At 62.9% G+C, this 110775-nt stretch carries 109 protein-coding genes, 2 tRNA genes and 1 pseudogene (1 of these 112 cut by a window edge); 61 read left to right on the plus strand and 51 right to left on the minus strand.

All coding sequences use genetic code 11. The features are described 5' to 3' along the window. The 6 genes from hisI to tatC all read left to right on the plus strand — a co-directional run. Positions 1–451 (plus strand): phosphoribosyl-AMP cyclohydrolase (hisI, locus tag ACIPHN_RS14745; protein WP_400437328.1); only part of this gene is annotated, 451 nt, incomplete at its 5' end. Then, positions 448–786: a phosphoribosyl-ATP diphosphatase gene (locus tag ACIPHN_RS14750; RefSeq protein ID WP_400437329.1), complete on the plus strand. Its 339-nt coding sequence runs from the start codon at positions 448–450 to the stop codon at positions 784–786. The genes hisI and ACIPHN_RS14750, both read left to right, overlap by 4 nt. 37 nt (positions 787–823) lie before the next feature. Continuing rightward, complete coding sequence (locus ACIPHN_RS14755) at positions 824–1204, plus strand: histidine triad nucleotide-binding protein (RefSeq protein WP_400437330.1); 381 nt, start codon at positions 824–826, stop codon at positions 1202–1204. A 70-nt stretch (positions 1205–1274) separates the two neighbouring features. Continuing rightward, on the plus strand, positions 1275–1481 hold the full coding sequence (gene tatA / locus ACIPHN_RS14760) for a Sec-independent protein translocase subunit TatA (protein ID WP_198984723.1): 207 nt from the start codon (positions 1275–1277) through the stop codon (positions 1479–1481). Positions 1482–1629: 148 nt separating this feature from the next. Continuing rightward, the gene (gene tatB, locus ACIPHN_RS14765) at positions 1630–2157 is read left to right on the plus strand and encodes a Sec-independent protein translocase protein TatB (protein ID WP_400437332.1); all 528 of its coding nucleotides are present in this window, start codon (positions 1630–1632) and stop codon (positions 2155–2157) included. A gap of 42 nt (positions 2158–2199) precedes the next feature. Further along, entirely contained in the window at positions 2200–2973 is a 774-nt protein-coding gene (gene tatC, locus ACIPHN_RS14770) for a twin-arginine translocase subunit TatC (protein WP_400437334.1), read from the plus strand. Positions 2974–3051: 78 nt separating this feature from the next. On the opposite strand, the gene ACIPHN_RS14775 is transcribed toward tatC, so the two are convergent. After that, entirely contained in the window at positions 3052–3741 is a 690-nt protein-coding gene (locus tag ACIPHN_RS14775) for a DUF2461 domain-containing protein (RefSeq protein ID WP_400437335.1), read from the minus strand. A 28-nt stretch (positions 3742–3769) separates the two neighbouring features. After that, positions 3770–4951, minus strand: coding sequence for a Do family serine endopeptidase (locus ACIPHN_RS14780; protein WP_400437337.1), 1182 nt, complete (start codon positions 4949–4951; stop codon positions 3770–3772). A 48-nt stretch (positions 4952–4999) separates the two neighbouring features. Between ACIPHN_RS14780 and ACIPHN_RS14785 the strand changes: the two genes are divergently transcribed. After that, positions 5000–5752, plus strand: coding sequence for a Nif3-like dinuclear metal center hexameric protein (locus ACIPHN_RS14785; protein WP_400437562.1), 753 nt, complete (start codon positions 5000–5002; stop codon positions 5750–5752). Between the two features lie 21 nt (positions 5753–5773). Here ACIPHN_RS14785 and mscL read toward each other — a convergent pair whose 3' ends face one another. Beyond that, positions 5774–6211, minus strand: coding sequence for a large conductance mechanosensitive channel protein MscL (gene mscL, locus ACIPHN_RS14790; protein WP_400437339.1), 438 nt, complete (start codon positions 6209–6211; stop codon positions 5774–5776). A 292-nt stretch (positions 6212–6503) separates the two neighbouring features. Between mscL and petA the strand changes: the two genes are divergently transcribed. The 6 genes from petA (at position 6504) to ACIPHN_RS14820 (ending at position 10757) form a co-directional block, all read left to right on the plus strand. Further along, positions 6504–7112, plus strand: coding sequence for a ubiquinol-cytochrome c reductase iron-sulfur subunit (gene petA, locus ACIPHN_RS14795; protein ID WP_400437341.1), 609 nt, complete (start codon positions 6504–6506; stop codon positions 7110–7112). 2 nt (positions 7113–7114) lie between these two features. After that, positions 7115–8521: a cytochrome b N-terminal domain-containing protein gene (locus ACIPHN_RS14800; protein ID WP_400437342.1), complete on the plus strand. Its 1407-nt coding sequence runs from the start codon at positions 7115–7117 to the stop codon at positions 8519–8521. 23 nt (positions 8522–8544) lie between these two features. After that, positions 8545–9309: a cytochrome c1 gene (locus ACIPHN_RS14805; protein ID WP_400437343.1), complete on the plus strand. Its 765-nt coding sequence runs from the start codon at positions 8545–8547 to the stop codon at positions 9307–9309. Between the two features lie 98 nt (positions 9310–9407). Then, on the plus strand, positions 9408–10019 hold the full coding sequence (locus tag ACIPHN_RS14810; protein WP_198984714.1) for a glutathione S-transferase N-terminal domain-containing protein: 612 nt from the start codon (positions 9408–9410) through the stop codon (positions 10017–10019). A gap of 148 nt (positions 10020–10167) precedes the next feature. Beyond that, positions 10168–10656 carry a ClpXP protease specificity-enhancing factor gene (locus ACIPHN_RS14815; RefSeq protein ID WP_400437345.1) on the plus strand — a complete coding sequence of 163 codons (489 nt, stop codon included), beginning with the start codon at positions 10168–10170 and terminating at the stop codon, positions 10654–10656. A gap of 25 nt (positions 10657–10681) precedes the next feature. Further along, positions 10682–10757: transfer RNA gene (locus ACIPHN_RS14820), tRNA-Thr, on the plus strand. A gap of 181 nt (positions 10758–10938) precedes the next feature. On the opposite strand, the gene ACIPHN_RS14825 is transcribed toward ACIPHN_RS14820, so the two are convergent. After that, positions 10939–11769 (minus strand): hypothetical protein, encoded by an 831-nt coding sequence (locus ACIPHN_RS14825; protein WP_400437347.1) that lies wholly within the window; start codon positions 11767–11769, stop codon positions 10939–10941. Further along, a complete protein-coding gene (locus ACIPHN_RS14830; protein ID WP_400437349.1) occupies positions 11766–12284 on the minus strand; it encodes a tyrosine-type recombinase/integrase in 519 nt (172 codons plus the stop codon). The genes ACIPHN_RS14825 and ACIPHN_RS14830 overlap by 4 nt, the downstream gene beginning before the upstream one ends. 79 nt (positions 12285–12363) lie before the next feature. Here ACIPHN_RS14830 and ACIPHN_RS14835 point away from each other — a divergent pair. After that, positions 12364–12440: transfer RNA gene (locus tag ACIPHN_RS14835), tRNA-Met, on the plus strand. A 60-nt stretch (positions 12441–12500) separates the two neighbouring features. On the opposite strand, the gene ACIPHN_RS14840 is transcribed toward ACIPHN_RS14835, so the two are convergent. The 4 genes from ACIPHN_RS14840 to ACIPHN_RS14855 form a co-directional block, all read right to left on the minus strand. Continuing rightward, positions 12501–12857 (minus strand): hypothetical protein, encoded by a 357-nt coding sequence (locus tag ACIPHN_RS14840; RefSeq protein ID WP_400437350.1) that lies wholly within the window; start codon positions 12855–12857, stop codon positions 12501–12503. 131 nt (positions 12858–12988) lie between these two features. After that, positions 12989–13240, minus strand: coding sequence for a hypothetical protein (locus tag ACIPHN_RS14845; RefSeq protein WP_400437352.1), 252 nt, complete (start codon positions 13238–13240; stop codon positions 12989–12991). Between the two features lie 153 nt (positions 13241–13393). After that, positions 13394–13834, minus strand: a complete 441-nt coding sequence (locus ACIPHN_RS14850) for an Imm50 family immunity protein (protein WP_400437354.1) — start codon at positions 13832–13834, stop codon at positions 13394–13396. Positions 13835–13860: 26 nt separating this feature from the next. Continuing rightward, positions 13861–14745 carry a helix-turn-helix domain-containing protein gene (locus ACIPHN_RS14855; protein WP_400437355.1) on the minus strand — a complete coding sequence of 295 codons (885 nt, stop codon included), beginning with the start codon at positions 14743–14745 and terminating at the stop codon, positions 13861–13863. A 179-nt stretch (positions 14746–14924) separates the two neighbouring features. Here ACIPHN_RS14855 and ACIPHN_RS14860 point away from each other — a divergent pair, with 179 nt between their 5' ends. The 3 genes from ACIPHN_RS14860 (at position 14925) to ACIPHN_RS14870 (ending at position 17030) form a co-directional block, all read left to right on the plus strand. Beyond that, a complete protein-coding gene (locus tag ACIPHN_RS14860) occupies positions 14925–15797 on the plus strand; it encodes an NAD(P)H-binding protein (RefSeq protein ID WP_400437357.1) in 873 nt (290 codons plus the stop codon). Between the two features lie 24 nt (positions 15798–15821). Further along, positions 15822–16013, plus strand: coding sequence for a hypothetical protein (locus tag ACIPHN_RS14865; protein ID WP_400437359.1), 192 nt, complete (start codon positions 15822–15824; stop codon positions 16011–16013). A gap of 225 nt (positions 16014–16238) precedes the next feature. Then, entirely contained in the window at positions 16239–17030 is a 792-nt protein-coding gene (locus tag ACIPHN_RS14870; protein WP_400437361.1) for an SDR family NAD(P)-dependent oxidoreductase, read from the plus strand. 87 nt (positions 17031–17117) lie between these two features. Here ACIPHN_RS14870 and ACIPHN_RS14875 read toward each other — a convergent pair whose 3' ends face one another. After that, positions 17118–17879, minus strand: coding sequence for an alpha/beta fold hydrolase (locus ACIPHN_RS14875; RefSeq protein WP_400437564.1), 762 nt, complete (start codon positions 17877–17879; stop codon positions 17118–17120). A 164-nt stretch (positions 17880–18043) separates the two neighbouring features. Here ACIPHN_RS14875 and ACIPHN_RS14880 point away from each other — a divergent pair, with 164 nt between their 5' ends. Further along, positions 18044–19486, plus strand: coding sequence for an HD domain-containing phosphohydrolase (locus ACIPHN_RS14880; RefSeq protein ID WP_400437363.1), 1443 nt, complete (start codon positions 18044–18046; stop codon positions 19484–19486). Positions 19487–19702: 216 nt separating this feature from the next. Here the strand turns inward: ACIPHN_RS14880 and ACIPHN_RS14885 are convergent, their stop codons facing one another. The 4 genes from ACIPHN_RS14885 to ACIPHN_RS14900 form a co-directional block, all read right to left on the minus strand. After that, positions 19703–21991: a hypothetical protein gene (locus ACIPHN_RS14885; RefSeq protein WP_400437365.1), complete on the minus strand. Its 2289-nt coding sequence runs from the start codon at positions 21989–21991 to the stop codon at positions 19703–19705. Further along, complete coding sequence (locus ACIPHN_RS14890; protein WP_400437367.1) at positions 21988–22728, minus strand: hypothetical protein; 741 nt, start codon at positions 22726–22728, stop codon at positions 21988–21990. Before ACIPHN_RS14890 ends, ACIPHN_RS14885 begins: the two co-directional genes overlap by 4 nt. 151 nt (positions 22729–22879) lie before the next feature. Further along, entirely contained in the window at positions 22880–23299 is a 420-nt protein-coding gene (locus ACIPHN_RS14895) for a hypothetical protein (protein WP_400437368.1), read from the minus strand. Positions 23300–23666: 367 nt separating this feature from the next. Beyond that, entirely contained in the window at positions 23667–24122 is a 456-nt protein-coding gene (locus ACIPHN_RS14900) for a hypothetical protein (protein ID WP_400437369.1), read from the minus strand. 326 nt (positions 24123–24448) lie between these two features. Between ACIPHN_RS14900 and ACIPHN_RS14905 the strand changes: the two genes are divergently transcribed. Together ACIPHN_RS14905 and ACIPHN_RS14910 are read left to right on the plus strand one after the other, a co-directional pair. Beyond that, positions 24449–26659 carry an OsmC domain/YcaO domain-containing protein gene (locus tag ACIPHN_RS14905; RefSeq protein WP_400437371.1) on the plus strand — a complete coding sequence of 737 codons (2211 nt, stop codon included), beginning with the start codon at positions 24449–24451 and terminating at the stop codon, positions 26657–26659. 16 nt (positions 26660–26675) lie between these two features. Further along, on the plus strand, positions 26676–27233 hold the full coding sequence (locus ACIPHN_RS14910) for an NADPH-dependent FMN reductase (RefSeq protein WP_400437373.1): 558 nt from the start codon (positions 26676–26678) through the stop codon (positions 27231–27233). Between the two features lie 103 nt (positions 27234–27336). On the opposite strand, the gene ACIPHN_RS14915 is transcribed toward ACIPHN_RS14910, so the two are convergent. Next, a complete protein-coding gene (locus ACIPHN_RS14915) occupies positions 27337–27786 on the minus strand; it encodes an acetyltransferase (protein WP_400437566.1) in 450 nt (149 codons plus the stop codon). A 245-nt stretch (positions 27787–28031) separates the two neighbouring features. Here ACIPHN_RS14915 and ACIPHN_RS14920 point away from each other — a divergent pair, with 245 nt between their 5' ends. Continuing rightward, positions 28032–29228 carry an ABC transporter substrate-binding protein gene (locus ACIPHN_RS14920; protein ID WP_400437375.1) on the plus strand — a complete coding sequence of 399 codons (1197 nt, stop codon included), beginning with the start codon at positions 28032–28034 and terminating at the stop codon, positions 29226–29228. 100 nt (positions 29229–29328) lie between these two features. On the opposite strand, the gene hpaR (ACIPHN_RS14925) is transcribed toward ACIPHN_RS14920, so the two are convergent. Continuing rightward, complete coding sequence (gene hpaR / locus ACIPHN_RS14925; RefSeq protein WP_400437377.1) at positions 29329–29868, minus strand: homoprotocatechuate degradation operon regulator HpaR; 540 nt, start codon at positions 29866–29868, stop codon at positions 29329–29331. Between the two features lie 362 nt (positions 29869–30230). On the opposite strand from hpaR (ACIPHN_RS14925), the gene ACIPHN_RS14930 reads away from it, so the two are divergent. From ACIPHN_RS14930 to ACIPHN_RS15010, 17 genes and pseudogenes are all read left to right on the plus strand, one after another. Next, a complete protein-coding gene (locus tag ACIPHN_RS14930) occupies positions 30231–31268 on the plus strand; it encodes a branched-chain amino acid ABC transporter permease (RefSeq protein ID WP_400437379.1) in 1038 nt (345 codons plus the stop codon). After that, on the plus strand, positions 31265–33085 hold the full coding sequence (locus tag ACIPHN_RS14935) for an ATP-binding cassette domain-containing protein (RefSeq protein ID WP_400437381.1): 1821 nt from the start codon (positions 31265–31267) through the stop codon (positions 33083–33085). The genes ACIPHN_RS14930 and ACIPHN_RS14935 overlap by 4 nt, the downstream gene beginning before the upstream one ends. Beyond that, on the plus strand, positions 33082–33843 hold the full coding sequence (locus ACIPHN_RS14940) for an ABC transporter ATP-binding protein (RefSeq protein ID WP_400437383.1): 762 nt from the start codon (positions 33082–33084) through the stop codon (positions 33841–33843). Before ACIPHN_RS14935 ends, ACIPHN_RS14940 begins: the two co-directional genes overlap by 4 nt. 411 nt (positions 33844–34254) lie before the next feature. Beyond that, complete coding sequence (locus tag ACIPHN_RS14945) at positions 34255–35358, plus strand: porin (RefSeq protein ID WP_400437385.1); 1104 nt, start codon at positions 34255–34257, stop codon at positions 35356–35358. Positions 35359–35432: 74 nt separating this feature from the next. Beyond that, complete coding sequence (locus tag ACIPHN_RS14950) at positions 35433–36413, plus strand: PDR/VanB family oxidoreductase (RefSeq protein ID WP_400437387.1); 981 nt, start codon at positions 35433–35435, stop codon at positions 36411–36413. A gap of 158 nt (positions 36414–36571) precedes the next feature. After that, the gene (locus ACIPHN_RS14955) at positions 36572–37648 is read left to right on the plus strand and encodes a Rieske 2Fe-2S domain-containing protein (RefSeq protein ID WP_400437389.1); all 1077 of its coding nucleotides are present in this window, start codon (positions 36572–36574) and stop codon (positions 37646–37648) included. A 91-nt stretch (positions 37649–37739) separates the two neighbouring features. Continuing rightward, positions 37740–38852 (plus strand): Rieske 2Fe-2S domain-containing protein, encoded by a 1113-nt coding sequence (locus ACIPHN_RS14960; protein ID WP_400437391.1) that lies wholly within the window; start codon positions 37740–37742, stop codon positions 38850–38852. 59 nt (positions 38853–38911) lie between these two features. Then, complete coding sequence (locus ACIPHN_RS14965) at positions 38912–39832, plus strand: LuxR C-terminal-related transcriptional regulator (protein ID WP_400437393.1); 921 nt, start codon at positions 38912–38914, stop codon at positions 39830–39832. A gap of 113 nt (positions 39833–39945) precedes the next feature. Then, the gene (hpaR, locus tag ACIPHN_RS14970; RefSeq protein ID WP_400437395.1) at positions 39946–40476 is read left to right on the plus strand and encodes a homoprotocatechuate degradation operon regulator HpaR; all 531 of its coding nucleotides are present in this window, start codon (positions 39946–39948) and stop codon (positions 40474–40476) included. 420 nt (positions 40477–40896) lie between these two features. Continuing rightward, positions 40897–41526: pseudogene (locus ACIPHN_RS14975) on the plus strand (fumarylacetoacetate hydrolase family protein); the annotation flags it as partial. 57 nt (positions 41527–41583) lie between these two features. Continuing rightward, positions 41584–42390: a fumarylacetoacetate hydrolase family protein gene (locus ACIPHN_RS14980; protein WP_400437567.1), complete on the plus strand. Its 807-nt coding sequence runs from the start codon at positions 41584–41586 to the stop codon at positions 42388–42390. Between the two features lie 53 nt (positions 42391–42443). Continuing rightward, a complete protein-coding gene (gene hpaE / locus ACIPHN_RS14985) occupies positions 42444–43904 on the plus strand; it encodes a 5-carboxymethyl-2-hydroxymuconate semialdehyde dehydrogenase (protein ID WP_400437397.1) in 1461 nt (486 codons plus the stop codon). 54 nt (positions 43905–43958) lie between these two features. Continuing rightward, positions 43959–44834 (plus strand): 3,4-dihydroxyphenylacetate 2,3-dioxygenase, encoded by an 876-nt coding sequence (gene hpaD / locus ACIPHN_RS14990; RefSeq protein WP_400437399.1) that lies wholly within the window; start codon positions 43959–43961, stop codon positions 44832–44834. 10 nt (positions 44835–44844) lie between these two features. Beyond that, positions 44845–45258, plus strand: coding sequence for a 5-carboxymethyl-2-hydroxymuconate Delta-isomerase (locus ACIPHN_RS14995; protein ID WP_400437400.1), 414 nt, complete (start codon positions 44845–44847; stop codon positions 45256–45258). 32 nt (positions 45259–45290) lie between these two features. Then, complete coding sequence (gene hpaH, locus ACIPHN_RS15000; protein ID WP_400437402.1) at positions 45291–46094, plus strand: 2-oxo-hept-4-ene-1,7-dioate hydratase; 804 nt, start codon at positions 45291–45293, stop codon at positions 46092–46094. Between the two features lie 35 nt (positions 46095–46129). Next, positions 46130–46924, plus strand: a complete 795-nt coding sequence (locus ACIPHN_RS15005; RefSeq protein ID WP_400437404.1) for an HpcH/HpaI aldolase/citrate lyase family protein — start codon at positions 46130–46132, stop codon at positions 46922–46924. 127 nt (positions 46925–47051) lie between these two features. Continuing rightward, positions 47052–48368, plus strand: coding sequence for an MFS transporter (locus ACIPHN_RS15010; protein WP_400437406.1), 1317 nt, complete (start codon positions 47052–47054; stop codon positions 48366–48368). A gap of 134 nt (positions 48369–48502) precedes the next feature. Here ACIPHN_RS15010 and ACIPHN_RS15015 read toward each other — a convergent pair whose 3' ends face one another. The 4 genes from ACIPHN_RS15015 to ACIPHN_RS15030 form a co-directional block, all read right to left on the minus strand. Beyond that, positions 48503–49420, minus strand: a complete 918-nt coding sequence (locus ACIPHN_RS15015; RefSeq protein WP_400437407.1) for an alpha/beta fold hydrolase — start codon at positions 49418–49420, stop codon at positions 48503–48505. 181 nt (positions 49421–49601) lie between these two features. Next, complete coding sequence (locus tag ACIPHN_RS15020) at positions 49602–50006, minus strand: extradiol dioxygenase (RefSeq protein ID WP_400437409.1); 405 nt, start codon at positions 50004–50006, stop codon at positions 49602–49604. 7 nt (positions 50007–50013) lie between these two features. Next, entirely contained in the window at positions 50014–50718 is a 705-nt protein-coding gene (locus ACIPHN_RS15025) for an SDR family oxidoreductase (RefSeq protein ID WP_400437411.1), read from the minus strand. A 41-nt stretch (positions 50719–50759) separates the two neighbouring features. Further along, positions 50760–51875: an alkene reductase gene (locus ACIPHN_RS15030; protein WP_400437413.1), complete on the minus strand. Its 1116-nt coding sequence runs from the start codon at positions 51873–51875 to the stop codon at positions 50760–50762. Between the two features lie 104 nt (positions 51876–51979). Between ACIPHN_RS15030 and ACIPHN_RS15035 the strand changes: the two genes are divergently transcribed. Further along, on the plus strand, positions 51980–52921 hold the full coding sequence (locus ACIPHN_RS15035) for a LysR family transcriptional regulator (protein WP_400437415.1): 942 nt from the start codon (positions 51980–51982) through the stop codon (positions 52919–52921). A gap of 132 nt (positions 52922–53053) precedes the next feature. Here ACIPHN_RS15035 and ACIPHN_RS15040 read toward each other — a convergent pair whose 3' ends face one another. The 5 genes from ACIPHN_RS15040 to ACIPHN_RS15060 form a co-directional block, all read right to left on the minus strand. Then, complete coding sequence (locus ACIPHN_RS15040) at positions 53054–54181, minus strand: branched-chain amino acid ABC transporter substrate-binding protein (RefSeq protein ID WP_400437417.1); 1128 nt, start codon at positions 54179–54181, stop codon at positions 53054–53056. A 181-nt stretch (positions 54182–54362) separates the two neighbouring features. Beyond that, on the minus strand, positions 54363–54665 hold the full coding sequence (locus tag ACIPHN_RS15045) for an AzlD family protein (RefSeq protein ID WP_400437419.1): 303 nt from the start codon (positions 54663–54665) through the stop codon (positions 54363–54365). Then, on the minus strand, positions 54662–55423 hold the full coding sequence (locus ACIPHN_RS15050) for an AzlC family ABC transporter permease (protein WP_400437421.1): 762 nt from the start codon (positions 55421–55423) through the stop codon (positions 54662–54664). Before ACIPHN_RS15050 ends, ACIPHN_RS15045 begins: the two co-directional genes overlap by 4 nt. A 147-nt stretch (positions 55424–55570) precedes the next feature. After that, entirely contained in the window at positions 55571–56746 is a 1176-nt protein-coding gene (locus tag ACIPHN_RS15055; RefSeq protein WP_400437423.1) for a porin, read from the minus strand. Positions 56747–57367: 621 nt separating this feature from the next. After that, on the minus strand, positions 57368–58270 hold the full coding sequence (locus ACIPHN_RS15060; RefSeq protein ID WP_400437425.1) for a LysR family transcriptional regulator: 903 nt from the start codon (positions 58268–58270) through the stop codon (positions 57368–57370). A gap of 256 nt (positions 58271–58526) precedes the next feature. Here ACIPHN_RS15060 and ACIPHN_RS15065 point away from each other — a divergent pair, with 256 nt between their 5' ends. From ACIPHN_RS15065 to ACIPHN_RS15075, 3 genes are all read left to right on the plus strand, one after another. Further along, the gene (locus ACIPHN_RS15065) at positions 58527–60296 is read left to right on the plus strand and encodes an adenine deaminase C-terminal domain-containing protein (protein WP_400437427.1); all 1770 of its coding nucleotides are present in this window, start codon (positions 58527–58529) and stop codon (positions 60294–60296) included. A 113-nt stretch (positions 60297–60409) separates the two neighbouring features. After that, a complete protein-coding gene (locus ACIPHN_RS15070) occupies positions 60410–61141 on the plus strand; it encodes a YitT family protein (RefSeq protein ID WP_400437428.1) in 732 nt (243 codons plus the stop codon). Positions 61142–61312: 171 nt separating this feature from the next. Then, positions 61313–62389: a porin gene (locus tag ACIPHN_RS15075; protein ID WP_400437430.1), complete on the plus strand. Its 1077-nt coding sequence runs from the start codon at positions 61313–61315 to the stop codon at positions 62387–62389. On the opposite strand, the gene ACIPHN_RS15080 is transcribed toward ACIPHN_RS15075, so the two are convergent. Together ACIPHN_RS15080 and ACIPHN_RS15085 are read right to left on the minus strand one after the other, a co-directional pair. Then, positions 62386–63186, minus strand: a complete 801-nt coding sequence (locus ACIPHN_RS15080) for an alpha/beta hydrolase family protein (RefSeq protein ID WP_400437432.1) — start codon at positions 63184–63186, stop codon at positions 62386–62388. The genes ACIPHN_RS15075 and ACIPHN_RS15080 overlap by 4 nt on opposite strands. Positions 63187–63209: 23 nt before the next feature. Further along, positions 63210–64733, minus strand: coding sequence for a methyl-accepting chemotaxis protein (locus ACIPHN_RS15085; RefSeq protein ID WP_400437433.1), 1524 nt, complete (start codon positions 64731–64733; stop codon positions 63210–63212). Positions 64734–65020: 287 nt separating this feature from the next. Here ACIPHN_RS15085 and ACIPHN_RS15090 point away from each other — a divergent pair, with 287 nt between their 5' ends. Then, positions 65021–65263, plus strand: a complete 243-nt coding sequence (locus tag ACIPHN_RS15090) for a hypothetical protein (protein ID WP_400437435.1) — start codon at positions 65021–65023, stop codon at positions 65261–65263. Positions 65264–65293: 30 nt separating this feature from the next. On the opposite strand, the gene ACIPHN_RS15095 is transcribed toward ACIPHN_RS15090, so the two are convergent. The 13 genes from ACIPHN_RS15095 to ACIPHN_RS15155 all read right to left on the minus strand — a co-directional run bounded on the left by ACIPHN_RS15095 (position 65294) and on the right by ACIPHN_RS15155 (position 79941). After that, on the minus strand, positions 65294–65779 hold the full coding sequence (locus ACIPHN_RS15095) for a MarR family winged helix-turn-helix transcriptional regulator (RefSeq protein ID WP_400437436.1): 486 nt from the start codon (positions 65777–65779) through the stop codon (positions 65294–65296). Continuing rightward, a complete protein-coding gene (locus ACIPHN_RS15100; RefSeq protein ID WP_400437437.1) occupies positions 65757–67538 on the minus strand; it encodes an acyl-CoA dehydrogenase in 1782 nt (593 codons plus the stop codon). The genes ACIPHN_RS15095 and ACIPHN_RS15100 overlap by 23 nt, the downstream gene beginning before the upstream one ends. Before the next feature lie 17 nt (positions 67539–67555). After that, positions 67556–68107, minus strand: a complete 552-nt coding sequence (locus ACIPHN_RS15105) for a DUF3237 domain-containing protein (protein ID WP_400437439.1) — start codon at positions 68105–68107, stop codon at positions 67556–67558. A gap of 68 nt (positions 68108–68175) precedes the next feature. Then, entirely contained in the window at positions 68176–68931 is a 756-nt protein-coding gene (locus ACIPHN_RS15110; protein ID WP_400437441.1) for an ABC transporter ATP-binding protein, read from the minus strand. Continuing rightward, positions 68928–70718, minus strand: coding sequence for an ATP-binding cassette domain-containing protein (locus ACIPHN_RS15115; protein ID WP_400437443.1), 1791 nt, complete (start codon positions 70716–70718; stop codon positions 68928–68930). Before ACIPHN_RS15115 ends, ACIPHN_RS15110 begins: the two co-directional genes overlap by 4 nt. A 2-nt stretch (positions 70719–70720) precedes the next feature. Then, on the minus strand, positions 70721–71761 hold the full coding sequence (locus ACIPHN_RS15120) for a branched-chain amino acid ABC transporter permease (RefSeq protein ID WP_400437444.1): 1041 nt from the start codon (positions 71759–71761) through the stop codon (positions 70721–70723). Positions 71762–71869: 108 nt separating this feature from the next. After that, complete coding sequence (locus ACIPHN_RS15125; RefSeq protein ID WP_400437445.1) at positions 71870–73015, minus strand: ABC transporter substrate-binding protein; 1146 nt, start codon at positions 73013–73015, stop codon at positions 71870–71872. A gap of 199 nt (positions 73016–73214) precedes the next feature. Further along, positions 73215–73634 carry a thioesterase family protein gene (locus ACIPHN_RS15130; protein WP_198983731.1) on the minus strand — a complete coding sequence of 140 codons (420 nt, stop codon included), beginning with the start codon at positions 73632–73634 and terminating at the stop codon, positions 73215–73217. Between the two features lie 10 nt (positions 73635–73644). Then, entirely contained in the window at positions 73645–74409 is a 765-nt protein-coding gene (locus ACIPHN_RS15135) for an SDR family NAD(P)-dependent oxidoreductase (RefSeq protein WP_400437447.1), read from the minus strand. Positions 74410–74428: 19 nt separating this feature from the next. After that, a complete protein-coding gene (locus ACIPHN_RS15140) occupies positions 74429–75682 on the minus strand; it encodes a thiolase family protein (protein ID WP_400437449.1) in 1254 nt (417 codons plus the stop codon). A 22-nt stretch (positions 75683–75704) separates the two neighbouring features. Continuing rightward, complete coding sequence (locus ACIPHN_RS15145; RefSeq protein WP_400437451.1) at positions 75705–77567, minus strand: feruloyl-CoA synthase; 1863 nt, start codon at positions 77565–77567, stop codon at positions 75705–75707. A 100-nt stretch (positions 77568–77667) separates the two neighbouring features. Continuing rightward, a complete protein-coding gene (locus ACIPHN_RS15150) occupies positions 77668–78447 on the minus strand; it encodes a crotonase/enoyl-CoA hydratase family protein (protein WP_400437452.1) in 780 nt (259 codons plus the stop codon). Positions 78448–78765: 318 nt separating this feature from the next. After that, positions 78766–79941 carry an ABC transporter substrate-binding protein gene (locus ACIPHN_RS15155; protein WP_400437453.1) on the minus strand — a complete coding sequence of 392 codons (1176 nt, stop codon included), beginning with the start codon at positions 79939–79941 and terminating at the stop codon, positions 78766–78768. 589 nt (positions 79942–80530) lie between these two features. Here ACIPHN_RS15155 and ACIPHN_RS15160 point away from each other — a divergent pair. Then, complete coding sequence (locus ACIPHN_RS15160; protein WP_400437455.1) at positions 80531–81628, plus strand: porin; 1098 nt, start codon at positions 80531–80533, stop codon at positions 81626–81628. A gap of 120 nt (positions 81629–81748) precedes the next feature. On the opposite strand, the gene ACIPHN_RS15165 is transcribed toward ACIPHN_RS15160, so the two are convergent. Then, positions 81749–82675, minus strand: a complete 927-nt coding sequence (locus tag ACIPHN_RS15165; protein ID WP_400437457.1) for an IclR family transcriptional regulator C-terminal domain-containing protein — start codon at positions 82673–82675, stop codon at positions 81749–81751. A 285-nt stretch (positions 82676–82960) separates the two neighbouring features. Between ACIPHN_RS15165 and ACIPHN_RS15170 the strand changes: the two genes are divergently transcribed. The 7 genes from ACIPHN_RS15170 (at position 82961) to ACIPHN_RS15200 (ending at position 89136) form a co-directional block, all read left to right on the plus strand. Continuing rightward, positions 82961–83635 carry a 3-oxoacid CoA-transferase subunit A gene (locus ACIPHN_RS15170; RefSeq protein WP_400437459.1) on the plus strand — a complete coding sequence of 225 codons (675 nt, stop codon included), beginning with the start codon at positions 82961–82963 and terminating at the stop codon, positions 83633–83635. Next, complete coding sequence (locus tag ACIPHN_RS15175) at positions 83632–84273, plus strand: CoA transferase subunit B (protein WP_400437461.1); 642 nt, start codon at positions 83632–83634, stop codon at positions 84271–84273. Before ACIPHN_RS15170 ends, ACIPHN_RS15175 begins: the two co-directional genes overlap by 4 nt. A 67-nt stretch (positions 84274–84340) precedes the next feature. Then, a complete protein-coding gene (pcaF, locus tag ACIPHN_RS15180) occupies positions 84341–85543 on the plus strand; it encodes a 3-oxoadipyl-CoA thiolase (RefSeq protein WP_400437462.1) in 1203 nt (400 codons plus the stop codon). Between the two features lie 219 nt (positions 85544–85762). Further along, on the plus strand, positions 85763–86629 hold the full coding sequence (locus ACIPHN_RS15185) for a branched-chain amino acid ABC transporter permease (RefSeq protein WP_400437463.1): 867 nt from the start codon (positions 85763–85765) through the stop codon (positions 86627–86629). Beyond that, complete coding sequence (locus ACIPHN_RS15190; RefSeq protein WP_400437465.1) at positions 86626–87672, plus strand: branched-chain amino acid ABC transporter permease; 1047 nt, start codon at positions 86626–86628, stop codon at positions 87670–87672. The genes ACIPHN_RS15185 and ACIPHN_RS15190 overlap by 4 nt, the downstream gene beginning before the upstream one ends. After that, positions 87669–88442, plus strand: coding sequence for an ABC transporter ATP-binding protein (locus tag ACIPHN_RS15195; RefSeq protein WP_400437466.1), 774 nt, complete (start codon positions 87669–87671; stop codon positions 88440–88442). The genes ACIPHN_RS15190 and ACIPHN_RS15195 overlap by 4 nt, the downstream gene beginning before the upstream one ends. Next, complete coding sequence (locus ACIPHN_RS15200; RefSeq protein ID WP_400437468.1) at positions 88435–89136, plus strand: ABC transporter ATP-binding protein; 702 nt, start codon at positions 88435–88437, stop codon at positions 89134–89136. Before ACIPHN_RS15195 ends, ACIPHN_RS15200 begins: the two co-directional genes overlap by 8 nt. Before the next feature lie 44 nt (positions 89137–89180). Here ACIPHN_RS15200 and ACIPHN_RS15205 read toward each other — a convergent pair whose 3' ends face one another. Continuing rightward, positions 89181–90383: an HD-GYP domain-containing protein gene (locus tag ACIPHN_RS15205; protein WP_400437469.1), complete on the minus strand. Its 1203-nt coding sequence runs from the start codon at positions 90381–90383 to the stop codon at positions 89181–89183. Between the two features lie 329 nt (positions 90384–90712). Here ACIPHN_RS15205 and ACIPHN_RS15210 point away from each other — a divergent pair, with 329 nt between their 5' ends. Continuing rightward, a complete protein-coding gene (locus tag ACIPHN_RS15210; RefSeq protein ID WP_400437471.1) occupies positions 90713–91618 on the plus strand; it encodes a LysR family transcriptional regulator in 906 nt (301 codons plus the stop codon). A gap of 12 nt (positions 91619–91630) precedes the next feature. Here the strand turns inward: ACIPHN_RS15210 and ACIPHN_RS15215 are convergent, their stop codons facing one another. After that, a complete protein-coding gene (locus tag ACIPHN_RS15215) occupies positions 91631–92155 on the minus strand; it encodes a MarR family winged helix-turn-helix transcriptional regulator (RefSeq protein ID WP_400437472.1) in 525 nt (174 codons plus the stop codon). 307 nt (positions 92156–92462) lie between these two features. Here ACIPHN_RS15215 and ACIPHN_RS15220 point away from each other — a divergent pair, with 307 nt between their 5' ends. The 3 genes from ACIPHN_RS15220 to ACIPHN_RS15230 are packed head-to-tail and all read left to right on the plus strand — an operon-like array spanning position 92463 to position 95691. Further along, entirely contained in the window at positions 92463–93512 is a 1050-nt protein-coding gene (locus ACIPHN_RS15220) for a Rieske 2Fe-2S domain-containing protein (RefSeq protein ID WP_400437473.1), read from the plus strand. Between the two features lie 10 nt (positions 93513–93522). Beyond that, positions 93523–94479 carry a PDR/VanB family oxidoreductase gene (locus tag ACIPHN_RS15225; protein ID WP_400437475.1) on the plus strand — a complete coding sequence of 319 codons (957 nt, stop codon included), beginning with the start codon at positions 93523–93525 and terminating at the stop codon, positions 94477–94479. A 27-nt stretch (positions 94480–94506) separates the two neighbouring features. Beyond that, positions 94507–95691, plus strand: coding sequence for an ABC transporter substrate-binding protein (locus tag ACIPHN_RS15230; protein ID WP_400437476.1), 1185 nt, complete (start codon positions 94507–94509; stop codon positions 95689–95691). Positions 95692–96521: 830 nt separating this feature from the next. Here the strand turns inward: ACIPHN_RS15230 and pcaD are convergent. From pcaD to pcaH, 4 genes are all read right to left on the minus strand, one after another. Then, positions 96522–97784 (minus strand): 3-oxoadipate enol-lactonase, encoded by a 1263-nt coding sequence (gene pcaD, locus ACIPHN_RS15235; protein WP_400437477.1) that lies wholly within the window; start codon positions 97782–97784, stop codon positions 96522–96524. Positions 97785–97854: 70 nt separating this feature from the next. After that, entirely contained in the window at positions 97855–99222 is a 1368-nt protein-coding gene (gene pcaB / locus ACIPHN_RS15240) for a 3-carboxy-cis,cis-muconate cycloisomerase (protein ID WP_400437479.1), read from the minus strand. Positions 99223–99331: 109 nt separating this feature from the next. Beyond that, positions 99332–99844, minus strand: coding sequence for a protocatechuate 3,4-dioxygenase (locus ACIPHN_RS15245; protein ID WP_400437481.1), 513 nt, complete (start codon positions 99842–99844; stop codon positions 99332–99334). A gap of 24 nt (positions 99845–99868) precedes the next feature. Beyond that, entirely contained in the window at positions 99869–100561 is a 693-nt protein-coding gene (gene pcaH, locus ACIPHN_RS15250; protein ID WP_400437483.1) for a protocatechuate 3,4-dioxygenase subunit beta, read from the minus strand. A 260-nt stretch (positions 100562–100821) separates the two neighbouring features. Here pcaH and ACIPHN_RS15255 point away from each other — a divergent pair, with 260 nt between their 5' ends. Beyond that, a complete protein-coding gene (locus tag ACIPHN_RS15255; RefSeq protein WP_400437485.1) occupies positions 100822–101628 on the plus strand; it encodes an IclR family transcriptional regulator C-terminal domain-containing protein in 807 nt (268 codons plus the stop codon). 4 nt (positions 101629–101632) lie between these two features. On the opposite strand, the gene ACIPHN_RS15260 is transcribed toward ACIPHN_RS15255, so the two are convergent. Then, the gene (locus ACIPHN_RS15260) at positions 101633–102538 is read right to left on the minus strand and encodes a helix-turn-helix domain-containing protein (RefSeq protein WP_400437486.1); all 906 of its coding nucleotides are present in this window, start codon (positions 102536–102538) and stop codon (positions 101633–101635) included. A 215-nt stretch (positions 102539–102753) separates the two neighbouring features. On the opposite strand from ACIPHN_RS15260, the gene ACIPHN_RS15265 reads away from it, so the two are divergent. Both ACIPHN_RS15265 and ACIPHN_RS15270 read left to right on the plus strand, forming a co-directional pair. After that, positions 102754–103920, plus strand: a complete 1167-nt coding sequence (locus ACIPHN_RS15265) for a 4-hydroxybenzoate 3-monooxygenase (RefSeq protein WP_400437488.1) — start codon at positions 102754–102756, stop codon at positions 103918–103920. 136 nt (positions 103921–104056) lie between these two features. Further along, positions 104057–104623, plus strand: a complete 567-nt coding sequence (locus ACIPHN_RS15270; protein ID WP_400437490.1) for a pyridoxamine 5'-phosphate oxidase family protein — start codon at positions 104057–104059, stop codon at positions 104621–104623. Positions 104624–104635: 12 nt separating this feature from the next. Here ACIPHN_RS15270 and ACIPHN_RS15275 read toward each other — a convergent pair whose 3' ends face one another. Further along, positions 104636–105493 (minus strand): lysostaphin resistance A-like protein, encoded by an 858-nt coding sequence (locus ACIPHN_RS15275; protein ID WP_400437492.1) that lies wholly within the window; start codon positions 105491–105493, stop codon positions 104636–104638. A 152-nt stretch (positions 105494–105645) separates the two neighbouring features. Between ACIPHN_RS15275 and ACIPHN_RS15280 the strand changes: the two genes are divergently transcribed. Continuing rightward, a complete protein-coding gene (locus tag ACIPHN_RS15280; RefSeq protein WP_400437493.1) occupies positions 105646–106512 on the plus strand; it encodes a GyrI-like domain-containing protein in 867 nt (288 codons plus the stop codon). Positions 106513–106519: 7 nt separating this feature from the next. Here the strand turns inward: ACIPHN_RS15280 and ACIPHN_RS15285 are convergent, their stop codons facing one another. Further along, positions 106520–106951, minus strand: a complete 432-nt coding sequence (locus tag ACIPHN_RS15285) for a hypothetical protein (RefSeq protein ID WP_400437495.1) — start codon at positions 106949–106951, stop codon at positions 106520–106522. Between the two features lie 228 nt (positions 106952–107179). Between ACIPHN_RS15285 and ACIPHN_RS15290 the strand changes: the two genes are divergently transcribed. Next, on the plus strand, positions 107180–107674 hold the full coding sequence (locus ACIPHN_RS15290) for a response regulator (RefSeq protein WP_400437497.1): 495 nt from the start codon (positions 107180–107182) through the stop codon (positions 107672–107674). Positions 107675–107729: 55 nt separating this feature from the next. Here the strand turns inward: ACIPHN_RS15290 and ACIPHN_RS15295 are convergent, their stop codons facing one another. After that, positions 107730–108209, minus strand: a complete 480-nt coding sequence (locus ACIPHN_RS15295; RefSeq protein ID WP_013235910.1) for an Lrp/AsnC family transcriptional regulator — start codon at positions 108207–108209, stop codon at positions 107730–107732. A 285-nt stretch (positions 108210–108494) separates the two neighbouring features. Here ACIPHN_RS15295 and mdeB point away from each other — a divergent pair, with 285 nt between their 5' ends. Continuing rightward, positions 108495–110775: the 5' portion of an alpha-ketoglutarate dehydrogenase gene (mdeB, locus tag ACIPHN_RS15300; RefSeq protein WP_400437499.1), read on the plus strand. It continues 395 nt past the right edge of the window; the window shows 2281 of its 2676 coding nt (coding positions 1–2281); it begins with the start codon at positions 108495–108497; its stop codon lies off the right edge, out of view.

The raw sequence follows: 110775 nt of genomic DNA on the forward strand, positions 1-110775 counted from the left end.
GCCGGTGATCGCCCAGGAAGTCGGCAGCAATGACGTGCTGATGTTCGCCTGGATGAATCGCGAGGCGCTGGCACGTACCGTCGAGATCGGCCAGGCCGTCTACTGGAGCCGCTCGCGCAAGAAGCTGTGGCACAAGGGCGAGGAGTCCGGCCACTTCCAGAAGGTGCACGAGATCCGCCTGGACTGCGACGAGGATGTGGTGCTGCTCAAGGTCGAGCAGGTGGCCGGCATTGCCTGCCACACCGGCCGTCATTCCTGCTTCTTCCAGAAGTTCGAGGGCAATGCCGACAGCGGCGAATGGGCCACCGTCGAGCCGGTCCTGAAGGATCTGCCTCCGGGGGCCGGTGGCGGTCCCGCCGTGGCGCCCACCGAACCCGTAGAAGACAAGCCCAAGCGCGTGCGCAAGCCGGCCGCTTCCAAGCCGGCCGATAACGACAAGACCCCATCATGAGTGAAACCCTGAAGCGACTGGCCGAAGTCATCGAGTCGCGCAAGCTGGCCAACGGCGGCAATCCCGAGAAGTCCTACGTGGCCAAGCTGTTCGCCAAGGGCGACGATGCCATCCTCAAGAAGATCGGCGAGGAAGCCACCGAAACCGTGATGGCCGCCAAGGATGCCCGCGTCTCGGGCGACAAGTCCAAGGTGCTCTACGAGTGCGCCGACCTGTGGTTCCATTCCATGGTCCTGCTGGCCCAGTTCGAGCTGACGCCACAGGATGTCCTGAACGAGCTGGCACGCCGCGAAGGCTTGTCCGGCCTCGACGAAAAAGCCGCCCGCAAGGATTGAACGCGGCGACCCACCCCCCTCATGCTGGAGAATGGCGTTGGATAATTGCATTTTCTGTAAGATCGCAGCAGGCCAGATCCCGTCCAAGAAGATCTACGAGGATGAGGACCTGATCGCGTTTCACGACATCAACCCGGCCGCGCCGGTGCATTTCCTGATCGTGCCGCGCCAGCACGTGGCCACCCTGGCCGATTGCGGCGAGCAACAGGCCGCGCTGCTGGGCAAGATGCTGACCCTGGCGCCGCGCCTGGCAGCCGAGCTGGGCTGCGGCTACGGCGTGGATGCCGAGGGCAAGCCCACCGGCGGTTTCAAGACCCTGATCAACACGGGGCCGGATGGTGGCCAGGAGGTGTACCATCTGCACATGCACGTGATCGGCGGTCCGCACCCGTGGCGGGTACGCTTCGTGCAACAATAAGGTTTCGCCGGCCCGGGGGCTGGCAGGTTTGTTCGTACACAGGGCAGGGATGTCCGCTTAGGAGAAGAGAATGGGTTCGTTCAGTATTTGGCATTGGCTGATTGTTCTGGTGATCGTGATGCTGGTCTTCGGTACCAAGAAGCTCGGCAACATGGGTTCCGACCTGGGCAAGGCAGTCAAGGGCTTCAAGGATGGCGTCAAGGGCGCCGAGGAAGAAAAGAAGGACGCAGCGGCCATCGACGTGCAGGCCAAGGAAAAGGACAAGTCCGGCAGCTGATCGCACAGTGCCCGTCGCCCTGGTGCGGCGGGCCTGACCCTTGCGTTGCATGGTTTGCCCCTGCCGCCTGCGCCCGGTGCCAGCTCTCTGGCTTCCAGGCGTCCTCCTGCACACAGTGTGCTGTTGTTCCTAATGTCCACACAGACTCATGATTGATATCGGCCTTTCCAAGCTGGCCTTGATCGGCGTGGTCGCGCTGGTCGTGATCGGCCCCGAGCGCCTGCCCAAGGTGGCGCGCATGGCCGGCACCCTGTTCGGCCGGGCCCAGCGTTACATCAACGACGTCAAGTCCGAAGTCAGCCGCGAGATCGAACTCGACGAGCTGCGCAAGATGCAGAAGGACGTGGAGCAGGCCGCCAGCGACGTGAGCGGCAGCATCCACAAGAGCATGTCCGATACCGAGGCCTCGATCAACGATGCCTGGAACGGTGGCGATGATTCCTCCGGTTCCGACAGCGCCGCCGCCGGTGGCGCCAGCTGGAACCGTACGCCCGACGCCTCGTTGCTGGCGATCAAGGCCAAGGCCTTCCGCCGCAAGAAGCTCTCGCGTACCACCGGCGTGCCGGCCTGGTACAAGAACCAGAGCGGACAACGTACCCGCGTGATCTCGGCATCGGCCCGCGTGGCCAAGTACCGCCGTCCGGTGGGCAGCGGCAAGTCGGCTGGATTCTTCTAATGGGGCCTCTCGCCTCCGACCTCAACACATTGCTCCGAATCCATGGCTGAAGAAAACACCCAGGCCGAAGACACCTTCATCTCGCACCTCATCGAATTGCGTAGCCGCATCGTCAAGGCGGCTGCGGTGGTGCTGGTGGTCTTCCTGTGCCTGATGCCCTTTGCGGCTCACATCTTCGACGTGCTGGCCGCGCCGATGATCCATGCGCTGCCGGCTGGCAGCAAGATGATCGCCACCGGCGTGATCACCCCCTTCCTCATCCCCATCAAGGTCACCATGCTGGTGGCCGTGTTGATCTCGCTGCCCTGGGTGCTGTACCAGCTGTGGGCCTTCGTCGCCCCCGGCCTGTACGCGCACGAGAAGCGCCTGATCGCGCCGCTGGTGGTGTCGTCCTCGCTGCTCTTCGTCACCGGCGTGGCCTTCTGCTATTTCTTCGTGTTCGGGGTAGTGTTCCCCTTCATCAACAACTTCGCGCCCAAGTCGGTGTCGGTGGCGCCGGATATCGATAGCTACGTCGACTTCGTGCTGACCATGTTCGTGGCCTTCGGCGTCACCTTCGAGGTGCCGGTGATCGTGATCGTGCTGGTGCGCATGGGCCTGGTGCCACTGGCCAAGCTGAAGCAGATCCGCCCCTACGTGATCGTGGGCGCCTTCGTCATCGCCGCCGTGGTGACCCCGCCGGACATCATGAGCCAGCTGATGCTGGCCGTGCCGCTGGTGCTGCTCTATGAAGTCGGCCTGCTGGTGGCGCCCATCTTCGAGCGCGCCACCCGCGCTCCGGAGACCGAGCCCAGCAGTTCCGGTTCATCCGACTAGCCAGTCCCGCGCACAATGACAAAGCCCGCTTCGTGAAGCGGGCTTTGTTTTTGGGGATGAGGCCGACGGGCAGGGCGCTTATTCTTCCGCCGTCACCAGGGGAATCTCGCGCAGCCACTTCACCAGCGGATGGGCATCCTTGAAGCCGCCCAGCACCTCGGCGCCGAGATCGGCCGGGATCTTCTTCTTGATGGACGTCTCGGTCCAGACGATGAAGCTCTTCAGTTTCACGTACTCGATATTGGGGCTGTCCGGATCGAAGCCCTTGGGCGGGCGCTGCAGCTTGCCTTCTTCCTGCAGGTCGCCATAGGTCTCGACCAGCTTCTTGTTCTTGCGCATCTTGCCAAAGCCCGCCGCATCCTCCACCACCCGATTGCGGATGGCGCGCAGGCGCTCGGCCGGCGGCATGTATTCGCCCCCCGCGATGAGCAGCTTGCCCTGCTCGTCGATATGGAAGTAGTAGGCCGGACCGCCGCCCTGGCTGGGCTTCTTCAGGCCGCTGGCCGTGATGGCGGCGGAGAAGTGGGTCTTGTAGGGCCGCTTGTCGTGGGAAAAGCGCATGTCGCGATTGATGCGGAACAGTGCCTTCTTCGGATTGCAACCAGCGATGGCCGGATCGAACTTGCTGATCTCGGCGATCAGCTGGATGGTCAGCGCCAGGAACTCCTCGCGCAGGATGTCATAACGCGGCTTGTTCATCACGAACCAGGCGCGGTTGTTGTTCTCGGACAGTTCGCCCAGGAACTGGATCAGGTCACGCACATGCATGGAATTACGCTCCTCGGATCGGGTCGGTTTACTCTTCGTCGCTGTCATCGCTCTTGGGCGGTGGCGGACGCTTGCCCACGGTGATGTTGAGCTTGGTCTCCTGCGACTTGCGCAGCACCGTCATGGCGATGTCCTGGCCGGGCGTGAGTTGCGCGATGACGTTCAACATCTCGGTGGTATCGGCCACCGGCTTGCCGTCGATGCTCACCAGGATGTCGCCCGGGCGCATGCCGGCACGATCGGCCGGGCCGCCCTTGAGCACGCCGGCGATGATGGCGCCGTTCTTCTTGCCCAGGCCGAAGCTCTCGGCCAGCTCAGGCGTGATGTCCTGTGGCTCCACGCCGATCCAGCCGCGCACCACCTGGCCATGGCTGATGATGGCTTCCATCACCGTCTTGGCGGTCGACATGGGGATGGCGAAACCGATGCCCAGGTTGCCCCCGGTGCGTGAATAGATCGCGGTGTTGATGCCCAGCAGATTGCCGTTGGTGTCCACCAGCGCGCCGCCGGAGTTGCCCGGGTTGATGGCCGCGTCGGTCTGGATGAAGTTCTCGAAGGTGTTGATGCCCAGGTGATTGCGGCCCAGCGCCGAGACGATGCCCATGGTCACCGTCTGGCCCACGCCGAAGGGATTGCCGATGGCCAGCACGACGTCACCCACCGAGCTGTTCTCCGGATGACCCAGGGTGATGGCCGGCAGGTTGGGCAGGTCGATCTTGATGACCGCCAGGTCGGTCTCGGGATCGATACCCACCACCTTGGCGCTGGCCTTGCGACCATCGGCCAGGGCCACTTCGATCTTGTCGGCCGCTTCCACCACGTGGTTGTTGGTCAGGATGTAACCCTGCGGGCTGACGATCACGCCCGAGCCCAGGCTGGACTGCTTGTCATCCTGCTGCTGCTCGTCGAACTGGTCGCCGAAGAACTTGCGGAAGAAGGGATCGTTCTGGAACGGGCTCTTCTGAGGACGCGCTTCGGTGGTAGTGAAGATGTTGACCACCGAAGGCATGGCCTGGCGCGCCGCATGGCGATAGGAATCCAGTGCGGGCGCGTTGGGGGCGGCTTCCTGCATGGGCACCATCGATTGTGCCGGTCGCGCCCGTGAATTGAAGGCGCCGGCGATCCAGTCCGGCTTCAAGGTCGCTACAATGAACCACAAGGCCAGACCCACCGTCACGGTCTGGGCAAACAACAGCCATAAACGTCGCATAAAGAATTCTTGGTTTTGAAATCGGATGAGGAAGAAATGACCCGTCACATCAACAGGAGCGAGTTCTCAGCTTTCTTGGGACAGACGCTCAACGCTGCACAATATCGCGATTATTGCCCAAACGGCTTGCAGGTGGAAGGCCGCGCCACGATAGGGCGCGTGGTCACTGGTGTCACGGCCAGCCTGGCGCTGATCGAAGCGGCCCTGGAATGGGGCGCCGACACCATCCTGGTCCATCACGGCTACTTCTGGCGCGGCGAGGACATGCGCGTGATCGGCCAGAAGCAGCGTCGCCTGAAGCTCTTGCTGACCCATGATGTCAATCTGTTCGGCTACCACCTGCCGCTGGATTCCCATCCGGAACTGGGCAATAACGCCCAGCTGGCGCGTCGCCTCGACCTGGAAGCCAGTGGCCGCTTCGGCGACAACGACATCGGCTGGGTCGGCCGTTGCCACTCGCCATCGGTGAAGACCGCCGCCGACCTGGCCATGCTGATCGAAAAACGCCTGGGCCGCATGCCGCTGCTGATCGGCGATCCGCAGCAGCCCGTGGGGCCGGTCGCCTGGTGTACCGGTGGGGCGCAGGGCATGCTGGGCGAGGCCATCGAGGCCGGTGCCTCGGTCTACATCAGTGGCGAGATTTCCGAGCCCACCGTCCATCTGGCGCGCGAGACCGGCACCGTCTATCTGGCAGCCGGCCATCATGCCACCGAACGCTATGGCGTGCAGGCGCTGGGCGAGTTCGTGGCCCGCCATTTCGGCATCGAACACCGGTTCATCGATATCGATAATCCGGTGTGATGTCGGGCAAGGGGAGCGGGCTCAGGCCTGCTTCTTGAGCGAATCGCGGATTTCGCGCAGCAGCAGCACGTCTTCCGGTGTCACCGCGGGCGCGGCCGGTGCGGCTTCTTCCTGCTTGCTGGCGAAGTCGCGCGCCTTGTTGATGGCACGGACCATCTGGAAAATGATGAAGGCCAGGATCAGGAAGTTGATCATGATGGTCAGGAAATTGCCGTAGGCGAATACGGCACCGGCCTTCTTGGCCTCGGCCAGCGGCAGGCCATAGGCCTGGCCATTGAGGGGCAGGTAGTAGTTGGCGAAATCGAGCCCGCCGAAGATCTTGCCCACGATGGGCATGATGATGTCTTCGACCAGCGAGCTGACGATCTTGCCGAAAGCGCCACCGATGATCACACCGACGGCCAGGTCGACCACGTTACCCTTGATGGCGAAGGCGCGGAAATCTTTGAGCATGCTCATCTTTGGTTTCTCCTTTGAAAGTTGCTGTTTAAACATGAGGCGGACTTACAACGGGTTATAGCCTGCCTGGCGGCAAAAGTAAATTGCACATCTTCTGACGCCGCACCGCAAAAAAACAGATAAAAAGAGCAGTTTGACAATGGGTTGCGCTGCGTCAAATCTTATTTTCCCGCAGTCGCTACCATATCGGCCGTTAGCTACAAAACCCTATTCAGCTTATATATAATCAAAAAGTTGCATGAGGGTCACTTAGAAGGTCCACGCTAACTTACATTTGGAGAATGGGGTCTTTATGACTGACGAGAATCAGGTCGACACAAGTCGACGAGGTTTGCTTGTTGCGACTTGTGCGGCCGGAGGTGTAGCGGGCTTGGCCACCGCCGGAGCGTTTGTCTCCACGCTACAACCTTCAGAGCGCGCCAAGGCAGCCGGCGCACCGGTAGAAGTGGATATTTCATCGTTGACACCGGGCGAGATGCGCACCGTCGAATGGCGCGGCAAGCCGGTCTGGATCCTCAAGCGTACGCCTGAAATGCTCGAGTCGCTGAAGAAGACCGATGCCGACGTCGCCGACCCCAACTCCAAGCGTACCGATTTCTCCGAGACGCCCGACTACGCCTTGAACGAATGGCGTTCCATCCGCAAGGACATCCTGGTGGTGGTGGGCATCTGCCCGCACCTGGGTTGCTCCCCCAGCTCGCGCTTCCAGACCGGTGCCCAGCCCTCGCTGCCCGACAGCTGGCAGGGTGGTTTCCTGTGCCCCTGCCACGGCTCGACCTTCGACCTGGCCGGACGTGTGTACAAGAACAAGCCGGCGCCGGACAACCTGCAAGTCCCGCGCTACATGTTTGAAGGCGAAAACAAGCTCGTCATCGGCAAGGACGAGAAAGGGGAGGCTTGATCATGGGAGCATTCCACGAAAAGAAGTTGCCTGACGACGCGCCAGTCTCGGCCAAGGCCCTGAACTGGGTGGATGCACGCTTTCCGCTGACTGCCACCTGGAAAGCCCACCTTTCCGAATACTACGCTCCCAAGAACTTCAACTTCTGGTACATCTTCGGTTCGCTGGCCCTGCTGGTGCTGGTGATCCAGATCGTCACCGGCATCTTCCTGGTGATGCACTACAAGCCTGATGCGACCCTGGCCTTTGCCTCGGTCGAGTACATCATGCGCGACGTGCCCTGGGGCTGGCTGGTGCGCTACATGCACTCCACCGGCGCTTCGGCCTTCTTCATCGTGGTCTACCTGCACATGCTGCGGGGCCTGCTGTATGGCTCCTACCGCAAGCCGCGCGAGCTCGTGTGGCTGTTCGGCGTGGGCATCTTCCTGTGCCTGATGGGCGAAGCCTTCTTCGGCTACCTGCTGCCCTGGGGCCAGATGTCCTACTGGGGCGCACAGGTGATCGTGAACCTGTTCGGTGCGATCCCCTTCATCGGCCCGGACCTGTCGCTGTGGATCCGTGGTGACTACGTCGTCTCCGACGCCACCCTGAACCGTTTCTTCTCCTTCCACGTCATCGCCATTCCGCTGGTGCTGATCGGCCTGGTGGTCGCACACATCATCGCGCTGCACGAAGTGGGCTCGAACAACCCCGACGGCGTCGAGATCAAGGAAAAGACCGATGCCAATGGCGTGCCCCTGGATGGCGTTCCCTTCCATCCGTACTACACGGTGCATGACATCTTCGGCGTATCGATCTTCCTGCTGGTGTTCTCGGCAGTGGTGTTCTTCGCACCCGAGATGGGCGGCTACTTCCTGGAGTACAACAACTTCATCCCGGCCGATTCGCTCAAGACCCCGCCGCACATCGCCCCGGTCTGGTATTTCACGCCGTTCTACTCGATCCTGCGTGCCACCACGGCTGATTTCATGGGCTGGCTCATTGCCGGTGTGGCGGCCTATGTGGCGCTGCTGGTATTCAAGTCGCGCCTGACGGCCAAGCTCAAGATCGCCGCCATCGTCATCGGCCTGGTGGTGATTGCCGGCATGCTCAAGTTCGACGCCAAGTTCTGGGGCGTGGTGCTGATGGGCCTGTCGGTGGTGATCCTGGGTGGCCTGCCGTGGCTGGACCAGTCGCCGGTCAAGTCCATCCGCTATCGCCCGGGCTGGCACAAGTACGTGTACGTAGTCTTTGGCATCGCCTTCGTCATCCTTGGCTACCTCGGCGTGCAGCCGCCGACCGCCATCGGTACCACCGTTGCACAGGTCTGCAGCTTCATCTACCTCGGCTTCTTCATGCTGATGCCTTGGTGGAGTGCCTGCGGTACCTTCAAGCCGGTACCCGATCGCGTCGTCTACCATCCGCACTAAGCCAGCCGCCAAAGGACAAGAACATGACATTGCTGAAGAAAGTGATTGCCGCGCTGGCGTTGCTGCCGGCGCTGGCCTGCGCCAATGAAGGGGGCTTCCCGCTGGATCACGCCCCCGATCGCACCAAGGATGTTGCCTCACTGCAAAACGGCGCCAAGTTGTTCGTCAACTATTGCCTCAACTGCCACTCGGCCTCGGCAATGCGCTACAACCGCCTGCGCGACATCGGCCTGACCGAAGACGAGATCAAGAACAACCTGATGTTTACGGGGGATAAGGTCGGCGACCTGATGAAAACCTCCTTGTCGCCGCAAGACGCCAAGGCCTGGTTTGGCGCCGCGCCGCCGGACCTGTCGGTGATCGCCCGCGCCAAGGCATCGGAGGCTGGATCGGGGCCGGACTGGATTTATACCTACCTGCGCAGTTATTATACGGACGACAGCCGTCCCACCGGCTGGAACAACATGTTGTTCCCCAATGTCGGCATGCCGCATGTGTTGTGGGAATTGCAAGGTACCCGCAAGGCCAAGTTCGTCGAGGAGAAGGACCCTCACGAAGAAGGCCGGACCATCCACAAGTTTGCAGGCTTCGAGCAGGTCAAGCCGGGCAAGATGAACACGGCCGAGTATGACAATGCCGTGGCCGATCTTGTTGCATATCTGCAATGGATGGGCGAGCCGGTGCAGAACACGCGCAAGCGGCTTGGTGTCTGGGTCCTGTTGTTCCTGGGCTTCTTCTCGGTATTGACGTGGCGTTTGAACGCGTCCTATTGGAAGAACATCAAGTAAAAAAGTACAATCACATATCCGCGCCGTTTTTGCGGAATTGCGTACCGGGGTGAGCGTTATGCGTCTCGCCCCCCTTTTGTTTTTAGGGCTCTGAAAAAATGATGGTTCTCTACTCGGGCACGACTTGCCCATTTTCGCAACGTTGCCGTCTCGTCCTGTTCGAAAAGGGCATGGATTTCGAGATCCGCGACGTTGACCTGTTCAACAAGCCGGAAGACATTTCCGTCATGAACCCCTACGGCCAAGTGCCTATCCTGGTCGAACGCGATCTGGTGTTGTACGAATCGAACATCATCAATGAATACATTGATGAGCGTTTCCCGCACCCGCAGCTGATGCCGGCCGATCCGCTCATGCGTGCCCGTGCGCGCCTGATGCTGTTCAACTTCGAGAAGGAACTGTTCGTCCACGTGCACACGCTGGAAAACGAAAAGTCCAAGACCGCAGAGAAGAGCCAGGAGAAGGCCCGCAACGAGATCCGCGACCGCCTGACCCAACTGGCACCGCTGTTCCTGAAGAACAAGTACATGCTGGGTGACGAGTTCTCCATGCTGGACGTGGCACTGGCACCGCTGCTGTGGCGCCTGGACCACTACGGCATCGAGCTGTCCAAGACGGCTGCTCCGCTGATGAAGTACGCCGAGCGTATCTTCTCGCGTCCTGCCTACATCGAGGCGCTGACCCCCTCGGAAAAGGTGATGCGCCGCTAAGCCGCATCGGTCGCGCTGCCAGCGGTTGCCGGCAGCGCGGCAGGGTTTGTTTGTCGTTGGGTTCACCCGCAGTCATCTTCATTTGCAGTTCCACCCCGGCCCAGCCGGCAGATGCGTGCTCCACCGCGTATCGCACACCACACCAGTCATGCAAGAAGTTTCCACCAAGCCCTACCTGCTGCGCGCCATCTATGAGTGGTGCACCGACAATGGCTACACGCCGCATATTGCCGTTGTCGTCGACAGCCGCACGCGCGTGCCGATGCAATTCGTCAAGAATGGCGAGATCGTGCTCAACATCAGTTTCGAGGCCACCAGCGGCCTGAAGATGGAGAACGAGGAAATTCGCTTCAGCGCCCGTTTTGGTGGTGTCTCGCGTGACCTCCTGATCCCCGTCGAGAACGTCATCGCCATCTACGCCCGTGAAAACGGCCAGGGCATGGCCTTCGAAGCCCCGACTCCGGCCACCGCCGAGAGCGTGCAAGAGGCCCCGGAAGCGGAAGCCAGCGCACCGGTACTGTCCTCGGTGCCAGTCTCCGAACCCGAGCAAAAGCCCGCCCAGAGCGCCGACCAGGGCGACGACGACCCAGAACCACCCAAAAAAGGTGGCCGGCCTGTACTGACACGCATCAAGTAGGCTATAATCGCCGGCTGAAGTTTTTGCTGGCTTAGCTCATCTGGTAGAGCACCTGACTTGTAATCAGGGGGTGGCGGGTTCAAGTCCTGCAGCCAGCACCAGTATTTAAAAGGCTCTCCGACCGGAGAGCCTTTTTCTTTTGCTTCGCAATTCTGGTTTTGCTTCGCAATTTTTGCACTTAGCTGATGTTGCTTTAAATCACTCGCATTCTCGGTGAATTTCCTCAAGCACTATGGACCTTGCGCAGACCTGGGCTTTTTGTTGGAAATAAGTTGTCCTAATTCAAGTTTTCTGGGTGTTCACCGGGAGTTTTTGGGGGCCATCCGGAAAAATCTCCTCTAGCCTGGCTACAAGAGCCTCTTGATACTCGGTGATTTGCTGATATTTTGACTTGCCGTTGTGCGCAAGCTCCCAAAGCATTCCAGCGGCCGAGAGAACAATCAACTCAGCATTTTTGGCGCTGAAATAGACAAAGCGCCATTCCATTCCTAAGTTAAGTTCTGGGTGGAGCATAGGAGCGTCGATTTTTCCGGATGGATGAACTGCCAAGTCTCTGCAACGATATATCTCTTTGATGTTCGCTCTAAACCCTGACGCCACCTTTGGCTTTAGCGAGAATGCCTGCCTAACGGTCTCAGCAATCTGTATGTGGCGTGCCGTTCTGTTCTTTCGCCATTGCCTGATAACCGATGGAGTGACAATTCCTTGTTCTTGTAGAACAGCATATGCAGCATCCCAGGAAATCGCGGCAGCCATAATTGCTTGCATGGACGCTTCGAACTCTGCTTCCAAGGTTTGCACTTTTAGCGATTCGTCAGTGCCTTGCCAAGCGATCTCGCGGTTGGCCTTTGCAATCAAGGCATTTTCGAGATGGCGTTTTGCAATCTGGATCCAAGTAGGGCAGACATCAAACCGAACATGTAGCGTAATCGGGTCTGCTTCGATTCCACCATCATCTCGAACTCGAATGGCGAGGTTTGGAATTGATACAGTCATTCCGCGGGTGATGTAGACGCCAGGCATATTCATTATTCGGAAAAGTAAAAATCTAACTTGGGCTCGACTATAAAAATGAAAATAGCTAGTTTGGGATTTTCCATCAAATGGGGTCATTCCGTTGGCGTCACTTTTCGGCCGCGTCGTTTTCGGACGTAGTTTTCCGTCATCACGACACTCGCGTGTCCGAGCTGCTGCTGAGCTTCGCGAATATCCTCGGTTTTGTCCGTTTTGTCGGTTGCCGCCTTCGCACGCAAGTCACGGAACTGAAAGTCATCGCCCTCGATGCCAGCGGCAGTTCTGGCGGCCTCGAATCTGAATCGCAGCGCCGATTTTCCCAGCGGTTGCCCATCTTCATTGACGATCAGACGTGTCGAGACCACGACACCGGAAATTCCGCGCTTTCTTGCCTTGATGCGCTCGATCAGCACCGCGAGCTTTCCTTCGATAGCGATGCGCAGCTTGTGTCCAGACTTGTTCTGTCGCACCTCGATGCTTCCTTCGCGCAGGTGCGTTTCGTCGATCTTCAGCAGATCCGCAGGCCGGCCGCCGGTGAGGTACGCAAGGTCCATCGCCTCGTGAGTCGGCACGTCGGCCTTGTCCCATACTGCCTTAAACGCGTCGATGCGCATGATGCAGCGTTTAGCAAAGCGCAATCCATGACTGGTACAAATTTTGCCTGGTTTCTGTGCTATAATCTTTTTCTTCAGACGCGGGGTGGAGCAGTCTGGCAGCTCGTCGGGCTCATAACCCGAAGGTCGTAGGTTCAAATCCTGCCCCCGCAACCAAATACAAAGAAACCGCTTAGGCTCTGGCCTACAGCGGTTTTTTCGTTTTGCGGGTAGTGTTCAGTGACCCACATAGCTGTCATCCACGGCAAGAGCTGGTTCGTCCGCAGAGTATCTTGAGGTTGAACCGAACATTTGCGAATGCCATGGGGCATTGCTGGCAGCAAACCAAGAGGAATTGGTTTGATTGACGAACTGAGCGAGTTCGCTCAGGTTGCCCTGATAACGATGATAAAGAGCAAGCAGCTCCCGAAGACTCTGAGCGGATAGCCTTTTGGAACGAAGGCGGATGTGTAGTTCCCTGCCGCAGCCTTTTACGGAGACTACTCCGGAGATAGAGTGCAACCATGAGAAAAATGCTGCTTCATCCCCAGCAGAGAAATAGCGCATGGGCGCCTGCCAGATAAGGGTAGCCATATCAGCCCTATAAGCAACGGACCATTACTGGATGGTGTTGCCAGCCAAATGACATGTTACGTCAGTGTTTGTAAATTGACCGAGGATGGGCGGGAAACCAAGTGTCTGAAATTGGCCGATAACTAACATCTTCAGCGATTCACAAGGAGAACGATTGCCGAAAAGATCATGCCCCAGAACACCAACACGCCCGCCAACCCCATCAACATGAGAATTTGGCTCAGATAGCGAAGATCTGACCGGGATTGGTGGAATTGATCATTCATCCTTGCGAGCAACAGGATGGCGAGCCCCGAACAAATCGTGAAGAAGATGGTGCCGCCGATACCGGCGGTGACAACCCGGTCACCCGCCTTCAACCACCAGGAATAGGAGTGATCCATGAAGCTCACTACCGTTAGCCATTGAAGCGATATAAAGACGATCGCAAGAACCAGTCCAAGTTTTATTTTCATCGGAAATGAGATGGTTTGATTTCAGGTCTTTTGGCATAGGACCAAGCCCAGGTCCGCTCCTGGCCGACAACGGATGTTCACCTAGTGATCGTCCGCGTTAGGAAGCATCTCCATCGAATCCACCTGGATCGATTTGCATCGAAAACTTCCTTCCAGGCCCCAAGAGGATTCGATTCTTACGCTCGCTTCCAACGTATCCGACATCGAGTCTACGGCGATCTCTATTGAATGTATGACGTTCTGGCCGTTGAAGTCCGAGATTGCGAGATCCTGAATGCCTAAAAAGACGAGATGAACAAGCATGTTCTTGTTCATCCTCAAATGATACTGTGCCGTTCCAAGCCCGATCGGCTCATATCGCCGGACGTGGATACTGAGGCGCATGGACGGTTTTTCCTCAGCATTCAGGCCCGCTTCGCGCTTGAGAAGTAACGCAACGACTTCGTCATCGTGAAATGACGGCCACTCCCCGAGTTCGGCCACTAATCGTTCTGAACCGCCGATGAAATCAGCAATATCCATTGGTGCACTCTAAGTTTGAGATCCATTCAACCCGGCAGTATCCTGCCCAGAACGATATCGCGCGGTGTCACACCATGTAGCCGCCTCATCCAGGAAGCCATGTGGCTCTGGTGTGCGAAGCCCGCTTCCAGCGCCACCTGGCTCATGCTCAGACGTCCCTGCACCAGCAGTGACCTGGCCCGTTCCAGTCGGCGCTGTACCACATGCCGGTGTACCGGCAAGCCCATGGTCTCGCGAAACAGTACCTTGAAATGCGGCACGCTCAGTTCCGCTACGGTGGCCAGTTCGGTCAGCGACAGGTTCTGGTCGAGGTTGGCTTCGATGTAGTCGATCACGCGCGCCGCGGTGCGCGCGGACAGCGTGCGCCGTTTGCGGTCCGTGGCGACTTCGGCGCCGGCCAGTCGCACGACCATCGCAGTGGCGAGACTCTCCGCGTACAGCGCATCGGAGGCGTCTTCCGCCTCAAGCTCCGCCAGCAGTGCCCAAGCCGCATGCTGGAAGCGCGCATCGCGCCATTGCAGCTGTGGCCTGATCGTCGCGGCGTCCGACGACAATCCCATTTCCTCGCAGGTCTTGCGCACAAACTGCTCGGCGAACCACACGCTGAAGATGGTGCAGTCGGCGTCGTCCGACCATTCGCCGTCCATGCCGGCCGGCACGATATCGGCGTCGCCATGGGCCTGCACGCGCACCGCGCGCGCCGTGTCACAGCGGCAGATCGCCTTGACGGGACGGCCCACGTGCACGCCCACGCGATGATGCGCGAACGCCGGGATGCGGTGCAGGCCGGCGGCGACCCGATACATCTCGGCGCCGAAGCCGGACCAGCCGAGCGGCTTGCTGGAAAGTAATCTGGTGCGCTGGCCAGAGTGCGGCATCAATGGAATGGGTTGCGGATGCTTGGTCGTCATCAAGGCTCCTTCGCATGGTGCGGATGTCGCATTCTGCGTCATTCCCGGGGCGGCGTGTGTATCACGTCCGATGTGTAGCGCAGATCGTCATCCGAATCTGCTTCCAGCCCTCCTTTCTTGCGCGTTTTTATTCGCAGCGCTCAGTAAGATCCGGATTCCTCAAATGAAGGAGGCTCATCATGTACGTGATTTTTGGGGCATCAGGCAAGGTCGGTTTCAGCAGTGCGGCGGCGCTGCGCAAGGCCGGCAAGGCGGTGCGCGCCGTGGTGCGCAAGCCGGGCCAAGGCGAGGCGCTGGCGCGCATCGGCTGCGAAGTGGCGATCGCTGATCTGAATGACGTGCAGTCGCTGCAGCGGGCACTCGACGGTGCGCAGGCGGCGCAACTGATCTGCCCGGTAGCGACGCATGCCGCCGACTCCGCGACTGCGATGCGCGTCATGATGCGCAACGCGGTGCAGGTATTGGGCGCGCATTCCGGCATCCGCGTGCTGGCTGTGTCGGACTACGGCGCCGAGCTTGAGGCCGGTACCGGCATCACCATGCTCTACCACGAGCTGGAGCAGCTGTTCGCGCAGGCCCTCCCTCGTCTCACGCTGTTGCGCTCGGCCGAGCACATGCAGAACTGGGCGCGCGTACTGCCAGTGGCGCTGGCCACCGGGTATCTGCCGACGCTGCACGCCCCCTCATCCACGCCGTTTCCCACCGTTTCGGCGCATGACGTCGGTGCCATCGCGGCGCAGCTATTGCTGGAGGAGAGGGACGATACGGACACGCGCCTGGTGAGCGTGGAAGGGCCGCACCGCTATAGCGCGGAGGATGCCGCGCGATTGCTGGGCGAGGTATGTGGTCGGGAAATCCGCATCCATGCGTTGCCGCGCGGGGAGTGGGCGGCCACGCTCGCGCGCGCGGGAATCAACGACGCGCTGGCAACGCTCATCATGGAAACCAACGACGCCCAGAACGGCGGTCGCATCGACGCCGAGGCCGGCATCGAGTTGCGGCGCGGCGCGACAGGTTTGCGAGAGGTGCTGGCTTCGCTGGTGGCGGCGTAGGTGGCATGCAAGCGAGGAGACGACATGCAATACCTGTTGAGAATGTGGGCTGACATGCCGTGTTCAGTCCTGCGGCGGCAAGATAGCGCCCGTCAGCGCCTGGAACGCGCGCTGTACCAATGCCTGCTCGTCCTGGCCCACCGGTTGCATTGCGACGAACTGGTGCAATTGCTGGAGGCGATACCCGACAACAACGATGACTTTCGCTGCCCCTGACCCTTGCCGATGATGAACCGCATCATCCTTTATCTTCATGGAGCGACATGCGCCTGGGGATAAGAATGAAAACACCCGTGCATTGTTACATTGTCAATGGCGTGCGGCCGATACCGGTCCGAGGTTTGGCACTTGCTGTTAGAGTGGCGTGGCGGCCGAGATGGCAAGCACCAGAAGACGCCCAATCCTGGCAGCATTTTCCGTAGTCAACCAAGGAGAAGTGACATGGATTTGCAACTGGAGGGCAAGTTCGCCCTCGTGAGCGGCAGCACGGCAGGTATCGGTTACGCGATCGCGCATACGCTGGCACGCGAGGGCGCACAGGTGATCGTCAATGGCAGGACGCAGGCGGGTGTGGACGAGGCTGTCGAGCGCATCCGTGCCGACAGCCGCGGCAAGGTCGAGGGCTTTGCCGGCGATCTCAGCCGGGCCGATGCGGCCAATGAGGTGGTCAGGCGCCATCCGGAGATCAGCATCCTGGTCAACAATCTCGGCATCTTTGAGCCCAAGGCGTTTGAAGATATTCCTGACGAGGACTGGTTGCGTTTCTTCGACGTCAACGTCCTCAGCGGCGTGCGTCTTGCGCGCCTGGTGCTGCCGGCGATGAAGCGGGCCAACTGGGGTCGCATCATCTTCATTTCCAGCGAAAGCGCCGTGCAGATTCCCACCGAGATGGTTCACTACGGCATGACCAAGACCGCCCAGCTGGCCGTATCGCGCGGCTTGGCGGAGACGGTGGCCGGCAGCGGCATCACGGTCAACAGCATTCTTCCCGGCCCGACCAAGTCGCGCGGCGTCGGCGACTTTGTCGACGACATGGCGAAAAACGCGGGCAAGAGTTTCGAGCAGGTCGAAGCCGAGTTCTTCCAGCATGTCCGGCCGACCTCGCTGATCCAGCGCTTCGGCACGCCGCAGGAAGTCGCCTCGCTGGTCGCCTACGTGGCAAGCCCGCTGGCCTCGGCGACTACTGGTGCAGCGCTTCGCGTTGACGGCGGTGTCGTCAAGAGCGCCTTTTGAGTCCGGCCACCTTCCCGGGCTAGCGACGTCCAGCGCGAAAACCCCGGCCCGCGAAAGCAGGACGGGGATGTGGTGGGCGCGCGTGGCTTACTTGCTGGCGGCAACGGCGTCCAGGATCACCTTGGCCACGTCCTCCGGGCGCGACTGTTGTGGCACGTGGCTGGTCGGCAGCTCGGTGGTCTTGGCGTTGATCTGTTTGGCAAAGGCGCGTTCCAGGTCCGGCTGGATCATGCGGTCGTTCTTGCTGACGATGTACCAGCTCGGACGGGTCTTCCAGGCGGCGGTGCTGACCTTCTCACCAAAGGCCTTGACGGCGATCGGGCCCTGGGTCGCGGCCATCACTGCGGCTTGCCCGGCCGGTACGTCCTGGGCGAAATCAGCGGCGACGGCAGCGGCAGGCAGGCTGGCGAAGCCGGCCTTGTCCACCGCCAGCTTGGCGATGCCCGGCGGCACCGGCAGATCCTTGCCCAGGTCGCCGGTGGCCTGGCCGGCGTCCGGTGCGAAGGCCGCCACGTAGACCAGGCTGGCGACCTTGTCATCGTTGCCGGCCTCGGTGATCACGGTGCCACCCCAGGAGTGGCCCACCAGCACCACCTTGCCGGGCTGGTTATCGATAGTGCGCTTGGTGGCGGCGACGTCGTCGGCCAGCGAGGTCAGCGGGTTCTGCACAGCGGTGACCTTGATGCCCTTGGCCTGTAACAGCGGAATTACCTTGGCCCAGTCGGAGCCGTCGGCGAAGGCACCGTGCACGATCACGACCGAAGCTTGCTCGGTGGGGCCGGCAGCCATGGCGCTGGCACCGGAGAAGGCGGCTGCGAGGAAGACGAGGCTGGTTTTCAGATTCAACATTGCTTTCATGACATGCTCCTTGATAGGGGGTGAGGTTCGGGTGGTCGTACTGAATCGGTGAAGCAAGTCTAGAAAAGTCCGGCCCGCGCCGGTATCGGTCAATTGACCGACCCGGCTGTCTTGGTCGCCTTGCCCACTTCCGCCATTGCCGCTAGAGTGCCGGCATGCCATCCGACAACATCCTTTCCACCACCGTCTCCGCCCGCGCTGCCGTGCAGTTGCTGGCAATGGCCGGTGACCTCAGCATGGGCCAGCCAACCGATCAATCGGCACGCTCGGCGCGCCTGGCGGGCCGACTGGCTCTGCTGGACGGCGCCGGCGCTGATGTCGCCATGCATGCGTGCCTGGTGGCGCTGCTGCGCTGGTCGGGCTGCACGGCCAATGCGGCCGGCTTCGCCGTCCTGCTGGGCGACGATGTTGCCGGGCGCGACGCCATGCTGCGCAACGCCTTGCCGGCCGGGCATCCGCTCACCTTCGCCAACGTCGAGCCGCTGGCGCGCATCCACTGCGAGGTGGCTGGCGACCTCGCCGGCATGCTGGGATTACCCGCCGAAGTCGAGGCTGGCCTGCGCCACGTGTGGGAACACTACGACGGCGGCGGCGCGCCGCAGCAGTTGCGCGCACCGGCGATTCCGGCGGTGGTTTATTACACCAGCCTGGCCGGCGATCTGGAGATCCTGGCGCGCACGGTCGACGCGCAGGCCGCGGTGCAGATGATCCAGACCTGGGGCGGCACCAAGTATCCGGCTGCGCTGGCCGCGCTGGCGGCAGAACATGCAGACGCCTTGCTGGCGGTCTTGGACGGTCCCGATGAAGACGGCGCCTTTCCGGCGCATCAGGTGGCGCTGTCTATCGTCGCTGACCTGGTTGAGCTGAAGTTACCCTGGCTGGCGGGCTATTCGCGGCGCGTGGCCGAACTGGCCGGGTGCGCTGCGGCGCTGGCCGGGCTATTGCCGGAGCAGCAGACAAGACTGGCGCGCGCCGCACTGATACACGGCGTGGGCCGCGCCTCGGTCTCCAACACGATATGGGAACGCGCGGGCAAGCCCAGCAGCGCCGACTGGGAAAAGATCCGCCTGGCCCCGTACTGGACCGCCCGCGCCGGCGCACTTGTGCCGGAGCTGCGCGATGAAGCCGCGCTGGCTTCGCACATGTACGAACGCTTGGACGGCAGTGGTTATTTCCGCAGCCATGAAGGCGATGCGCTGGGCATGCCACAGCGCCTGCTGGCCGCCGCCGGCACCTATGCGGCACTGTGCGCGCCGCGCCCATGGCGCAGAGCGTTGCAGCCGCAGGAGGGGGCACAACTGCTGGAAGAAGAAGCGCAAGCCGGCCGCATCGACGCGGCCGCAGCCGCTTTCGTGATTGCCGCCGCCGGCGGTGAAGGAGCGGGCGGCCAGGCACCTGCACGCAAGGGCTTGCTGTCGGAGCGCGAGGTCGAAGTCCTGCGCCGCATCAGCCTGGGGGAGAGCAACAAGGAAGCGGCGCGCGTGATGCAGATCAGCCCGTCCACCGTGCGCACGCATATGGAGAGCATCTTTCGCAAGCTGGGATGCTCCACGCGCGCGGCTGCCACCCTGAAGGGCTTGACGCTTGGGCTGATCTAGTCAGATGCGGCTATGCCAGGCGTGAGCGGGTTGCAGGGGCGGGGCGCTGTAGGGATCAGGGGATCAAGTCTCCTATTACCGGAAGCGGACACTTGACAGCATCTAGTCGTGATCAATGTCAGTCATTCTCGACTATCGAAAAAATCTTTATTGCCGGTCGGTATTGGTCTATTTTTCTCTGGTCTTTGACTTGCCAGAAGTCCTTTTCCGAGCGTATCAATAGTAGTATTTTGTTCGACGTGCCCATTCACTGTTTGGATACCATTTGTGCAACGCTACGAATAGGTCACGTGATAGCGTGGCATCCTCGACGCCACCGCGTGTGGAGTCTATTAATGTCGACATGACATAGGGAAGGCGCGAATCGGCACGATGTGATTTGCTCTTGCAATAGTCAAGCACAAAATGACCAAGGTAGACGGTAGGATCGCCCAATTTTTTCAGTGGAGCTGCCTCGGCGCCAATTGCAATGCCGTCACTGAAACCGGCGACACTATGCAACATCACTTGATCTGCCAGCGGGCTAAGACGAGGCGAGTCGCTGCTACTTCGAACTCCGTATTTTCCACGTGAAAGACCATCGGTCCACCACCATTTAGAACCGTACTGCCCTGTATGATTGCTGACACTACGCTCCCAAGTGCGAACATCGGCATCTATGGCAAATACCATTTGCGGTTGCGAAGCCAGTAACATCAACGACTCATCGCGCAAAGTATCTGCTGTCTGTGCTTTCATATAGGGAGAGAACCACGTCTCCAGTGCCGGATAACGCGTGAGCACGGCTTGCATCATTTTCTTAGATTCGATATGTCGTCCTAACGCTAGCGATCTAGTGAGCGCAGCATTTTCAAGGGCGCTCCGCATCGCTTCGTCCTGATCAACGAACAATTGTGCAAGTTGCCATAGTCCAGTGATGGAAATACCTGCGTCAAGCGCAGACCAGGCGGGAAATGCAACCTCTCGGCGGTCGTATCCTGCCAGCGCAGTTCTGGAATAAAACAATTGTTTTTTGAAGTCTTCTAAGTTCTTCGCAACCGTCACGCGCATATTTTGTAATAAAAACATGCTATCGAATGGAAACGTATTCGTACCCAGGGAGATGAGTCGATCAAGTTCTTTGCGTATTTGTTCGACCATCTTCGCCCGCGCGGGGTCGGTGGCGTCCATTTTTGCCATACCGACGTAGGCATCGAACATCAGGTGAAACTGCACGTATGCATAAGCAGGATGAGAGGGCTTAAGCGCACGCACAAGAGATTCGATGTCTGCTGGGATTGGTTTAGGAGCGATACGGTCAGCGTGCAGTAGCTCTATCGCTGCAACCGCCCATGGTAAGCCATGTTGAGTACGCCACTGTTGCAAGGCGTAGTCTAGGCATATCGGAATGCTCCCCCGCGGGCTGATGCGGTTGGGATTGGCACATTGAAAGATGCCGATCCAATCTAACATTGGTGCCGACTTGGTGTCGAATTCCTTGGGCGCGGCAGAATTCTCCATCGCTTGGTCCATCAACATTTCCATTTCGCGCAAATCTTCCGCGATGTCAGGGGCAGTTTCGATGTTGTCGTGTGTATTCAGCTTTTTTGCTAAGAGCTGCAAACGTTGATTGCGCTGATGGTTATCGTATTCGCGCACCATCATCAATCTGACCAAGCCATAGGCTGATTCATGCCACTGCGCCAACCTGGGATCGTTTCTTACTTCGCCCAGATACTTTCTTGCCCGAGTTTTTGCTTGTGCGATCTGTTCCGGGTCGCTACCGAGGTCCGCAGCACGCAGAGCTGCTCGCCCAGCAAGATATAGCCCGATGTTGGACCATGGTGACTTGGTGTCGGCTGCAATTGCGAGGAATGCTCGTTCGGCTTGATCAAAGCGTCGCGCATAAAAATGAGCGCTAGCTATCTGATAGGCGCGATCCTGGCGTGCATATTCAGGCTGATCCATTGGAAGCGCAACTGGCGTCTTGCCCGGGTTGCCGCAGTTGCTGAATACTTCGTCTTGAGCCTCTGTCCACGCAATTGTCAGTACGGTCGACGCGGTATCTCGATAGCGTTGCAAAGTCTTCCGCGCCATCTGGAATGCGTGTGGCAGGCAATTGTTGTAATAGATCGTGTAGCGCTGTTGTGTTGTACCAACCTGTCGCGTGCCTTCATACGAAGCGGTGCGTTGCAGATAGTCGTTTTTTGTCTTGAGCACAGCCGCGCGTGCAATTTGCCATTCGTCGATAGCGGCCTGAGCGACTTCCCAATCCGCTTTTTCCGGTGGCGTAAACGCCAGAATCTCGTTTTCACTAAGCGGCTTCTCGTCCATTTGTCGATAGGCAGCTATCAAATATCGTCTGAAATAGTCCGGGGCAAATACCCCGAGCGTACCTTTGAAGTACTGCGAATAGGGGTGGCGTGGAGCATACTGAGGCACGAACAAAGTTGTGTCGTCGTTACCGCTGGCACATGCGCCAAGTGTTGTAGTAAATAAGATCAATGAAAGCACAAGCCTTTTCATGATGCCTCGTCGATGTGGGTATTGAATTTAGCTTTGATTTGGAAGTAATCAGAACTCTGCCATGAGCGTGGACTAAACACATATATTCGCGAATAAAGCAGGCTTGATGGTATTGGCTCATCCAGCGAGATACCGACGCTGTTGCAGGCAGGCTCTGGAAGGCGTCCGGTAGCGGCAAGACGTTGGCGAATGCTCGTGCCGTCGCGCCCCATACGAAACAGCATTGGGATGGCCTCGTCCACGTTTAACGCTTGCATCCATCTGTCGTGCGCACACCAGGACGCCAGCGCGGTGACGGAAAAATGCAGATGGCCGGAGCCGATCCGTATTTCTTCGATCATGCGGCGATAGAAGTTCCGTGCTGATGTGCGTATCTCAAAATCGAGCTGGACACGACCACCTTCCTCCTCACCGATGTCTCGGCTGGCAGCTAGAACGGCATCTACGATTGCCTTACGTTGCGCGTCATTAAATACAGGATGATCTGGCGACATCGCGTCGATATGCACTACTGGGATGACACGGATCCCGGTTGGCACCATCAGGCGTTGGCGGCGTCCGTACACATAGGCTCGGTCACCCACTAAACGAACAGTGGTCATAATCGCCGCAACTTCAACATGACGCTCACCAGCAAGAAAACGAAGATCTTCATTGCGCTCCCACGCCCATAACACTAGTGTCACAGGGGGAGATGCAAGAGGTACTTGCGGCGTTGCGGCGCGCAGCTGCAACACGAAACACAAGACGACGCATAGATAGGGAATTGGTGATCGCATCGCTGCCAGGTCGCCTGTGGTCACCCTGAGAGGGGCAGCGCGACTTAGGATTTCCTTTGTTATTTTTAATTACCTGATGAACGTCTGCATCTGGCGCCGATTGCGGACGTCACAAATTGGCGTCCGAAGTAATCTCATTGAACGTAGGGGAGGCGGAAATGATGTTGAGACACTCATAGTGGCTGGTAACTACGTACTCTGCGACCTTTCCATTGCCGAAGTAGCCATGTTGTATTCCATTGTCGAGATGCGAATCTTGCCCCCGCCAACCACCGGCTTCTACCTGAAAGATGACTGAGCCCTGAGTGAAACTGGCGTACTCAATGTTGCAGGACCAAAACTCTCCCATTTCTCTCTCGTCCATAACGCGGAATGCCACCGTATCAGGAAAAACAATCAAATAGTTACGTTCTCCGTGACAAAGTGCCAAATGACATTCTCGTTTTGAGCTGCTGTAGGTAATGTCCGTGATTTCGAGATAGCCCTCCGGAACAATCAAAGTTGGATGACTTATGAGAATGGTTTTCATGGTGCCCATCGTGTTATAGATCGCAAACGTACAATTTGACATCCACTCCATTTCGGGAAATCGAATGTCTCTTCGACCAATTTAGATACGTGTGAAAATTCTAACGGCGATTTTGGCAAGAGCCTCTGACGTTCCAGTTAGTAGATTTTTTTACAGAATAATTTTTGGTACGCGCGCAGCTGAAAAGATGATCTTTCATGTGACATATTTGACGCTGAAGCAAGAAAGTTCTAGCGGAAAAATAGCTTCCGCTTCTAGCCTCAAGCGAGGCTATTCGCACAGATAACCTACGCTGTTGGACGTTGCGAGAGAACGAAAAACAACTCCTCTTCACTCTCGTCAAATGCCGCATCATGTCGGAATCCGACTAATCGCTCTGCCAGCATAATCGGGACATCGAAGACATAGTCGACATCCGTACGGCCATCCTGTCGCTGCAGCATCTCTGCACGGATCGCGTAAAAAAAACAGGCGGATTGCCCATCACATCAAGGTTCGTCATCCCGTCTTCGGCATCATGGGCAATAAACCATTGCTCTTTTCCGTTTTCCCAGCAAGCTGCCGTGCTGACCATGGCATGCTCTTCTACCTGGCATGCGACGATCGTTGTACCTGCAGAGAGCATACGCAGGAATTCCGGTTTCAATGCCGAAGGACTGGGGTGATCAAACCATACCGCGTACCATCCAGTGGGCAGTGCAATGCCCGCACGAGCGGATTCCGGCAATGACTGGCGTTGATTGGTCTCAGTTAGTCCCAATGCACTAAGTACCATCTCTTTCTTGTCGGACGGAGCAGCTAACCAGGATATCGAAAAACCCATTGATGGCCTCCATGCAATGTAAGTAGTTGCCTGTCCAGGATGCTAATGGACACCCGAACCGGAAACAACCGTGCGGAACGAAGCATCAGAAGCCAGTGCCCGGCCGGTTGTGGACCTTGAAAGATCATTTTGCTAAGTCGGTCAACGGTTCAAGTGCCACCTCTCGCATCTCATCATCGGGTCATTCATCGATGATCTCCAGCATGAATCCGCGTAGCAACTTCGTAGCCGGGCCAAGCCGGTCCACCGGCCTGGTGCCGGATGGGCGATAATATCGCCCTCTTTCGTTTCAGCCTCATTTTCGGCTCCTTTTTCGGAATTCCGCCATGGAAATCAAAGTCAACTTCCTAGACAAACTGCGTCTTGAAGCCAAGTTCGACGACTTTACCGTCATCGCCGATCAGCCCATCCGTTACAAGGGAGACGGCTCTGCGCCCGGTCCCTTCGATTACTTCCTGGCGTCATCGGCCCTGTGCGCGGCGTATTTCGTGAAGCTGTACTGCAATACACGCAATATTTCCACCGAGAACATCCGCCTGTCCCAGAACAATATCGTCGACCCGGAAAACCGCTACCAGCAGACCTTCAAGATCCAGGTGGAACTGCCGGCCGATATCAGTGAGGCCGACCGTCGCGGCATCCTGCGCTCGATCGAGCGCTGTACCGTCAAGAAGGTGGTGCAGGAAGGGCCGGAATTCATCATCGAGGAAGTGGAGAACCTGGACGCCGATGCGCACTCCCTGCTGACCCTCAAGCCCGAGGCCGGCGCCAGCACCCACATCCTGGGCAAGGACCTGCCGCTGGAACAGACCATCGCCAACATGTCGGGCTTGCTGGCCGAACTGGGTATCAAGATCGAGATTGCGTCATGGCGCAACATCATTCCCAATGTGTGGTCGCTGCATATCCGCGATGCGCATTCGCCGATGTGCTTCACCAACGGCAAGGGCGCCACCAAGGAAAGCGCGCTGGCCTCGGCGCTGGGCGAGTACATCGAACGCATCAGCAACAACCACTTCTACGCCGGTTCCTACTGGGGCGAGGAGATCGCCAATGCCGAGTTCGTGCACTACCCCAACGAGCGCTGGTTCAAGCCCGGGCGCGGCGACAAGCTGCCCAAGGAAATCCTGGATGCGTATAGCCTGGAGATCTACAACCCCGACGGCGAGCTGCGCGCTTCGCATCTGGTCGATACCAATTCCGGCAACGCTGAGCGTGGCATCTGCTCGCTGCCTTATGTTCGTCAGTCGGACGGCGAAGTGGTGTATTTCCCCTCCAACCTGATCGAGAACCTCTTCGTTAGCAATGGCATGAGTGCCGGCAATACCTTGCCCGAAGCCCAGGTGCAGTGCCTCTCGGAGATCTTCGAGCGTGCCGTCAAGCGTGAAATCCTGGAAGGCGAGATCTGCCTGCCCGACGTCCCCCACGACGTCCTGGCCAAATACCCCGGCATCGTGGCCGGTATCCAGGGGCTGGAAGAGCAGGGCTTCCCGGTGCTGGTCAAGGATGCCTCGCTGGGCGGCGTCTATCCGGTGATGTGCGTGACCCTGATGAACCCGCGCACCGGTGGGGTCTTTGCGTCGTTCGGCGCACACCCGAGCTTCGAGGTGGCGCTGGAGCGCAGCCTGACTGAACTGCTGCAAGGGCGCAGCTTCGAAGGCCTCAACGATTTGCCTCAGCCGACCTTCGAGAGCAATGCCGTGACCGAACCCAACAACTTCGTCGAGCACTTCATCGATTCGTCCGGCATCGTGTCGTGGCGCTTCTTCAGTGCCAAGTCGAACTACGAATTTGTGGAGTGGGATTTCTCCGGCGAGGGCGAAGACTCCAACGCCGACGAGGCAGCGACCCTGTTCGGCATTCTGGAGGAGATGGGCAAGCAGGCCTACGTCGCCGTGTACGACCAGCTGGGTGCCACCGCCTGCCGCATCCTGGTGCCGGGCTATTCCGAGGTGTATCCGGTGGAAGACCTGATCTGGGACAACACCAACAAGGCGCTGCTGTTCCGTGCCGACATCCTGAACCTGCATCGCCTGGATGATGACGCCCTGGCCGCCTTGCTCGATCGCCTTGAGAACAACGAACTGGATGACTACTCGGACATCGCCACCCTGATCGGTATCGACTTCGACGAAAACACCGAGTGGGGCCAGTTGACCGTGCTCGAACTGAAGCTGCTGATCAATCTGGCCCTGCAGCAGTTCGAGGAGGCGCATGAGCTGGTCGGCGCCTTCCTGCAGTACAACGACAACTCGGTCGAACGCGGTCTGTTCTACCAGGCCCTGAACGTCGTGCTGGAAGTGGAACTGGACGATGATCTGGAACTGGCTGACTACGAAACCAACTTCCGCCGCATGTTCGGCAACGAGCGCATGGATGCGGCCATCGGTTCGGTAGAGGGAAGCGTGCGCTTCTTTGGCCTGACGCCGACCAGCATGAAGCTCGAAGGCCTGGACCGCCATCAGCGCTTGCTCGACAGCTATCGCAAGCTGCACAAGGCGCGCGCGAGGTTTGCCCAGGCTGCTGCGGCAGCGTGAGGTCATTGCAGGCGTCATGAAGATCCTTGCGATTTCAGGGAGCGCGCGGGGTGTTTCCACCAATACGGCTTTGCTGAGGGCAATGCAAGAGCTCGCACCCGAAGGCATGACCTTGACGGTGTTCGACCAGCTTGGCTCCCTGCCGATTTTCTCGCCCGACCATGAGGCCGAGAAAACACCGGCAGCCGTCCTGGCATTGATGGCGCAAGTGGCACAGGCGGATGGTGTGATCATCTCAAGCCCGGAGTATGTTCGCGCCATTCCCGGTGGCATGAAGAATCTCATCGACTGGATGGTCTCGCGTGCCGAGATCATTCACAAGCCCATCGCGCTGGTACACGCCTCGCACCGCGGTGCCGACATGCTGGTCTCCATGAGGCTGGTCTTGTCGACCGTCAGCAGCCGCTTCCTGGCGCAGCATTTCCTGAGCTTGCCACTGGTGGGAAAGTCGCCGGAAGAGGTGAGGGTGGCGCTCGGGCAGGCTGGCGTCAGAAAGCAGGTCATTCACTTCCTGCAAGGGCTTGCGCAAGAAATTGCACGATGTGCATCGGTCCCTGCAGGGGACCTGCCGTGATCGTCACGCCATGTGGGGACGCATGATCAGGGAGACCCCGTCATCGCATGGAGCCGCTCACTAGCAAGCCATGCGCAATCCACATCGGCCCGATGACGGGGCGCTAGCGCTGGCCCTGAGGATGGAATGTCAAATGCAGCAGCGGGTAGGCGCGTCCTTGGCCGTCTGTTTCTGACCTCCCCGTCTGGATGAAACCCAGGTGGCAGTAGAAAGCGGCAGCCTGTGCGTTCTGCTCATTGACATCCGTAGTCAGCGATGGGGACAAGGTGAGGGCGTGATGCACCAGGGCACGCCCTATCCCTTTGCCGTGATGGGCGGGGTCGATGAACAAGGCCTCCATGTGGGAGCCATCCAGCAACATGAAACCCAGTGGCTTGTCACTGTCGTCGACGGCCAGCAGCAATGGTGCATGGGGAAGAAAACCCTGCACTTCCTTTTCAATCTCCACGCGATCGTCGTCACGCAGGAAATCATGCGTGGCCAGCACGGCATCGCGCCAGATTTCCAATACACGATCGCCGTCGCCGCTGTGTGAGTGTCTGATATGGATCATGGCCGGAAGTATATTTCCGGCCGGATGCATTATCAATGCATGCGCGGTGATTCCGCCGCGTACCAGGTCGGTGGCCGGCATGCACTGGCGATATTCCTGTCCTCGTGAGCAGCGCCGACGGTTCTCCCCAGAACTTCGAGACGGCGACCCTGCTTGCCACATCGCCGGTACCAAGGTCTTCTTGACAGTGTGAATTAAGATGTTATTTAATTAGATAACATATTAATTAAATGGCGGAGGATGACATGGACAGCGGATCGAGGTTGCCGGGTATTTCCTGGGCGCGGCTTGGCGTGGCGGGCGGTTTGGCGGGGGCATTGCTGGTTGCTCTGCCGGTGCAGGTACTGGCGCAGGTCGTGCAGGTCGGGGTGACGGTCCCCACGACGGGGCCGGCGGCCATCCTGGGCATTGGCGCCCGCAATGCCATCAGTCTGTTTCCCCGGAAGATCGGCGGCATGGAGGTGGAGTTCAAGATAGTCGATGATGCCAGCGATACCACCAACACCGTCAAGAACGTCAAGATGTTCATCGACCAGAAGGTGGACCTGGTCGTCGGTTCGTCGACCTCGCCGCAATCGCTGGCGGCCGTGGAGGCTGTCAGCGGCACCGAGACACCGCTGATTGCGCTGGGCGCGTCCGCCCGCATCGTCAAGCCCATGGATGACAAGAAGAAATGGGTCTTCAAGACCTCCGCCAACGACTCGTTGATGGCCAGCGCCATCGTCAGCCATATGGTGGCGCATGGCGTGAAGACGATAGGCTTCATCGGCTTCAATGATGCCTACGGCGAAAGCTGGCTGACGGAGATGAAGGACTTTGCCGAGCGAAACAAGCTCAACATCGTCAGCGTCGAGCGCTTCAACCCCAAGGACACCAGCGTGACGGCGCAGGTCTTGCGTGTGACCACGGCCAAGCCGGACGCCATCATCGTGGCCGGCTCGGGAACGCCGGCGGCGATGCCCCAGGTGGCGCTCAAGGAGCGCGGCTACAAGGGACGGATCTACCAGACACACGGCGCGGCCACCGAGGATTTCCTGCGCGTCGGTGGCAAGGCGCTCAATGGAGGCTATCTGCCTGTCGGACCCAACCTGGTGTGGGAGCAACTGCCGGAGAACTATCCGACCAAGGCGATCAGCGCCAGGTTCGTGCCGCAATACGAAAGCAAGTTCGGCAAGAACTCGCGCTCGAACTTCGCGGCGCAGGCCTATGACGTCCTGTTCCTGCTGGAGCGCGCATTACCCGAGGCAGCCCGCAAGGCAAAGCCCGGCACCCGTGAGTTCCGCGTGGCGCTGCGCGATGCCCTGGAAAACGTGAAAGGCCTGGCAGGGAATGCGGGGGTGTTCAACATGACGCCCGAGGATCACTCCGGCCTGGACGAGCGGGCGCGTGTGATCGTGCGGATCGAAGACGGCAAGTGGGTGCTGGACTCGACGCCCCAATAGGCGCAAAGAGCTTGAACCGGTACGCGGCGGCCCCGCCTGGCAGCGTACTGGATGATTGCGAAGGAACGACAAGCCCAGGCGGAAGCGGGCGTTGACCGGATCAGGTCGACGTCCGCTTTTTTCTTGCCGGCTTGACGGCGGCTTGAGCGGGAGCCGCTTTTCGTGCCGTCTGCTGGGTGGTGATGCGGGTGCGCACTACCTGCTCCTGGGCCGGTTCGGGCAAGCCGATCAGCTCGTCAAGCAGGGCATAGGCAGCCAGCAGTTTGGCCTGCCCCAGATTCTTCTCCAGCAGCGCGTATTGCACTTCGATCGACTGGCTGATGTTGTTGACCAGTTCCCGGCTCTTGCCGGTCATGTCGACGAATACCTTGCGCTGGTCCGTGGAGAGCCGGTAGCGCACGATCAAGCCATCGCGCTCCATGCGATCGATCACGCCACTCAGGCTGGGTGGGAGGATGCAGGCCTGCTCGGCGATCTTGCCTGACTCGAGTTCGCCGCACTCGTTGAGCACGCGGATGACGCGCCATTGCTGCTCGGTCAGGCCATGGCTCTTGACGCTCTCGCGGAAATACCGCATCACCGATTCGCGTGCCTGGAGAAGCAGCATCGGCAGGTTTCTGTGCTGGAATTTATTGCTCATTGACGTTGTTCCGATTCGGACTTGTTGGAGATGTCTGGTACGCCTTGTGCCGGGCGGAATATCGCTAGCGGATCCCCTGATTATACTTGACAGGCTTTATGAGCATGTTACATTAATCGTTAATATGTTAATTAAAAAGCGAGCGCGTCCCAGCCGGGAAAGCCGTTCGCACCAACAAACAGGAGCCGGTCATTCTGCAGCCCGATGTGCCGCAGCCATGCCCTCTCCACGCGAGGAGACTTATGCCTGATCCAGAATTCGCGGGGCCGCGCATGCGCACCCGCCTGCCCGATGCCGCTTCCCGTCCTCCTGTGCCGATGTTGCCCAGGCCGTGCCAGTCAATGGCGCGATGGAGCTGAACGATGGACCTGTCTATCATTGCCATCCTGGCCCAGGACGGCCTGACCAATGGTGCCGTCTACGTACTGGTCGCACTGGCACTGGTGCTGGTATTTGCCGTCACCCGCATCATCTTTCTGCCGCAGGGTGAGTTCGTCGCATTCGGTGCGCTCACGCTGGTGGCCTTCCAGAACGGCGTGCTGCCCGGGACGGCCTGGCTGCTGGCGGTGCTGGCGCTGTTGACGACGGCGCTGGACGTGCGCGCAGCCTTGCTTGCCGGACGCCGTCGCGTGCTCACGCGAATGGTATTGGTCAAGCTGGTGTTGCCACTGGCTGTCGTGGCCCTGGCCTGGTGGGCCGCGCCGCGCCAGTTGCCGGTGTTCCTGCAGGTGGTGTTGTCGCTGGCCATCGTCGCGCCGCTGGGGCCGATGATCTACCGCCTGGCCTATCAGCGGCTGGCCAATGCGAAAGTGCTAATCCTGCTCATTGTGTCGGTGGGCGTGCATTTCATGATGGTGGGCCTGGGCCTGGTCTTCTTCGGCCCGGAGGGATCGCGCGTGACGCCCTACGTCGATGCCAGCCTGTCCCTGGGTGAGTTGCAGTTCAGTGGCCAGAGCCTGATGGTGATCGCCGTGTCGTTGCTGCTGATCCTGGCGCTGGCTTTCTTCTTCAGCCGCACGTTCTATGGCAAGGCCCTGATCGCCACCGCGATGAACCGCAGCGGCGCACGCCTGATGGGGATCTCCACCACCATGGCAGGTAAACTCTCCCTGTTCATGGCGTCCTTTATCGGCGCGTTGTCGGGGATCCTGATCGTGCCCTCCACGGCCATCTACTACGACTCGGGATTCCTGATCGGGCTCAAGGGCTTCGTCGGCGCCATCCTCGGCGGCCTGATCAGCTATCCGCTGGCGGCGCTGGGCGCGGTCATGGTCGGCCTGCTGGAATCCTTCTCTTCCTTCTGGGCCAGCGAATACAAGGAAGTGATCGTCTTCACGGCGATCATCCCTATCCTGCTCTGGCGTTCGATGACAACTTCCCATGGCGGAGGTGATGAATGATGCGCGCTCATCGCGGCTATCTCCTGCTGGCGCTTGCCGTGGCTCTGCTGCCACTGCTGCCGGTTCCCGACTTCTGGATCACCCAGGCCAACTACGTCGGCCTGTATGGCATCGTCTGCGTCGGACTGGTCCTGCTGACCGGCGTGGGCGGGCTGACCTCGTTCGGCCAGGCTGCCTTTGTCGGCCTGGGCGCCTATACGACCGCCTACCTGACCACCCGTTTCGGCGCGTCGCCTTGGCTGTGCCTGCTGGCCGGCCTGCTGCTCACCGGCGCCAGTGCCTGGGTCATCGGGCAGATCACCTTGCGCATGTCCGGCCACTACCTGCCGCTGGCGACGATCGCCTGGGGACTGTCGCTCTACTTCCTGTTCGGGAACATGGAGTGGCTGGGCAAATACGATGGTCTCTCCGGCATCGCACCCATCACGCTGGCGGGATTCTCGCTGGAGAGTGGCCGCGCCATGTACTGGCTGATCTGGTTCTGCGTCATGGCGACCGTGCTGGTCTCGCTCAATCTGCTGGACTCCCGGCCCGGACGTGCGATGCGCGCGCTCAAGGGCGGCGTATCGATGGCCGAGGCCATGGGCGTGGATACCGCGCGCTACAAGATCACCCTGTTCGTGCTGGCGGCGTTGTTCGCGGCCTTGTCCGGCTGGCTGTACGCGCATTTCCAGCGGGCCGTGAATCCCACGCCGTTTGGTGTGAACATGGGCATCCAGTACCTGATGATGGCCGTCATCGGAGGCGCCAGCCATGTCTGGGGCGGCCTGCTGGGCGCATTGTTGATGACGCTGCTGCATGACAAGCTGCAGGTATGGTTGCCGGCGCTGTTGGGCGGGGATGGCAATATCGAGATCGTCGTGTATGGCCTCATCCTCATCCTGATCCTGCAGTTTGCCCAGGAAGGCTTGTGGCCGTTCGTCCGCAGCCTGTTCTCCGCGACATCCCCGGGGCGGGGACGTGTCGGGGCTGGCACCGTCGCGGCGCATACCACCGTCAGTGCCGGCCCCGTGGCCCGGCTGGCGACCCGTGACAAGCCGAAAGGTGGCCAGCCCATCCTGGAAGTGCAGCAGGTGCGCAAGCAGTTCGGTGGGCTCGTAGCCGTCAATGACGTCAGCTTCCGCCTGAAGGCCGGCGATATCATCGGCCTGATCGGTCCCAACGGGGCAGGCAAGTCGACCATGTTCAACCTGATCAGCGGCGTGCTGGGTGTGACTCGCGGCAAGATCGTCTTCAACGGGGCCGAGGTCAACCGGCTCAGCGCGCGGCAGATCGTCCGCCGTGGCATGGGCCGCACCTTCCAGCACGTGCAGATGCTGCCCACCATGTCGGTCCTGGAGAATGTGGCCCTCGGCGCTCATTTGCGCACTGGCCGCAGCCATCTGCTGAACGTGCTGGCGGCCATGTTCAAGCTGGAGCGCAGCCAGGAGCGGGCACTGCTGGCGGAGGCGCGACGCCAGCTGGAGCGCGTCGGCCTGGGGGATTATCTGCATGTGCCGGCGGGTTCGCTGGCGCTGGGCCAGCAGCGCATCCTCGAAATCGCCCGCGCCCTGTGCAGCGATCCGCTACTGCTCTTGCTTGATGAGCCGGCGGCCGGACTCAGGCTCAAGGAAAAGGAAGCACTCGCCAGTCTCTTGCGACAGTTGCGTGACGAGGGGATGAGCATCCTCCTGGTCGAGCACGACATGGATTTCGTCATGGAACTGACCGATCACCTGGTGGTCATGGAGTTCGGTACCAAGATCTCCGAGGGCACGCCGGTACAGGTGCAAAACGATCCGGTGGTCCTTGAGGCCTACCTGGGAGGAGTCCAATGATGCAGACACCCATCCTGACGGTGGAAGCGATGCGCGTGTGCTACGGCAAGGTCGAAGCCGTCAGTGGCGTATCGATCAAGGTCGCGCCTGGCAGTATCGTGAGCGTGATCGGCCCCAATGGCGCCGGCAAGTCGACCCTTCTCAATGCCATCGCCGGCATGCTGCCCAGCCAGGGCCGAGTCAGCTACGACGGCCTGGCCATCGACGACATGGAAGTGGAGGAACGGGTCCAGGCCGGCATGGCCTTGGTGCCGGAGACCCGGGAGCTGTTCGCCGACATGTCGGTCCAGGACAATCTCCTGCTGGGTAGCTTCCGTCGCTATCGCCAGCGTCGCCGGGCCGAAGACCGGGACTATCTCAGCCAGCTGGAGTGGGTCTACCAGCTCTTCCCGCGCTTGCACGAGCGCCGCCTGCAGGCGGCGGGCACCATGTCTGGCGGCGAGCGCCAGATGCTGGCCATCGGACGCGCGCTGATGGGCAAGCCCCGCTTGCTCATGCTCGACGAGCCCAGCCTCGGTCTGGCGCCGCTCATCGTCAAGGAAATCTTCAATATCATTTCCGGCCTGCGCGCCACCGGCGTGGCCACGCTGCTGATCGAACAGAATGCGCGTGCGGCCCTGCAGGTGTCCGACTACGGCTACGTCATCGAAACCGGCAACCTGGTGCTGGAGGGGGCCGCTCCGGCGCTGGCCTGCGACCCCCGCGTGATCGAGACCTACCTTGGCATGGGGAAGGGCAGGCATGTCCAGGCTGCCTAGAGGTGTCATTTAAAAGCGAGCAAAATACTGTTTTTTAGGGCCTTGCTGGCGCGTTTCCGGACTTCATGGGAATGCGCCGGCTTTTTTTATTGTCTCCAGACTACCCCGGAAAGCAAAATCGGATTGGTCAGGATGATCCGCTACAATCCAGTAATTAACGGGTTGTTTCAGCTATGGTTGCGAGCGTGAAAGCAATATTCATGTTCGTGTATTGCATACCTCATCAGCGGTACTGCGTCAATTTTCAGACTCCCTATAATTCCTCTTCAGCGTGACATAAAACGCGAGTAACGAGTTTTTTATTGTCATCGCAGGCCATGGCGCGCCTTGCGTCCATGGACAAGCCTGCCGCCTGCGGCTGCCCGCCGCAAAGGGGGCGGGAACGATAAAAACGACAGAAGAGGAGACATCATGAAGGCAAGGAAGTCATTGTTGACGGCCATATCGGTGGCCTCGGCGCTGGGCATGGTCGCGGGCCCAGGCGTGGCGCAGACCTCGCAGGTCACGATCTACGGGATCCTGGATATCGGCCCCACCTATGTCAGCAACCAGGGTGGGAAATCCAACTGGCGCATGGATGCCGGCACGTTGCAGCAGTCACGTATCGGTTTCCGTGGTACGGAAGACCTGGGCGGCGGCTATGCCGCATTCTTTGCGCTGGAAAACGGTTTCAATCTGGACGATGGATCGATGGCCACCGCCAACGTGTTGTTCAGCCGCGATTCACGCGTGGGTCTGAAGGGGGGATTCGGTTCGGTGTCGCTGGGGCGGCAGTCCAATGCCACCGTCGATGCCATCGCTCCCTACGCAGCTTCCATGCTGGCCTACGGGCCCAGCTACCTGAGCACCCATCCGGGGGATCATGACCGGGTGCTCAACATCCCCACCGACAATTCCGTGAAATACACGACGGCCAGCCTCGGCGGATTCACCGGCATCGTGACCTACGGTTTCGGCGAGCAGGCGGGAGACAACAAGCAGAACAGCACGCGCAACGCCGGCCTCTCCTACGTGAATGGCCCGCTCAGCCTCGGTGCCGCCTATCTGTGGGCCAGCGGCAGCAACGTGACGAACGCGGCGCTGTTGTCGACCTCCTCGAATCCGTTCGGCGCCACCGGAAGCGGTGACGTGCTGCGTTCCGTTGCACTGGGTGGCTCCTACCAGTTCGAGCGCGTATTCGTGCATGGCAATGCCACGCAATCGAACTTCGGCCTGAGCAACCGGACGGCGCGCACCTATGAGATCGGCTCGCGCTGGAACCTGTCGGACGCGCTCGTGCTGGGCGCCGATTATTCCCATACCGATGTGCGCGCGCAGGCCGGGCTCAATATCGTGAGCCTGTCGGCAGCCTACTATCTGTCCCGGCGGACCAACCTGTACGTGGTCGCGGCCAACGAAAACGTCTCCGGCACCAATGCCGCCGGCACGCCGCTGACCGCCCAGCTCTTCACCATGTCTGCCTCTTCGGGGTCGACGCAGCGCGTGCTCCACCTGGGCGTGCGACATACTTTCTGAGGTCCCCCGGGCGCCGGCATGGCCGCTGCGGGCATGCCATTCCACCTTCACTGAACCATCACTGGATGCATCACATGACGAGTCTTCTGGTCAGAGTCACGAAAAAATCCATCGCAGCCCAGGATATCGCCAGCTTCGAGCTGGCAGCGCTGGATGGCCAGGTATTGCCCGGCTTCGATGCTGGCGCCCATATCGATGTCCATGTGCCCGGCGCCGACGGCGCTACCCTCCTGCGCCAGTATTCGCTGTGCAATGCGCCGGGAGAGCGTGGCCACTATCGCATTGCCGTCCTGAGGGAGGCCGCATCGCGCGGCGGCTCCGCAGGTATGCACGAGCTCGTGGGCGAGGGCGACCAGATCCGCATCAGTACGCCCAGAAACCATTTTTCCTTGCAGCCGGCGGTGGCCTCCCGCGCCATCCTGCTGTTTGCGGGCGGTATCGGCATCACGCCCATCCTGTGCATGGCGCAGGCCTTGTCCGGCGCCGGTCGGGAGTTCGCACTCCACTACTGTGCGCGCAGCATGCGGCATCTGGCGTTTCACGATGAAATCCTGGCCTCCCCCTACGCCGGCTCGGTGCATTTCCACCTCGATGACGGTGTGCCGGAGCAGCGCCTGGACATCGTCGCGATACTGGCGGCCTCTTCCGTCGACACCCCGATCTATGTGTGCGGCCCCAAGGGCTACATCGATTTCGTGATCGCCAGCGCCCGTGCCGCGGGCTGGGACGATGGCAATATCGTCCGCGAATATTTCGGCCTGCCCGCAGCGGTGGCCCGCGACGCCGAGGCCAGCTTCGAGGTGGAGGTGGCCAGCAGCGGTGCGCGCTATACGGTCCCGCCCGGACGCAGCATCATCGCGGTGCTGGCCGATGGCGGGGTGGAGATCCCGGTTTCCTGCGAGCAGGGCGTCTGCGGCACCTGCATCACCCGGGTGCTGGCCGGGGAGCCCGATCATCGCGACCTGTATTTCAACGACGCCGAGCACGCGCTCAATGACCAGATGACGCCCTGCTGCTCGCGCTCAAGGGGGCCGTTGCTGGTGCTGGACCTGTAGCTGAAGGCGCTTGCCACAGGACGTGCGGGCGGCATCTTGTACCCTTTCTGGGGTACGGAATTATTTGCCCGATTCTCTATAATTTTTTCTGAAGACGAAGTACAGCAGCCACGCAGAGGGCGCCATCGTCTTCCCTGTCAAGAACGCTGGAGACAACGATGTTCCTGAAAGACACATGGTATGTGGCCGCCTGGTCGCATGAGATCAGTGCCACGCATCCCTTCTCGCGCACGATCATTGGCCAGCCCGTGGTGTTCTGGCGCGGCGAGAACGGCGAGGTCGTCGCGCTGCCCGACCGCTGCCCACATCGCGCTGCGCCCTTGTCCAAGGGTCGGATCGAAGAGGGCCAGATCCGCTGCATGTACCACGGCCTCAAATTTTCCAGCTCCGGTGCCTGCGTCCAGGTGCCCGGCATGCAGCACATTCCGCCGGCGGCCTGCCTGCCCGCCTTGCGGGTGGTCGAACGCAGCAACTGGGTATGGATCTGGATGGGGGATCCGGCCCTGGCCGATCCCGGGCTGATCCCCGACACCTACTGGCTCGATAGCCCGGCCTGGCGCTACCAGCCGGACTACATCCACTACGACGTCAATTACCTGCTCATCGCCGACAATCTGCTGGATTTCTCGCACCTGCCCTTCCTGCACGAGACCACCCTGGGCGGCAGCGCAGGCTATGCCGAAAGCCGTGCCCTCGTCGAGCGCTCGGACAGCGGTGTGCGCATCAATCGCTGGTTCACCGATGGCCCGCCGGCGCCATTCGTGAAGAACCTGACCGGGTGGAGCGCCAACGTGGATCGCTGGAACATCTACGACTTCCTGGTGCCGGGCGTGCTGCTCATGGATTCCGGCAGCGCGCCGGCGGGGCAGGGAGCGCAGGCTGGCAATCGCGAGAATGCGGTGCAGTTCCGCAGCGCCCAGGCGATCACGCCGGAGAGCGAGCACAGCAGCCATTACTTCTTTTCCCAGGCGCATGACTTCGCCATCGATGATCCGCGCGTGACCGCGCAATTGCATGGCGACGTGGTGGCGGCCTTCAAGGAGGATTGGGACATGATCCACGCGCAACAACGGTCGCTGGCGCTGGATCCGGATTTCAAGATGATGCCGCTGCCGGTGGACAACGCACTGGGCCACTTCCGCTGGCTGATGAACAAGCGCATCAAGGCGCAGCAGCAAAGGGTGGTCCAGGCCGGCGCCGGGCTGCAGTCGGTAAGTGCCACCGTGACGGCCTGAGCGCCGGCAAGCCCTCATACACTGACCAGGAGAAACAATGTCACTTCCATCGCCGGCCGTCTTGCAGGCCCTCAAGAGAAGTTCGACCAGCATGGCAAATCGCGCTACGCCGTTCGTGTTCAATGAATGGTACGTGGCCGCCTTCGCCGCTGAACTCAAGCAGGCGCTGCTGCCGCGCACCCTGCTGGGCAAGCGCATCGTGATGTTCCGCACCAGCGCGGGCAAGCCCGTTGCATTGGCCGACCGCTGTGCGCACCGTGCCTTCCCCTTGTCGCGCAGCCGGCTCGAAGGCGATACCGTCGTCTGCGGCTACCACGGCTTTCGTTATGACGAGCAAGGCAATTGCATCGAGGTTCCTTCGGCGGCCAACTGTCCCAAGGGAGTGGGCGTGGCCCAGTACCCGCTGGTCGAGCGTGGTCCGCTGGTCTGGATCTGGATGGGCGACCCGGCCGCTGCCGATCCGCAGCGCCTGCCCGAGCAAGCCTGGCTGGGTCAGCCGGAATGGGAGACGTCGAGCGGCTATTTCGACCTGCAATCCAATTACGTCAGCATGCACGAGAACCTGCTCGACCTGACGCATCTGAGCTTCCTGCACGCCGATACCATCGGTACGCCGGACTACGCCAAGGCCCCGTTCAGGAGCGAAATCCGGGATGGCTACTTTGCCCTGCACCGCGACGTGGTCCCCACCGAACTACCGCCGGTCTGGGCCCGTCCCACCGGCCTGGAGGGATGCAAGAGCGCGGCCCGCATCGTCAAGTCGGAATTCAAGTCGCCGGCCTTCCACCAGGTCAATGTCAGTTTCTACGACAGTCAGCTCCCCGAGGCGCAGCGGCGTGTCTCCAGGATCAAGACCGCGCACCTGCTGACCCCGCAGACGCATTCCTCCAGCCACTACTTCATCGTGCATGGCCGGGACTTCGCACAGGAAGACGCGGGGATCACGCACTTCATGCACGAGAACCTGTTTGCGGCCTTCAACGAAGATGTTGAGGGACTGGCGGCGCTGGAGCAAGTCTGGCTGGAGACGGATCCGGATGAAATGTTCGAGATGTCGGTGGCCGCCGACGGGCCATCGGTGGCCATGCGGCGTTACCTGAAAGCCCGCGCCGAGGCCGAACAGGCCGCCAGGTCGGTCGCGACCGGAGCGGCCGGGACCGTTACAATGATCCAGGTTCCGCACCGGCAGGAGCAACCCGCCTGACGGACGCGGCCTTGCGGCGGCCCGTCAGGGCCGCCCGTCTTCCACTGCGATTGCCAGCCATGAACCTGACGCCAGCCAATGACCTGACCAGCCGTCATCCGTGCCCCGCCGCGCCCTGCTCCGACGCGCAGCAGATGCTCTTGCGCAGTTACGATGACATCGGCCAGATGATGGCGGCGGTGGGTCGGCCCGATTTCGGCGTGGCCGTGTTCCGTTTCTTGAAATCGGCATTGCGGGCCGACCACGTCGTGGCCAACCGGGTCGGCCGCTACGCCATCGACGGTCTCTTCACCGAGGGCATGGTGCCGGCACGCATCGCCCATACCCTCAACCAGCGCTACCTCGACCGCTACTACCTGCTGGACCGCAGCCTGCCATCGTCCTGGGATATCGGCAAGAACGACGCCGTGGCCCTGCCTTTCGACAGCCAGTTGAATGGCTCGCCCGCCTATAGTGCCTTCTTCTTCGAGCGGGTGGGCCTGTGCGACAAGATTTCCCTCATCAGCAGCCGTGACGATGCCATGGTCTGTTGCAACCTCTATCGGCTGTCGGCATCGGGGCCGTTCTCCGCCGCCGATCTGAAGCAGGCGCAGTCACTGGCGAAGCTGGTGACGGCACTGGTATGGCTGCATGCGGAAAAGGTAGTCTTGGCCGCAGGCAAGGCACCGGCACTGCCCACCCTGGCGCCGGTGCCGGCCACGCAAGCCGAGGTGCAGGTGCGGGAGGACCTGCTCAAGTCACTGTCGGGCAGGGAGATGGAGGTGTGCCGTCGGCTGCTGGCGGGTGCCAGCAACGAGGGCGTGGCGCTGGACCTGGATATCAGCACGCATACAGTGCGCACCCTGCGCAAGCGCATATACAAGAAATTGCAGGTCAGCTCCCTGACCGACCTGTTCAGCCGATACCTGCAGGTGGTCTCCGAGAACGGTCGCCAGCGTGGCAAGCCGCAGCTGCAGCGCAGCCGGAACATCCCTCATTGATGCAGGAGGGCTTGGTGCAAGTGCTAGAATTCACTAATATATTCCTTTGTCGACGGCAAGGCATGGCCCCGGGGCTGTCCTGCCGGATTGGAAACCAGTGGAAAAGCGCATCAATGGATAAATCCTTCAAACACCGGAACCTGGCCCTGTTGCTGTTGCAGGCGCGCGAACGGGTCATGGTCAATTTTCGCCGCATCCTCAATCACTACGGCCTGACAGAGCAGCAGTGGCGGGTGATCCGCGCCATCAGCGACTTCAACGGACCGATGGAGCAATGGCAGATCTGCGAGACCTGCCAGATCCTCAGTCCCAGCCTCGCCGGGGTGCTGGTGCGAATGGAAGACATGGAGCTGGTCGAGCGTAACAGGGTGGATACCGACCAGCGTCGCATGCTGGTGTCGCTGACCCGCAAGAGCAGGGCGCTGATCAAGGAGATTGCGCCGCGCGTGGAACAGCAATATGCCAGGCTGGAGGACAGCATCGGCGTGGAGGTGGTCGGCAACCTCTATCGGGCGCTGGATGATTTCCTGGCCGACGAAGAGCCCGTCGAGCTGATCGCGCTGCCCGACGTGGCGCCGCGCAAGAAGGCGACGGCAACGTCCGCCGGGCGCAGGAAGGCCGTCGCCAGGCAGAGCGCCGACTAGGCCGCCGCCTTCCCCTGATGCGTGGCAGATCCCTCCTTGCCGCGCATCACGGCAGTGGTCCGGCCCCGATACTGCCGCCGCTCCCCCTCCCGCACACCTTCCCGCTTCTCTTCCTGATACCGCCGTTCGCCAGGGCAACGGCGAGGGAGGGCGCTCGCGCAACCACCCTCGTAACCATTCCCGCATCACACTGAGAAACTGTTTGACAAGCTAATATGTTAGTAATTATATTGTGGAACATATTAGCTAATTCGTGACATGCCGGATTGGCTGGAAAGCTGAACAACAATAAACGCATTCCGGAGACACGCCCTCGCTGCCTGGCCATCCTGCCACGCCGCGTACCGGTGCCTGCCGGATTGGCCATCCATCGATTCCGGGGCCGGCGATTAGCCTGCTCCACAACGCTGAGCTGCAACCATGAACAATGCGCGCAAGACCTCCTTCGGCCGCGGTACCGTCTACGGTGTCATTCTCAATGACAGGGATTCCCTGGCGCGCATCGGATCCGCCTTGTCCGATGCGCCCTACAAGGCTGCCCCCCAGGCACCGGTGCTGTACGTCAAGCCGGCCAACACCCATCGGGATTCCGGCACGCGGGTCGCGCTGCCTGCGGGTGTCGGCCAGGTGGAAATCGGCGCCACCCTGGGCATCGTGATCGGCAGGGAGGCCGCCCGCGTCGATCTGGCCAATGCTGCCGATGTCATCGGCGGCTATGCGCTGGTGGCCGACCTGAGCATGGCGCATGCCAGCTACTACCGTCCGGCCATCCGCGAGAAGTGCTTCGATGGGGCGTGCGTCCTGGGTGCGGTGCAGCAGGTGGCGCTGGAGGATGTCTCCGGCATCGAGATCATCACACAGGTCAATGGCCACGAGATCGCCCGCAGACGCCTGGCGGACCTGGTACGCGACGTGCCTGCACTCTTGCACGATGTGACCGCCTTCATGACACTGCATCGCGGTGACATGCTGCTGGTGGGGGTACAGTGGCAAGCGCCCCAGGCGGCCATCGGAGACCAGGTGAGCGTCCATGCCCAGGGCCTGCCGGGGCTGGTCTTCACGCTCGCAGAGGCCTCCGCGCAGGATGATACGGACAGGGCGGACGACATGCAGTCGCCCCTGGCCGGCAACGCGCCGGTGCGGGGTCGCATCGTCGTCAACGGCGCCATCCACGAAGTCGAGCCGGCCAGCCCAGGTGCCGATGGCACCGCGCGCGTGCGCCTGGCGGATGGACGGATCTTCCCGGAGAGCGAGGTGCAATGGCTGCCACCGGTGGAGGTCGGCACTGTCTTTGCGCTCGGGCTGAACTACGCGGACCATGCCGCCGAGCTGGCCTTCAAGGCGCCCGAGCAGCCGCTGGTGTTCCTGAAGGGGCCCAATGCCCTGACCGGACACCATGGTCACAGCCGCAGGCCCGCCGATGCCAGCTACATGCACTACGAGTGCGAACTGGCCGTCGTCATCGGCAAGACGGCACGTCATGTGTCGCGCGCCGATGCCTATGACTACGTGGCCGGTTATACCGTGGCCAACGACTACGCCATCCGCGACTACCTGGAGAACTACTACCGCCCGAACCTGCGCGTGAAGAACCGCGATGCCTGCACGCCACTGGGACCGTGGCTGGTGGATGCGGCGCACGTGCCGGACCCGATGAAGCTCGCGCTCAGGACCAGCGTGAACGGCAAGCTGACGCAACAGGGCAATACCAGCGACATGGTGTTCGACATTCCGCATCTCATCGCCTACCTGTCCTCGTTGATGACGCTTTCGCCGGGTGACGTAATCCTGACCGGCACCCCGGAGGGCCTGGCCAATGTCGTGGCGGGTGACACGGTGGTGACGGAGATCGAGGGCGTGGGACGGCTGGTCAATACCATCGTCGATGACCAGACGTATTACTGCTCGCACTGAACACAAGACCGGGTACAAGAGCCACCCGCAAGAACGACAACCTTCACGCACACATGACCATGATCAAGCATCTCATCAACGGCAAGCAAGTCGACAGCAAGCATACTTTCGAGACCCGTAATCCGGCCAACAATGAAGTGCTGGCAGAGGTGGCCGCCGGCGGCGAGGCCGAGGTCGCCGCCGCCGTCCAGGCTGCCAAGGACGCCTTCCCCGCATGGGCAGGGAAACCGGCGGCCGAGCGCGCCAAGCTCATCCGCAGGCTGGGTGAGCTCATCACGCAAAACGTGCCCGAGCTGGCCGAGCTGGAAACCCGCGACACCGGCCAGGTCATCGGCCAGACCAAGAAGGCGCTGGTGCCGCGCGCGGCCGACAATTTTCACTTCTTTGCCGAGATAGCCGCGCACATGGATGGGGAGGCATTCCAGTCCGACACCGGTCACCTGAACTACACGCTGTGGCAGCCGGTGGGGGTCTGCGCCCTGATTTCTCCCTGGAACGTGCCGTTCATGACGGCCACCTGGAAGACCGCTCCCTGCCTGGCCCTGGGCAATACCGCCGTCATGAAGATGTCGGAGCTGTCGCCGCTGACGGCCGACCGGCTGGGCCAGCTGGTGCTGGAGGCGGGCATTCCTGCGGGCGTATTCAATGTCGTGCATGGCTATGGCAAGGAGGCCGGCGAGCCGCTCATCGCCCATCGCGACGTGCGGGCCATTTCCTTCACCGGCAGCACCGCGACGGGCAACCGCATCGTGCAGCAGGCCGGCCTGAAGAAATTCTCGATGGAGCTGGGCGGGAAGTCACCCTTCATCGTCTTCAACGATGCAGACTACGAGCGCGCCCTCGATGCGGCCGTGTTCATGATCTTCTCCAACAACGGCGAGCGTTGCACGGCCGGTTCGCGCATCCTCATCCAGAGTGGCATCTATGACCGCTTCGTGACGGACTTCGCCGCCCGCGCGGCGCGCCTGGTGGTGGGGGATCCGCTGGATCCGAACACCATCATCGGACCGATGATCAGTCCCGAGCACCAGGCCAAGGTGGCGCGCTATATCGCGCTTGGCAAAGAGGAGGGGGCGCGTGTGGTATTCGGCGGTGGCACCCTCGAGCTGCCGGCGCATCTGAAGAACGGCAACTGGATCCAGCCCACCGTGTTTGCCGATGTCGACAACCGCATGAAGATTGCCCAGGACGAGATCTTCGGCCCGGTTCCTTGCCTGATCCCGTTCGAGACGGAAGCCGACGCCGTGCGCATCGCCAACGACACCATCTATGGCCTGTCCTCCTATGTCTGGACCGAGAGCACCGGCCGGGCCATCCGCATGGCGCGCAGCGTGGAGGCGGGCATGGTCTTCGTCAACAGCCAGAACGTGCGGGACCTGCGTCAGCCGTTTGGTGGTGTCAAGGCATCGGGGACGGGGCGCGAAGGCAACCACTACAGTTTCGAGGTATTTGCCGAGGCCAAGAACGTCTGCCTGTCGTATGGCGACCATCCGATCCCACGCTGGGGAGTGTGAACGTAAAGCGCACACCGACACTATCAGCACATTAAAAAACAGGAGACACAGCACATGGGAAAACTCGCACTCGCCGCCAAGATCACGCATGTCCCGTCCATGTATCTGTCGGAGCTGGACGGCCCCCACAAGGGGTGCCGCCAGTCCGCCATCGACGGGCACCTGGAGATTGCGCGTCGCTGCCGGGCGCTGGAGGTCGATACCATCGTGGTCTTCGATGTGCACTGGCTGGTCAATTCGGAATACCACATCAACTGCGCGCCCAGCTTCAAGGGTAACTACACCAGCAACGAGCTGCCCCATTTCATCAAGAACCTGGCCTATGAGTATCCAGGCAATGCCGCCCTGGGCCATCTCATCGCCGACGTCGCCAACGAGATGGGTATCAAGAGCCGCGCCCATAGCGATACCTCGCTGGACCTGGAATACGGCACCCTGGTGCCGATGCGTTACATGAACACCGACCGCCACTTCAAGGTGGTCAGTGTCGCCGGCTGGTGCAACTGGCACAAGCTGGAAGAGAGCGAACGCTTCGGACTGGCGGTGCGGCGTGCCATCGAAGAGCGCTACGACGGCACGGTCGCGGTATTGGCCAGCGGTTCGCTGTCGCACCACTTTGCCGAGAACGGTACCGCCCCCGAATTCATGAACAAGGTCTTCGATCCCTTCCTGGAGGAGATCGACCGTCGCGTCGTGAAGATGTGGGAGGAGGGCCAATGGCGGACCTTCATGGAGATGCTGCCCATGTACAACGAGAAATGCTGGGGCGAAGGGGGCATGCATGACACCGCCATGTTGCTGGGTTTGCTGGGCGGCGCGCACTACGATCAGGGCGTGGAGGTGGTGACACCCTACTTCGGTAGCTCCGGCACCGGCCAGATCAATGCCATCTTCCCCGTGACACCCTTGAAGAACGCCGCCGCGGCGTAAAGGAAAGCGCATGCCTCATCTCACCCTGGAGTACTCCGCCAACCTGGTCGACGACCCGGCCTTTTCCGCCTGTGTCGATGTCAAGGCCCTTTGTCGCGAACTGGCAGCGTGCCTGACCGGCATCCAGGACGCTGGCCGGCCCGTCTACCCCATCGGCGGCATACGTGTGCGGGCCTTTGCGGCGCAGGCTTACTGCATTGCCGATGGTGCCGCTGATGCCGCCTTCCTCCACGGCACGCTGCGCATCGGTGCCGGGCGCTCCGATGCGATCAGGAAAGCCACCGGTGACGCCCTCTTCAACCTGATCAAGGCGCAACTCGCGCCGCTCTACGAGAAGACCGGTCTGGCGCTGTCGCTGGAGATCATCGAATCCAGCGAAGCTGCCAGCTGGAAACACAACAACCTGCATGCCCGCTTCCGCTGAGGCAGCTCACACGCACTACCGAAAGAACAACAATGCTGCCACAAAGCACCATCGACGAACTCGCGCACAAGCTCAACGAAGCCCAGAAGAGCCGTCAGCAACTGCGACACTTCTCGCAGGCCTATCCGGAGATGAGCATCGAGGACGGCTATGCGATCCAGCGCGCCTGGGTCAAGCTGAAGCTGGCCGAAGGCCGGGTCATCAAGGGACGCAAGATCGGCCTGACCTCGCGCGCCATGCAGCAGTCCTCGCAGATCAACGAACCCGACTATGCACCGCTGCTGGACGACATGTTCTTCGAGCAGGGCGGCGACATCCCCTTCCACCGCTTCATCGCCCCGCGCATCGAGGTCGAGCTGGCGTTCATCCTCGGCAAGCCGCTGCAGGGACCGGGTGTGACCATGTTCGATGTGCTGGCCGCGACCGACTATGTGACACCGGCCATCGAGATCATCGATGCCCGCATCGAGCAGTTCGACCGCGATACCAAGGCGCCGCGCAAGGTCTTCGATACCATTTCCGACTTCGCCGCCAATGCCGGTATCGTGCTGGGCGGCTTGCCGGTCAAGCCCGATGATGTCGACCTGCGCTGGATGGGCGCCATGTTGTACCGCAATGGCGTGATCGAGGAAACCGGGCTGGCCGCCGGTGTGTTGAACCATCCCGCCAATGGGGTGGCCTGGCTGGCCAACAAGATCGCACCCTATGACGAACGTCTCAATCCCGGCGATGTGGTGCTGGCCGGCTCCTTCACGCGACCGGTGCTGGCCTCGCCCGGAGACACTTTCCAGGCCGACTATGGTGCCTTGGGACAGATCGCCTTCCGCATGGTCTGAGCGAGCGCGATAGCGCCAATACAGGAGACACAGAGATGGACATGCCACGCAACACCTTCAAGCAAGCCCTGCAATCGGGCCGGCTGCAGCTGGGCCTTTTCCTGGGCATGGGTAGCCCGCTGGGCGCCGAGCTGCTGGCCACCTGCGGTTACGACTACCTGCTCATCGATGGCGAGCATGCCGCCAACGACCTGCGCTCCATACAGGCCCAGCTGCAGGCGATGGCGGCCTACCCGGTGCAGTGCCTGGTGCGCCCCCCCAACCATGATGCGTCGCTGATCAAGCAATTGCTAGGTACCGGGGCGCAGACGCTGCTGGTGCCGATGGTGGATACCGCAGAACAGGCGCAGTCGCTGGTGCGCGCCATGCGTTATCCGCCCGACGGAATCCGTGGAGTAGGTACGGCCCTGGAGCGCAGCGCGCGCTGGAATGCCGTCAGCGACTACTTCGCCAGGGTGGAAGAGAACAGCTGCCTGATCGTCCAGATCGAATCCCGGCTTGGCCTGCAAAACCTGGATGCCATCGCGGCCGTGGAGGGCGTGGACGCGGTCTTCATCGGCCCGGCCGACCTGGCGGCCTCCATGGGTTATCTCGGCCAGCCCGGCCATGCGGAGGTGAAGGCCGCGATCTCGCAAGCCATCTTGGGCATCCGTGCAGCGGGCAAGGCGGCGGGCGTATTCTCCAGCGATCCGGCGGCGGCCCAGCAATATCTGGCCGCCGGCGCCAGCTTCCTGGCGCTGGGGGCCGACACCAGCGTACTGCGCGGTGCGGCAGTGAAATTGTTGAATAGCGTGCGCCCGGCCTCTGCCGGCGAGGGCGCCGCCTACTAGGAATTGCCACTCCCGGCGCATCCTGCGCCGGCAGAGTGTGCTCCACCCCTACGTCCTGCGACAGTGCATCGCAGGACCACAGAACATCCGCGCCAATTCGTTTATCCGTTTTGCCAGGAGGACTTGCATGCCCGACTCCGTCGTCGTCGCCAACCCCGCCACCTTGTCCGCAAAGACCGCAGAAGATGCGGTCTTTCGCAAGGTGGTCCAGAGGATCGTGCCTTTCCTGTTCCTGTGCTACATCGTCAATTTCTTCGATCGCACCAACATCGGTTACGCCCAACTGTCGATGCGGGAACAGCTGGGGTTTTCCAATGCGATCTACGGCCTGGGCGCCAGCCTCTTCTACGTGGGCTACATCGCTTTCGAAGTTCCCAGCAATCTGCTGTTGCAGCGTATCGGCGCGCCTCGCACGATCATGCGCATCATGGTGCTGTGGGGCATGATGTCCACGCTCATGGCATTCATCGCCACGCCGTTGCAGTTCTACTTGCTGCGCTTCCTGCTAGGCGTGGGGGAAGCGGGCTTCATGCCCGGCATCCTGTTCTACCTGAGCTGCTGGGTACCTGCGGCGCGACGGGCGCGCGTGACCGCGCTGTTCATGCTGGCTATTCCGCTGTCGGGCGTCATCGGCGGCCCCATCTCGGGGGCGATCATGAAAGGACTGGATGGCGCACTGGGTGTCAGTGGATGGCAGTGGCTGTTCCTGCTGGAGGGCAGCCCGGCGATCCTTCTGGGTGTGATCGCTTATTTCCGCCTGAGTCGCGGGCCCGAATCCGCCCCCTGGCTCAGCAGCGACGAGAAGCAGTTGATCGGCCAGGCCCTGGCGCGCGATGTCCCGCGCACCGGCAAGCCGGGTGGCGGGGTTGCAGGGGTGCTGCGCGATCCCATGCTCTATCTGCTGGCCTTCTACTGCATCGGCATGAACGGCAGCATTGGCGGTTTCTCATTCTGGCTGCCGACCATCGTCAAGGAGCTGGGCGTGGCCGATCCGTTGCATATCGGGCTGCTGGTGAGCCTGCCTTACCTGGCCGGCGCTGTTACCCTGTTCCTGGTGGGGCGCCACTCCGATCGCACGCAGGAACGACGCCTGCACGCCGCCCTGTGCATGCTGGTCGCCTCCAGCGGCTGGCTCCTGCTGCCGATCGTACAGGGGCAGGCGCTCATGTCGATGCTATGTATCAGCGTGGCCACGGCGGCGACGCTGGGTTGCCTGGCCTGTTTCTGGTCGATGATTCCCCTGCATTTTCCGCACGCCGTCGCCGTGGCGTTTGCTGCGGTGTCCAGCCTGGGTAGCCTGGGCAGTCTGGCCAGCCCGGTGATGGTGGGCTGGATTTCCTCGATGACGGGATCGGTGGCCAGTGGCACCCTGTATCTCGGGGGCGTCATGATCCTGGCCGCCAGCACCTTGTTGTGGGGCACACGAGGCAAGATTCAGGCGTGACCAGGTGCGCCATCTGCGACGTGGCCGGATCGATCCCTGCCAGCACCTTGTCCTGCCTGTGGGCTTTGCAATGAAAACACCCTACAGCGTCACTGCCTGTAGGGTGGGGGAGTGCATGCGGCGAGCCGCTGTTGCTACTGAAGGAACTTGACGATCACCGCAATGGTCGCCTGCGGCTGTTCTTCCATCAGCCAGTGACCGGCGTCCGGCACGACCGCACCCTGCACGTTGCTGGCGGCGGCACGGGCCACGGTTTCCATCATCGTGCCGAAGGACTTCTCGCCACCCACGGCCAGGACCGGCATCGGCAGCGGACCCTTGGCCAGGTAGGCCTTGTTGTCGATGGCATCCTGATCGAAGGCGTGGAACTGCTCGAATCCCGAATGCATGGCACCTGGCAAGGCGTAGAAGCGGGTGTAGTGACGGCGCGATGCCTCGTCGAAACGCTTGGGGTCGGCCGAGAATTCGTTCCAGAAGCGATCGAGATAGATGCGTTCACGTCCCTTGACCAGGCGCTCCATGTCCGGGCCACCGAAGCGGAAGTGCCACAGCAGGGGGCTCTTCAAGATCTCGTCCCACGGCCCCACGCCAGGTACCGGGGCGTCCATGAGCACCAGCTTGGTGACGCGCTCGGGCTGTTGTGCGGCGAGGGCATAGGCCACCATGTTGCCGATGTCGTGCGCGACGACGTCGACCTTGTCGATCTTGAGTGCATCCAGCACGCCGATGATGTCCTGCGCCTCGTTCTTCTTGTCGAAGCCGCCAGAGGGATGGTCCGACAGGCCCATGCCGCGCAGGTCCGGCACGATCACCGTGTGCGTGGCGGCCAGTCTGGCCACCAGGGGCGCCCACATGTCGCCGGTTTCGCCGAAGCCATGCAAGAGGACCACGGCCGGTCCCTGGCCGCCGACGCGGACATACAGGCGGGTACCGTTGGTGGTGATTTTCTGGCTGTGGAAGCCGGCGGGGAAACTGAAATCCTTGCTGGCCGCGCCGGAGGGCAGGGGCAGCAGGGAGGCAAGCAATAACAACATTACATAAAGATTTCGCATTTGAACCTCCGTAAGTTGGTCGCGCCGGGTGGCGCGACTCGCGGATACTGACACAAACTAAATCCCCTGTCCCGCGCGGCCCCGGATCTGCCCGGTCGCCGCACGTGGGGACGCCAAAAAACGATTGATTTCCTGCCTTGTCCGTATCGTCCTTGGTCAAGGCGGGATGACACCCCCATTCTCAGACCAGGTACCGCGCCTCGATGACGAACTCGACGGTGACGTCCGGCACCGGGGTGACGAACAACTGTTGCTCCTGTTGCGCCCGGTGGCCGGAAAGCAGGTAGGGCATCCGGTGTTCGCGCAGGCGCGCCAGCAAGGCCTGCCATTGGCCGGCGTGCTCCACACGCAGCGCCAGGTGGTCGATGCGGGCGCATGGGCGGGGCACGTCATGGTCGTTCACGGGTTCTGACAGCGGGCGCTGGATCAGGTGCAGCACGGCCCGGCCATCCAGGTACAACCAGTGCCCGACACTGCCGAAGGGCGGCCGCTGCCCTTCGGTCAGGCCAGCGATATCGACGAAGAAGCTGAGCAGGCGGGCGCAGTCCGGTGCCGACGCGACGATGGCGATGTGGTCGAGATGCATGATCGGCCTACAGCAGGCCACCGCCGTCCACGTCCACCACGCTGCCGGTCATGAAGCCGTTCTGCATCAGCATCAGGTAGGCCTGTGCCAGGTCGTCGCCCTGGCCGACGCGACCGACCGGAAGATGGGCGCCGGCACGGGCGGCCATGGCTTTGCGGTCGGCCTCGCTCATTTCGCCCCACATGCCGGTCTCGACCATGCCGGGGCTGACGACGTTCACGCGCAGCGGCGCCAGTTCCTTGGCCAGGGTCTTGGCCATGATGTCGGTGGCGGCATTCATGCTCGCCTTCACCAGCGCGCCGGGAGCGGCCTTGCGTGCCAGCAGGCCCGAGGTCAGCGTGATCGAACCTGTGTGGCGGATACTACGCAGCGCGTGTTGCGCCACACGCATCTGGCCGAAGAACTTGACGTTGAAGGCGGCGATGGCGTCGTCGATGTTCAGGTCGGCCAGCCGGGCCGAGCCGATCACCGGGCCGGCCGTGACGACCAGGTGGTCGAAGGGGCCGATGCCGTCGAACAGGCGCGCCACGGAGGCATCGTCGCTGATGTCGACGTGCGCAGCGGTGATCGATGCCGGGAGGTCGGCCGGAGGTGTGCGGCGTCCTGCTGCGATGACGCGGGCGCCGGCGGCTGCCGCCTGTTCAGCGGTGGCGCGGCCGATGCCGGAGAGGCCACCGATGACGACGATGGTCGTGTCTTTCATGTCTTTCATGATCTTGCTCCTGGGGAGGATGGGTTGAGCGAGGATGTCAATCAGGCTGCGCGCGCCAGCGGCAGGGCCGGATAGTCGGTGTAGCCCGTGGCCGTGCCGCCGAACAGCGTGGCACCGTCGAACGGCGCCAGGGGCAGGTCGTCGACCAGTCGGCGCGGGAAATCGGGGTTGGCGACGAAGGGCCGGCCGAAGGCCACCAGGTCGGCATAGCCGTGGTCCAGCACCCACTGTGCGCGCGGCTTGTCATAGTTGCCGGCCACGATGATGGGGTGGCTGAAGCGCTCGCGCAGTTGCTGGCGGAATGCTTCGGTGATGTCGGGGGCATCGTCCCAGTCCGCTTCCACCAGGTGCAGGTAGGCGATGCCGCGCTCTTGCAGGAAGGTGGCGGCATCGAGGATGGTCGGCAGGATGTCCGGGCAGTCCATGCCGCGTGCGGTCAGGAAGGGCGCCAGGCGGATCGCCGTGCGCTGCGCGCCGACTTCGCCGGCGACGGCATCGACGACTTCCTTGAGAAAGCGCAGGCGGTTCTCGCGGCTGCCACCGTATTCGTCCTGGCGGTGGTTGGAGGTGGTGCGCAGGAACTGGTCGATCAGGTAGCCGTTGGCGCCGTGGATTTCAACGCCGTCGAAGCCGGCCCTGATGGCATTGCGCGCGGCCCGGCGGAAATCCTCGACGATGGCGGCGATCTCGGCGCGTTCCAGCGCGCGTGGCGTGGGCGAGTCGACCATGGCACCGATGCCGGTGGCGTCATCGACCTTCCAGATCTGGCCGGCGAAGGGCAGGGCCGACGGTGCCACCGGCAGTGCGCCTTGGTGGAAATCGGGATGGGACATGCGGCCCACGTGCCACAGTTGCAGGAAGATGCGGCCACCGGCCTGATGCACCGCGTTGGTTACCAGTTGCCAGCCACGTACCTGTTCCTCGCTGTAGATGCCGGGCGTGAAGGAATAGCCCTTGCCCTGGGGCGAGATCTGCGCGGCTTCGCTGACGATCAGCGCGGCCGAGGCGCGTTGGGCGTAATAGGTGGCGTTGAGCGCGTTGGGCAGGTCACCCGGCTGGGTGCTGCGTGCGCGTGTCATGGGGGCCATCACGATACGGTGCGGCAAGGTCAGTGCGCCGACGGTCAGGGGCGCAAGAAGAGAGGCAGAGGTTGACATGGAAGACTCCGGTAAGGGTTGGAATGGAGCCCATTATGCGAATGTGTCAGTCAATTGATAATTGGGCTAGTATTTGAACAATTATCAAAAAAAGCAGAATAATCATGACGCAAAACCTGGGAGATATCCGTCTCTTCGTCGAAGCGGCCAGTCTGGGCAGCTTGTCGGCGGCGGGCCGCAAGATGGGGCTGTCCCCGGCGGCGTCCAGCGCGCGTCTGGTGAAGCTGGAGGCCACGCTGAACACGCGTCTGTTCGAGCGTACTACGCGGCGCCTGCGGCTCACCGCCGAGGGGGCCATGTACCTGGCGCATTGCCAGCAGGCCCTGGATGCACTGGATGATGCCCAGGCCGCGCTGCAGGCCGGGCGCAGCGCCGTCAGCGGCAAGCTGCGCATCGCGGCCACCTCGGACTTCGGGCGCAACGTGCTGCAGGGGTGGCTGGAAGAATTCAACCGCCAGCATCCGCAGATCACGCTGGCGCTGATCCTGGGCGACGCCGTGGCCAACCTGGTGCAGGATGACCTGGACCTGGCCATCCGCTTCGGCGTGCCGCAGAACAGTTCCATGGTGGCGCGGCCACTGGCGTTCAACCGGCGGCTGTTGTGCGCCTCTCCGGCTTATGTCGCCGCACACGGCCTGCCGCAGGAACCCGCCGACCTGCAGCGCTTCGATTGCATCGTGCTGTCCTCGGCCTCCGGCATGGCCAATGAATGGCGTTTCGAGCGCGCCGGGCGGCAGGAGACCTTCATCGTGCCGCCGGCCCGCGCCCGCGAAACCAACGATGGCGCCGTGGCCCGCGAATGGGCCATCAACGGCCATGGCATTGTCATGAAATCGATCTGGGATATCGGTGCCGACCTGCAGGCCGGGCGGCTGCAGGTGCTGCTGCCGCAGTGGCGCACGCCGGAGGCGCCGGTGCATGTCTTCTACCAGCGTACCCGCTACATGGCGCCACGGGTGCGCGCCTTGCTGGACTTCCTGGTCGAGCGTTTCGAGCAGGCCAGCCTTACGCTGGAGGCGCTCCTGCAGGCGCATGTGCAGGCGTGACAGGCAGCCGCTTGCAAGGTGACATCGCTGGCGGGATAAAACAAAAAGCGCCGGCAAGCCAAGCCTGCCGGCGCAACTCTCCAGGATGGGAGAAGCTCAAGCGTAAAGCGTGCGGCGGCCAGCGCCGTCGCCTCAATAGTTGGCCAGCGGTTCCGGACGACCGGCCTTGAACTGGAAGATGGTGACCGGCGAACTCTTCAGGTCGTGGTTGCTGTCGAATTCATAGGTGCCGGCCACGCCCTTGTAGGACATCTGCGCCAGCATCGGGCCATACTTGGCCGGTTCGGTCGAGCCCGCCTTGGACATGGCAGCCGCCACCAGCTTCATGGCGTCATAGAAGGACACCGCGTAGAACATCGGCTTGGCGTTGTTGCGCTTCTCGTAGTTGGCCACGAAGGTCTCGGCGCTGTTGGTCTTGAGCAGGCCGCCCCCTTGGGTACAGTAGGTGCTGCCGTTGACGGCATCGCCGCCCAGCTTGCCCATCTCGGTATCGCAGATGGCATCGCCGCCCATGAGGGGGATGTCCAGGCCCAGCGACTTCATCTGGCGCTTCATCGGCGCGGCTTGCGAGAAGTAGCCGCCGTAGAAGATGGCGTCGGGCTTCTTGCCCTTGATCGAGGTCAGGATGGCGTTGAAGTCCACCGCCTTGTCATTGGTGAAGTCGCGCGAGACCACTTCGATGCCGTTGGCCTTGGCCACCTTGGCGAATTCCTCGGCCACGCCGACGCCATAGGCGGTGCGGTCATCGATCAGGGCGACCCGCTTGAGCTTCATTTCGCGCGCTGCGTACAAGGCCATCTTGCCACCCAGCTGGCTGTCGCTGGCCGAGACGCGGTAGACATTGGCAAAACCCTGCAGCGTGATCTTGGGATTGGAGCCGACCGTGGCCATGACGATGCCGGCATCGTTGTACAGCTTGGAGGCCGGGATGGCCACGCCCGAGTTGTAGGGGCCGAACACCGCCGCCACCTTGGCATCCACCAGCTTCTGCGCCACCGTCACGCCGGCCTTGGGATCGGCCTGGTCGTCTTCCACCTGGGCTTCGAAGCGCACCGTGTCGGCGCCGACCGTCACACCCTTCTGGTTGAGCTCATCGATGGCCATGCGCAGGCCGCGTTCGTTGTCCTTGCCGGCGGCGGCCTGTGCGCCCGTGAGCGGGCTGCTGAAGCCGACCTTGACGACGCGGTCGGCCGCATGCGCCACGCCATGGGCGGCGAGGATGGCGCCCAAGAGGGTCAGGCGACGGAAGGTGGTCTGCATGGCGAATCCTTTTTTGGAATGAATAAGGGGAGAGACGCTTGAGCGTCGAAAAATGGTATTTAAGGCGGATCCAAATTTAATTAATTGGATCCAATAAGGCAAGCATTTTTTACAACCGGAGGGGCAGGCAAGCGCGGACGGGCCACGCCATGGGTGGTCGCCGTCTTGCGCTGTGGATAAGTCAATGCGCCAGCAGGTAGCGCAGCACGCCCGTGGAGATGATGCCGATGACCACCGTGGGCAGGATGGAGAGGCGGCTGGCCGCCGCCACCGTGATGGCCAGCGCCATCAGGTCGGCCGGACGGTCGGAGACGAAGGCCGGGGCGATCACCGAGATGAGCACGCAGCCAGGCACGCATTCGAGCACGTAGCGCATGCGTGGACTGAGCACGCGGTTGCGCAGCGCCAGGTAGCCGAGGATACGGGTGAGGTAGGTGCCGCCGGCCATGAGGACGACGGTGGCGAGGGTGGCGGTGTCGATCATCGCTGCGGCTCCCGGGGAGCGGTGAGCGCGGCGCTGGCCAGTCCGGCGATGGCACCGGCGGCGACATACCAGGCGCCTTGCGGCATGAGCCGGTAGGTCAGTGCGGCCACCACCAGGCTGACCAGCCATGGACGGCTGGCGCGCATGCCGCGCCACATGCCACGTAACAGCACCAGGAAGACGGCGGTGAAGGCCATGTCGAAGCCGAATTTCTCCACATCCCCGATCACCGGACCCAGCGCCGCACCCAGGCCGGTGAACAGCACCCAGGTCAGGTACAGGCCGGCCGAGGCGCCCAGGTAGTAGGGCAGGCTGACGCGGCCGGTGCCACGGCGCTGCGCATCGGCCAGCGCCAGTGCCCAGCTTTCGTCACACATGAAGAACAGCGCGGCCAGCGCGCGACGGCGCGGCACATGGCGCAGATACGGCGCCAGCGCGGCGCTCATGAGCAGGTGCCGGCTATTGACCAGCAGCGACATGGCGGCGATCAGCAGCAGATGCGGTGGCGAGGTCCACAGGCGCACGGCGGTGAATTCCGAACCACCGGCGAAATTGAGTCCGGTCATCAGCGGCACTTCCCAGATGCCCAGGCCCTTCTGCACCGCCTGTGCACCCAGCACCAGGGCGAAGGGGATGAAGCCCAGCAGCACGGGTAGCGAGGCGCGCAGGCCACGTCGCGCTTCCTGGGCGGCAGTGGGCAGGGCGGCAGGAGCGGGGGCGAGGTCTTCCCCGGCGGAGGTGGGTTGTGCGGCAGACATGCGTGATCCGGTAGAGCGAAGAACGAAGGGGACCCGCATTGTGCACCGAAGCCGTGGCCTGCGTGCGTGTATTTGCTGACCCGTTCTCATGCGGCAAAAACAAACGGCCTCCCGATGGGAGGCCGTTCATCCTGACGCCGGAGGGGATCAGAAGTTGTGACGGATGCCGAACATCAGCACAGCCTGGCTCTTGCCATTGGAGGCCGAGCTGTTCTGCGAATCGCCCACGGCGGCCACGGCATTGATGATGCTGCCATTGGAGGCCAGCGTATTGCCGCCTGCCAGCTGATAAGCCTGCAGGAAGTACAGCGCGGTGCGCGGCGAGAAGGCGTAGGTCTCCTGCAGCGACAGCTGGTGGTAGTTGGCGGCCGTGGAGATGCCGTTGCCCTTGTCGGCGAAGGTGTAGCTGTAGCCGGCGGCCAGCGCCACCTGCGGCGACCACTGGTAGGTCGAGAAGACGCCGGCGGTCTGGAACTTCACCGCCTGCGTGAACACCGAACCGCTGCCCGGACGATACTGGGCCACGCTGTAGGTGGCGCCCAGCATCAGCTTGTCGATGGTGTAGCGGGCCGCGGCGGCGATCATCTGGGCGCTGTTGGCGCTCTGGTAGCCGGCATTGATGGCCGAGCTGGGGATGTTGGCGGTGGCCGTGGAGGAGTTCCAGCTGGCGTTGCCGGTACCGATGTTGAGGTGCTGGAAGCCCAGTGCGAAGTTCCAGGCATTGACGTTGTACTTCGCGGCCAGGCTGTAGGCGTTGCCCGTGGAGGTGGCGCCGGCGGTCTCGCCGAAGCCGTACAGGGCGCTGACCTGCGCGCCCGCGAAGACCGGCGAGCTATAGGTCACTGCATTGCTGCTGCGCACGGTGGTGTCCAGGCCATCCACATCGCCAGGGTGTGCGCCGGTGGCGCCGGTCAGCACCGTGGTCGGGCCGATGGCGCCCACGTACAGGTAGTAGGGCGTGTACTGGCGACCGACGGTCAGCGTACCGGTGCTGGCGCTGCTCAGGCCGACGAAGGACTGGCGGTTGAACAGGGTATTGGCCGAGCTCATGGCGCCGGTATTGGTGTCGAAGCCGTTCTCCAGCTGGAACAGCGCCTGCATGCCGCCACCCAGATCCTCGACACCCTTGAAGCCGATCTTGCTGGCCGACAGGTTGCCCGAGCGCAGGTAGGTGTTGTGCAATCCGCCCTGGTTGCTGGTGTAGACCAGGGCCGTATCGACCACGCCATAGATGGTCACGCTGCCCTGCGCGCAGGCCAGCAGCGGTGCGCCGATGACGGCGCCCAGGATGCCTGCGGCGATCCGGCTGTTTCGTAAAGTCATGTTGTCCTCGTTGTTGTGTCGTGCGCTGATGGTTGTCGTTGCAGTCGCGGCGTGCGCCGCTGCCGATCGGCCCCATGCCACCAGCCGCGCATGGGGTCGATTCGCCGCTGCACCGGTGACCACCGGCGCAGCAAGCAAAAGGGGGAAGAAAACCGGAAAGCGCGGCGCGCGTCAGTCCCGGCGGCGCGGCAAGGGCGCACGGACAGGGATGGCGGGCAGGCGGTGGCAGGCTGCGACGGCAGCGTGGGCGATGATGGGCATGGCGGTCTCCGGTATGTTGGAACTTGCTCTTCGGCAAATGTCTTCTGCTGCGCTCCGGAGGGGATGAACGCCAGGATGGCGAACCGGATCGCGGCTGAAGCAGTAGACTGACTGATCAATCAAAGTTGTTGGTCATCAGACGTCCTATTTCAAAATCATCGCATTCGCATGTTTGAAAGTCAAGAACGTCGGCATGACCTGGCATGAGGGGACATGACGGGGCGTGGCGTACACGCATCAGCGAAGGCGTTCGCGCGGGAAATGCAAGCCAGTGGTCAGCATCACCCGGGCGATCCGGGAATGCTTAGTTGTAGTACATCGTATGTGATGAGCCGATTTCTCGCCGAGGGGCAGGGGTGCTCAGGCGCTCATGCTGCCCAGTACGCCCATGATTTCCTCGCCCAGCAACTGCCCGGCCAGACCATGTCCGGGTTTGTCGCGTCGTACCAGCGAGAGCATGTTGCTGCGGAAGCCGCGATCGCGGATCTGGCGGAAGGTCAGCACTTCCTGGCGCATTTCCTCGGCGATGTCGAAGCGGCTCAGGAAGGCCACCGCGTCGCCGGTGGCGGCCAGGCGCTTCATTGCCTCGATGGAGTTGGTCCGGAACGAGGCTTCCACCGCCACGCCGGCTTCGGCAAAGGTCTCGGTGATGATGCCGTGGATCAGCATGGAACGGTCGGCGAACACCAGCGGGTAGGAGGCGAAGTGCGCCAGCGGGATCGACTCCATGCGCGCCAGCGCGTGGTCGGGCGACATCACCGCGCCCAGGCTGGCATCCATTTCCCACAGGGAGGCCAACTGGGGCGAGGCGGGGATGTTGAAGCCCAGCCCGAGGTCGGCTTCGCCGGAGGCCAGGGCTTCCTGGATGGCGCGCGCCGGCAGTACCCGGATCGAGACCCGGATCTGTGGATAGCGCGCACTGAACTGGCTGGCGGCGGTGGCCACGATGCCGCTGGCCAGCCCGGTCATGGTGGCGATGATGACTTCGCCTGCCTGCAGGGTTTGCAGTTCGCGGATCTCGGCCTCGACCTGGCGGAATTCCAGCAGGGTCTTGCGCACATGGGCCAGCAGCAGCTCTCCGGCCGGCGTGGGGCGCAGGCCGCGCGGCAGGCGCTCGAAGAGCGGCGTGCCCAGTTCTTCCTCCAGGGCCAGCAGATGCTTGTTGATCGCAGACGGCGCCACATGCAGCCGCTCGCCCGCCGCGCGGATGGATCCGCAACGGGCCACTTCATCGAGATAGCGCAGCAGGCGGGCATGCAGCATGGCAAGGCCGAGAGAGTGAAATGATGGTCGAGTGTACTCGAAACGAGCACGCTCTGATCGAAATTCGCTTGTTTTCGATAGCGGTGAATTCGGATGTAATGAGTCCGTCGCGTTCAACAAGGAAGCGACCCGGAGCCACGACAGGCGCAGGCGCCCGCCGTGGCGATCCGGTCCAACATCGGCATTCGACTTCTGCAAATGGTAAGGACGCAAGGCTAGTGACCGCAGCGCAGAACACAACGGAGAGAGGCAAAGCATGTACCAGCAAATCAATGACAGAAATGCGCAGGGACCCCTGCAGGGTGACGCGGTCGCGGCCCACGAAGAACAGGTGCGTACCATTTTCGAGATCCTCAACGGTCGCGCCGAGGCCGACCTGCTGCTCAAGAACCTCAACATCCTGGATGTGCATAGCGAGAGCGTCTATTCCGGTTCCATCCTGGTCCATGACAAGCGCATCATCGGCCTGAACCCGGACGAGAGCATCCTGAAGGTGCGCGAGGTATTCGATGGCCAGGGCCTGTACGCCATCCCCGGCCTGATCGATGCGCACGTCCACTTCGAGGCGCAACTGGCGCATCCGGTGGCCTTCGGCGAAGCCATCGTGCCCTGCGGTACCACCACCATCTTCTCGGAGTGCCTGGACTTCGTCAGTGCCGCCGGCAGCGAAGCGGTCGAGGCCACGGCCGGCCTGTTCAAGGATTACCAGGACCTGCCTTATCGCGTCTTCGCCTTCGCGCCCGGCAAGAAGGTCCCGGTCGCGGTCACCGAGGCGCTGCTGCAGATGGAGCCGGTGATCGGCCTGGGTGAGCTGTCGCACCTGACCTACAGCGTGGGCAATGATGACGACTTCCGCAAGTCGGCCATGGGCCGCGCCAGGAACGGCTTCATGAACACCCACTGGGGCGTGACCACGCTCTCGCCCATGATGCTGAACTACATGCCCGCCATCGGCGCCTTCGCCAACCACGACGTCTGGAAGGAAGACGACATCGAAAAGAGCGTGCGCTACGGCCTGCAGACCCAGGTCAAGTTCGGCGTGGGCAGCCCCGAGGTGATCAAGACCATGCTGCGCGCCATCGTCAAGCGCAACTGGCCGGCCGAGAACTTCCAGCTCTGCGCCGACAATATCTCGGTGGACCGCGTGCTGACCAAGGGCCACATGGACTGGATCATCTCCCTGTGCGCCGAGATGGGCATCAACCCCATCCACGCCATCAAGATGGCCACGCTCTACACCGCGCGCGCCTTCCGCATGGATAACCGGATCGGTTCGCTGACCCCGGGCCGTTACGCCGACATCGTGCTCACCGACAGCCTCTCCAAGATCAATCCGCGCTACGTCTTCAAGGATGGCGAACTGGTGGCCCAGGACCGCCAGATGAAAAAGCGCGTCCAGATCGACTATTCCGGCATGGCCAAGCAGCCGGTACCGGGGCTGGCCGGACTCAAGCCGCAACAGCTGGATCTGGTGCCGCTGGAAATCTCGGCCGACGAAACCATGGCCAAGGTCTTGCTCTTCGACGTCTATGGACGCGGCCACGAGAAGTTCTTCCAGGAAGTCTGGGTGCCGCTGCGCAACGGCAAGGTGGTGCCGGAGCTCGATGGCGTCAAGCTCAACCGCATCTCGGTGGTGCAGCGCTACGCCAACGGTCAGCGCCATGTGGTCAACGGGCTCTTCAAGGGCGTCTCGATAGAGCGTGGCGCGGTAGCGACATTCTGGCCCGCGCCCAAGGCCTACTTCGTCGTGGTGGGCGATGATAGCGCCGAGATGTGCGACTGCCTCAAGCGCGTGGATGAGAAGGTGGGCGGCTGCGTGGTCACCGACCGTGGCCAGGTCAAGGCCGAGCTGCCGCTGGACATCTATGGCGTCATGGCCAACATGGGATTGCCGCAGCTGCTGGAAGCTACCCGTGCCATCGATGCCGCGCTGGCGGAGATGGGTAACCGCAACGAAGGTGAACCGGTGGTGAACAAGCTGCTCACGCTGTTCATCTCGCTGGACCGCTTCGGCTTCATGGCCTGACATTGAGCTGAACGCGGCACACCGACCAGGCATGCGGCCAGCACGGCCGCATGCCGGTTTCCATCGTAATCCAAGGCAGTCGCAGTGCATCGGTACCTACCCAGGAGACAGACATGGCGCAGCACCACAAAGAGGCGGACATCATCGATACCGGCAGTCTGACACGACGCTGGATCACCTATTTCATTGGCATCTACATCCTGACATTCGGCGTGAGCCTGGCCATCCGTGCCGGCATCGGCATCTCGCCGCAAAGCAGCTTCACCCGCACGCTCACGCTGATCCACGCGCCGCTGAGCCAGGGCACCTACAACTTCATTCTGGAGTTGTTCATGTTGCTGCTGACCTATCTGGTCCTGCCGCGTGATTTCCGCCTCAAGAATTTTGCCTCGCTGATCCCGGCTTTCGTGCTGGCCGCCTTCCTGGACGTGAACCTGATGCTCACCCGCGCCATCGCCCTGGAGCAATACGCGGCCCGCTTCAGCCTGCTGGTGGTGGCCGATGCGCTGCTGGCGCTGGGCCTGTTCCTGATGATCCGGGCCAATCTGGTGTTGATGCCCATCGACATGTTCGTCAATACCGTCTTCAAGCGCACCGGCTGGAAGTGGGGCAACATCAAGACCGGTTTCGACTGTAGCCTGCTGGTCCTGTCGGCCGCGCTGGGCCTGGCCTTCCTGGGCGAGCCGCATTTCATCCGCGAAGGCACCATCATGAATGCCATCCTGGTGGGCCAGTACATCAAGCTGTACTTCTTCCTCTATCGCAAGTTCAGTAGCGCGCGCGCCCAGCGGGCCAGCCTGGCTGCCCCCGGCGGCGGCGCCGTCCCCTCCAGCTCCGGCAAGTAATCCACTAATCCGGTAATCCAGCACAGGCCCGCTTACGCGGGCAATCCGAACACAGGGCGACCGACCGGCGCGCCCCGTGCGGGGACGCTTGCGCCTGCTCATCGCCACGGGGCCAGGCGTTCCCCACCATCGCCGTCATCCAACGACAAAACAGGGAAAGGAATCCAGCTCGTGAACAAGACCCCACTGGCAGCCATGCTTGCCATCTTCGCCTGCAGTATCGCCTGCCGCGCCTCGGCGCAGGAAGTCACCGTCTCCGGCCTGGTCGATGCCTATGCCGGCGCGCTGCAATACGCCGGCAGCCAGCGCGCCGCCGTCGTCAACTCGGGCGGCATGAGTACCTCCTGGTGGGGTGTGGAGGGCAAGGAAGACCTGGGTGGCGGCCTGCGCGCCGAGTTCAAGCTGGCCAGTTATTTCCGCAACGATACCGGGGCCGTGGGCCGCTTCAATGGCAACGAGAGTTTCTTCAGCCGCAATGCCTACGTCGGTCTGGCCAGCGACATGGGGACGCTGCACCTGGGCCGCGACGGTGCTCCCAACTTCCTGCCGACAGCCCTGTTCAATGCCTTCGGCGACTCCTTTGCGTTTTCTCCGCTGGTGCTGCATGCCAACGTGCCGCTGTACAACGGCACCGGCTGGGATTCGGTCAATGCCAGCGATACCGGCTGGAGCAACCAGATCCGCTACACCACGCCGCGCATGGGCGGCTTCACGGCCAACCTGCACTACCAGTTCGGCGAGGTGGCCGGGGATAGCGGCAACCACAACGTCGGCGCCAGCTTCCTCTACCTGCAGGATCGCTTCGGCCTGGGCGGCTTCGTGCATCGGGTACGCATGGACAATCCCCTGCCTGGCACGGTCGGTGTGGTCAAGCTGGGCTTTTCCCAGCAGGATGCGTGGATGCTGTCGGGCAAGGTGGCGCTGGGCCAGGCCTGGATCTATGCCAACTACGAGCATGGGCGCAACAGCAATGCCTCCGGTGCGGCCGGTGAAGCCGTCAGCCAGACCTGGAGCATGAGCGCCGACTACGCCATCGGCAACGGCAAGCTGCAGGCCGCCTACGCACGCACCAGCTGGACCGGCACGGCCGGTGTCGCGCTCAATGGCCGCGCCCGCGATACGCTCACACTGGGATACGACTACGACCTCTCCAAACGTACCGATCTCTATGCGGTGGCCATGCAGGACCGCATCACCGGCTATGCGCGTGGGCTGTCCTATGCCACTGGCATCCGGCATCGTTTCTAGGAAGCGGGTTGCCGGATCCAGTCGGTGATGAGCTTGACGGTCTGCGCCTCGGCATTGGGATAGCCATGCCAGTGCCGCGCCTCGCAGGGATCGCCCTGCGGTGATGAACCGCCCTCGACCAGGATGAACTTGCGTTGGGGCGCATTCTTCAGGCGGTCAATGAGCGCTTCAGCTTGGCTGGGGACGCAGATGGGACAGGCATCGAGCTTGTGATGCACCACCAGCGTGGGGACGGTGATCTTGTCCAGGTCCTGGGTGCCGATCGCACCGGCCTTGCGGTTGGTGACGCTGGAGGTCAGTACCAGTCCGGCAATACGCTCGCTCCCCAGGGCAATGGTGGCGGCCGTGGCCGAGACCGTGCCACGGCTGGTCCCCACCAGCCATACCGGCTTGCCGTAGGTGCTGCGGGCGTAGTCGATCACATGCGCGATCTCGGTCACATGCTCGCTGCTGATGCGTTCGGGGAAGTCCAGCAGGCGCAGGTCGCTGGCGCGAAACATCACCAGCACATTGAAGCCCTGGTCCACGAACAGCTGCCGCGAACGTACCAGGAAATTGCCGCTGCCCGGTTCGCCATTGCTGATCTTGCCGGTGCCGGCATCACCACCCGGCAGCAGGATCAGTGTGGCGCCGGCCTGGGCATGTTCCATCGCATAGACCGGGATGCGGGCGTCGCCGCGCCCGGCATCGAGTTGCACGAAACCGTCGGCGGCCCGGGCCGGCGGCGCCAGAACTAGCAACATCGCCAGCCACATCGCCGGCAACATCGTCAACAGCCAGGATCTGCACAAGCGCATGATGGACTCCCCGTCAGGACCACTCAGGCGAACTGGCTGCCACCCAGGCGGAACACGCTGACCGAGGCCGCCAGGTTGCGCGCCTGTGTCTTGAGGGCCTCGGTGGCGGCCGCCGCTTCTTCGACCAGCGCGGCATTCTGCTGGGTCACGGTATCCATCTGGGCGATGGCCTGGTTGACCTGTTCGATGCCGGCTTCCTGCTCGCCACTGGCCGAGGAAATCTCGCTCATGATCTGCGTGACGTTGCGCACGCTCACCACCAGTTCCTCGATGGTGGCACCGGCCGACTTGACCAGGCGGCTGCCGGCTTCGACCTTGTCCACCGAGCTGCCGATCAGTTCCTTGATCTCCTTGGCGGCGGTGGCCGAACGCTGCGCCAGGCTGCGCACCTCCGAGGCCACCACCGCAAAGCCGCGTCCCTGCTCGCCGGCACGGGCGGCTTCGACGGCGGCATTCAGGGCCAGGATATTGGTCTGGAAGGCGATGCCATCGATGACCGAGATGATGTCCTCGATCTGGCGCGCCGAGGCCTGGATATCGTCCATGGTACTGACCACGTCGGAGACTACCAGTCCGCTACGCGAGGCCACTTCCGAGACCGAGCCGGCCATGGAGTTGGCCTGGCGCGCGTGGTCGGCATTGCGCCTGACGGTGGAGGTGATCTGTTCCATCGCCGCCGCCGTTTCTTCCAGCGAGCTGGCCTGCTGCTCGGTACGCGCCGACAGGTCGAGATTGCCACCGGCGATCTGGGTCGAGGCGGTGACGATGGTATCGCTGCCGCTGCGCACACCGCCCACCACGCTTTGCAGGCTGGTGTTCATATCCTTGAGGGCTTGCAGCAACTCGCCCGTTTCATCGCGGCGGGTGACCACGATGCGGCTGCTGAGGTCGCCGGCGGCCACCGTCTTGGCGATCTGCACGGCCTCGCGCATGGGTCGGGTGATCGAGCGGGTGGCCAGTACCGCCAGCAGGATGGCCAGCGCCACGGACACTGCACCTACGGCCACATCGAGCGTTTTGCCGGCGCTGATCGCGCTGGAAATGCCCGCGCCGGTGCTGGTGGCGTTCTCGCGGGCGATGGCCAGCAAGCCGGCGAAGCCGGTCGCCAGCACCTTGTCGGCACCACTGATGGCAGCATCGATATCGGCCACCGCAGCACCGGCTGCACGCATCGATTGCGCCTTGGCCAGTGCTTCTCGGTAAGTGCCGATGCCGGCGCCGATCTTCTGCAGCAGTTCTTCTTCCCTGGGCTGGTCCACGCCGAGCTGGCGGTATTGCGTCATCAGCGTGGCAATGGCATCCATGTCGGCCAGGAAATGCTTGTCGTAGTCCTTGCCCCGCACCACGTAGTTCTTGAAGTTCTGGACGCTGTCGCCCAGCCTGATGTAGCCCTGGGTGGCGACATCCTGCTTGCTCAGCACGGTGCCGGAAAAGCCGTCCCAGTGACGGCCGATCTGGGAGAGGGTGAGGATGGAGGCCACCGTCAGCACGCAGGCTAGCAGGGTGACCATCATGAAGGAAATGCCCAGTCTGGTACCGATTTTCATAGCCACCCCGCAATGATTGATATGTTTTACCGGTTCTGGTGACGAGCCAGAATCGGCGCGACTGGATCTAGACGGTGAAAACAGGATCACATCCGGCTTTGTCTGTTTGGCAAGTCCGATGCGAGCGGCGAGAGTCCGGATGGGATTCTTTCAGCAACCGCAATACTGCTTTGCGAGATTACCAGTTTTTCCCGCAGGTACGCGTGGGTAAACTAAAACTGTGTGAATGAAAGTTACGCAAAGGATAGGCAAGGGCAAGATCCGCTTGCATTCACGAGGAGCCGATCATGCGCACCATCATCCTGAAGAAGTTCTCTCTCACCGCCGTCCTGTCGCTGGCTGCACTGAGCGCCTATGCGGCCGAACAGGCGCCGTCGGCACCGGTACAGGCAACGGCAGCGACGTCCACCACGACTACCGCCACCGCCGACAAGCCCGGCCTGACCCGCGCCCAGGTCCTGGAAGACCTCAAGCGCTACCAGCACGAGCACGCCAATCCCAGCTACGCTGAACTGGTCTTCCTGCGCTGATACTAGAGAAATAAGAGAAACAAGAGGGAATTACTGCGGCAGGAACATCTTCTGCAGCAGTGCGATCAGTTGCGCGCGCTCGGCGTCCGAGAGCATCTCGGTGGCCTTGAGCTCCAGTTCGATGGCGGTCTGCTCGGCCTTGGTACACATGCGCATGCCCGCAGTGGTCAGTGCCAGCACCTGCGAACGGCGATCCTGGGGATTGCGCTGGCGCATCACCAGGCCGCGCTGTTCCAGCTTGTCCAGCAAGGTCGCCAGGTTGGGGGGCGACACATTGATGGCCTTGGACAGGCGCTTCTGGTTGATGTCGGGATTGGCCTTCAACAGGCTCAGGACGGTGAAATCCACCGGCCGCAGTTCGAACTTGGCCATGCGCTTCTCGAACAGCGGCATGATGGTGATATAGGCGCGGCGGCAGTTGTAGCCGACCAGGCTGAGCAGCAACTGCTGGTCCAGCGCGCCCTGTTGCGTGGTGTCGTCGTCGGAATCGAAATCAGCCGGCTTCTTGGGCAGCATGGTGGTCCAGGTCGGGGGAGGAAAGCGGCAAGCCGTTTGCCAGGCAGCCCTCGATGATGCCGCAGAGCTGACGGACTTGCGCGAACACAAAGGCGAAATGATAGCACGCGGCATCCCGCTTGCCGCCGTAGTAGGACGGGTCCGAAGCCAGCGCCGACAAGGCGCGCCGGCCTGCCCGCAGCCACATCCAGCCCAGCGCCACATGGCCGGTCAGGCGCAGCATTTCGTCGGCTACGAAGTAGGGCAGCGTCGGTGAGTGGGCCGCAGCGGCGGCGATCGCACGCGCCAGGACTTCCAATTTATCCACAGCCTCGCGCAGCAGTTTCGCTTCGTAGCCAAGTAGCGAGTCATCGTTGGCATCGGCGCGCACCAGCGCCAGGAAGTCCGCCAGCCGGCGTCCCTCGTCGCCCAGCACCTTGCGCATGAGGAAGTCGATGCCCTGGATCTCATTGGTCCCTTCATAGATCATCGTGATGCGCGCATCGCGCAGGTATTGTTCGATACCACTCTCCACCACATAGCCGTGACCGCCGAAGACCTGCAAGGCCTGGCTGGTGCACTGGAAACCCTGCTCCGTCAGGAAGGCCTTGATGACCGGCGTGATGAACTCCAGCCGCTCATGATGACGACGGCGCAGCGCGGCATCGGGATCGTGCTCGGCCAGATCCAGCAGCAGGCCGGCCCAGCAGGTCAGCATGCGCGCGCCCTCGATGCGGCAGCGTTGTTCCATCAAGAGTTTCTGCACGGCCGGATGATGGGCGATCAGGTCGCCTCCCGGTACCGCGGTGCTGCGCGTGGGCGCGCGCGACTGGCGGCGCTCGCCGGCATAGGCGCTGGCCCGTTGCCATGCCGCCTCCGCCAGCCCCAGCCCCTGCGCCCCCACATGCAGGCGCGCCGCATTCATCATCACGAACATGGCGGCCAGCCCGCGTCCCGGCTCGCCCACCAGCCAGCCCTGCGCCTGCTCGAAGCGCAGGCTGCAGGTGGCGCTGCCGTGGATGCCCATCTTGTGTTCGATGCCGGTGCAGCGCACGCCGTTGCGGCTGCCATCGGGTAGCACGCGCGGCGCCAGCAACAGCGACAGGCCCTTGCTGCCTGGCAGCGCATCGGGCAGGCGCGCCAATACCAGGTGGACGATGTTGTCGGTGAGGTCGTGCTCGCCACCGGAGATGAAGATCTTGTCGCCGCTGATGCGATAGCTGCCATCCTCCTGCGGCAGGGCGCGCGTGCGCAATTGCCCCAGGTCGCTGCCGGCCTGGGCTTCGGTGAGGCACATGGTGGCCAGCCACTGGCCGCTGGCGATCTTCTCCAGGTAGCGCGCCTGCAGCTCGGGCGCACCATGCGCGGCCAGGCAGGCATAGGCGCCATGCAGCAGGCCCGGATACATGGTCCAGCCATGATTGGCTGCACTGAGCATTTCATAGAGGGCGCAATCGAGTACGTGCGGCAAGCCCTGGCCGCCATGTTCCGGGGCGCAGGCCAGGGCCGGCCAGCCACCCTCGCAGAATTGCGCATAGGCGCGGGCGAAGCCGGCGGGCGTATGGACCGCGCCCTCGTCAAAGCGACAGCCTTCACGGTCGCCACTGGCGTTGAGCGGCGCGACAACTCCGGCGGCGAAGCGGCCGGCTTCTTCCAGTACCTGTGTCATCAGGGCGCTGTCGAACTCGGCATGCGCGGGCAGGGTGCGCAAGACCTCGGGGGCCTGCAGGATTTCATCGAGCACGAAGGCAAAGTCGCGCAGCGGCGGTACATAAGACATCATCGCTCCCGGCGGACTCAGTTGAGCAGGTAGGCGTCATACACCACGGCATTGCCCAGGCGCATGGCGTAACCCACGCCCATGGCACGGTTGAGCCAGTCATATTTCTTGCTGGCGGTTTCGAAGCTCATGAACAGGCGGAAGGTATAGCGCGACGGATCGACCGGCTTGCCCTGGGCAACCTCGGCCATCACCTCCGGCGGGCCGTAGCGCACGCCCCGGGTCTGCAGGTAGACCAGTTCGCCGTCCTCCAGCTTCAACAGGTAGCGGGTATCGATGATGGCCAGGCCATCGGCGGTCACGGTCTGCCAGTCGGCGCCGTTGTTGAGGATCTCGCCGTTGAGCAATGGTCCCTTGAAGCTGCCACCGGTGATCGGGATGATGCGGCGGCGACCCAGGTCGGAGGTCTTGCCCAGCTCCCAGATCGGCGCCACCAGGTCTACCGAGAAGCGCGCCAGGAAGGCCAGCTTGGGTTGCGGCGGCACCAGCGTGGTGTTGTCGGCGTCGCTGGCCGCGTGGGCCTGGAAGGACAGTGTCAGTGCGGCCAGCAGCAGGAACAGCTTTTTCATCATGGTCTCCTTGTTCAATTTTCCAACTATGTCTTTATGTCATGGCAGGGTGCAGAAAACCTCAAGGCTCAGGAAGCCGCCACCGCCTCGGCGTCGGCCTTCTTGCCAAAGCCCAGGTAAGCCTGGATCACTTGCGGATCGCCGGCCAGACGGGCCGATTCTCCCTGCATGGTGACCTTGCCCAGTTCCAGCACGTAGCCATGGTCGGCCGTCTGCAGGGCGGCGCGTGCATTCTGCTCCACCAGCAGCACCGAGATGCCGGCCGTGCGCAGTTCGGCGACGATCTGCAGGATCTCCTTGACGATGCGCGGTGCCAACCCGAGGCTGGGTTCGTCCAGCATCAGCAGCGCCGGCTTGGCCATCATGGCGCGGGCGATGGCCAGCATCTGGCGTTCGCCGCCCGAGAGCGTGCCGGCCAGTTGTGCGCGCCGTTCCTTGAGGCGCGGGAACAGATCGAAGACCACCGGCAGCTGGTCCATCGGCTGTGCCTGGCGCAGCCGCAGCCGGCGAAATCCGCCCAACAGCAGGTTGTCCTCCACGCTCATGCTGGCAAACAGTTCGCGTCGCTCCGGCACCAGTGCGATGCCTTCCATGACCCGCTGTTCCAGGCTCCAGCGCTCCACCGCACGGCCAAGATAGCGCACCGTGCCCTGTGCGGGCAGCACGCCCATGATGGCGTTGAGCAGCGTCGACTTGCCCGCGCCATTGGGGCCGATCACGGTGGCGATGCTGCCGCGCTCCAGCGTGAGGTTGATGTCGTGCAGCGCCTGCACCTTGCCATAGCTGGCGCACAGCTGCGCCACTTCCAGTATCGCTTCGCTCATTCGATTCCACCCAGGTAGGCTTCGATCACGGCGGGATGCCGCTGGATCTCGTGCGGTGTGCCTTCGGCGATCTTGCTGCCGAATTCCATCACCACGATGTGGTCGGTCAGTTCCATGACGAATTCCATGTCGTGTTCCACCAGCAGGATGCTCATGCCATCGGCGCGCAGCTCCTGCAGCACGCGTGAGAGTGCCTGCTTTTCCAGGTGGCGCAGGCCGGCGGCGGGTTCGTCCAGCAACAGCAGCAGCGGATCGCAACACAGCGCGCGGGCGATCTCCAGGATGCGTTGCTGTCCCAGTGCCAGATTGCCGGCTTGCTCATGCATCAGGTGTTGCAAGCCGACGCGATGCAGGGCGCGCGCAGCCTCGTCGAGCAGCGCCGTCTCCTCGGCGCGCTCCAGGTGCAGCATGGCATTGACGGTATTGCGCAGGAAACCCTGTTGGCTGCGCATGTGCGCGCCCAATGCCACGTTTTCCAGCACCGACATGCCTGGCAGCAGGCGCACATGCTGGAAGCTGCGGGCAATGCCCAGCCGGGCAATGGCGCGCGAGGGCAGGCCGGCGATGTCGCGGCCATTGAAGCTGACGCGACCACCACTGGCATGCAGCAATCCGGTGACCAGGTTGAAGGTGGTCGACTTGCCGGCGCCATTGGGACCGATCAGCCCGACGATTTCACCGGCCTTGACGTTGAAGGACACATCGTTGACCGCCACCAGCCCGCCAAAGCGCTTGTTGATCTGGTCTACCTGCAGCAGCGGTGCGCCGCGTGCCGGGGCGGCCCGCTTGCCCATGGTCGCGGGGCCGGCCACGCGCAGCGGCGGTGCCACCGGCGGGAAGGCGCGCAGCCACAGCGCACGCACCCACGGCCACAGGCCACCGCGGGCGTACTTCAGCAGCAGGATCAGGATCAGGCCGAAGACGATGGTTTCATAACTGCCGGCGTCCCCCAGAAGGGCGGGCAGCAGGACCTGCAACTGATCCGAGAGCAGCTTGAGCACCCCCGCGCCCAGCAGCGCGCCCCAGAGGTGGGCGATGCCGCCGACCACCACGATGAAGAGGTATTCGATCCCCATGGACAGGCTGAAGGGCGAGGGATTGACAGTGCGCTGCATGTGCGCGAACAGCCAGCCCGACACCGAAGCCAGCAAGGCCGCAAAGACGAATACCAGGATCTTGTAGCGGCCGGTATCGACGCCCATGGCCTCGGCCATCGAGCGGCCTCCTTTCAGGGCGCGGATGGCGCGTCCCGCGCGCGAGTCCAGCAGGTTCAGCGAGACCCACACCGCCGCCAGCACGATGGCCCAGATGAGGTAGTACAGGTGGCGTTCGCGGGACAGGTCCAGGCCGGCCAGCTGCAGCGCCGGGATGCCGGAGATGCCGTCGTACTTGCCCAGCCAGTCCACCTTGCCGAACAGGAAGTACAGGCTGATGCCCCAGGCGATGGTGGCCAGCGGCAGGTAGTGGCCAGACATGCGCAGCGTGATGCGACCCAGGACATAGGCTGACACGCCCGTGATCACGAGACCCAGCGGCAGCGTCAGCCAGGGCGAGACGCCGTGGGCGGTGGTGAGGTACGAGGTAGTGTAGGCGCCCAGTCCGACGAAGGCGGCCTGGCCGAAGGAGGTCATGCCGCCGATGCCGGTCAGCAGCACCAGGCCGATGGCCACCAGGGCGTAGAGACCGATGTAGTTGGCCTGGATCACCCAGAACTGCGGCGTGGGCAGCACGGGGAAGAGTGCCAGCAGCACCAGCAGTGCGTAGAGCGGGAGTCGTTTGTTGATCATGCTTATTCCTCGTCCTCGTCATGCGCGGGGGTGACCAGCGAGCGCCACAGCAGTATCGGCAGCAATGCCATGAAGACGATCACTTCCTTGTAGTCGCTGGCCCAGAAGGAGCTGAAGGATTCCAGCAGCCCCACCAGCAGCGCGCCGCCTGCGGCCGCCGGGAAGCTGGCCAGCGCACCGATGGTGGCGGCGACGAAGCCCTTCAGGCCGATCAGGAAACCGGAGTCATAAAAGATGGTGCTCATCGGGCCGATCAACACGCCCGACAGAGCACCGATAAACGCTGCCACGGCAAAGGACAACTTGCCAGCCAGCGTCGTGGAGATACCCATCAGCCGCGCGCCCAGGCGGTTCACCGCCGTGGCGCGCAAGGCCTTGCCATACAGGGTGCGGCCGGAGAACAGCCACAGTGCTACCAGCAGCGCCACGGCGGCCACCACCACCACCACGGTCTGCGCGCTCAGGGTGAGCTGCGCCAGGTTCCAGCGCTCATCCCAGAAGGCCGGTGTGCGGAATCCTTCCGCACCGAAGAACACCAGGCCCAGCCCGGTCATGGCCAGGTGGATGCCGACCGAGACGATCAGCAATTGCAGCACGCTGGCGTCCGCCATCGATTCATAGATGACCTGGTACATCAGCGGCCCCAGTGCCGTGATGAGCAGCAGCGTGAGCAACACCTGCACCGGCAGCGCGAACTGGTGCGGCGCGGCCCACCACACCAGGGCGGCAATGGCCAGCGGCGCGCCCAGCGTGCCGGCTAGCGCACGCGGCAACAGGGCTGCCTGGCCGCTGCGCAACAGGCTGGCGGCCTGCATGCCGGCCGCGCAGATGGCCAGCACCAGCAGCAGCCACAGCGGGCCGGGACGTTGGCCCTGCTGCAGCATGGCCAGCGTCAGGGCGCCGAAGGCGACGAACTCGCCCTGCGGGATGAAGAGGATGCGGGTGACCGTGAAGACCAGCACCAGTGCAATGGCGATCAAGCCATAGACGATGCCGTTGGTCAGGCCATCCAGGGTCAGGATGGCGGCAATCGAAGAGTCCATGAGTCGTAGGCGGTGGAGTGGAACAATGGCGCAGTGGAGCCGTGGAACAGTTGAGCAATCCGGCGTCGAAGGGGCGGCGCAGCGCCGCCCCGGATATGCTCGCAGCCCTTAGGGATTGACGGCCTTCCAGTTGCCGTTCTGGATGGTCAGCATGATGCGTGCGTCGTCACCCAGGCCGAAGTGATCCTTGGCCGTGTAATGCAGCGTGCCTTGCGAGATCTGGATCGGCCCGGCGTTTTCCAGTGCCTCCTTGAGCGCCGCGCGGAAGGCCGGGGTGCCGGGCTTGGCCTTCTTGAGTGCTTCTGGCACCACCTTCTGCAGCACCAGTTGCGCGTCATAGACGTGGGCGGCGAAGAGGTTGCGGGTGCCGGCGCCATATTGCTTCTCGTAGCGGGTCACGAAATCGGTCGCCAGCTTCTTGGAGGGATTGCTGTCCGGCAGCGCTTCCGGCACCACGGCCGGCCCCGACACCACGTAGGATCCCTCGACATCCTTGCCGCCCAGGCGGATCAGGTCGCGCGAGGCGGCGCTGTGGGTCTGGAAGATCCTGCCCTTGTAGCCGCGTTCGATGAGGGCCTTGTGCGGCATGGCAGCGCCACTGCCCGAGGCCACCACCAGCACCGCATCCGGGTTGCTGCTGACCACGCGCAGGGCCTGGGCGGTGACGCTGGTATCGGCACGCGAGAAGCGCTCCACCGTCACCATCTTGATGCCGGCCGCAGTGGCCAGGCGCTGCACCTCCTTGAGCCAGTTCTCGCCATAGGAGTCGGAGTAGCCCAGGAAGCCGATGGTCTTCACGCCCAGCTTCTTCATCTGCTCCACCACGCCACCGGCCATCACGGCGGTGGACTGCGGCAGGCGGAAGGTCCAGGCGTCACGCCCTTCGGCGGTCTCGATGGGGGAGATGGCCAGCTGCACCGTCTGCGACTCCAGCGCCACATCGGCCACGGCCAGGGTGGGCGGCACGGCGGCCGAACCGATGATCAGGTCGACCTTGTCCTCGGCCACCAGGCGGCGCGCGTTCTTGCTGGCCTGGGTGGGATCGGTGGCGTCGTCGAGGACAATGAGCTTCACCTTCTCGCCGCCGATGCTCTCGGGCCACAAGGCAAAGCCATTCTTGGCCGGGATGCCCAGGCCCGAACCCGGGCCGGTCAGCGACATCACCACGCCGATAGTCAGCTCGGCCTGCGCTGCGCCCGCACAGGCCAGCATGGCTGCCAGTACGCCTGCCTTGGATGCCAGTTTCATCTTCATCTCCGTCTCCTTGTATTTATCGATTGTTGACGGGCAGAACGTATGCGCTCCACCTCGTTTGCAGCTGATTCCTTTGTACTGCCCATCCAGCGCTGCCCGTTCGGACTGAGTAGCGGCCCAGCCGCGTATCGAAGACACGCCGCAGCGTCTTCGATACGGCCCGGACGGGCCTACTCAGTCCGAACGGTAGTCCTTCTGTTCAACTACACATGGCCCTGATGTCCTCCGGGATGGCGATGGCCTTGATGCGGTTCGGGTCCTCCGGGTGGCGGATCGCAAACACTCGGGTATCGCGGCCCTCGCAGAGCAGTTCGCCATCGCGCTTCAATTCGTGGCGCATCACGAAGGTCTTGTCGTTCCATTCGATGATGGTGGAATGCACCTCCAGCTGGTCGCCATAGGTGGCCGGGCGCACGAAGCGCGAGCTGATGTCGACCACGGGCGTGCCGATGATGCCGCGGGTCTTCTCGGTCTCGCGCCAGGGCGGCACGCCGCATTGGTGGAAGAAGTTGCGCGAGGCTGCGTCATACCAGCGAAAGAAATTGGGGAAGTACACAATGCCGGCCGGATCGCAATCGCCGAACTCCACGCGCACGGGATAGATGATGGTCTTGTCCATGTCGCTCTCCCTAGCGCGGCGCCAGCCGCAATGCGCCATCCAGGCGGATCACCTCGCCGTTGAGCGAGAGGTTGGTGGCAATGTGCAGGGCCAGCTGCGCATATTCCTCGGCCTTGCCCAGACGCTTGGGGAAGGGGATGGAGGCGGCCAGCGATTGCTGTACTTCTTCGGGCAGCTTGTAGAGCAGGGGGGTGAGGAACAGCCCTGGGGCAATGGTCACCACGCGGATGCCGTATTGCGCCAGGTCGCGCGCCAGCGGCAGCGTCATCGCCGTGATGCCGCCCTTGGAGGCGGCATAGCCGGCCTGCCCGACCTGGCCATCGAAGGCCGCCACCGAGGCGGTGGCCACGATCACGCCGCGCTCGCCTTCGGCCAGCGGTTCGGCAGCGGCCATGCGGGCGGCCACCAGGCGGATCACATTGAAGGTGCCGATCAGGTTGACGTTGACGATGCGGCTGAAGTCTTCCAGCGGGATGGCGCTGCCATCCTTGCCCACCATGCGTCGGGCGCCGCCGATGCCGGCGCAGTTGACCAGGATGCGCGGCACGCCGTTGGTTGCCTGGGCGGCCTCCAGGGCTGCTTCCACGGAGGCGCTATCGGTGATGTCGCAGCGGGCGGCGTGGCAGTTCAGTTCGTCGGCCAGCGCCTGGGCGGCATCCATGTTGACGTCCAGGATGGAAACGCGGGCGCCGGCCTGTACCAGCTGGCGCACGGTTTCGGCACCGAGGCCGGAGGCGCCGCCGGTGACCAGCGCGGCTTGTCCTTGCAGTTGCATGAAGAGATTCCTTGTCGAGTCAGTGGGAGGCCGCCGGGTTTTCCAGCAGCAGGGCAATGCCCTGACCGCCGCCGATGCAGGCCGAAGCGATGCTGTAGCGCGCACCACGCCGGTTCATCTCGCGCGCGGCGGTGATGGACAGGCGCACGCCAGTGGCGGCCAGCGGATGGCCCAAGGCGATGGCACCGCCGTTGACGTTCAGGCGTTCACGGTCCAGACCCAGCTCGCGCTCCACCGCCACGATCTGCGCGCCTTGCGCTTCGTTGATCTCGAAGCAGCCGATATCGGCGACCGTCAGGCCGTTGCGTTCCAGCAGCGTGCGGATGGCCGGCACCGGACCGATGCCCATGATTTCCGGCGGCACGCCTGCCACGGCAGCGGCCACCACACGGGCCAGCGGCGCCTTGTCATGGCGGCGCAGGTATTCGCCCGATGCCACGATGGTGGCGGCGGCCGCGTCCACCAGCGCCGAGCTGTTGCCGCCGGTCTGCACGCCATCCGGATAGAGCGTGCGCAGCTTGCCCAGCACGTCCACTGGAGAGGGGCGCGGATGGGTATCGGTCGCGGCTTCGCCGACCTTGCCCTGCAACTTGATGTGACGGTCGTGGTAGCCCTCCAGGTGGAAGGTCTCGTTGGTGACCGTCACGATCTCGCCCGCATGGAAGCCCGCCGCCTGCGCCTTCAATGCGCGCTCGAAGGAGTAAGCGGCATAGTCGTCGACCTCGGCGCGGGTGATGCCATATTTCTTCGCCAGGTTCTCGGCGGTCTGCGGCATGGTGATGCCGGGGGCCGGATCGACCAGGGCTTCCCACATGTAGTCCTGGAATTCAACCGGCGCACCCAGGCGGAAGCCGCTACGGTGTGAAAACGCCGCAATGGGATTGCGCGTCATCGATTCGCTGCCCACCACCAGGGCGGTCTCGGTATAGCCGCGCTCGATCTGGTCACCGGCCTGGCGGATCAGCTCGAAGCCGGTGCCGCAGATGCGCTGGACCATGATGGCCGGCACCGTCAGCGGCACGCCCGCGTACAGGCCGATGTGACGCGGCAGCATGTACTGGTAGGCGTCACCCGGTGCCATGTTGCCGGCGATGACCGAGCCGATGTCGCTGGCCGGGATGCCGCTGCGCGCCAGTACCTCGCGCGCCACCTTGATGCCCATGTCGGTGGGCGAGAGCTGGCTGAAGCTGGTGCAGTAGTCGACCATGGGCGTGCGTACGCCACCGGCCAGCCAGATGTCCTTGAAGCTGGAATAGAAGGCTGCTTGTGTCATGTTGCGGGTTCCTGGGTGGACCTTAGTGGGTAGGCGAGAGCGCGGCCTGGAGTTTGAGTACGGCGGCATCGCTGCCGGCATACAGGGTCTCGACCAGGGTGGCGCGATGGGTGAGCACGGCGCGCTGGTTGATGGAGCCCTTGTCGGTGACTTCGCCCCGGTCGAAGTTGGGCGGTTCCACCAGCACCAGGGCGCGGGTGACGCGGGTGGAGCTGCCGGTGGCGTGGGATTGCAGGCGTTCCAGCACACCCTGGAAGAAGTCGCGCACCGGGCCGGCGGCCAGCACCTCGGCGCGTGAGGCATCGGCGGGCAGGCGCGCCAGCTGGCGGCAGCGCTCAAGGTTGGGGACGATGAGCATGCCGACCTCGGTGCGGTCCTGACCGGTGATGACGGCATCCTGCAGGTAGGGCGCGCCTTCGTGCGCGATCACCGCGCGCAACGGTCCCACGCTGACCCAGGTGCCGGTATAGAGCTTGAAGTCCTCGGCCACGCGGCCATCGAACATGAAACCGCGATCCGGATGCGCCGGATCACGCCAGCGCACCGCATCGCCCGAGCGGAAGTATCCATCCTCGTCGAAGGCTTCGGCGGTCTGCTCCGGTGCGCGCCAGTAACCCGGCGTGACATTGGGGCCGCGATAGCGGATCTCGATCTTGTCGCCATTGGGGACCAGCTTGATTTCCATGCCCGGGGTCGGGATGCCGATCTGGCCGGCCTGTACCTGCTGGTCGACCACGAACAGCGCCGACGGTGACGTCTCGGTCATGCCCAGCCCGCAGGACATCACGATGCGCTCGCCGCAGGTGGCTTCGGCGGTGGCATGCAGCTTGTCCCAGACCGGCTGGGCCAGTGCCGCACCGGCGTAGAACTGCATGCGCAGGCGGCTGTAGAAGGTGCGACGCAGGGCTTCATCCTTCTCCAGCGCGTGGGCGATGCCTTCCCAACCCACCGGTACGTTGAAGTACACGGTGGGGGCGATCTCGCGCAGGTTCTCCAGCGTCGTGGCCAGCCCTTGCGGCGTGGGCTTGCCCTCATCGATGTACATGGTGCCGCCGTTGTAGAGCACGATGCCGACGTTGTGGTTGGCGCCGAAGGTATGGTTCCAGGGAAGCCAGTCGATCAGGATGGGCGGCTCCTCGGCCAGGAAGGGGAAGGTCTGCACGATCATCTGCAGGTTGCTGCACATCATGCGCTGGGTGTTGACCACGGCCTTGGGCATCTTGGTCGAGCCCGAGGTGAAGAGGAACTTGACGATGGTATCGGGGCCGGTGGCGGCATAGGCGCGCTCCACTTCATCGCCAGCGCGGGTCGCCTCCAGTTCGGCAAAGAGCGTGCACTCGCGCCCGGCGGGCGGCGCTTCGGTGACCACGAACTCGATATCGGGGGCGACCGCATTGACGGCTGCGGCGAACTTTTCGCCATGGGCGGCGAAGATCAGGCCGGGTGTCAGCAACTGCACCGCGTGGCGCAGCTTGGCGTAGTCCTTGGACAGCAGGGAATAGGCCGAGGACACCGGTGCATACGGTACGCCCGCATAGTGGCAGCCCAGCACCAGCATGGCATGTTCGAGGTCGTTCTCGGAGAGGATCAGCAAGGGGCGCTCGGCCGACAGGCCGCGCTGCAGCAGCGCCTGGCCGATGCGGCGCGCGCTCTGCAGGGCCTGGCCGTAACTGATGCGGCGCCAGCCGCCGTGGCCGTCGCGGCGCGCCATGTAGGTGCGCTCGGGGTCGACCGTGGCCCAGTGGATCAGCTTGTCGGTCAGGCGCGCCGGGTAGGCTTCCAGTGGCTGGCGGGTCTTGACGATGGATTGGCCGTCAGCGCCCGGCACGACGTCGACGCCGCCGATACCGAACCTGACGCTGCGATAGCGAGGAGGAGTGTTCATACATGTCTCTGTTGTGGAGTCCCCCGGGATCGTTGCCCGGTGGAGGTGTTGTTATGCACTGCACTGTATTACTGACTGATGCTGACGGTGGCAGGGAAGCTCAGGCCGGCTTCACCTTGTTCTGCTTGTGATCGAGGAAGGCGGCCAGGCGGCCCTTGGTATCGGGATCGCTGCCGGCCACCGCTGCCATGAGCGACTCGGTCATCAGGCCATCCTGGATGGACTGGTCATGGATGCGCGGCAGCACGTGCATGACGCCGTAGTTGGTCATCGGCGCATTGCGGGCGATGCGCTCGGCCAGTTCGCGCGCCTTGTCCAGGCCGCGCCCGGTGGCCACGCTGTATTGCGAGATGCCGGCCTGGTGGCCTTCCTCGGCCGAGAGTACCCGTCCGGTCAGCATCATGTCGGCCATGCGCGCCACGCCGATCAGGCGCGAGATCCGTACCGACCCGCCACCCCCGACGAAGAGGCCGCGCTGGCCTTCCGGCAGGCCGTAGAAGGCGCTTTCCTCGGCCACGCGGATATGCGCCGCCGAGGCCAGCTCCAGGCCGCCGCCGATGACCGCGCCGTGCAGCACCGCGATCACCGGTACGCGGCCGAACTGGATCTGTTCGAAGGCGGCGTGCCACATGCGCGAGTGATGCATGGATTCGGAGGTGTCGCGCTCGCGCAGCTCGGAGAGGTCCAGGCCGGCGCAGAAGTGCTCGCCGTGGCCATGGATGATGGCCACCTTCACGCCCTCGGGCAGGTTCTCGAAACAGTCGCGGATGGCCCGCACCAGCGGGTCGTTGAGCGCATTGCGCTTGGGCGCCCGGTTCAGGGCGATTTCGGCGATGGCGCCGTGTTGCTGGATCTCAAGAAGGTTGCTGTGCTGGTTCATGCGCTCGCTCGTCGTGCCGGTGCCGGCGGTTTGTATCGTTCGAATTAGTTATAACGTATAACTATTATTCAGTATAAGTATCCGGGGCGTAAACGCAAGCGCTCAATGTGTTGCGTTTTGTGCGATCGTCGCAAAAGCGGGCGGTAGTCGAACATTATTTCCTGACCAAACCGCCACCGGCAATGTTGCATCGCAGTCTTCGCGTGTGAAAAAGTAGCCCGGCCTGTACGCCAGGCTGCTGCTGGCCTGGCGGCGCAAAGAAAAACGCCGGTGTGCAGTGCATCACCGGCGTTGCCGTGGAGGAGGGAAACGAAAAACTTATTTTCCGGTGTCCTTCATGTTCTCGAACTTGTCGAATTCCACGTTGTAGGCTTCGTTGCCGATCTTCTCGACCTTGCGCACATAGACGGTCTGCACGATGTCGCGGGTGGCCGGGTCGATCGTGATGGGGCCGCGCGGGCTGGTCAGCTTCATGCCCTTGAGGATGGCCATGGCGCGCTCGCCGTCGATCTTGCCGTTGAGCTTCTTGCTGACCTCGTAGATGGCGGCCATGCCGTCATAGGCGCCCACCGCCATGAAGTTGGGACGGCCTGCGCCTGGGTTGGCGGCGGCGAAGCTCTTGAGGAAGGCCTTGTTCTCCGGCGAGTCGTGCGCGGCCGAATAGTGGAAGGTGGTGATCACGCCCAGCGTGGAGTCGCCCATGGCCGGCATCACATGGTCGTCGGTGAGGTCGCCGGTGGCGATGACCTTGATGCCGGCTTCGGCCAGGCCGCGTTCGCGATAGCCCTTCATGAAGGCGATGCTCTGCTCGCCGGCAGGCACGAAGATGAATACGGCCTCGGGCTTGGCGTCCTTGATGCGCTGGATGTAGGGCGCGAACTCGGGATTGCGCAACGGCACGCGGATGGACTCGACGACCTGGCCGCCACCGCCGATCAGGTTGGTCTTGAAGGCGGTCTCGGCATCGATGCCCGGGCCGTAATCGGCCACCAGCGTGACCACGCGCTTGATGCCGCTCTTCAGCGCCCAGGTCGCCATCGGACCGGACACCTGCGGCAGCGTCATCGAGAAGCGTGCGATGTAGTTGGACTTGGTGGTGATCACCGAGCTGGCGGCATTCATGATGATCATCGGCTTCTTGGCCTGCTCGGCGATCGGCGCTACGGCCAGCGCTTCAGGCGTGAGGCCGAATCCGGCCAGGAAATCCACCTTGTCGCGCACCACCAGTTCCTGCGCGAGACGCTTGGCGATCTCGGGCGAGGGGCCGGTGGTGTCCTTGATGATGACCTGCACCTTCTTGCCGGCGACGCTGTCGCCATGCTGTGCCATCCAGGCCTTGATGCCGCCTTCCATCTGCTTGCCATAGTCGGCGAAGGGGCCGGAGAAGGCGGCAATGAGGCCGACCTTGATGGTGTCCTCGGCCTGCGCAGGCGCGGCCATGATGAGGTGGGAACCCGCCAGCAAGGCCAGCAGGGCAGCTTTCTTGAACGTCATTTTCAGTCTCCATGTTGAGTGCGTACAGCATCGATGACCTGACCGGTTCTGTCGCCGGCTTGATTGTCTCATCGACGGCCCCACTGTTGCAGTCGGGCGACGCGTTGCCTGGTTTTACCCGACTCGTCTTGTTGACAAAGCCGGGGCGCGAACAATAGTATCGCAACATCTGTTCGGTTAACAAACTGATGTGCGGTAATCGAACAGCAAATAAAAAGGAATAAAACTTAGTCCGGAGACGTTCCCTGAAGGTTCTGCGAGGCTTCCTCCAGCGTTCCTTCTCATGCAACCGCCGGTTGCATCCTTCACATCGTGTTTCACCGCGACGCGCGCAGCGCGTGGCAGCAGCAGGCATGCCGATGACCATGGTCATGGGGCAGGGGGCCTTTTGCGCCCACGCCCGGTGGCGCGCCGCTGACCGCAGCACCGCAGCACTGCAGCACTGCAGCACTGAATTCGCAACAGGCAACACCCTGTATCAAAGCAAGGACGGCGAGCAGCGAATCGCCGGTACGCACCGGCACAAGGTGCGATCCGGCAGCAGACCGGCCAAACACAACGTTCAACGAGTCATCAGGAGGAGACGGTAATGAAAAAGACAGTAGCAATGAGCGCAATGGCCCTGGCCGCAGGCCTGTGCGCCAGCCAGGCGATGGCGCAGAGTTCGGTCACCATCTACGGCATCATCGATACCGGCGTGGTCTATACGACCAATGCCAATGCAGCCGGCAACTCGGTCTTCAAGATGCCTTCGCTGACGGGCAGCTTCCCGTCGCGCCTGGGCTTCCGCGGGACCGAAGACCTGGGTGGCGGCCTGCAGGCCATGTTCGTGCTGGAGTCCGGCTTCGCGCCCGACACCGGCGCAATGGGTCAAGGTGGCCGGCTGTTCGGTCGCCAGTCCTATGTCGGCCTGAAGAACGACTGGGGCCAGGTCATGCTGGGTCGCCAGATCAACATGACGTATATCTCGCAGCTCAAGACCGACGTCATGGGGCCCAACATCTTCGCCATCGGCAGCATCGATCCCTACCTGCCCAATGCGCGTAGCGACAATTCCATCGGCTACCTCGGTACCTTCAGCGGCTTCACCGTCGGTGCGACCTACAGCTTCGGTCGTGATGGTGCCGGTCCGGCCGGTCCCGCGGCCACCAACTGCCCTGGCGAAGTAGCCGGCAACAGCAAGGCCTGCCGCCAGGTTACCGGTCTGCTGGGCTATGACGGCCGTGGCTGGGGTGTCACCACTTCCTACGACATCATGTATGGCAACACCGGTGCCTCCAACGGCTTGACCAGCAGCGACAACACCGATCAGCGCATCACGCTGAACGGTTACTTCATGCTGGGTGACGTCAAGATCGGTGGCGGTGTGGTGGACCGTCGTACCCGCGCGGCAGCCAATACCAATACCGACTCCGACCTGTACTACCTGGGCTTGAGCTACCCGCTGTCGGTGGCGCTGGTGCTGGATGCGCAGGTCTCGCGCCTGAACATCAAGGGGAGCGACAACGATGTCACGCTGTCGGTGGCACGCCTGACCTACAACCTCTCCAAGCGCACCGCGCTCTATACCTCGGTGGGCTATATCAAGAACGGTGGTACCTCCGCCGTGGCGATCGATGCCGGCGGTACCGTGGGGACGGGCAAGAACCAGTTCGGTGTGATGAGCGGTATCCGCCACACCTTCTGATCTGTACAAGGGGCTTGAGGATGGCGCATCCAGACAGGATGCGCCGACATCCATGGCAGGGGCAGGACGGTGGATGCCCCGGCCTTTCGGTTCGGCCAGCGCGCTGGCCGGACCGGTTTTTCAGGGAAGCAGCACGGACAGTTCCTGGGCACCACGCAGGAGCACCGGCAGGATCTCTTCTTCCATCTGCTTGCGCGACACGCGCGCAGCTTGCGCCCCCACGTTCAGGGCCGCCAGCACATTGCCGGAGGCGCCACGCACCGGTACGGCGATGGAGCGCAATCCCACTTCCAGTTCTTCGTCGATGACGGCGTAGCCATGCTCGCGCACGCCGGCCAGGATTTCGCGCAGGCGCTTTTGCGAGACCACCGTCTTGTCGGTGAGCGCGCGCAGCTTGACCTTCTCGAAGTAGGCCTTCAGCTGGTCGTCCGGCAGGTGCGCCAGCATGGCGCGGCCCAGCGAGGTGCAATAGGCGGGCAGGCGGCTGCCGGTATTGAGCGCCACCGACATCACGCGCGAGGTGGCCGAGCGCGCCACATAGAGCACTTCATTGTCATCCAGCACGGCCAGCGAGCAGGACTCGCCCAGGGTACGGCTGATGTTGTTCAGATAAGGCTGGGCCGAGACCGTCAGCGGCGTGGATGACAGATAGGAATAACCCAGCGTGAGGATCTTGGGGCGCAGCGAGAAATTGTTGACCTCGGAATCGGCATAGCCGAGTTGCTTCAGGGTATGCAGGCAGCGCCGCACCGCCGCGCGCGGGATGCCGGTCTTCTGGCTGATCTGGGCGATGGTCAGGCTGCGGCGCGAATCGCTGAAGGCGCGGATCACCGCCAGGCCGCGTGCCAGCGAGGTCATGAAGCTGGGATCGGTGAGGGCATCGATCTCCTCGGCAATGGTCAGCTCGCGTTCTGGCTCGACCGGGGCGCTCGCTTCCTTGCTGCGTGATCGGGTAGTCCGGACTGGCTTGGTGGCAGCGCTGGCGTCAATGGTCTTGCTGCTCTTGGCGGGGCTTTTGCGGGTCTTGGCGACGGGCGTGGTGGGCATGGGCTCGGATTCTCGATGGCAGTCGGGGGATTCTAACGGTTTGTGCGGCAAGCGAACACATCCTGCGGGTTTTTCTTGACGGCCCTTAAACCGGGTCGCTAAACTCTTTTTGTGCGAAAATCAAACATTAGTTCGGTGATCGAACATTGTGAGGCAAATCACAACAGCCCGCAAGCGATCCCCCGGACCTGGTGGAGACCCGACCGGAACCGGCCCTGCTGAGCACTGCAGCGGGCTGCAAGCAGGCGCCGCTTTGGAAGGCGCCGAACCTAAAGTGAGAGCAACGTGATCGACAAAATTTCTGGCTCCCTGGAGCAGGCGGTGGCGGATATCCATGATGGCGCCACCATCATGATCGGTGGTTTCGGCAATGCCGGCATGCCATCGGCCCTGATCGATGCCCTGATCGCGCAAGGCGCGCGTGACCTGACCATCGTCAACAACAATGCCGGCAACGGTGACACCGGCCTGGCGGCGCTGTTGAAGACCAAGCGGGTGAAGAAGATCATCTGCTCCTTCCCGCGCCAGACCGACTCACACGTCTTCGACGCGCTCTACCGCGCCGGCGAGATCGAACTGGAACTGACCCCGCAAGGCAACCTGGCTGAGCGCATCCGCGCCGCCGGTGCCGGCATCGGCGGTTTCTTCAGCCCGACCGGTTACGGCACCATGCTGGCCGAGGGCAAGGAGACCCGCGAGATCAACGGCCGCCACTATGTACTGGAGTCGCCCATCCACGCCGACTTCGCCCTGATCAAGGCCTTGCGCGGCGACCGCTGGGGCAACCTGGTCTATCGCAGGACCGCCCGCAACTTCGGTCCCATCATGGCCATGGCCGCCAAGTGCACCATCGCCCAGGTCAGCGAGGTGGTGGAGCTGGGCCAGCTCGATCCGGAAAACATCATCACGCCTGGCATCTTCGTGCAGCGCATCGTGGCAACCAAGGAGGCCCAGCAATGAACCGCTTTACCCGTGACCAGATCGCCGCACGCGTGGCCCAGGACATCCCCGAAGGCGCCTACGTGAACCTGGGCATCGGCCTGCCCACCAAGGTCGCCAACTACCTGCCGTCCGACAAGGAAATCTTCCTGCACAGCGAAAACGGCGTGCTCGGCATGGGCCCCGCGCCCGCGCCCGGCGAAGAGGATGAAGACCTCATCAACGCCGGCAAGCAGCCGGTGACGCTGTTGACCGGCGGCTCCTACTTCCATCACGCGGATTCCTTCGCGATGATGCGCGGCGGCCACCTCGACATCTGCGTGCTGGGCGCCTTCCAGGTCTCGGCCAAGGGTGACCTGGCCAACTGGCATACCGGTGCGCCGGACGCCATCCCCGCCGTGGGCGGCGCGATGGACCTGGCCATCGGCGCCAAGCAGGTGTTCGTGATGATGGACCACCAGACCAAGACGGGCGAGAGCAAGCTGGTGGAGGCCTGCTCCTATCCGCTCACCGGCATCGGCTGCGTCAATCGCATCTATACCGACCTGGCCGTGATCGATGTTACGCCGCAGGGTCTGCGCGTGGTGGAGATCGTCGAAGGCCTGTCCTTGGCGCAATTGCAGGAACTGACCGGCGCACCCTTGCTGCCGGCAGCCTGAATCCGACGAGCCGCCGAACCCTTGAATCCAACCATTTGCAGCAAGCCCCATTCGTAGCGAGGACAGCATGAAAGACGTATTTATCTGTGACGCCATCCGTACCCCCATCGGCCGCTACGGCGGCGCGCTCAAGGACGTGCGCCCCGACGACCTGGGTGCCGTGCCATTGCGCGCACTGATGGAGCGCAATCCGCAAGTGGACTGGAGCGCGGTCGATGACGTCATCTACGGCTGCGCCAACCAGGCCGGCGAAGACAACCGCAACGTGGCGCGCATGTCGCTGCTGCTGGCGGGCCTGCCGCAGGAAGTGTCGGGCAGTACCATCAACCGCCTGTGCGGTTCGGGCATGGATGCGCTGGGCACGGCCGCGCGTGCCATCAAGTCGGGCGAGACCCGGCTGATGATCGCCGGCGGCGTCGAATCGATGACCCGCGCGCCCTTCGTGATGGGCAAGGCCGACAGCGCCTTCTCGCGCCAGGCCGCGATCCAGGACACCACCATCGGCTGGCGTTTCGTCAATGCGCTGATGAAGCAGAAGTATGGCGTGGATGCCATGCCTGAAACCGCGGAAAACGTCGCCGTCGACTACCAGGTCAGCCGCGAAGACCAGGACCAGTTCGCCGTGCGCAGCCAGGCCAAGGCCGCCGCCGCGCAAGCCAATGGCACGCTGGCCCAGGAGATCGTGCCGGTGGTGATCCCGCAGAAGAAGGGCGATCCCATCACCGTCAGCCAGGACGAGCATCCCCGTGCCACCAGCATGGAAGCGCTGGCGCGCCTGAAGGGCGTGGTCAAGCCTGATGGCACGGTCACCGCCGGCAATGCCTCGGGCGTCAACGACGGCGCCTGTGCACTGCTGCTGGCCAGCGCCGAGGCAGTGGAGCAATACCAGCTCAAGCCGCGTGCGCGCATCCTGGGCATGGCCACCGCCGGCGTGGCGCCGCGCGTGATGGGCATCGGCCCGGCCCCGGCCAGCAAGAAGCTGCTGGCGCAACTGGGCATGACGATAGACCAGATGGACGTGATCGAACTCAACGAAGCCTTTGCCTCGCAAGGCCTGGCGGTGCTGCGCGAACTGGGCGTGGCCGATGACGATGCACGCGTCAATCCCAATGGCGGCGCCATCGCCCTGGGCCATCCGCTTGGCATGAGCGGCGCGCGCCTGGTGACGACCGCCATCTACCAGCTGGAACGCAGCGGTGGCCGCTATGCCCTGTGTACCATGTGCATCGGCGTGGGTCAGGGTATTGCGATGGTGATCGAGCGCGTCTGAGCGTTCCAGCAAAAACCATCACGGCAGCAATCAAGAACAATCACGCAAGAACGGCAGGAATCGTTAGAGAATAAGCACCCCGCAAGCCAGTGACCGAGCGGCCGATAAAACAGAGCCGCAGGTCAGACCAGAAGAGGAGACCAGCGGCATCATGTTTGAGCATCGTACGTTTGCGCCCGTTGCGGGCATCTTGCGGCACATCCGCCAGGGAGCTTGGCCATGCTAGGCAACTTCCTCGGGGTGCTATTCGACGGCATTGCCTATGGCAGCCTGCTGTTTCTCATCAGTGTGGGCCTGTCGGTGACGATGGGCATGATGAACTTCATCAACCTGGCCCATGGCGCCTTCGCCATGCTGGGCGGCTATGTCTGCGTGAGCCTGCTCAATGGCCTGGGTGTTCCCTTCCTGGTCACGCTGCCACTGGCCTTCCTGGCCTCGGCGGTGGTCGGCCTGGTGCTGGAGCGTTCGCTCTACCGCCGTCTCTACCAGGCCAGCCACCTGGACCAGGTACTGTTTTCCATCGGCCTGACCTTCATGGCCGTGGCCGGCGCCACCTGGCAGTGGGGGCCGACGCAGCAGCCGGTGGTGTTGCCCGACTGGCTGCGCGGACAAGTCTCGCTGCTGGGCCTGGACGTGGGCGCCTACCGTCTCTTCCTCATCGGTGTGGTGGTGCTGGTGACGCTGGCCCTGGGCCTCTTGATCGAGCGCACCCGCTTCGGCGCGCAGATCCGCGCCTCGGTCGATAACCAGGTGGCTGCAGCCGGCCTGGGCATCAATGTCAGCCGCGTCTTCAGTCTGACCTTCGCACTCGGTTCCGGCCTGGCCGGCCTGGGCGGTGGCCTGGGCATCGACGTGCTGGGGCTGGACCCGACCTTCCCGGTCAAGTACATGGTCTACTTCCTGCTGGTGGTGGCCGTGGGCGGTGCCGGCACCATCAAGGGCCCGCTGCTGGCGGCGGTGATCCTGGGCGTCTTCGATGTCGCCGGCAAATACTACGTGCCCGAGATCGGCGCCTTCGTCATCTATGGCCTGATGGTGGTGTTGCTGATCCTGTTCCCGGCCGGCCTGATGCGGAGGCGCGGATGAGCCTCCTCACTTCCCTGGCGGCGCGCACTGAGTCCGCCCATTCTGCCGCCCCTACCGGATCGTCCAACATGAAGCCCGTCCTGCACCTGCCCAATGACCGCTGGACGCCGCTGGAAGTGCTCTTCTGGCTCTTGCCGGTGGCCGCCTATTTCCTCTTCCCCGACTATCTGGTGCTGATCAGCCAGGTCATGATCGTGGGCCTGTTCGCCGTCTCGCTGGACCTGATCCTGGGCTATGCCGGCATCGTCTCGCTGGGCCACGCCGCCTTCTTCGGCGTGGGCGCCTACACCGCCGGCCTGCTGGCTGCGCACGGCTGGGGCGAGCCCATCAGCGGCCTGTTGCTGGCTGCGCTGGCGGCGGCGGTGGTGGGCTTCCTGGTCAGCTTCCTGGTGGTGCGCGGGGCCGACCTGACTCGCCTGATGGTCACGCTGGGCATCGGCCTGATGCTCTTCGAGGCGGCCAACAAGGCTGCCTTCATCACCGGTGGCGTGGACGGTCTCTCGGGCATGGTGATGGACAAGATCTTCGGCGTCTTCGAGTTCGACCTCACCGGCCGGGTGGCCTATGCCTACAGCTTCGCGGTGCTCTTCATCGTCTTCGTGGTGTTGCGCCGTTTGGTCAATTCCCCCTTCGGCCTGGGCTTGAAAGGCATCCGCGAAGGTGGACGCCGCATGCCGGCCATCGGTGCCGACGTCAGCCGCCGCCTGGTGGTGATCTTCACGGTGGCCGCGACCGTAGCCGGTGTGGCCGGCGCCTTGCTGGCGCAGACCACGCAGTTCGTCGGCCTGGATGTGCTGGGCTTTCCGCGCTCGGCCGAGCTGCTCATCATCCTGGTGCTGGGCGGCACCGGTCGCCTGTATGGCGGCCTGGTCGGCGCGCTGGTCTACATGCTGGCGCAGGATTATCTCTCCGGTCTCAATCCGGCCTACTGGCAGTTCTGGATCGGCCTGCTGCTGATCGTGATCGTGCTGTTCGCCCGTGGTGGCCTGCTGGGTGGACTGGCCGCCTTGCGTGAGAAGTTCTTCAAGGGAGGCCGGCCATGAGCGCGAGCTTGCACACAGGGGATACCACCCTGCGCACCGAAGGCCTGACCAAACGCTGGGGCAGCTTCGTGGCCAACAGCGATGTCAGCCTGAGCTTCCAGCCCGGCGCGCGTCACGCGTTGATCGGCCCCAACGGCGCCGGCAAGACCACCTTCATCAACCTGTTGACGGGCGGCTTCGCGCCCAGCAGCGGCAAGGTCTGGTTCGGCGGCGACGATATCACCGGCCTGGCGCAGCATGAGCGCGTCAAGCGCGGCATGACACGCACCTTCCAGATCAATACCCTCTTTGCCGGCCTGACGGTGCTGGAGTCGGTGGTGCTGGCCATCTCCGAGCGGCGTGGCATGCAGTACAAGTGGTACCAGACCGTGGCCAGCCAGAGCGAGGTGGTGGAGGAGGCGATGGCCTTGCTGGCCTCGCTGAAGCTGGACAACGAAGCCAACAGCATCACCCGCAGCCTGGCCTATGGCAAGCAGCGCCTGGTGGAAATCGCCCTGGCCCTGGCCACCAAGCCCAAGGTCCTGTTGCTGGACGAGCCGGCCGCCGGCATCCCCTCGGCCGAGAGCCGGGAGCTCTTCGAGGTCATTGCGCAATTGCCGCGCGATGTGACCATCGTCTTCATCGAGCATGACATGGGGTTGGTGTTCCGTTTTGCCGAACGCATCACCGTACTGGTGGGCGGCAAGGTGCTGGTGGAAGGCACGCCCGCCGAGATCGCCGCCGACCAGCGCGTCAAGGAAGTCTATCTGGGGGAGGCCGAGCATGAGTGAGCTGCTGGCACTGGAAAAGGTGAGCGCCGGTTACGGCGAATCCGTCGTGCTGGAAGACGTGTCTTTCACCATGAACGAAGGCGAAAGCCTGGCCCTGCTGGGCCGCAATGGCGTGGGCAAGACCAGCCTGCTGGTGACGCTGATGGGCCTGACGCGCCTGCGTGGTGGCAGCATCCGCTGGCGCGGCAACGACATCGTGCGCGTGCCGACCCACAAGCGCGCCCATGCCGGCCTGGGCTGGGTACCGCAGGAACGTTTCATGTTCCCCTCGCTGAGCGTGGAAGAACACCTGACGGTGGTGGAGCGCGGCGGCAAGTGGGACCTGAAGAAGATCTACCAGATCTTCCCGCGCCTGCATGAGCGTCGCAACAACATGGGCAACCAGCTTTCGGGTGGCGAGCAGCAGATGCTGGCCATCGCCCGCGCGCTGATGGTGAGCCCGCGCATCCTGTTGCTGGACGAGCCCATGGAAGGACTGGCGCCCATCATCGTGCAGGAATTGCTGCGGGTGATCCGTCGCCTGGTCAGCGAAGAGGGCATGTCGGTGATCGTGGTGGAGCAGCATGCGCGCATGGCGTTGTCGCTGACCCAGCGCGCCATCGTGCTCGATCGCGGACGCATCGTGCATGCCTCCGACAGCCAGAGCCTGCTCGACGACGGACAGACCCTGGACCGGCTGGTGGCGGTAGCCTGAAGCCGGCCGCTGGCCGGCCGCACGTCATCTACCTTCATCCACCTTCATCCACCATCGTGCGCCGGATTGTGGCTGGCCGGCCGCGCGTCCTGGCCACGTTCAACGATGCTGTCCATGCGCGGCCAGGCCATCAGGTCGAGCACGTCGCTGCTGCCGATATCGTGCTGCTGCCTGGCGTGCAAGACCTTCAGGACAGGCCGTGTCAGGTCGGCGGGATTCTGGCGGATCACCAGCCCTGCCAGTCCCGATTCCAGTCGCACCACCGAGCCTACCGGATAGATGCCGAGGGTCTTGACGAAGGCCAGCAACAAGCGGCGATCGAAATGCCCTTCCCAGCTGGCCATCTGGTAAAGCGCATCGGCGGGGTCCCAGCCGTGCTTGTAGGGACGTTCCGAGGTCAGTGCATCATAGACGTCGCAGATCGCCGTCATGCGCGTGTACTGGGTGATCGAGTCGGCCGGCAGGGCATCGGGATAGCCCCGTCCATCCAGTCTTTCATGGTGATGCAGACAGACCTCGCAGGCATAGGCTGGCATATCCGGGTTCTGGATCAGGTACTGGTGGCCTAGTTCGGGATGCCGCTTGATCAAGGCGAACTCATCGTCGCTGAGCTTGCCGGGCTTGTTGAGGATGTCTTCGTCGATGAAGGCCTTGCCCACGTCATGCAGATAGCCGCACAAGCCTGCTTCGCGACAGGCTGACTCGCTCAGTCCCAGCGTCCTGCCCAGGGCCACCGTCAGCGCGCACACCGCCACCGAGTGCAGGTAGGTGTATTCATCGTTGAGCTTGAGGCGCAACACGCTCAGCAAGCCGGTCGGATCGTGCAGCACCGAGCAGGCAATCTCTTCCACCAGCTCCACGCATTGCGGTAGTGCCACCACCCGGCCCATGCGGGCTGCGGAGAACATGCTGCGGGTGACTTCCCGCGCATGCTCGCGCAGTGCAATGGCCTGTTCCAGGCGTGGCTCGTGGGTTGGCCCGGCGACGACGGCAGCGCCATCATCACCGCTGGTCGCCGGCCTCGTTGTCACGGTCACACGATCTTCATCGGATGCCGGCATCACGTCCAGACCGCGCGACACATCGATCCAGCAATAGGCAATGCCACTGGCTTGTGCCTGTTCCAGATCGCTCCCGCGCTTGAGCAGGAAACGGCTCTTCCAGAACGGATGGTCGAGCCAGCCGGCGTCGAAACCGCAAAAGTACATCCCGAGGACCAAGTCCCCGACGCTGATCTTCTTGAGCATTTTCTAGAACTCATTTCATCAATACATCAATAGGCATGAGTGCGAGCGAGTCCGGTGGGGGTGACGTGCAAGGCGCGAATCCGGGGCATGACGAGGCGCTTCGACCTCAATGGATGGCGAGGCCGATATTGCCCTGCATTGCCGGCGGTGGTGGTGCCGGCGTGCGCATGCCTGGTTGTGTCCGTGGGGAAACTATATTCGTGTAATCATACCGGTCTGATTTTTTTTGAGAATCCATTAATCGCGAATAACGTTTATTCGACATTGGAATTGGTAACTATTTTCAGGCGCTGTATGTTCGGCATCTTTCATTGGGAAATGGAGGGGGAATGGCCAATTTCGATCTCAATCTACTGCCGATCGCCTTGGCAATCTTCGAGGAGCGCAGCGTCAGCGCGGCCGCGAGGAAGCTGGATATGAGCCAGCCAGCGGTGAGCATGGCGCTCAACAAGCTGCGCACTGCCCTGGGGGACCCGTTGTTCGTGAAGACCGGGCGCGGCATGCAGCCGACGCCACGCGCCTATACCCTCATCGAGCCCACGCGCGACATCCTGCAGCGGGTCCATGCCGAGGTGCTGGCCAACGAACAATTCACGCCTGCCACGACCACCAAGCGTTTTGTGCTGGCGCTATCGGATATCGGTGAGCTGATGCTGTTGCCCCGGTTGCTGCAACGCATTCGCGACGAGGCGCCGCATGCGTCGGTGGTGACGGTGACGATGGCGCCGGAGGAGCTGGTGGGGGCGCTGGAAAGCGGCGAGGTCGATCTGGCCATCGGCTACTTCCCGGACTTGAAGAACCGGAATTTCTTCCAGCAACGCCTGTTCTCGCACGACTTCGTCTGCCTGCTGCGCGCCGGCCATCCGCAGCTGGCGCAGAAGATCAGCCTGGATCATTTCCTTGCCATGGGACATATCGTCATCAATGCCGAAGGGCGCGACGAACCCATGTGCGAGCGCTTTCTCCTGCACCGCAAGATCAGGCGCCGGGTGGTCCTGTCGACCGCGCATTTCATGTCCATCCCGCTGTTGATCACCACCTCGGATCTGATCGCCACGGTGCCGCGTGCCTTCGGCGAATTCGTGGCACGCTTTTCCGGTATCCGGCTGGTCGAGCCGGGCTTCGAGATGCCATCGCTGGACCTCAAGCAGCACTGGCATCGCAAGTACCACAAGGATGGCGGCAATGCCTGGTTGCGCGGCCTGACGGCGGCGCTGTTTCCGACGGGCGGGTAGCGTGTAGCGGCCTCAGTCCTCGTCGCAGCTATCGGTCTGCAAGCGCGCCAGCGGCGCACGGCTGTGCGCATTGTTGACGTGCACCAGCTTGTCCAGCAGGACCATGAACTGTTCGCGCTCGGCCTCGTCGAGCGGCGCCAGGATGCGCTTGCGCAGGCGCTGCAGGCCGGGCACCAGTTCCTCCAGCAGGTTCTCGCCCGCGGCCGTGATGCGCAATGCGCGCTGGCGGCGGTTGTGGGGGATCACTTCACGGACCAGCAATCCCTTTTCTTCCAGCCGCGCACAGACGGTGGCGCCGGTCGAGGTATCGATGGCGACCAGGCCGGCCAGCGTCACCTGGTCGATGCCGGGGTGATTGGAGAGCATGCGCAGGATCGCGTATTGCACCGGCGTGACCACGCCACCGATTTCATCATGGAAGAGCGAGACCGAAATCTGCTGCGCCCGGCGCAACAGGTGGCCGGGGTGTTCGTACAGGTCGACCAGGCGGCTTTCGGCGGTGGTCTCGTGTTGCTCTGCGCTGGGTTCTCTGGACATGGCGGATGGGGCGGATGGGCGAGCCGCTATGCGGCGGGATGCTCGGGAGTGTAACCGGCAAGGCCGATTGCCTCGTGTTAATTGATGCGGCGCGCAACGAAAAAAGTCCGCGACCGAGTTTACTTGCGGTGCGGATTGGCGGATACTTTTTCAAACATTCAGTGTACTGAATATTAGAACAAGATACCGCGAGACCCGACAGGATCTGGATCAAACCAGCCTGCGGAACCAGAAAATAAATACCGATCGTGGCGCCGGCCATTGTCCGCACGCGCCCATTGAGGAATTTACCCAAGAGGAGAGCACCATGTTCCCCAAGAATGCCTGGTACGTTGCCTGCACACCTGATGAGATCGCCAGCAAGCCGCTGGGCCGTCAGATCTGCGGCGAGAAGATCGTGTTCTACCGTGGCGCCGAAGGCCGGGTCGCCGCCGTGGAAGATTTCTGCCCGCATCGCGGCGCGCCGCTGTCGCTGGGCTTCGTGCGCGATGGCCAGCTGGTGTGCGGCTACCACGGCCTGGAGATGGGCTGCGACGGTCAGCCCATCAGCATGCCGGGCCAGCGGGTACGGGGATTTCCGTGCATCCGCAGCTTCCCGGTGGTGGAACGCTACGGTTTCATCTGGGTCTGGCCCGGCGAGAAGAGCCTGGCCGACCCGGCCAGCATCCATCACCTGGAGTGGGCGGATAACCCGGAGTGGGCTTACGGTGGCGGTCTCTACCACATCAATTGCGACTACCGCCTGATGATCGACAACCTCATGGATCTCACCCACGAGACCTATGTACACGCCTCCAGCATCGGCCAGAAGGAGATCGACGAAGCGCCCGTCAACACCCGGGTAGAGGGCGAACAGGTCGTCACCAGCCGCTTCATGGACAACATCATGCCGCCGCCATTCTGGCGCATGGCCCTGCGCGGCAATGGACTGGCCGACGATGTGCCGGTGGACCGCTGGCAGATCTGCCGCTTCTCGCCCCCCAGCCACGTAATGATCGAAGTGGGCGTGGCCCATGCCGGGCAGGGTGGTTACGAGGCCGGGCCGGATCACAAGGCTTCCAGCATCGTGGTGGATTTCATCACGCCCGAGACCGAGACTTCGCACTGGTATTTCTGGGGCATGGCACGCCACTTCCGTCCCGAGGATCAGGAGCTGACCGCCACCATCCGCGAGGGCCAGGGCAAGATCTTTGGCGAAGACCGCGAGATGCTGGAGCTGCAGCAGGCCAACCTGCTGCGTCATCCCCAGCGTCGTCTGCTGGCGCTGAACATCGATGCCGGCGGCGTGCAATCGCGCAAGGTACTGGACAAGTGGCTGGCCCGCGAAGCCGAAGCCGGCAAGAGCGAAGCGGCTTGAGAGCAGGGACATGAGGACATTCAAGCTCAAGGTCGCGGCGCGCCGCGACGAAGCCGACGGCATCATCGGCCTGGACCTGGTCGACCCGGAAGGACAGCCTCTGCCAGCCTTTGCGGCCGGCGCGCACATCGACGTGCACCTGCCGGGCGGCTTGTTGCGCCAGTATTCGCTGTGCAATGCACCGCACGAACGGCATCGTTACCAGATCGGCGTCTTGCGCGATCCGAATTCGCGCGGTGGTTCGGTGGCGGTGCACGAGCGCCTGCGGGTCGGCGAGCTGGTCGAGGTGGGCGCGCCGCGCAATCACTTCCCGCTGGTAGCGGCACGCCACAGCGTGTTGCTGGCCGGTGGCATCGGCGTCACCCCCATCCTGTGCATGGCCGAATCCCTGTCCGCAGCGGGTGCCTCCTTCGAGATGCACTATTGCGCCCGCACGCCCAGGAGCCTGGCGTTCCGCGAGCGCATCGCGGCATCGCCCTTCGGCGAGCGGGTGCACACGCACTACGATGATGGCGAGGCGGCGCAGAAGCTGGATCTGGCCGCACTGCTTGCCGGGGTTGCGCCGCAGACGCATCTCTATGTGTGCGGACCTTCCGGTTTCATTGCGTATGTACTCGACACGGCCCGGGCGCAAGGCTGGCCTGAGGATAGTCTGCACTTCGAATATTTCGGCGCAGCACCGGTGGTGGCCGATGGCAATGGAGCCTTCGACGTCAGGCTCGCCAGCAGCGGCCAGGTATTCACCATCCCGCCCGAGCGCACGGTGATCCAGGTATTGGCCGAGCACGGTATCGACGTGCCGGTGTCGTGTGAGCAGGGCATCTGCGGCACCTGTCTGACGCGGGTGTTGGAGGGCGAGCCCGATCATCGCGACCAGTACCTGACCGATGAAGAGCGCGCCGCCTGTGACCAGTTCACGCCTTGTTGTTCACGCGCGAAGAGCGCACTGCTGGTGCTGGATATCTAACCACAATAAACCGAGAGGAGACATACGATGAACGAGCGCTTCGATGGGCGTCGGCGCCAGCTGGTGCTGGCGGGTGCAGCACTGACGGCAGGTGCCCTGCCATTGATGGCAAGGGCGGCCGATGCGGTGAAGGTGGGCTTGATCGTGCCGATGTCGGGGCCGTTTGCCTCCACCGGCAGGCAGATCGAGGCCGCAGTCAGGCTGTACCAGCAGAAGTTCGGTGACAGCGCGGGTGGGCGCAAGGTGGAGATCCTGCTCAAGGACGATGGCGGGGTGTCGCCTGATGTGACCAAGCGGTTGGCGCAGGAACTGGTGGCGCGTGACAAGGCGCAGGTATTGATGGGTTTCGGCCTGACGCCGCTGGCATTGGCCGCGGCGCCGATTGCGACCCAGGCGAAGGTGCCGATGATCGTCACGGCGGCGGCCACCTCCATCATTCCGCAGCGTTCTCCCTTCATCGTTCGCACCGGCTTTACGCTGGCGCAGGTGACCTCGCCTCTGGCGTCCTGGGCGGCCAAGAATGGCATCAGGAGCGTGGTGACCTTTGTCTCCGATTATGGCCCGGGGCTGGATGCGGAGAAGGTGTTCGTGAAGACCTTTGGCGAGGCGGGTGGCAAGGTGCTGGAGAGCGTGCGCGTGCCCTTGCGCAATCCCGATTACGCGCCTTTTCTGCAGCGGGTCAAGGATGCTCGGCCTGAGGCGCTGTTCGTGTTCGTGCCTTCGGGGGAGGGGGCGGCGGTGTTGAAACAGTTTACCGAGCGCGGTCTTGGCGCTGCTGGTATCCGGCTGATCTGTACCGGCGATGTGCTCGATGATGATCTGATGGCGGGTATCGGTGCGGCTGCGCGGGATGTGGTGAGCAGTCATCACTATTCCGCGGCTCATCCTTCTGCGGCCAACAAGGAATACGTGGAGGCGATTGCGCGTCTTAACAAAGGGATGCGGGCTAACTTCCATTCCGTGGGGGCTTATGACGGGATGCATCTGCTCTACGAATCATTGAAGAAGACTGGTGGGGATAGCGATGGTGAGAAGTTGCTGGGGGCCATGAAGGGGATGAGCTGGGAGAGCGTGCGGGGGGCGGTTGCTATCGATGCTGCTTCCCGGGATATGGTGCAGACTGTCTATATGCGGAAGGCTGAGTTGCGGGGGGCGGAGTTTTATAACGTTGAGTTTGATAAGGTGGAGAGGGTTCGGGATCCTGGGGTTTGATGTTTTTTGGTTCTGGGGTTGGGGTAGGGGTAGGGGTAGTCTGCACGGAATGCTTGTGTGCGCTCTAGCTTAATTCTGATCTTTCTCCGGTCGGGGCGGAGCGCCGGGGGCGGCCCGGCAGCCGCTCACTTTTCTTGTCTCGCCAAGAAAAGTAAGCAAAAGAAGGCGACCGCTGCTGCCTCCGCCCTCCTTCGGAGGGTCCCCGCGTCGGTGCGTACCAAGACGGGGAAAATAGATTCGCTTCGCTCAAACTATTTTCCTGATCCGTCTCGGTACGCACCGACGCGGCGGGTCAGAAGCGGACAGCCATCCGGCTCGCCTTCGGCTTTGCCGGGGGCTCGCCTGCGGCATCGGTTTTTCTTCGATCTACCAGTGAAGACGGTTTTTATTCTTTTAAATCATTTCCGTCCGTTCGGACTGAGTAGTCGCGCAGCGAGGTATCGAAGGCGAAGGACGCCAAGGCAAAGCCGCAGGCGAGTCGGAGTCTGTGCGATGCCGAAGGCGAGCCGTCCGGGGTCCCCCTTGGGGGCCAGCCGACGGAGTGGGGTGACAAGTGGATCAGAAAAATAGTTTGAGCGAAGCGAATCTATTTTTCCCACTTGTTACCCCGCTCCGTCGGGAACCCTCCGAAGGAGGGCTGGCTCTTAGGGGGCCGTTTTCTTTGCTTACTTTCTTTGGCGGGCCAAAGAAAGTGAGCGGCTGCCGGGCCGCCCCCGGCGCGCTCCTCCGACCGGAGAGAGATCAGCATTAAGCTAGAGCGTACACAAGCATTCTGTGCAAATGGCCCAGAACCAAAATCCAACCTCAGCAAGCCGCCAAAACAATAAAATTCAAAGCTCGTCAATAAATCCGCGAACCAGTCCAGCAAACGCAACAGGCTGCTCCACAGCACTGATATGGGAAGCCCCGGCAAGAACAGCCAGCCGAGCTCCCGCAATCCCATCCACCAGATCCTGCGCCATGGAAACCGGCGTCCCCTGATCCAGTTCCCCGGCAATGACCAGCGCAGGCACCTTGATGTCAGCGAGCCGCGCAGTGGTATCGACGGTCCCGACTGCATGGCAGCAGCCCACATAGCCCACCGCATCGGTCGTGACCAGCCGGTGCCGATAGCGCGCCACGGTAGCGGCCTGGGCAGCGCGGAAGCCCTCATGGAAATAGCGTCCCATCACAGCATCTGCAATGGCGCCGATGCCCTCGGCACGGACGGTAGCGATACGTTGCTGCCAGGCTTCGCGTGCCGCCTGGGGATAGGTCGAGGTGGTATTGGCCAGCACCAGCGCGCGCACCAGCCCCGGATGGCGCAAGGCCAGCTCCTGCCCCACCATGCCCCCCATGGACAAGCCCACCCACACCACCGGCCCCGTATCGAGCTCACGCAACAGACGCGCCGCATCGTCGGCCAGGTCGGCCATGCTGTAGAGCCCGTCGGCTTTCTCGGAACTGCCATGCCCGCGATGGTCATAGGCAATCACCCGGCAATCGGCTGACAGCAGGTTGGCCAGCCCATCCCACATCATCAGGTCGGTGCCGATGGCATGCGAGAGCACCACCGTATGCCGTGGTGCCTTGCCATGGCGCGGTTCTCGCAGGCTGTAGTGCAGTGCCGGCGAGGAGGCCGTGCGGCCTTCCCGGCCTACGCCCGGATGCACGCTGCCCGCCGGGTCTTGCGGGAGCACTGCATAGCCGATCTGCTCGCCTACTTCGCGCAGGATCTTCTGGGCATGCGTGAATGCGGTATTGCCCGCTGGCACGCCCGCATAGACGGCGGCCTGGATCATGACTTCCTTCATCTCGTCAGGGGTGAGACGGGTAGCGGGATCGGCGGTGAGCCCTGCGCGCACATGTAGTTCGAATTCTTCCCAGCGTCCCAGCGCGATGGTGATGGCCAGCACGATGATGCGGCGGGTCTTGTGGTCCAGCCCGGGCCGGCCCCAGATCTCGTTCCAGGCGAAACGCGTGATCAGGTTCTGGAAGTCGGCATTGAAGTTGGTGGCGTTGGCCACCGACCGGTCTACCCACTGGTCTCCCAGCACACTGCGGCGATTGCGCATGCCGCGTTCGAAGTCATGGTCCAGCGGATCGTAGCTCATGGTGGTCTCTCTCTGTGTCTTGTGGTGTGTTGATGTTTTCTGACGTTTTTTCTGACACTGGCTGACAGATTCAATCAGCCAGTGCCGCGCGCAGTTTGCCCAGCTGCGGTTCGGCCAGGCGTCGTGCGGGACGGGTGGCGGCGACGGAATCGAAGAGGCTGCGCAGCATGTCGATGTCGAGCTGCCCGGACAGTTGCGTGTCGGCCTGCACGGCGGTGACCAGTACATCGGCCAGTTGCGTGCCGTCGCTGACGGCCTGGCGCGTCAGTTGCTCCAGCAGGGCATGCGCGCGCGGGCGACCGATCACGCGGGCCAGGGCGATGGAGGCCGATTCGGCAAATACCAGGCCTTGCAGGGCGTCGATGTTACGCAGCATGCGTGCCTCGTCGATGCCCAGTGCGGCGAAGGCGTCGTTGAGTGCGCGCAGCGCGCCATGCACGCCCAGGAACAGCGCCGGCCATTCGGCCAGTTCGGCTTGCCAGTTGCCCAGCCCGCGCTCGTGCTGTTGCGCCATGGTCGCCAGCAGGCCGGCCGCCTGTTGCGGGGCGCGGTGGGCGGCGGCCAGGGCAATCATCGAGGACACCGGGTTGCGCTTGTGCGGCATGGCCGAGGAGCCGCCACGGCCATTGCCCGAGGGTTCGGCCAGCTCGGCGATCTCGCCTTGCGCCATCAGCGACAGGTCGGTGGCGATCTTGCCCAGGCTGCCGGCCAGGACGGCCATCTCGCTGCCCAGGCGTATCCATTCGTCACGCTGGGTGTGCCAGGCGATATCGGCTTGCTTGAGCCCCAGTGCCTCGGCCATGCGGGCGGCGACGGCGGGGCCTTTGTCGTCCAGCACGGCCAGGGTGCCGACCGCGCCGCCCAGCTGCAGTTGCAATGCGCGCCCGGCCAGCGTGCGCAGTTGCGCGCGCGAGCGCACCAGTGGCGCGGCCCAGCCGCAGAACTTGAAGCCCAGGCTGGTGACTTGCGCGGGTTGCATCAGGGTGCGTGCCAGGACCGGGGTGTCGAGATGCGCATCGGACAGCACGAGCAGTCGCTGTGCCAGCTTCAGCAGTTCGTCATCGACCAGTTGCAGCGCGTCGCGGGTGACCAGCACCAGCGCGGTGTCCAGCACGTCCTGGCTGGTGCTGCCCCAGTGCACGTGGGTGGCGGCTTCTTCGCTGTAGAGGGCGACCGTGCGCTGCAATTCCTTGACCAGCGGAATGGCCAGCGCACCGGCGCGGCGACCGGCCACGATCAGGGCCGGGATGTCATAGAGTGGCGCCCGGCATACGCTGGCGATGGCCCGGGCGGCCGCCTCGGGGATCACGCCTTCGGCGGCTTCGGCTTCGGCCAGTGCCTGTTCGAAGCGCAGCATGGCTTGCACCACGGCCTGGTCGTCGAAGAGGGCGATCATCTCCGAGGTGGTGAGGAAGCTGTCGAATATCGAAACGCTCATGAAGTCTCCAATGGGTGTCGGCACCAGGATGCGCTCAGTGCACCAACGCAAACGGGATCCGGCAGGCCTGGGCCTGCGGATCCCCTGGTGCGCGCGTCCTGCGCGGTGGTCAGGTGTAGTCGAAGAATACAGTCTCGTGCGCGCCTTGCATGTGGATGTTCCACAGGTAACTGCCGTCGGCTTGCTTGCGGGCGATCAGGGTGTCGCGGCGCGGCGGCGGCACCTGTTCCAGCAGGGCCGATTGCGCCAGCGCCGGATCGTCTTCCAGGAACACCGCCGTGAACTGGTGCTTGACCAGGCCACGTGCAAATACCGTCACGTAGGCGACCGGCTTGCCGGCGGGTGCCTGCGGCTGCGAGATCGAGAAGACGAAGCCGCCTTCTTCATTGGTCGGCACACGACGATAGCCGGGGATGGCGTGTGCGCTTTCGACCGGGGCGCTGCCGGGCAGCCAGGCCTCAGCCCAGGCGTCGTTGATGGGCTGGCCGTCGCCGTCGAAGATGGCGCCCTGCACGCGCACTTGCGGTGCGGCGCTGCCGACCTCGGCGGTCAGCTGGACGGCCCAGGCCCAGGCTTCGTGCGGGAAGGGGCCGATGGTTTGCGAAGTGGTGATATTGCTCATGTTCTCTCCTGCTCAGTCAATGCGTCAGATACCCATGGGCGTGGCGTTGCGGCCGCGCAGGACGATGTCGAATACGTAGCCGAGCATCTTGTCGTCCACCGTTTCGTCCAGCGAGAAGCGCGAGATCAGGCGCTGGCGGGCGGCCTTGTCGGGGATGCTCTGGAAGATCGGGTCGTAATCGAACAGCGGGTCGTTGGGGAAGTACATCTGCGTCACCAGGCGCTGCGCATAGACGTTGCCGAACAGCGAGAAGTGGATGTGCGCCGGGCGCCAGGCCTTGTGGTGGTTACCCCAGGGATACGGGCCGGGCTTGATGCTGACGAAGCGATAGCGGCCTTCGTCATCGGTGAGCATCTTGCCGAAGCCGGTGAAGTTGGGGTCCAGCGGTGCGTCGTGCTGGTCCTTCTTGTGGAAGTAACGGCCGGCGGCATTGCATTGCCAGACTTCCAGTAGCGAATTGCGTACCGGCTTGCCATCCTCGTCCAGCACGCGGCCGGTGACCACGATCTTTTCGCCCAGCGGTTCGCCCTTGCCTTGCGCGGTCAGGTCCATGTCGTGCGGCAGGATCAGCTTGGGCGAGGCGAACAGGTTGGTGCCGGTGGCGACTTCGTCGCGCACGCGCAGCGGTGCTTGCGTGGGGCCGCGCTTGACGGTCGATTTGTAGGGCGGGTAGATCAGTTCCGGATAGACACCGGGTTCGATGGCATCGAATTGCATGAGGTCTCCTCAGGTCGGCTATGGGCGGCGGCTGCTTCGCGGGTGTCGCATCCCGGGTGTGGCTGGGTGTTTGAATGTGCGAGTGGCGCGCCGTGCGTTGGTGTAGCCAGATAGTAGGCAAGCCCCTGTCGGCTCTCAAGGCCGGAGCAGCGCAGCATATTCGCCATTCGCCCGCTTTGTGCGAGAATCGCACAAATGGTCGATTATCTGCATCGATCCTGATTTATCCACAGCGCGAGGCAAGCATGGCGGGACCGAACATGGCCGATTCTTCCGGGGAAGGCCGGCCGGAACATGGCGAGGGTATCGACGAGCCCCTTAAGCGCGACCTGGTGGCCGGCCTGGAGAAGGGCCTGCAGGTCATCGAGGCCTTCGATCAGGAGCGTTCGCGCCTGACCATCGCCGAGGTCGCCCAGCTGACCGGCCTGACCCGGGCGGCGGCGCGTCGCTATCTCATCACGCTGACCCATCTGGGTTACATGCGCCACGACAACAAGACCTTTTCGCTCACGCCCACGGTATTGCGGCTGGGCCAGTCCTATCTGCATTCGGCGCGTCTGCCGCGCATCGTCCAGCCCTTGCTGTACCGGCTGGCGTATTCGCTGGGCGAGGCAGCTTCCTGCGGGGTGCTGGATCACGACCAGCTGGTCTGCGTGGCGGCGGTGAGCGCCGGTCAACTGGTCTCGACCACGCTGCAACCGGGTACGCGGGTACCGGCCTATTGCACGGCCAATGGCCGCGTCCTGCTGGCCAACCTGCCTCCCGAGGAGGCAGAGCGGCTGCTGGCCCGGGCTCGCCCCGAAGCCATCACCGCCAACACCATCACCGATGTCGAGCGACTGGCCCTGGAAGTGGCCCGCGCCCGCGCGCAAGGCTATGCGCTGGTGGACCAGGAACTGGAGCTGGGCTTGCGCACCATGGCCGTGCCGGTGCGCAACTTCCGGGGTGAGGTGGTGGCGGCGATGAATATCAGCGTCCATGCAGGGCGCATGAAACTGGAAGACATGGTCGAACGCTGCCTGCCGGCCATGCTCAAGATCCAGGTGGAGCTGGGTGCCTTGCTGTAGCCATTCACTCCTCCACGTGCGTGCGGCGGTACTCCTTGGGTGTGACACCCAGGTGGCGCTTGAAGAGGCGGCTGAAGTAGGCCGGATCCTGGAATCCCAGTTCATAGGCAATGGTCGAGACCCCCGAGGGGACGTAGGTCAGCTTGCGGCAGGCCTCCAGGATCAGCCGCTGCTGGGCCAGGTCGAAGGCCGAGTGGCCGGCCAGTTTCAGGCACAGGCGGTTCAGGCGGCTGGGCGTGATGCGCAGCTTGTCGGCATAGACGGCGACCTGCCATTGCTCGCGGAAATGCTGCTCCACCAGCGCGCGGAAGCGGCTGAACAATTCGAAGTCACCGCGTCCGGAGAGCTCGGCCGAGCGATGGTCGGCTTCCAGCCGCACCAGCAGCAGCATCACGCTGCGGGCCAGCCATTCCAGCATCAGGGCATGGCCGCTGCGGGGCGCGGCGGACTCGGCGATCAACAGGCGCAGCAGGGTTTCCATGCGTTCGCGCAACTCCGGCACGCGGGCCAGGTCGATGGCCATGGGGCGCAGGAAGAGCGGCGAGAACAGCTCGCCATGGGCGTGGCCATCACCGGCCGAGAACACGATGTGCGGATCGACCGTCAGCACGAAGCCCACCGCCTGCTCGGAGAAATCGAAGCCGTGGACCAGCGAGGGATGGATGGTGATGACCACCGGTCCATCGTATTCCCACACCTCGTTTTCCATCAGGGCGCTGACGTGGCCCGACATTAAAAAAAGTACCTGAAACAGGCCGGCATGGGTGTGCGGTGCAATATGCCAGTCGTGGACCCGGCTGCGGGTCTCGATCAGTTCGATATGGACCGACTCCGCATCATCGGGGCGGGAAGCCTCGCCGTACAAGGAGAATTGCGGGACGTCGCTGGTCCTGGGCTGGCTGCGCGGCATGGGGGAAAGGTCTCCGGTGTGTGCCGTGGCACATTCTTGTCGGTTTCTTGTTTGTAAAAATAGTACAAGCAATTGGCGGGATCATCCATTTTTTAATCGCTGCGTGGCGACTAAGATTCGGCCATACCAAGAAGCAAGAACAACCACCACAGCAGGAGCGTGCTTTCCCATGCGTCATGGGGCGGCGAACGGTCCTGACATACGGAGACCCCACCATGCGTACCCAAGTCGCCATCATCGGCGCCGGCCCGGCCGGACTATTGTTATCCCATCTGCTGCATCTCAAGGGCATCGAATCGGTCGTGATCGAGACGCGTACCCGCGAAGAGATCGAAGCCACCATCCGTGCCGGTGTGCTGGAGCAGGGCACCATGGATATCCTCAACGAGACGGGCGTGGGCGAACGCATGCGGCGCGAAGGCGCCCTGCACCATGGCATCGAGCTGGCCTTCGGTGGTCGCCGCCATCGCATCGACCTGACCGAGCTGACCGGCCAGGCCATCACCGTCTATGCCCAGCACGAGGTGATCAAGGATCTGGTGGCTGCGCGCCTGGCGGCGCAGGGACAGTTGCTGTTCGGCGTGAGCGGCACGGCCATCGAGGGCATCGAGAGTGACAAGCCGGTGGTGCGCTTCATGCACGGTGGCGAACAGCACACCCTGCAGGCTGATTTCATTGCCGGTTGCGATGGCTTCCATGGTGTGTCGCGGCCGGCCATTCCCGATAGCCGTCGCCAGGATTATCAACGCATCTATCCCTTCGGCTGGTTCGGTGTGCTAGTGGAGGCACCACCCTCCTCGGACGAACTGATCTATGCCCAGCATGAGCGCGGCTTCGTGCTGGTCAGCACGCGCTCGCCGACGGTGCAGCGGCTGTACTTCCAGTGCGATCCCAAGGACAGCGTGGAGAACTGGTCGGATGATCGCATCTGGAACGAATTCCATACCCGCCTGGAAAACGGCGATGGTTGGCGTCTCAAGGAGGGCAGGATCTTCCAGAAGGGCATCATCGGCATGCGCAGTTTCGTCTCCACGCCGATGCAGCATGGCCGCCTGTTCCTGGCTGGCGACGCCGCGCACATCGTGCCGCCGACCGGTGCCAAGGGGCTGAATCTGGCCGTGGGCGATGTCAAGCTGCTGGCGCAGGGACTGGAAGAGTTCTATCGCAAGGGCAGTGATGCGACATTGAGCGGCTATACCGACGCCGCCCTCAAGCGCATCTGGCGCGCCGAGTATTTCTCATGGTGGATGACCAGCCTGCTGCACACCTTCGAGGATGCCTCGCCCTTCCAGCAGCAGATCCAGCGTGCCGAGCTGGAGAACGTGGTCAATTCGCGCGCGCTATCGACGGCGCTGGCGGAGAACTACGTCGGGGCGTTCTGACATCCAGGGTCGGCTTGACCGACCTGCTGCAAGCCTGCGCCCGCTGATGCGGGCGTTTCATTTTTCGGGTGGGTCCCGGGCGAACGACCGCTCGGACTACAATGGCGTCTGCCGATTTTTCACCTGCGTGAGCATCATGGATCTGTCCGAAGTCCTTTCCACCACCTGGAGCGCCCTGCATCTGGGCGCCAGTCCCGTCCGCTCTCCGTTCACCATCTGGCAATTCGCGACACTGGGTCTGGATGGCGCGCCACAGGTGCGCTCCATCGTGCTGCGTGGCCTCGATGAGGAGGCCCGCACGCTGTCCTTCCATACCGACTGTCGCTCACCCAAGATCGCCGAAATCGCCGCCGACGATCGCGTCTCGCTGGCCGCCGTCGATCTCGACAGCTATCGCCAGTTGCGCGTCACCGGGCGGGCGCGGGTGGTGGGCGATGCCGGGCGCAGGCAGGCCATGTGGTCTGCGGCCCGGCCGCATACGCTGATCCTCTACCAGGCGCCGCTGGTGCCGGGTACGCCTGTCGTCGCGCCGGAGGAAGCGCAGGCGCCGGCCGATGCCGGCGCGGGCGGGTTCCTGAACTTTGCGCTGATTGACGTCGAACTGCAGAGCCTGGAGCTGCTGGACCTGACCCCGGGCCAGCATCGCCGCGCGCTCTTCCGCTGGGAGGATGGGCAGTGGCGCGGTCAATGGATCGCGCCCTGATGCGCTGACCGCTCAGGCCAGCGCCGGATAGCTGAAGAAGAGGAAGTGCAGGGCGTTGAGCCCGAAGTGGACCGCAATGGCGCCTTCTATCCGGCCACTGCGATGGAAGACCAGCGCGTAGCCCAGGCCGGCCACGCCAGCCAATGCCGCGTAGGGCAGTCCGCCACCCAGATGGGCAGCGCCGAACAGCAGTGCCGAGACCAGGATGGACAGCAGCGCACCACCCGGCACGCTAGCCAGCAGGCGGGTCAGCTGATGCTGGATCACACCACGGAAGAAGGCCTCTTCGGCCACCACCGTCAGCAGCAGGTTGATGGCCAGGAAGGCGGGCGTGAAGGCCGGCCATTTCCATTCCGGGCGCACCAGCCCGAGCAGGCAGGCCAGGCCCATGACCACGACGATGGTGGCCAGACCGGGCAGCAGGGCTTGCTTGAGTGCGCGTCCGCCTTCCTGCCACGTCTTCGAACGCGGCACCAGCAGCGTCAACAGCAGCAGGCCGGCCGCACCCTTGTCGAGATTGGCGTAGAGCGCGAAGGGCCGGGCATTGGCGCTGATGACCTGGCGCGGCACGACCAGAGGATTGAGGAAGCCGGGCCAGCGATGCAGGGCCAGCAATAGCGCCAGTGCAGTGGCCAGCAGCATCAGCAGGCCGCGCAGCCACGTGGCGCGCGCATGCCGGACGCCCGTTGCGGCGGCGCCCAGCGCGATCAGTCCTGCGACACCGGTGACATTGACTTCTCCTGCGGCGAGGGCGCAGGCCAGCGCCAGCAGCAGCAAGGCCAACCATGGCGCCAGTCGCATATTGCGCGACAGCGAGTGGGGCGCAAGCCAGGCAGCGCAAATGGCCAGCATCAGGAGGGAAGTACTCATCGTCATGGGCAGATCTTTCGGAAGCGTGCGAGTCCGGTGTTTTAACATAGGCACGATCCGGTACGGCGGGATGCGGTGAAATCAGTCCGCAATTTCGGTCAAGATTTGGTCCGGCCTTTCCTGCACAGTACGTCCCGTGAACCGAGGACAAGATGAGTGAAGCACGCAAAAAAGCCTATGTAGCCCGATTCGAGAGAGTGCTCGACCATATCGAGAGCCATCTGCACGAGTCGCTTGATGCCGAGCAGCTGGCGGGGCTCGCTCATTTTTCGCGGTTCCATTTCCAGCGGCAGTTCGCCGACTTCGTCGGTGTCGGGGTGGCGCGCTACATCCTCCTGATGCGCTTGAAGCATGCCAGTTACCAGCTGGCCTTCCAGCGAGAGAAGAGGATTATCGACATCGCCCTCGAAGCCGCTTTTGAAAATCCGGAATCCTTTACGCGCGCCTTCAGGAGCGCCTTCGGCCAGTCGCCCTCGCAGTTCCGGCGCGCGCCGGACTGGCCCGCCTGGCACGAGCGTTATGTATTCCGCATCCCCGAAAGGAAAATGGACGTGAAAGTCGAGATCGTTACCGTCGAACCCATCCGCATCGCCGTGCTGGAGCACCGAGGCCCCGTCACCACCCTCAATGCCACGGTGGCGCGCTTCATCGAATGGCGCAAGGCATCGCTGCTGTCACCGATAGATCGTTGCCGCACTTTCGGCCTGGCCTGGGATAACCCCGATACCACGCCACCGGAGCAATTCCGTTTCGATGTCTGTGGCGAGATCGAGGGTGAGCTGCCCGTCAATCCACAGGGCGTGATCGAGAAACTGATTCCCGGCGGGCGTTGTGCACGGGTGCGGCATGTCGGTACGCATGACCGCATGGGGGACAGCATCTATCCGCTGTATCGCCAGTGGTTGCCTGGCAGTGGCGAGGAGTTGCGGGACTTCCCGCTGTACTTCCACTATCTCAACCTGTTGCCCGATACCCCGGCGGGTGAATTGCTCACCGACATCTACCTGCCGTTGCGCTAGGGCGCGATCAGGCCATCAGGGCCTGGGAGAAGTGCGCCATCTGGTGCGTGGGGACCAGCAGCGGGACGAAGGAGGCGTCGTTCATGGCCAGCCAGTAGGGCAGGTGCGGGGTGACATCGAAACCGTAGTCGGCACCGCCCAGCTGCCAGAAGCGCGGTACCGCCAGGGCCGGCCGGACTTCGCGCTTGAGCTGGTCCAGGCTGGCCAGGCGCTGTTCGCAGGGCATGAAGCGCGCCAGCATCTCGCGTCGGCCGCTGACGGCAAAGCCGGCCGTGGCAAACCATTCCAGGACCTTGCGCGGGCTGGCATGCAGGCTGGTCCAGTCGTTGCCGGCATCGCTGCCGCGGGCGATGGTGCGGCTGACGCGGCTGACGTACATCTCGACTGCCCCGCAGGCGGCACTGGGAACGGGGACACGGACTTTGGAGAAGAGGATCATTGCAGGGTACCGGAGAAGTGATGGAGAGGGGTTGCCATATCGACAAGGTATGCGTGCAGTGTAGCCAGGCCTTCCGCCCATGGCGATCAGGCGATTCCTGACGCAGGCCTGCGTGTATCCGGGAGGATCGGTCAGGAAATTCCCGATGTTGTGGTGGTAATGCTTCCTGTAAAACGTGGATTGGTCAGTAGGCCTTCGTCTTATCAGGATCCACAGGAAGCAGCACAGATGAGTTTTCCCAGCATAGTCATGATCGATCCCAGCCAGGAAGCGGCTGAGATGGTCCGTTTCGCCTTGTGGAGGAGCAACCTGCGCTGCTGCTTCCAGACTTGTCCTGACCTCAACAGTGCCCGCAGCTGCCTGCTGCAGCGCCGCCGCAGCGGCGATGGTGCCGTGCCCAGCCTGATCCTGCTGGAATCCGAACTCGACGGCAGCGATGGCCTGGACCTGTTGCGCGAATTGCGTAGCTTGCCCCACCTGTCCCAGGTGCCGGTGGTGGTGTTCCCTTCCCATGAAATGGAGGGCGAGCGCGAAGCCCTGGCCGCCGGTGCCACCGAATACCTGCCCAAGCCCGTCGATGGTGAAATGTATGCGCGCAGCGTGGTCGACCTGTTCCAGCGCTGGTGCCATGAGGAGGTAACGCCGCAGGAGGAAGCGCTCACGCGTGAGGCCGTGAGTATCGTCCCGGCACGGCGGCGGGATGATGCCTTCCAGAAAAACTAAAGGGCCGTGAGGCCCTTTTTCTTTTGCTGCGTACGGTGTTGCGGCATGGACTGTCTTAGCGACGCGTCTTGATCTTGGGCGTCGGCAGGGCGGTCTTGTACTTGATCTGCTTGAGGGCGAAACTGGAGCGGATGTTCTTGATGCCGGGAATCTTGGTCAGGTGGTCGACGATGAAATGTTCCAGCGTCAGCAGGTCCGGAACCACGATGCGCAAGAGATAATCCTCGTCACCCGTCATGAGGTAGACTTCCATGACTTCGTCGAAGGCGCTCACCGCGGTTTCGAACTGGGCCAGCGCTTCGGCGCCCTGGCGCTCCAGGATCACCTTGACGAAGACGTTGACCTTCAGGCCCAGCAGGTGCGGATCGGCCAGCGCCACGTAGCGCGAGATGATGCCTTCCGATTCCAGCCGCTTCACGCGCGCCAGCGTGGGCGAGGGCGAGAGATTGATGCGGCTGGCCAATTCCAGATTGCTGATCGAACTGTTCTCCTGAAGGATGTTCAGGATTCGCAAATCGGTGGTATCTAGTTCCATTATCGAAATTTAATTCCGTCAGTTTCAATTTTTCAGCAGTGGATGCTGAATATTGTACGGCAACTTCCTATTTTAAGTGACTCACGCCGGGCCTTCCGGCGTATCGTAGTCCGATCACCCGCGACGATTTATACGACAAGACCGCAAAGGCGAGGCACGCGAGGAGACCGATGGCGCGGCCAGTGTTTTACCGGCTTTTTGGCTCTTTGCATAGCAGCGATTGCAGATGGTGCATTTTTTGTGCCGGCCCTGTCCTTTGCCACAACAGGAGATCAGGAAGTGGATATGTCCTCAGCCAATGGTATTGCCCGCGATATCGATATCGACGCCCAGGAAACCCAGGAGTGGCTGCAAGCGCTGCAAAGCGTGCTGGCCGAAGGCGGACCGGAACGTGCCCGTTTCCTGCTCTCGCGTCTGTCGGCGGCTGCCCAGCAATGGGGCGTGAACTGGCGTGATGCCCGCAATACGCCCTACGTCAATACCATCCGCCCCGAACAGGAGCCGCCTTTCCCCGGCGGCTCGGATGCCCAGGCCATCGAGGAGCGCATCGCCAGCATCATGCGCTGGAATGCGCTGGCCATGGTGGTGCGTGCCAACCGCGCCTATGGTGAGCTGGGCGGGCATATCGCCAGCTTTGCCTCGGCGGCCGATCTGTTCGAAGTCGGCTTCAACCATTTCTTCCGCGCCCGCGATGAGCAGTTCGCCGGCGACGTGGTCTATTTCCAGCCGCACTCGGCGCCGGGCATTTATGCCCGTGCCTTCCTGGAGGGCGCGCTCTCCGAAGACGACCTGGCCTACTACCGTCGCGAGATCGAGGCCAAGCGGGTCGGTCGCCAGGGGCTGTCGTCCTATCCCCATCCCTGGCTGATGCCCAAGTTCTGGCAGTTCCCCACCGGCTCCATGGGCATCGGCCCGATCAATGCCATCTACCAGGCGCGCTTCCTGCGCTACATGGAACATCGCGGCCTGTTGCAGGACCAGGGACGCAAGGTGTGGGGCGTGTTCGGCGATGGTGAAATGGATGAGCCCGAATCGCTGGCCGCCCTGTCGCTGGCCTCGCGCGAGAAGCTGGACAACCTGATCTTCGTGGTCAACTGCAACCTGCAGCGCCTGGATGGCCCGGTGCGCGGCAACGGCCATATCGTCGATGAGCTGGAGACGCTCTTTGCCGGTGCCGGCTGGAATGTCGTCAAGCTGCTGTGGGGTTCGGACTGGGACGCGCTGTTTGCCCGTGACAAGGATGGCGAGCTGGTCGATGCCCTGAACCGCACCGTGGATGGCCAGCTGCAGACCTTCGCCGCCAACGATGGCGCCTTCAACCGCCAGCACTTCTTTGGCCAGACACCGGGCACGCGCGCCATCGGCGCCACGCTCACCGACGAGGAGATCAATCGCCTGCGTCGCGGTGGCCATGACATGAAGAAGATCTTCTCGGCCTACCAGGCGGCAGCGGCCCATCGCGGCCAGCCCACCGTGATCCTGGCGCAGACCAAGAAGGGGTATGGCATGGGGGCGGCTGGCGAAGGCAAGATGACCACGCACCAGCAGAAGAAGCTCGACGAAGAAAGCCTGCTGCAGTTCCGCGACCGCTTCAAGCTGCCGCTGAGCGACCAGCAATGCCGTGACCTGGCGTTCTACAAGCCTGCGGCCGACAGCGCCGAGATGAAGCACCTGCACGCGCGCCGCGCGGCACTGGGCGGTTACCTGCCGCGTCGCCATGCCGGCCAGGCACGCCGCATCGTGCCGGCGCTGGAAGCGCACAGCAAGTTCGCGCTGGAGGCCGACGGCAAGGAAATGTCGTCCACCATGGCGCTGGTGCGCCAGCTGGGCAACCTGCTGAAGGATCCCGAATTCGGTCGCTATGTGGTCCCCATCGTTGCCGACGAGGCGCGTACCTTCGGCATGGCCAACCTGTTCCGCCAGGTCGGCATCTATTCGTCGCAGGGGCAGTTGTACGAGCCGGAGGACATCGGTTCCATCCTCTACTACCGCGAAGCCAAGGATGGCCAGATCCTGGAAGAAGGCATCACCGAGGCCGGTGCGATCTCTTCGTGGACGGCGGCGGCCACGGCCTATTCGGTGCACGGTACGCCGATGCTGCCGTTCTACATCTATTACTCGATGTTCGGTTTCCAGCGTATCGGCGACCTCATCTGGGCCGCGGCCGACCAGCGTGCGCGTGGCTTCCTGATCGGCGCCACGTCCGGCCGCACCACGCTGGGCGGCGAGGGCTTGCAGCACCAGGATGGCAACAGCCTGGTGACGGCGGCCTCGATTCCCAACTGTATCTCCTACGATCCAGCCTATGCCTACGAGCTGGCGGTGATCGTCGACGATGGCATGCGCCGCATGATGGAACGTGGCGAAGACGTGTTCTACTACGTCACCGTTACCAACGAGAACGAAGCCCAGCCCAGCATGCCGGCAGGTGTGCAGGAAGGCATCCTGCGTGGCCTGTATTGCCTGGACGCGAAGCCGCAGGCGCAGGCACGCCTGCTGGCCTCGGGCCCGATCCTGAAGGAAGCCGTGGCGGCTGCCGCCCTGTTGCAGCAGCACTGGCAGGTCG

The organism is Herbaspirillum sp. NPDC087042 (assembly GCF_044745245.1).
Classification (GTDB): domain Bacteria; phylum Pseudomonadota; class Gammaproteobacteria; order Burkholderiales; family Burkholderiaceae_D; genus Herbaspirillum.

Coding starts and splice junctions, on each gene's coding strand:
- ACIPHN_RS14810 (WP_198984714.1), top strand. CDS start 9,408: ATGATGGTTCTCTACTCGGGCACGACTTGCCCATTTTCGCAACGTTGC.
- ACIPHN_RS15030 (WP_400437413.1), bottom strand. CDS start 51,875: ATGTCAACCTCTGCCTCTCTTCTTGCGCCCCTGACCGTCGGCGCACTG.
- ACIPHN_RS15175 (WP_400437461.1), top strand. CDS start 83,632: ATGAACCGCTTTACCCGTGACCAGATCGCCGCACGCGTGGCCCAGGAC.
- ACIPHN_RS15085 (WP_400437433.1), bottom strand. CDS start 64,733: ATGAAAATCGGTACCAGACTGGGCATTTCCTTCATGATGGTCACCCTG.
- ACIPHN_RS15145 (WP_400437451.1), bottom strand. CDS start 77,567: ATGAACACTCCTCCTCGCTATCGCAGCGTCAGGTTCGGTATCGGCGGC.
- ACIPHN_RS15290 (WP_400437497.1), top strand. CDS start 107,180: ATGAGTTTTCCCAGCATAGTCATGATCGATCCCAGCCAGGAAGCGGCT.
- ACIPHN_RS14865 (WP_400437359.1), top strand. CDS start 15,822: ATGCAATACCTGTTGAGAATGTGGGCTGACATGCCGTGTTCAGTCCTG.
- ACIPHN_RS14955 (WP_400437389.1), top strand. CDS start 36,572: ATGTTCCTGAAAGACACATGGTATGTGGCCGCCTGGTCGCATGAGATC.
- ACIPHN_RS15265 (WP_400437488.1), top strand. CDS start 102,754: ATGCGTACCCAAGTCGCCATCATCGGCGCCGGCCCGGCCGGACTATTG.
- ACIPHN_RS14860 (WP_400437357.1), top strand. CDS start 14,925: ATGTACGTGATTTTTGGGGCATCAGGCAAGGTCGGTTTCAGCAGTGCG.
- pcaH (WP_400437483.1), bottom strand. CDS start 100,561: ATGCAATTCGATGCCATCGAACCCGGTGTCTATCCGGAACTGATCTAC.
- hpaR (WP_400437377.1), bottom strand. CDS start 29,868: ATGAGCAATAAATTCCAGCACAGAAACCTGCCGATGCTGCTTCTCCAG.
- ACIPHN_RS15065 (WP_400437427.1), top strand. CDS start 58,527: ATGTACCAGCAAATCAATGACAGAAATGCGCAGGGACCCCTGCAGGGT.
- ACIPHN_RS14935 (WP_400437381.1), top strand. CDS start 31,265: ATGATGCGCGCTCATCGCGGCTATCTCCTGCTGGCGCTTGCCGTGGCT.
- ACIPHN_RS14775 (WP_400437335.1), bottom strand. CDS start 3,741: ATGCATGTGCGTGACCTGATCCAGTTCCTGGGCGAACTGTCCGAGAAC.
- hpaE (WP_400437397.1), top strand. CDS start 42,444: ATGACCATGATCAAGCATCTCATCAACGGCAAGCAAGTCGACAGCAAG.
- ACIPHN_RS15195 (WP_400437466.1), top strand. CDS start 87,669: ATGAGCGCGAGCTTGCACACAGGGGATACCACCCTGCGCACCGAAGGC.
- ACIPHN_RS14980 (WP_400437567.1), top strand. CDS start 41,584: ATGCAGTCGCCCCTGGCCGGCAACGCGCCGGTGCGGGGTCGCATCGTC.
- ACIPHN_RS15110 (WP_400437441.1), bottom strand. CDS start 68,931: ATGAGCGAAGCGATACTGGAAGTGGCGCAGCTGTGCGCCAGCTATGGC.
- ACIPHN_RS14965 (WP_400437393.1), top strand. CDS start 38,912: ATGAACCTGACGCCAGCCAATGACCTGACCAGCCGTCATCCGTGCCCC.
- ACIPHN_RS15055 (WP_400437423.1), bottom strand. CDS start 56,746: ATGACTTTACGAAACAGCCGGATCGCCGCAGGCATCCTGGGCGCCGTC.
- petA (WP_400437341.1), top strand. CDS start 6,504: ATGACTGACGAGAATCAGGTCGACACAAGTCGACGAGGTTTGCTTGTT.
- ACIPHN_RS15190 (WP_400437465.1), top strand. CDS start 86,626: ATGAGCCTCCTCACTTCCCTGGCGGCGCGCACTGAGTCCGCCCATTCT.
- ACIPHN_RS14895 (WP_400437368.1), bottom strand. CDS start 23,299: ATGAAAACCATTCTCATAAGTCATCCAACTTTGATTGTTCCGGAGGGC.
- ACIPHN_RS15125 (WP_400437445.1), bottom strand. CDS start 73,015: ATGAAGATGAAACTGGCATCCAAGGCAGGCGTACTGGCAGCCATGCTG.
- ACIPHN_RS14885 (WP_400437365.1), bottom strand. CDS start 21,991: ATGAAAAGGCTTGTGCTTTCATTGATCTTATTTACTACAACACTTGGC.
- ACIPHN_RS15135 (WP_400437447.1), bottom strand. CDS start 74,409: ATGCAACTGCAAGGACAAGCCGCGCTGGTCACCGGCGGCGCCTCCGGC.
- ACIPHN_RS15100 (WP_400437437.1), bottom strand. CDS start 67,538: ATGTCTTATGTACCGCCGCTGCGCGACTTTGCCTTCGTGCTCGATGAA.
- hpaH (WP_400437402.1), top strand. CDS start 45,291: ATGCTGCCACAAAGCACCATCGACGAACTCGCGCACAAGCTCAACGAA.
- ACIPHN_RS15050 (WP_400437421.1), bottom strand. CDS start 55,423: ATGTCTGCCGCACAACCCACCTCCGCCGGGGAAGACCTCGCCCCCGCT.
- pcaD (WP_400437477.1), bottom strand. CDS start 97,784: ATGAGCTACGATCCGCTGGACCATGACTTCGAACGCGGCATGCGCAAT.
- ACIPHN_RS14900 (WP_400437369.1), bottom strand. CDS start 24,122: ATGGGTTTTTCGATATCCTGGTTAGCTGCTCCGTCCGACAAGAAAGAG.
- ACIPHN_RS14800 (WP_400437342.1), top strand. CDS start 7,115: ATGGGAGCATTCCACGAAAAGAAGTTGCCTGACGACGCGCCAGTCTCG.
- ACIPHN_RS14825 (WP_400437347.1), bottom strand. CDS start 11,769: ATGACCCCATTTGATGGAAAATCCCAAACTAGCTATTTTCATTTTTAT.
- ACIPHN_RS15245 (WP_400437481.1), bottom strand. CDS start 99,844: ATGAGCAATATCACCACTTCGCAAACCATCGGCCCCTTCCCGCACGAA.
- ACIPHN_RS15225 (WP_400437475.1), top strand. CDS start 93,523: ATGAGGACATTCAAGCTCAAGGTCGCGGCGCGCCGCGACGAAGCCGAC.
- mscL (WP_400437339.1), bottom strand. CDS start 6,211: ATGAGCATGCTCAAAGATTTCCGCGCCTTCGCCATCAAGGGTAACGTG.
- tatB (WP_400437332.1), top strand. CDS start 1,630: ATGATTGATATCGGCCTTTCCAAGCTGGCCTTGATCGGCGTGGTCGCG.
- ACIPHN_RS14910 (WP_400437373.1), top strand. CDS start 26,676: ATGAAGATCCTTGCGATTTCAGGGAGCGCGCGGGGTGTTTCCACCAAT.
- ACIPHN_RS14845 (WP_400437352.1), bottom strand. CDS start 13,240: ATGGATCACTCCTATTCCTGGTGGTTGAAGGCGGGTGACCGGGTTGTC.
- ACIPHN_RS15120 (WP_400437444.1), bottom strand. CDS start 71,761: ATGGACTCTTCGATTGCCGCCATCCTGACCCTGGATGGCCTGACCAAC.
- ACIPHN_RS15295 (WP_013235910.1), bottom strand. CDS start 108,209: ATGGAACTAGATACCACCGATTTGCGAATCCTGAACATCCTTCAGGAG.
- ACIPHN_RS14880 (WP_400437363.1), top strand. CDS start 18,044: ATGCCATCCGACAACATCCTTTCCACCACCGTCTCCGCCCGCGCTGCC.
- ACIPHN_RS14840 (WP_400437350.1), bottom strand. CDS start 12,857: ATGGCTACCCTTATCTGGCAGGCGCCCATGCGCTATTTCTCTGCTGGG.
- ACIPHN_RS14960 (WP_400437391.1), top strand. CDS start 37,740: ATGGCAAATCGCGCTACGCCGTTCGTGTTCAATGAATGGTACGTGGCC.
- ACIPHN_RS15255 (WP_400437485.1), top strand. CDS start 100,822: ATGGCCGATTCTTCCGGGGAAGGCCGGCCGGAACATGGCGAGGGTATC.
- ACIPHN_RS14850 (WP_400437354.1), bottom strand. CDS start 13,834: ATGGATATTGCTGATTTCATCGGCGGTTCAGAACGATTAGTGGCCGAA.
- ACIPHN_RS15140 (WP_400437449.1), bottom strand. CDS start 75,682: ATGACACAAGCAGCCTTCTATTCCAGCTTCAAGGACATCTGGCTGGCC.
- ACIPHN_RS14875 (WP_400437564.1), bottom strand. CDS start 17,879: ATGTTGAATCTGAAAACCAGCCTCGTCTTCCTCGCAGCCGCCTTCTCC.
- ACIPHN_RS15060 (WP_400437425.1), bottom strand. CDS start 58,270: ATGCTGCATGCCCGCCTGCTGCGCTATCTCGATGAAGTGGCCCGTTGC.
- ACIPHN_RS15080 (WP_400437432.1), bottom strand. CDS start 63,186: ATGCGCTTGTGCAGATCCTGGCTGTTGACGATGTTGCCGGCGATGTGG.
- ACIPHN_RS14915 (WP_400437566.1), bottom strand. CDS start 27,786: ATGATCCATATCAGACACTCACACAGCGGCGACGGCGATCGTGTATTG.
- ACIPHN_RS15210 (WP_400437471.1), top strand. CDS start 90,713: ATGGCCAATTTCGATCTCAATCTACTGCCGATCGCCTTGGCAATCTTC.
- ACIPHN_RS15155 (WP_400437453.1), bottom strand. CDS start 79,941: ATGACGTTCAAGAAAGCTGCCCTGCTGGCCTTGCTGGCGGGTTCCCAC.
- ACIPHN_RS15035 (WP_400437415.1), top strand. CDS start 51,980: ATGACGCAAAACCTGGGAGATATCCGTCTCTTCGTCGAAGCGGCCAGT.
- ACIPHN_RS14855 (WP_400437355.1), bottom strand. CDS start 14,745: ATGACGACCAAGCATCCGCAACCCATTCCATTGATGCCGCACTCTGGC.
- ACIPHN_RS14830 (WP_400437349.1), bottom strand. CDS start 12,284: ATGCGCATCGACGCGTTTAAGGCAGTATGGGACAAGGCCGACGTGCCG.
- ACIPHN_RS14750 (WP_400437329.1), top strand. CDS start 448: ATGAGTGAAACCCTGAAGCGACTGGCCGAAGTCATCGAGTCGCGCAAG.
- ACIPHN_RS15025 (WP_400437411.1), bottom strand. CDS start 50,718: ATGAAAGACATGAAAGACACGACCATCGTCGTCATCGGTGGCCTCTCC.
- tatA (WP_198984723.1), top strand. CDS start 1,275: ATGGGTTCGTTCAGTATTTGGCATTGGCTGATTGTTCTGGTGATCGTG.
- ACIPHN_RS15220 (WP_400437473.1), top strand. CDS start 92,463: ATGTTCCCCAAGAATGCCTGGTACGTTGCCTGCACACCTGATGAGATC.
- ACIPHN_RS15270 (WP_400437490.1), top strand. CDS start 104,057: ATGGATCTGTCCGAAGTCCTTTCCACCACCTGGAGCGCCCTGCATCTG.
- tatC (WP_400437334.1), top strand. CDS start 2,200: ATGGCTGAAGAAAACACCCAGGCCGAAGACACCTTCATCTCGCACCTC.
- ACIPHN_RS15185 (WP_400437463.1), top strand. CDS start 85,763: ATGCTAGGCAACTTCCTCGGGGTGCTATTCGACGGCATTGCCTATGGC.
- ACIPHN_RS15160 (WP_400437455.1), top strand. CDS start 80,531: ATGAAAAAGACAGTAGCAATGAGCGCAATGGCCCTGGCCGCAGGCCTG.
- pcaB (WP_400437479.1), bottom strand. CDS start 99,222: ATGAGCGTTTCGATATTCGACAGCTTCCTCACCACCTCGGAGATGATC.
- ACIPHN_RS14805 (WP_400437343.1), top strand. CDS start 8,545: ATGACATTGCTGAAGAAAGTGATTGCCGCGCTGGCGTTGCTGCCGGCG.
- ACIPHN_RS15095 (WP_400437436.1), bottom strand. CDS start 65,779: ATGCTGCCCAAGAAGCCGGCTGATTTCGATTCCGACGACGACACCACG.
- ACIPHN_RS15040 (WP_400437417.1), bottom strand. CDS start 54,181: ATGCAGACCACCTTCCGTCGCCTGACCCTCTTGGGCGCCATCCTCGCC.
- ACIPHN_RS15260 (WP_400437486.1), bottom strand. CDS start 102,538: ATGCCGCGCAGCCAGCCCAGGACCAGCGACGTCCCGCAATTCTCCTTG.
- ACIPHN_RS15005 (WP_400437404.1), top strand. CDS start 46,130: ATGGACATGCCACGCAACACCTTCAAGCAAGCCCTGCAATCGGGCCGG.
- ACIPHN_RS15010 (WP_400437406.1), top strand. CDS start 47,052: ATGCCCGACTCCGTCGTCGTCGCCAACCCCGCCACCTTGTCCGCAAAG.
- ACIPHN_RS15115 (WP_400437443.1), bottom strand. CDS start 70,718: ATGATCAACAAACGACTCCCGCTCTACGCACTGCTGGTGCTGCTGGCA.
- ACIPHN_RS14945 (WP_400437385.1), top strand. CDS start 34,255: ATGAAGGCAAGGAAGTCATTGTTGACGGCCATATCGGTGGCCTCGGCG.
- ACIPHN_RS15200 (WP_400437468.1), top strand. CDS start 88,435: ATGAGTGAGCTGCTGGCACTGGAAAAGGTGAGCGCCGGTTACGGCGAA.
- ACIPHN_RS14815 (WP_400437345.1), top strand. CDS start 10,168: ATGCAAGAAGTTTCCACCAAGCCCTACCTGCTGCGCGCCATCTATGAG.
- ACIPHN_RS15230 (WP_400437476.1), top strand. CDS start 94,507: ATGAACGAGCGCTTCGATGGGCGTCGGCGCCAGCTGGTGCTGGCGGGT.
- ACIPHN_RS15090 (WP_400437435.1), top strand. CDS start 65,021: ATGCGCACCATCATCCTGAAGAAGTTCTCTCTCACCGCCGTCCTGTCG.
- pcaF (WP_400437462.1), top strand. CDS start 84,341: ATGAAAGACGTATTTATCTGTGACGCCATCCGTACCCCCATCGGCCGC.
- ACIPHN_RS15130 (WP_198983731.1), bottom strand. CDS start 73,634: ATGGACAAGACCATCATCTATCCCGTGCGCGTGGAGTTCGGCGATTGC.
- ACIPHN_RS14905 (WP_400437371.1), top strand. CDS start 24,449: ATGGAAATCAAAGTCAACTTCCTAGACAAACTGCGTCTTGAAGCCAAG.
- ACIPHN_RS15215 (WP_400437472.1), bottom strand. CDS start 92,155: ATGTCCAGAGAACCCAGCGCAGAGCAACACGAGACCACCGCCGAAAGC.
- ACIPHN_RS14870 (WP_400437361.1), top strand. CDS start 16,239: ATGGATTTGCAACTGGAGGGCAAGTTCGCCCTCGTGAGCGGCAGCACG.
- ACIPHN_RS14950 (WP_400437387.1), top strand. CDS start 35,433: ATGACGAGTCTTCTGGTCAGAGTCACGAAAAAATCCATCGCAGCCCAG.
- ACIPHN_RS14995 (WP_400437400.1), top strand. CDS start 44,845: ATGCCTCATCTCACCCTGGAGTACTCCGCCAACCTGGTCGACGACCCG.
- ACIPHN_RS14940 (WP_400437383.1), top strand. CDS start 33,082: ATGATGCAGACACCCATCCTGACGGTGGAAGCGATGCGCGTGTGCTAC.
- ACIPHN_RS15285 (WP_400437495.1), bottom strand. CDS start 106,951: ATGATCCTCTTCTCCAAAGTCCGTGTCCCCGTTCCCAGTGCCGCCTGC.
- ACIPHN_RS15275 (WP_400437492.1), bottom strand. CDS start 105,493: ATGAGTACTTCCCTCCTGATGCTGGCCATTTGCGCTGCCTGGCTTGCG.
- ACIPHN_RS15150 (WP_400437452.1), bottom strand. CDS start 78,447: ATGAACCAGCACAGCAACCTTCTTGAGATCCAGCAACACGGCGCCATC.
- hpaR (WP_400437395.1), top strand. CDS start 39,946: ATGGATAAATCCTTCAAACACCGGAACCTGGCCCTGTTGCTGTTGCAG.
- hpaD (WP_400437399.1), top strand. CDS start 43,959: ATGGGAAAACTCGCACTCGCCGCCAAGATCACGCATGTCCCGTCCATG.
- ACIPHN_RS15020 (WP_400437409.1), bottom strand. CDS start 50,006: ATGCATCTCGACCACATCGCCATCGTCGCGTCGGCACCGGACTGCGCC.
- ACIPHN_RS15105 (WP_400437439.1), bottom strand. CDS start 68,107: ATGAAAAAGCTGTTCCTGCTGCTGGCCGCACTGACACTGTCCTTCCAG.
- ACIPHN_RS14930 (WP_400437379.1), top strand. CDS start 30,231: ATGGACCTGTCTATCATTGCCATCCTGGCCCAGGACGGCCTGACCAAT.
- ACIPHN_RS15015 (WP_400437407.1), bottom strand. CDS start 49,420: ATGCGAAATCTTTATGTAATGTTGTTATTGCTTGCCTCCCTGCTGCCC.
- ACIPHN_RS15070 (WP_400437428.1), top strand. CDS start 60,410: ATGGCGCAGCACCACAAAGAGGCGGACATCATCGATACCGGCAGTCTG.
- ACIPHN_RS14920 (WP_400437375.1), top strand. CDS start 28,032: ATGGACAGCGGATCGAGGTTGCCGGGTATTTCCTGGGCGCGGCTTGGC.
- ACIPHN_RS14780 (WP_400437337.1), bottom strand. CDS start 4,951: ATGCGACGTTTATGGCTGTTGTTTGCCCAGACCGTGACGGTGGGTCTG.
- ACIPHN_RS15045 (WP_400437419.1), bottom strand. CDS start 54,665: ATGATCGACACCGCCACCCTCGCCACCGTCGTCCTCATGGCCGGCGGC.
- ACIPHN_RS15280 (WP_400437493.1), top strand. CDS start 105,646: ATGAGTGAAGCACGCAAAAAAGCCTATGTAGCCCGATTCGAGAGAGTG.
- ACIPHN_RS15205 (WP_400437469.1), bottom strand. CDS start 90,383: ATGCTCAAGAAGATCAGCGTCGGGGACTTGGTCCTCGGGATGTACTTT.
- ACIPHN_RS15165 (WP_400437457.1), bottom strand. CDS start 82,675: ATGCCCACCACGCCCGTCGCCAAGACCCGCAAAAGCCCCGCCAAGAGC.